This window comes from Nocardia crassostreae (assembly GCF_001613405.1).
Lineage (GTDB): Bacteria > Actinomycetota > Actinomycetes > Mycobacteriales > Mycobacteriaceae > Nocardia > Nocardia crassostreae.
In genome coordinates, this window is sequence record NZ_BDCH01000035.1 from 1 (window position 1) to 109198 (window position 109198).

The following is a 109198-nucleotide window of genomic DNA, read 5'->3' on the forward strand; positions in this document are numbered from 1 at the left end:
GTCGAGGGCACGGATTGTCGAATCCGCGACAGCCGCAAGACTCTGCCCGGTTTGCGAGCTTTGCAGAAGTACGCCGTCCGCGTCGGCGGCGGCGTCAATCACCGCATGGGCCTCGGCGACGCCGCCCTCATCAAGGACAACCACGTCGTAGCGGCGGGCTCGGTCGTCAACGCCCTGCGCGCCGTCCGCGACCTGAACCCGAACATCGAATGCGAGGTCGAGGTGGACAGCCTCGAACAACTCGACGCCGTCCTCGCCGAAGACGTGGAACTGGTCCTGCTGGACAACTTCCCGCTCTGGGCCACCCAGGCCGCCGTCCAGCGCCGCAACACCCGCTCACCGCGAACGAAACTCGAATCCTCCGGCGGCCTGACCCTGGACGCCGCCGCCGACTACGCGCGCACCGGCGTCGACTACCTGGCCGTCGGCGCACTCACCCATTCGGTGCGCGTGCTGGATCTGGGTCTGGATATGTGATTCCGCCTCAGCGGCGGTAGTTGGGCTGGTTGATGGTCCCGCAGCCGCCGCAATCCGGGCACCAGCTGTACGAGCCGTCGTCGCCGTAGAGTTTTCCGCCGCCTCCGCAGAAGCCGCAGTACCGCCAGCCCCGTTCGGGGGCGACATTGTCGAGGACGACATTCAGGAATAACGCGGAAAACGCCATGCTGATACACCTCGCGGCTAGTGGGATCCCAAACATATTGGGACCTGCCGCGCCATCTGTCCCGGAAACGGGGCAACCAGCCCGATAAGGTGGGTTTACAGTCCGAATTCGCGCGGATCCAGGTGCAGCACCTGACAGGCTTCCTTGACGGCGGCGACCTCGTGCGCGTCGAAGCTGCCGTCGGCATTGCCGATCATGATTCCGATTTGCACCACGGCGCGGGCCTCGGTGTCCTTGCCGGTCGCCTTGGCGATCTGCTGCATGACATACGCGCGTCCGAATGCCGGATCCATGGTGATCCGATTGCAATTGTCCTCGAACAGGTTTCGTAATTAATCGGTCGGAAAGTGCTGCAGGATCGGGTCCGCCCCGATCAGCTGCGCCACCCGCATGCGCTCCTCGGGATCGATACTGCCGTCGGCCGCCGCGACCAGCGCGCAAATCCCCATGGTCGCATCCCGAAACGACCCGCCCCGCAACTCGTTCCGCTTGGTGAGCAACTGCTCCCGCCACTTCGGCGCGCTCTCCAGCAACCGGCTGATCGAGTGGGCGTTGGAGACGAGACGGTGCAGGAAAGCCATGACACACTCCGAATACGCGCTGATGTACCACCCGAACCCTAACAGCCTGCCGCCCGGTAGGCGCCTGCGAATTTATTCGATGACAATCGGCTGGGCAATCGGTCGGGTAATCGGTCGCTCAGGCGGTGAGCTCGCGTTCCAGCGGCGTGCGGAAGCGGGGTATGGGGCGGATATCGCCGTACCAGGCGGTCATGCGGGCGACCTCGGACTCGATCCACGATTTCGCGTCCGCGCCGACGTCTTCCAGTAGCCGCCAGACGATTTCGCCATCGGGACGCTGCGCCCAGCCGCCGACGATGCGACCGTCCCACCAGACGGTGGGGCCGATATTGCCGTTGCGGTCGAAGAGCGCGGGAGCGTGCTCGCCCAGGTACCACTCACGGGACTGCCAGCCCATGGGAGTCGGGTCGAGGGCGGGCAGCAGCGCCGCCCACGGTTCGGGCGCAGGGACCGGATCCAGATCGTCGGCGAGGACCAGGCCGGGCGTGCCGTCCAGATCCACCTCCGCGGTGTCCAAGTGGGACAGGGCTTTCCGGACGTCGCCCAGCGTCCAGCCGGTCCACCATTTGATATTGCTCACGGGCGCGGGGCCGAAGGCATACAGCCACCGCCGCACCAGTTCGGCACGGGCCTCGTCGGCGGGGATCGTCGGAATGCCCGCGGGGAGCCAGGATTCGATGGGAGCCCAGGTGTACTGACTGCTCGACCATGTGCCATTGGGTCGGCCGCGGACGATACGGCCCTCCGCGCCGAGCGTCACCAGCACCCAGGTGGTGATATTGGTCGGCTTCGAATAGGGCTTGCCGGGGGCGGCGTCGACCTGGGTGCGTAACCGCGGCACGTCCTTGCTCAGCTGGGCGCCAGTGGCGCTGCCGCGGGACAGGAGCGCCTGATGCGTTTCGGCTTCCACCTCCGCCCACCAGGCGGTGATATCGCCCTCGACGACTCCGGCCTGATCGACGTAGCGGCTGTAGGTCTTGCGCTGCTTGTGGGCCAGCGCGTCGGCGCACGAGGCTTGCAGCACGGGGACCAGGTCGAGCGGAGCGATGAACATGGTGCGGCGCATGGCCAGCAGTCGCAGCAGTGTGCGGTCGTCGTAGAGCGCCTTCTCCACATGACCGGGCTCGATGGTCCGCGAGCGCGCCGCGACCGACAGGTAGACCGTCGCCGGATCGGTGGCGTGCAGGACGACCATGGACCGCACGATCTCGGTGACGTCATCGGTCCGCTCGGCAGTCGCCAGCCGATGCCGCACCGCCAACCGGGCCCGCCGCTCCGCGACATCCATCGAACGCATGCGCGAATCGTAGCCGCTCGCACTGGTACCGCGGCGAGAATCCGGGCATCGGGCGCACCGTGCTGTGGGGCTGGAGTCAGGGCGGCATCACCGGCGGGCTCGCCGCGGCCTACGCGCCACCGGGCACCTTCGACTACTGGGTCAGCACTTTCGGGCACGCGGACAACTTCACCGCCTGGCTGAAAGCCGCTGCGCTGAACGGGAACATGCGCGCGCAGATCGAGCGGGACGCGGGCGGCTGCATGCCGCTGCTGTGCCCGCAGCCCTATGCCGACCGCTCGCCCGCCCTGCTGGCCGGGCGCATCGGGGTGCGGCGCACACTGCTCGTGCATGGCGCCGACGATGCGGTGGTGCCGTACGCGACCACACTGGAAATGCGGACCGCGCTGGCGCTCAGCGGCAAGCCGGTCTCGGTGTACACCATCGTCTCCGGGCGCGATCCGGATGGTCGCGTGGTCCCCGGATTCCACTGCCCGAGCCCGGCATTCGCCGAATCCGCCTGCGTCGTCGAGCGATTGCTGCTCGGCACCGAGCCGGTCGACGGCGGCGACCGCGACTATCTTGTGGATATCGGTGCGGGCGTGAATTCCGCCCCGCCCGCTCCGCCGAATGCGAAGTGCGCGGCCTGAACCCGCCTCCGATCTATACCCTCGAAGGGGACATGCACAGCGATTCGGGGTGGTGCGCATGAAGATCGTCGTAGCGGGAGCGATCGGGCGGCCGCTGGCGACCGCGCAATCAGCGTGACTCGGGATGAGTGACGGGACAGAGTGTCACCAGATGCTCGATACCGGCGAAGTCGGCGGGGTTGACGGTAAAGAGCGGCAGTCCGTGCACAGAGGCTATCGAGGCGATCATGAGATCGATCCTGCGCGGCTTCGGATTTCGTCCAGCGGCGAGAACTGCTGCGACAATATGGCCGTACCGTCGTGCTGCGCGAGCATCGAATGGGACCGGCTCGAAAAGCGCCTCTGCGTTCTGAATGCGTTCGATGCGCCGGGCCCGCTCCGCGGGATCGGTCGTGAAGTGTGGCCCCGCGGCGAGTTCGGCCATCGTTATCGAACTGGTGAGGATCTCGGCGGGCAACTCATCCGGATCGACGGCATCGATGAGGATCAAGACATCGGTATCGACCAGGCCGCGCTCATGGACGGTGGTCACGAGTCGCTGCCCGGCGCGAACTCGCCACGGCGGTAGGCGCGGTCGTACGGGTCGTACAACGAGTCGTCGACGAAGCCGTTGTCTTCGGCGCCGCCCGAAAGCCCGGTGAACGCGGCGATTACCTCGTCACGAGGCACCGCCGTACGCCGTCGGGCGTGGCGGTGCGGCACCAGATCAGCAACTGCCGTGCCGTCGACCGTGACCGTGTACGACCGTCCGGCGCGCACCTCGCGCAAGATTCGGCTGGCCTCGTTGCGAAGTTCACGCTGCGGGATTTCGGGCAGCTCGGCGGGTATGCCCATCCTTTAATCGTAACGGCCGTGACTACGTGGTCGCTACAGATGCGCTACACCAAATATGCCCCGCTACGTGCGGCCGGTGGCGTGCACTGCTCGACTCTGCGCGGACCGGGAACAGGTCAAGGAGTATTACGGTTGCTCGGGGAGGCAGGGGCTCGACGCGGAGCCCCGCAGGGCAGAGAGGCAGTGATGAACACCCCGGTCGATCCGACCTACACCTGGAACGGCGCGGAGCTGGATCTCGACGCGTACCTGGCCCGCATCGGCTACACCGGCGAGCGCACGCCCACGCTGGAAACCCTGCGCGGCCTGGTCTACGCGCACACCACCAGCATGCCGTTCGAGAATCTGGAGATCATCTTCGGCCGCGGCGTTCCCCTGGATCTGGCGACCTTGCAGGACAAGATGATCCGGCGCCGCCGCGGCGGCTACTGCTACGAGAACGTCGGACTGTTCGCGGCCGCCCTGGAGCGAATCGGATTCGAGTTCACCGGATTGTCCGGTCGCGTCACCATGGGCGCCACCGCCCTGCGCCCGCCCACCCACGCCCTGCTGCGCGTCCTGCCGGAGGACGACGACCGCGCCTGGCTGGCGGATATCGGTTTCGGCGCGGGCCCGCTCGGACCCATCGAGCTCGCCCCCGATCGCGGCGAATTCTCCCTCGGCGCATGGCGTTACCGCCTGGAGCTGGGCACCGGCGCCCTCGGCAGCGAGCTGTGGACCCTGCACCAGCTCGGCCCCGAGGGCTGGATCTCCCGGCACACCTTCACGATGAACCCGCAGTACCGGATCGACTACGCGGTCGGCAACCACTACGTGGCCACCTCGCCGCGCTCGCCGTTCGTCGCCCGCCCGTTCGTGCAGCGTTTCCTCCCGGACGCGCACCACACCCTCGACGGCACCGTCGTGACCACGGTCCGCCCCGACGGCGGCTCCGACACCCGGAACCTGGAACCGGCCGAACTACCGAAGGTTCTCGCGGAGGTGTTCGACATCGAACTCGACGCGGCCGATGCGGCGCTCCTCACTCGGGCGGATTGGGCCGCGATGCGCTGACCTGCGGATACCTGAATACAGTTACGCCGAAGTCACGTGAATGCGGCGAAGATCTCACCGAGATCTCGCTCATATCTCACGCTGACGTCGGCGCGACGCGCAGCGCCCGCTACACTCGTGCGGGGAAACAAGCGGGCAACCGCCTCGTCACAGTCGTCTCGGAATAGAACTTCGGAGTAGTGCCATCGAAACCGGCCAAGTGATCGCAGGGCATTACCGCCTGGTCGAACGGATTGGTAGCGGCGGCACAGGTGTCGTCTGGCGGGCCGTCGACGAACGGCTGGAACGCTCGGTGGCGATCAAGCAGATCATCACCCAAGCAAGCCTGTCGCCCGCCGACAAGGACATCGTGCGGCAGCGCGCCGCGCGGGAAGCCCGCAATGCCGCCCGCTTCCAGCATCCCAATGCCATCGTCGTCTTCGACATCACCGAGCACGAGGGCGACCCGTGCCTGGTGATGGAGTACCTGGCGTCGCAGAGTCTCGCCGTCGTGCTGTCCTCGCAGGGCACACTGCCGCTGCCGCAGGTGGCGCGCATCGGTGAGCAGATCGCGTCGGCGCTGATCGCCGCGCACCGCTCCGGCATCGTGCACCGCGATGTGAAGCCGGGCAATATCCTGCTCGGCGACAACGGCGCCGTGAAGATCACCGACTTCGGCATTTCCAAGGCCAAGGGCGATGTCACCCTCACGGCCACCGGATTGATCTCCGGCACCGCCGCCTACCTCGCACCCGAGGTGGCGCGCGGCGCGGAACCGTCACCGGCCGCCGATGTCTTCTCCCTCGGCGCGACGCTGTTCCACGCGCTCGAAGGGGAGCCGCCCTACGGCACCAACCCGAATCCGCTCGCCCTGCTGTACGCGGCGGCGAACGGGCAGATCGGCGAACCGCGCAATGCCGGACCCCTCGGTGACCTGCTGCTGAGCCTGCTCAGCTTCGAGCCGGAGGACCGGCCGAGCATGCACGAGGTGCGCGACATCATGGCGGACTTCGCCGAGGTCGGGCCCGATGCCGCCGCCACCCGCGTGCTGGCGCAGCGGCGCGGCGGGGTGCAGGAGCGGCCCGCTGAACCGGTCACCCCGCGCCCGCCGCGGCCCGCGCCGCGTCCGGTCACCCGGCAGATGGATCGCCGCGCCGCGAACCTCGACCTGCCGACCGGCGCCATGAGCCAGGCCGCGCTGCTGGCGACACCGCCGCCGCAGCCGCCCGTCTCGGCCAGACCGCCGACCCAGTCCACGCCCGGGCCGTATCACGAGGAACCGCGCTCCAAGCGGAAGTTCGTGGTGGCGGCGCTGGTCGCGGCCGTCGTGGTGGCCGGTGCGGTCATCTTCGGCGTGCTCAGCTCCGGCGACTCGGGTAATACGGGTACCGATGCGGGCAGTGTCTCGGCAACCAAGGAATCCACCTCGGCGACCACCAAGCCCGGTTCGGCCGCGCTGGGGCAGACCAAGAGCGTCGGCCAGGTCGGCGTGCTGGAAGCCGCCGATGTGATTCAGAAGTTCTATGACGGGCTCGTCTACCTGAACTTCTCGGAGGCCTGGGCGCAGCTCACGCCCGCCGCGCAGCAGGTCTACGGCAATCAGCAGGCGTTCACGAACTATTGGACGTCGAACCGGGTCACCCGGTACTCGGAGATCAGCGGCGCGCGCGGCAACGACAGCCAGAACTCCGATGGTTCGGTGGACATGGCGGTGGCCAGCGTGACCTACGGCAGCAAGAACAAGTCGATGAACCTGCGGGTGGTCGACACCGGCAGCGGGCTGCTGATCGACAGCGACACGAAATAGCCGAAATCGGACAATAGCACTGCGCCGCAACGGAATCCGGTGCGGCGCAGTGCTGTATCGGTTGCGGGGGAGTGCTGGAACGGCTGCGGGGGTGCCCGTGCCTGCCGTGCCGGTTGTGGCCCAGCTGTATCGGTTGTGGGCGGTGCTGTGTCGGTGTGCGGCAGCGCTTCCCGGTATCCGGGGCTGTTTCCGGGCGTGGGCGATTCGACCGAGGCGATGCCGGGGCGTGCGCGTTCGCGGGCGGTCCGACTCGCCGGGGTGGGAGCGCGGCGGCTCGTCGTGCGCGGGGCAGACTGGCCGGGTGAATCATCAACTGGGCGCGATCGTCTGTGCGTTGCTCGCCGCGCTGTGCTTCGCGGTGGCGGCGGTCGCCCAGCAGCATGCGGCGGCGGGGGTGGGGGAGGACGAATCGCTGGTGCGGGAACTGCTGCGCAATCCGCGCTGGTGGGCGGGGATCGGCGGGGACGCGACCGGGTACGGATTGCAGGTGGTCGCGCTCGCCCTGGGCGCGGTGCTGCTGGTGCAGCCGATTCTGGTGAGTGCGCTGGTGTTCGCGCTGCCGCTCTCGGCCCGGATCAACCGGCGCGGTATATCGGCGCGCACCTGGGCCATCGCGCTGGCGCTGGTCGCGGCGCTGGCGTGCTTCCTGATCGTCGGGAATCCGACCGAAGGGAATTCCACTGCGCCGCTGGGGGACTGGATAGTCCCCTTGGCAGTTCTGCTCGGGTTGATCGGCGCGGCCGTGGCGGCCGGGGGCGCGACCCGCGATCCGGCGCGGCGGGCATTGCTGCTCGGCGCGGCGGGTGGCTCGCTGTTCGGGCTGGCCGCGGCGCTCACCGTGTATGTGACCGGGCTGTTCGAGCACGGTCTCGGCCAGGTGCTCGGCAGCTGGCAGACCTGGGCGCTGGTGACCGCCGGTGTGACCGGGGTGTACTTGCAGCAGCGCGCCTTTCAAGCCGGACCCCTGGCCGCCTCGCTGCCCGCCGTCACCATTGCCGAGCCGCTGGCGGCGGCCTTCATCGGTGTCGGCGTGCTCGGGGAACGGCTGCGCACAGGGGGTTTCGGGCTGGTCGTCATCGCGTTGACGGTGGTCGTCATGTGCGTCGCGACGGTGCGGCTGTCGCGGGTGCAGGCCGAGGTGTGACCCCTATCGCAATGCGATTGCGGTGGTTAGCCTTTCGATATGAACGTACGCCAGATGCTCGAAGACGAGCGCGGGGAGCTGGTCGAACTGCTTCGTTCGCTGTCCGCGGAGCAATGGGAAACACCGTCATTGTGCGCGGGCTGGACGGTCCGGGATGTGGTGTGCCACTTGCAGACCGATACCGTCTCACTGTCCAGTTACGGCTTGCTCGGCCTGCGCAGCCTGTTCTCGGTGGACCGCATCAACAACGGACTGGTCGAGCGGTTCCGGCCGATGCCCGCCGACGTCCTGGTCGAGCGGCTGGCCACCACCTCCGGCTGGTTCTCGCGGCTGTCCCCGGGCCTGGCGCTGTCCGATACCTTCGTGCACCAGCAGGACATTCGGCGACCGCTCGGCCTCGAACGCAATGTGCCCGCCGAACGGCTCGTTCACGTCCTCACCAATCCGGATCCCTTCGCCGCACCGGGACGCTATATGAAGGGCCTGCGCTGGGAGGCCACCGATATCGACTGGTCCAAGGGATCCGGCCCGGCCGTACGCGGGCCCGGCGAAGCGCTGGCGCTGGCCATGGTCGGCCGGGCGGTCGCGGTCGCCGAACTCGAGGGCGACGGCGTCGCCCTAGTCCGGGAGCGCTGCAAACGCTGAGCTGGCGACCAATCCGGTGAGGAGGTGCAGGGCGGCGGCGCTGGGGGAGTCCGGTTCCACCGTGTGCGCGACCAGTCCCTGATCGGGATCATCGGGCAGCCGCAGGGTTTCGAAGCCGAGATCGAGGCGCCCGACCACCGGATGCCGGTAGATGTAGCGGCCGTGGGTCTTGTCCTTGAGTTCGTGGCGCTGCCACAGGTCGCGGAATTCCGCGCTGGCCGTGGACAAATCGTCGATGAGGGCGGCGATATCCGGATCGCCCGGATTGCGGGCGGCGTCCAGGCGGAGATAGGCGACCACATCGGAGGCCTTCGCGGGCCAATCCTCGTACAGCTCGCGCATGCCCTCGTCGAGGAAGACCAGACGTGCCAGATTGCGCTCGCGCGGCGGCATTGCACCGAAATCGGTGATCAGGGCCGCCGCCAGGCGATTCCACGCCAGTACGGTGGTGCCGCGGCCGACAATGTAGGCGGGGACATCGGAGGCCGAATCCAGGAGGCGCCGCAGACCCGGGCGCACCTGCTGTTTCGCGGGCGGCTCCTCGCCGTCCCAGGGCCGCGCCAGGCGATAGAGGTGATCGCGTTCCACCGGGTTCAGCCGCAGCGCCCGCGCCACCGCATCCAGCACCGACTCCGAGAAGTGCAGGGTGCGGCCCTGTTCCAGGCGCACATAGTGATCCACGCTGACTCCGGCCAGCAGCGCCAGCTCTTCGCGGCGCAGACCGGGGACCCGGCGGCGCGCGGTGTGATCCACGAGGCCGACCTCCTCGGGCCGCAGCCGGGCGCGGCGGGAGCGCAGGAATTCGCCTAGTTCGGCACGACGGTCCAAGGTCATGCGACCAGTATCCAGGGGCTCGGAAACCGGAGCCTGGTCATGGCGTGCCCAGGCTCGCGCGGCACTGTCTACCCCGCTTGCGATTCGCGAAAGTAGTGGTCACAGCCGGAACGGATCCGGCACACGAGGAGATTCGCATGACTACGACCCGTCCCTTCGGTGACACCGGGATGGACATCACCCCGCTCGGCTTCGGCACCTGGGTGATCGCAGGCTCCGGCTGGCAGTACTCCTAGGGCGCCACCGAGGACGCCGACTCGATCGCCGCCATCCGGCACGCGGTCGGCAGCGGCATCAACTGGCTCGATACCGCACCCGCCTACGGCCTCGGCCACGCCGAAACCCTGGTCGGCAAGGCGCTCGCCGACATTCCCGAATCCGAACGGCCGTACCTGTTCACCAAGACCGGACTCATCTGGGAGGAGGGCGACGACCGCACCGGGCCGCCGCGCCACATCATGCGGCCGGACGCCATCCGCCGCGAGCTGGAAGAGTCACTGCGCCGCCTGCGCGTCGAGCAGATCGACCTCTATCAGGTGCACTGGCCCGACACCGGCGCGGTCTTCGTCTACGGCGGCGAGGGCGAAGGCATCGCCACGCCCACTCCGCTCGAGGAGTACTGGCAGGTCATGGCGGACCTGAAGCGGGAAGGCAAGGTTCGCGCCATCGGCCTGTCCAATCACAGTGCCGCCGAACTGGATCGCGCCGAGGCTGTGGCCCATGTCGACGCCATCCAGCCGGCCTTCTCCGCCATCAACCGCACCGCCGCCCCCGAAATCGCCTGGGCCCACGCCCACGACACCGGCGTCATCGTCTACTCGCCCCTGCAGTCCGGCCTGCTCACCGGCGCCTTCACCGGCGACCGCGTCCTCGCCACCGACGACTGGCGTTCCGCCAACCCGGATTTCACCACCGGCCTGCCCGCCAACCTGGCCCTGGTCGACGCCCTGCGCCCGATCGCGGCCCGCCACGACGTGACCGTCGCGGAAATCGCATTGGCATGGGCGACCTCGTGGCCCGGCATTACCGGCGCCATTGTCGGCGCGCGCACCCCCGCGCAGATCGACGGCTGGTCCGGCGCCGCCGAGGTGCGGCTCACCCCCGCCGATCTGGACGAGATCGCGACCGCCATCGCCGACACCGGCGCAGGCTCCGGGCCAGCCCGCGCATAATCACGGAGCCCGACCCCAACCGATTCGCGAATACCGCACCACCCCAAGGAGATCCCACACATGTCGCTGCACGTCGTCGCCGAGTTCCGCGCCAAGACCGGCCAGGAGGACCGCCTGCGCACCGCCCTCGAAGCCATGATCGAGCCCTCCCTCGCCGAGGCAGGCTGCCTGGTCTACCAGCCCTTCACCAACCCCAACGATCCCGCACACATGGTGCTGATCGAGGAGTGGACCGGCGCCCCCGCCCTCGACGAGCACTTCACCACCCCGCACTTCCACCACATCGTCGGCGTGCTGGAAACCATCCTGGCCGAGCCCATGATCGTCCGCCGCCTCGTCGCCGAGTAAATCCCGCGGGTCCTCGATTTCCCGCCGCCCCCAGGGCCGGAGGGTCGACAATGCAGAGGTCCGGCCCTGCGGAGGAGGCGGGGATGTCCGCATCGGAAATGGTGGCGGGCACGGTCCTCGCCGGTCATGCCATCGCGGAGCGCCTGGGGTCCGGCGGCCTGGACGGCCGGGCGCAGGTCGGCGATTTCGGGATCGACTGATCCCGCCAGGTGTCGAAGGTGGCTGTCGTCGGGGCACTGGGAGTCTGTACTCTCGAATTCGTGATCTCGCGGATTCAATCGACGGCGCTGCTGGTGTTCGCGCTTGTCGTGTCCGCGTGGACGGTGCTCTTCCTGGCGGCGGCCGAGCCCAATTCGCTGATCGTGCTCGGTGCGGCGGCGATTGTCGCGCTGACCGCGGCGCTGCTCGCTACGCGCGGGCCGGTGTTGGTGGTTACGGCGAATTCCGGGCCGCCCGAGTCGGCGGGGCGCCGGTTGCGCGGGGCGTTCCTGCGACAGAGCAATCCTGATACTGCGGGGCGGCCGCGGCCGCGTGCACCCGGGGGGATCCTGGCCTGACCCTGCCTCGAGACGGCACGGTCGGGCCCTTCGCTGCCCCGATTCGCTTCACCCGCGCGCTGTCGCGGGTGCCTCGCAGTGAGGTCCCATCCCATGCTCGATTTCATCAATTACCCCGTGTCCGGTGTGCTCTGGCTGTGGCATACGGCGTTCGCCTCGATCTTCGGAACGACCGTCGGCCTGGCCTGGGTGCTGGCCATCGTCTTTCTCGTCATGACGTTGCGCGCACTGTTGCTGCGCCCCTTCATCGCCCAGGTTCGCTTCCAGCGCGGACTGGCCACAATGCAACCGCATGTCCAGGAGATCCAGCGCAAATACAAGGGCGACCGCGAACGCCAAGCCGCCGAAATCGCCAAGCTGCAGAAGGAACACGGCGTCAATGTCCTGCTCGGCTGCCTGCCGATCGTGGCGCAGTCGCTCGTGTTCATCGGCCTGTTCCATGTGCTGCGGTCGTTCCAGAACGCCGACACCGCCAACTATGTCTTCGCGCCCGCGCAGGTGCAGTCCTTCCTGCAGACCGAACTGTTCGGCGCACCGCTGGCCGCGACCCTCGGCAGTGCCGGTGACGCCTTCGGTTCCGTTGCGCTCGTGGCCATTCCGCTGATGATCATCGCCGCCATCGCCACCCACTTCACCGCCCGCTTCTCGGTGGCGCGGCAGCGGGAGACGGCCACCGCCGCACCCAATGCGGAGGTGAACTTGATGAACAACCTGTCGCTGTGGGTGTTTCCGGTCGGTGTGCTGGTGGCGGGCGCGGTGCTCCCGGTGGCGATCCTGCTCTACTTCGTCACCCAGAACGCGTGGACATTCGTGCAGCAGCACCTCGTCTACCGCCGCCTGGACGCCGAGGCGGCGACCGTGCCCTGAATCGGCGGAAATCTTTCGGTCGGGACCAAACCGGTGCGGGCGGCAGCGCGAAATCCTTCCGCAGCGCGCTCCACGATTCATTCATCCGGCGGCCTTTCGGGGCCGCACGACCGAAGGAATGACCCGTCATGAAGCTCTTGCAGCGTTCCGCCGCGGCCGGTCTCGTCCTGCTCGCGGCGGGCCTGACCGCCTGCTCCAATGATTCGGACTCCAAGGATTCCGCATCGGCGACCACCACCAGCGCCACGGCCACCGCCGCGGGCGAGAACCTGGTGGGTCCCGGTTGCAAGGAGTACGCCGAGCAGGTGCCGACCGGACCCGGTTCGGTCAGCGGTATGGCACAGGATCCGGTGGCCACGGCCGCCTCCAATAATCCGATGCTGAAGACCCTGGTCGCGGCGGTATCGGGACAGCTGAACCCGCAGGTGAATCTGGTCGACACCCTCAACGGCGGTCAGTTCACGGTCTTCGCGCCGGTGGATTCCGCCTTCGCGAAGATCCAGGCGGAGACGATCGACGCGCTGAAGACCGATTCGGCCGGACTCACCCGGATTCTCACCTACCACGTGGTGCCCGGGCAGATCGCACCCGACAAGATCGCGGGCACGCACAAGACCGTCGAGGGCGCGGATGTGACCGTGACCCGGACCGGTGACGACATCAAAGTCGCTGATGCCGCCGTCGTCTGCGGTGGCGTGAAGACGGCCAATGCCACGGTGTACATGATCGACACCGTGCTCATGCCGCCTGCGTGACCGATCACGACATCACGCCGGTCGTGCCGCCCGGGACGGATATCGAACTGTCCCGGCGGCTCGCGGAGCTGATCGCCGCGGTGGGCGGCGGCGACCGCGCCGCCTTCACCACGCTGTACCGGCTCACCAGCCACCGGGTCTTCGGCCTGGCCCTGCGCATGCTGCGCAGCCGCGCCGCCGCCGATGAGGTCGCGCAGGAGGTGTATCTCCAAGTGTGGTCACTGGCCGACCGTTACGACCCGCACATGGCGAGCCCCATGGGCTGGATCATGATGCTCACCCACCGGCGGGCCGTCGACCGCATCCGCAGCGAACGCTCCGCCGCCGGAAGGGATCTGGTGTACGGCCACACCCATCTCGATCGCGATCACGATGCCGTGGCCGAGGCGGTCGAGCAGGGCTTCGAGGAACGCGCGATGGTGCGCTGCCTCGGCGCACTCACCGAATTACAGCGCCACAGCATCGTTCTCGCCTACTACGGCGGGCAGACCTACCCGGAGATCGCCGACCACCTCGGCACCGCGGTATCCACCGTGAAAACCCGCATCCGCGACGGGCTCCGGCGACTGTCGGCCTGCCTGACGGAAGGGGATCTGCCATGAGCGCCGCCGGACCCGACACCGATCTGTTCGCCCTCGCCTACCCTTACGCCCTCGACGCCGTGACAGACCACGAACGCGCCGACATCGAACAACGGCGCGAGCGAGCCGACCGGGGCGCACGAGCGGCCTTCGACGCCACGGTGTCGGCGATATGGGTCACCCTGGCCGCCCTCACGGTCCGCGATGCGCGAACGGCCCCAATGGAATTGGAGCAGCGAGTGGGTCGTGCACTGGATCGGTCCGAGCTCGGTCGAAGCCGGGTGAATCCCGGTGACGACGGTCGCTCCGAGAGTGCACGCGGCTCGTCGGGGAGCGCCGGACACGGTCACCGAGAGCCCGGCTCCAGCGAACCGGGAAGCGCCCGGGACGACCGACTCGGGCGCGCTGCCGAAGGTGCCAGCGGTCGTGCGGGGTCCCCGGGATTCGGGCTCGGCCCGCTGTCTCGGCTGGATCGGCTGGCCGCGGCGCTGGTGCTGGCGGTGGTGCTCGGCACTCTCGGTTTTCTGCTGGTCCACCGTGATTCACCCCCGCCGGTCCAGCCTCCGTCTGCGGTGCGGATCGACAGGCAGGCCGACGCGCGCACCCGTACGGTACCGATGACCGGCGGCGGCGAACTCGTGGTGCGCACCTCGGCGTCGCTGTCGGCTGTCGCGATCGAATTCGCCGGTGTTCCAGCGCTTCCGGTGGATCGGTCCTACCAGGTGTGGCTGGTGCCGCTGGGCGGAACGCCGGTCTCGGCGGCTGTTCTCAGCGCCGTGCCGGAGCGGCCCTTGACCCTTGCCTTCGTCGCGGACGACACGCTGGCGCTCACGGTGGAACCGGCGGGCGGCTCGCCACAGCCGACCACCACACCGATCGCCGCCCTGCACCTCACCTGAGTGGGCAGCATGAATTCCCCTGTCCGGCAGTCGAGTCGATCGAGCAGCTCGGTGCGAGCGGTGGTGGCGGGCGGGCTGGCGGCGGCGACCGTGTTGGGGGTGGGGCATCTGGTCGCGGTATTCGTCGATCCGGCGGCGTCGCCGTTCTATGTGCTGGGTGCGACGATGGTCGACAACACGCCGCATACGTTGAAGGATTTCGCGATTCGGCAGTTCGGGAGCAAGGACAAGCAGGTGCTGTTCGCGTCCATGGCCGTCGTTATGGCCATCGGCGCGGCGCTGATCGGTGTGCTGGAACGGCGTAGATCACCGCTGGGCAGTGCGCTGTTGCTCGGGCTCGGCATGCTCACGGCGGTGGCCGCGTTGTCCCGGCCGATCGCCGACTGGTGGTTCGCCGCCCCGGCGCTCGTGGGCACACTCGCCGGAATCGCGGTGCTGCGGTTGCTGATCACCGGTGGAAACCGCCGTGGCGCACCGGTTGCGGAGGAACCCTCACGGCGACGCTTCCTCACTCTCGCGGCAGGCGCGGGCGCGCTCGCGCTGGGCGCGGCCACCGCGGGCCGACTCCTCGCCGAGCGGCTGCGGAATATCGCCGCCGACCGCGCGCGGTTCCTCCTGCCCGCACCGGTTTCACCCGCACCCGCTGTGGCACCGGGTTTTTCACTGCCAGTGGACGGCATCACGTCGTTCGTCACCTCGAACGAGCGCTTCTACCGGGTCGACACCGCGTTACAGCTGCCCACGGTCACCAGTGCGGACTGGCGGTTGCGCGTGCACGGAATGGTGGACCGGACAGTGGAATTCGATATGGACAGGTTGCGCTCGCGCGCAGCGGTGGAACGACTCGTCACGATTGCGTGCGTCTCCAACGAGGTCGGCGGCGAACTGGCGGGCAATGCCCGCTGGCTCGGCTACCCGCTGCGAGATCTGCTCGCCGAGGCCGGACCACATTCGGATGCCGATATGCTCCTCTCGCGGAGCGCCGACGGATTCACCGCAGGTGCCCCCTTGTCCGCCGTCTTCGACGGCCGCGACGCCCTGCTGGCCATAGGCATGAACGGCGCACCCCTCCCACTCGACCACGGCTACCCCGCACGCCTCATCGTCCCCGGCCTCTACGGCTACGTCTCCGCCACCAAATGGGTTGTGGACCTGGAGATCACCCGCTTCGACCGCGCCACCGCCTACTGGACCGAACGCGGCTGGGCCGATCGCGCTCCCATCGAAACCGCCTCCCGCATAGACGTCCCCGCCGCCTTCGCCACCATCGCGGCAGGCCCCGTCACCGTCGCGGGCGTCGCCTGGGCACAGCGGCGCGGCATAGCCGCGGTCGAGGTCCGAGTGGACGAACAACCCTGGCAGCCCGCGACTCTGGCGGCCGAGTACTCCATCGACGCCTGGCGGCAATGGACCTTCCGCTGGAATGCCACACCCGGCACCCACACGCTGACCGTGCGCTCCATGGACGGCACGGGGCAGTTGCAGACCGATGTGCGCACGCCGCCGTTCCCGGATGGATCGACCGGCTGGCACACCCGCGTCGTCACCGTCCGCTGAGCGCTACGGGCAGGGGCGGACGTAGGGGACCGTGGGGAGTAGGTCGCGCCATTGTTGTTCGTCGATGTGGTCCGAGGTTGTGGCGCAGAGCATGTCGGCTACGGCGGCGGGGTCGGTGTACCAGAGGACGGAGATGCGGTCGCCCATGGCGAAGAGGCGGGATTCGTCTCGGGGGAGGAAGGAGAGGAACCAGGTCCAGCCGACGGGGGCGGTGAGGGGGCGCCGGTGGGGGTGAGGGTGGCGTCGGTGAGGGTCCAGAGGCGGGCGGTGCGGTCGTCGCCGCCGGAGGCCAGGCGGCGGCCGTCGTGGTCGAAGGTCAGGGTGCGGACGGCGCCGACGTGGGCGCGGGTGGTGGCGAGTTGGGTGGGGTGGGTGGGGTCGGTGACGTCCCAGAGGCGGACCGTGCCGTCATTGTCGCCGGTGACGAGGCGGCGGCCGTCGGGGGTGAAGCGCAGGGTGCGGACTATGACGTCGCCGGTGTCGATGGTGTGGTGGGTTGGGTTTGCCGGGTCGGCGAGGTCCCAGAGGTGGATGTGGGTGGCGGCGTCCGCGGCCGCGACCAGGGCGCCGGATGGGGACAGGTCGGCCGCTTGCAGGTCGCGGTCGGAACCGGTGAGGGGCGGGCCGAGGGGGCGGGCGGAACGGTCCGGAACGTCCCACAGTTGGAGGGCATTGTCCGGTGCTCCGGTGAGCAGGCGAGTGCCGTCGGAGGTGAAAACCACGGTGGGGACGAGGTTTTCGCCCAGCGACGGTCCGGCAGGGGTGGGACGGCTCGGGTCGCGGATATCCCACAGCCGGACGGCGCCGTCACCGGCGGTCGCCAGCATGGCGCCCGTCGGGGCGGACGGCGAGCCGGATGCCGCCGGAATCGGTTGGGGCGGCGGTGAATTCGCCGAGACGACGGCCCTGCTGGGGGTCGGTGACATCCCACAGCGCGACCCGGCCGTCGCGCAGGCCGCTGGCCAGCAGGCGGCCGTCGCGGTCCAGCCCGGCGTCGGTGAGCGCGCCGTCGAACACGATGGGCACGTGCACCATCGAGGCGGTCCAGGTGCTGATGGTGCCGTCGGAACCGGCGGTGACCAACTCGTTGTCGGACAGGGCCGCCACCGATTCCGCGGAACCGCCGCTGCCCTGCGCATGCCAGCCGGTGGGCAGCACCCGCTCGTGATCGTGGGTGTCCCAGAAGCGCAGTGCGCCATCGGATCCCGCCGCGACCAGCACCTGACCGCGGCGGCTGAAGGCCAGGCCCGTGATCGGCACCCGGCGGGCGTGCTCGCTCGCGATGAGCCGCGGCCGCTGCGGATCGCGGGCATCCCAGACCTGGAGCAGGCCGTCGGCGGTACCGGCCGCGAGCAGGTGATCCGAGCCCAGCGCCAGCGCCGTGAGCGCACCGGGCACCGTCAGCGGCGCGCCGGACGGGGTGAGCCGCCCGCCGTCGGCCGTCCACAGGCGCACGACGCCGTCCTCGGACCCGCTGGCCAGGTCGGCGGTATCGGGTCCCAGCGCCAGCGCGCGCACCGACCCGGAATGCGCGGCAATCGCATCGACCTTCCGGATCGATTGCGGCACAGTGGTATCCAGGGTCGACAGGCCGCCGTCATCGGTGGCTGCCACCACGGTCCGGCCATCGCCCAGATAGGTCAGCCTGGTCACGGGCGCACCGATATCCACGGATCCGGCCCGCACGGCCGCCCGGGGATCGCGCACATCCCAGACCTGGACGACGCCGTCCTCACCGCCGCTCACCAGTGTCTCGCCCGCCGGGTCGAAGGCCACCGCCGACACCGAATCACGGTGCCCGCTCAGCGGTTCGCCCAAGGCGCCGATGGACCGGGTATCGGACAGATCCCACAGCCGGACCGTCGCGTCGGTGCCCGCGCTCGCCGCCAGCCGTCGGCCCGGACTCAGTGCCAGCCCGGCCACCGGCCCGGCGTGCGTGACCGCCGAGGTGACGTTCACCGGCAGGCTCTGCGCCGCGAGCAACCGGCTCCGGGCGGTCGGCGACTGCTCGTTCATCCGGTATCCGGCCAGCGCGAGCTGCACCGACAGTCCGGGGTCGATCTCCTGCAGCCGTTGAGATTCGCTGATTATCTCGCCGAGCCAGGCCCCGCGCCGTTCCTGCGTCACCGTGACCCGGCCCGTGAAGACCGCGAGCGCCAGCACCAGGGCAATGGCCACCAGCGCGGCGATCCCGGCCTGCAGCAATCGTTTCCGCAGCATGCGGCGACGCTGCCGAATCGTGGACTCGGACAGGAACTCTCGCGCCACCCGATTCGAGGTGTCGGTGCGCCGCAACCAGGTGAGGGCATCCTCGAGCCGGGTGCGGCGATAGAGCAGTCGCGGGGGCCTGCCGTGTGCCGCCCACTCCCGCGCATCGGCCTCGATGCGCGGCCGCACCGCCGTGAACTGCCGTTCCTCGGCGAGCCATTCGGCCATCCGCGGCCAGGCGGTGAGCAGCCCGTCGTGCACTAGTTCGATCTCGTCGCGGTGCCGCACCACAATGCGCACCTTGGTCAGCCACGCGATCACCGCAGCCGTCGCCTCCGGATCCTCGGCCTCCCGGATCAGCACCTCCGGCGAGAGCCGATTGCGTTGCGCGGCGGTCGGTCCCAGGAAGACCAGGTTCACCAGCACGGTCCGCGCCGCCGCCCGATCGCGATCACTCATGAGCGACCAGAGCGTCTCGCAGCCCTTCGCGACCGCGCCCGCGACACCGCCGGATTCGCGGCACGCGTCCAGGGTCAAGGTAGTGCCGCGCCGGTTCTCCCAGGTCGTGGCGAGCACATAGGACAGCATGGGCAGCCGGATCGGACTGTGCGGCGCGAAGCTCGACAGCTCCCGCAGCAGCACCTCGATCAGGCTGTCCTCGATCTTGAGCCCGGTGGCGGCTGCGGGCCGGGTGATGGCCTCGCGCATCTCCGCATCCGACATGGGTTCCAGCAGCAGCGTCGGATTCGACAGCGGCGCCAGCGCCGGATGATTCGCCAGATCGGTGAGATAGGCGCTGTCGCACGCCAATACGACCGTCGTACGCGGTTCGGCCTCCGGCGCGGTCAGCTCCACCAACCGGTTGAAGAAACCGTCCGCGACCTCGGCAGCGCAGCGCGCGAAGAGGAATTCGCCGCGATCCACCAGCACCAGCCCCGGCCCGGGCGCGGATTCGGCCTGATCGATCAGCTCCCACAATCCGGCCGCGGCCGCGGCGCGGCCGAAGAACAGATCGGCGTCCTCCGGCCGATAGGCCGCCAGCCCCCGATAGGGCGCGCGACCCGTATCGGCCCGCGGCTCCTGCACCGCCCGCGAACTCTGCCAGTCCGCATGCCAGCGCCGCATATCCAGCAGGGCCGGATCCAGCCGCGGATCGGGCGGCCGCGCCCGAGTCTGCCCGATGAGCACCTCCAGCACCGGCAGGATCGATTCGAAGGTGGCCGGAATGCGATGCCAGTGCCGCCAATCGCTGATGCGCTGCGCCGTGATCGGCGTGCAGCCGGGCCGAATCCGCGTATTCGCGGCGCGGATCACCGATTTCACCGTCGGCGCCCCGGCTGCGGCGAACAAGGCCGAGAGCCGCGCGGCGAAGGCGGCCCGGCTGTCGGAGCCGCCGTCCGCCCCGCCGATCGAATCCGATTGGCGGGGCAGCCGAGTCGCGTCGGTGTCCGGCAATGGCGCCGCCTACCGCCGCACGCCCGGACCGGGCTGCGGTGTGATCGTGGATTCGGCGAGCACCGAGGAACAGGACAAGCGCATACCCTCCACCGACGTATCGAGCGCGTGCAGAGCTTGCTGAACCGATTCGACGGTGTCCGGCGCCGGACTGGCCCCGTCGATGGCCTGACCGAGCCGGGTTAGCGCGTCGTGCAATGCGGACCCGGCGTCGCCGACGGCGGTGAAGGCCCGCCGGGACAAGGGCGAATCCATGGTATCGGTCGCGGCGTCGAACTCGGCGTCGATGGCGGCCGACAGGCGCGCCGCCTCGCGGACCCGGCGGCCGACCTCGCCCACGTCACCGCGCTCGGAGGCGGGGCCGATCCCGTTCAGCTGGTTGGACAGGGATGTGAAGGTGTTCTGCAGGCGGCCGACGCTGCGGCTGCCGACCGTGCAGTCGGCGGTATCGGGATCCGGGCCCGCGCCGGGCGCGGACTGCTCGCCGGAGCAGCCTGCCAGTGCGGCGACTGTCATCGTGGCCGCCACGATGACAGTCGCCGCCCGGCGCGCCCGATCAGGCGACATGGGACAACCCGGTGAGCAAGGCGTTCTGCACGGCCGGGAGGAAGCCCAGATTCGCCACCAGGGCCATGCCCAGACCGAGCCGGGTCCACCGGTGCCGATTCCACCAGCCCACCGGGCCGGGGCGGCGGTGACGGGGCCGGGGCGCGGCCTCGCCCACATTCTCCTCGTAGTATCCGTAACCCACAGGGGCGGAACGGATGTCGATCAGGCCGCCGACCGGATCGACGGTGCTGGTGCCCACGGATCTGAATTCCAGCATGGCGTACTCCTCGAACGTCGGGGACGGGTCAGGAGATGGTGTCGTGCCACGGCCGCGTCAGGGCGTCGTAGACGTCCTGCGTGAAGCGGCCGCGGCCCACGAGATCGCCCAGCACGGCCGCGGTCACGGCCTGGCTGACCACGGTGAGCGTGCCGATGAAGCCCAGCGATTGCAGCAACCCGGCGATATCGCCGCCCGCCGTCGCGGGAGCCGAGACCGATTGCCCGGCAACGAGTCCCGCGATCTGCACATTGCGGGAGCGGCCGAACTCCTTGGCCGTCTCGCTCGCGATCTGCAGCGGCTGCGGATCTTCCGAGGGCTGGCCGAGGCCGGACAGCAGCCCGGCCAGCCCGCCGGTGCCGCCGCCGGTCAGCGCCGCCATTCCGGCCTGCATCTGCTTACCGGCCTCGGCATTGAGCCGCTCCCGTTCCTCCGCGGTGAGCTGGGCGGCGCGCTCCACGATCCGCACCACCGCCCGCCACTGCGGGCCGTACAGGTATTCCAGATGCAGGGCCGGATCGGACGGATCGAATCCCGCGGTGTTCTCGTTGGTTTCGACATTCATGACGAACTCCTTGTTTTCCGAGGGGATGGGAGAGGGGATTTCGATGACGCTCACACGCCGACCGAGACGAGGCGCCGGGTGTCGTTGTCCTGCAAGCCGTCCGCGGCGTCGCTGCCGAGCAGGGGAATGTCGGCGTGTGCGACGGGCGCGGCGACCGGCCGGGCCGCGGGCGCCAGCAGCGCCTGCAATCCGGCGATGACCTGGTCCAGGCTCGCGGTATCGGTAATGCTGTCGAGGAACTGGCTGCCGGTCGCCGCCGACCCGCCACTGCCCTGCCCGTCCTGGGCCGCGCGAATGGCGGAGATGACATACGACCGGAATCCCGGATCCAGTAGCAACAGCAGCGGCAGCAGCACCAGCGCCACCAGTGCGGCCAGCGCCAGCGGTGCGCCGAGCGCGGTACCGGCCAGCAGCAGCGGCAGTCCGAGCGCGAGCGCCGGGATGGCCACCGCCGCCGCGACGGCCACGGCCGGAATGGCCACCGCCGCCAGGGCGGCCAGTGCCAGCGCGCCCAGTCCGGTCGCGCCACCGGCGGCGACGGCCGCCAGCACCGGCAGGGCCAGCGCAATGGCGAACGCGCCCACCGGAATCGCCAGCAGGAGCAGCGGCAGCAGGGCGAGGGCGATCACCCCGACCAGGGCCAGCGGCACACCGACGGCCAGCAGCGGAATGCCGATCACCGCGACCGCGGCCAGGCCGAGGGCCGCCACCGGAGTCGCCGCGGCCGCCACCGCGCCGAGCGCCGCCAGCGCCAGGATCGGCAGGGCCGCCGCGACCAGTGCGGCCAGTGCGGCCGCGATGGGAGCCAGGGCCAGGACCGCCAGCACGCCCAGGATCACCGGGGCGGAGAAATCGATGGCCATGGTCACCAGCCAGGCGGCGAGCGCGAATCCCTTGACGGCGACCCACAATCCGCCCGCCAGGATGAGCGCCAGCAGCGGCACCCCGAGCAGACCCAGGGCGCTGATGCCCAGCGCCGCACCGGCCACGGTCAGCCCGGCCACCAGGAACGGCAGCCAGACCGCGCCGATGGCGAGGGCGATGACCGGCGACAGCGCGGTGGACAGGATGGGCGCGAACGGGCCCACGATCAGGAACGGCAGCGTGAGCACCACGGCCAGCGCCAGCGCGGCCACGCCGACCGGCAGCATGGCGATCACCGCGGCCAGCGCCACGCCGAAGGTCAGAGCCGCACCGGCCACGAATTCCGCACCCAGAATGGCCAATCCGGCCGCCAGGACGGCGCTGATGACCACACCGGCCACCACGGTGGCCGCGATCGCCACCGGAATCGCCGCCAGCAGGAACGGCGGGAACAGCGCGGCCGCGTAGACGAACGAGGTGATGATCAGCAGCGCGGTGAGCGCCAGCGGAATACCGCTGGCCACGGTCAGCACGCCGACCAGACCCATGAGCAGACCGGTCACGATCGCCGTGCCGCCGATACCGGCCAGCACCGTGAGCAGCTGCGCGCCCAACAGGAACGGCAGGGCCAGCAGCGCGATCGGCGGATTGATGACGATCAGCGCGCCCAGCGTCAGCGTCAGCATGGCGAAGGACAGCACATTGATCGCCAGTCCGCCCACCGCCGTGACCGCGACCGCCGCCAGCGCCCAGGCGATCATGAGACCGGTCAGCGCGATGAATCCGCCCAGGGTGAAGACGAAATTCAGCGCGACCAGACCCATGGTCGCCGCCGCCACGACGGCCGCGAAGGCGATGAGTGCGGGCAGTACGAACGGAATCGTGTACGGCATCAGCAGCATGAGCAGGCCGCCCACGATCACCGTGCCCGATGCCCAGGTCACCGCCGACACCAGGATGAATGTGGTGCACAGCGCCACCAGCAGGCCCGAAATGCCCGCGGCGCCGAACAGGAACAGCAGGCCGAGTGCGGCAGGAATGCCGACCAGCACCGCCAGGAACAGCGGCGCGAGCAGCGGGCCCACCACCGGCAGCGCGAAAACCAGTGCCGCCGTGGCGATCAGGCCCGCGATGACCGCGACCCCGGAGGCGATGGCGCCGCCCGCGGCCACGGTCGATCAGCTCGGTGATGGGATCGCGCGTGCTGTCCGGATCCCGGCGGGAACCGGCGGCCTCGATGGCCCGGGTCACGAAGTTCAGCAGATCCTGCACCGGCTGCCGCAGCGGACCGGACGGGAACGTGGTGTCCGCCCACCCCGCCAGCTGCCGCAGATCCAGACCCGAACCCGCCACCTCGGCCGCGGCGGCCGCGATCTCGGTGATCGGCGCGGCGACCGGTCCGAGCAGACCGGACAACTGGGGAGCACCGCCCGGAACCGTGCCGACCGCCGGGGTGGTGGCGGGACCGCCGGGGGCCGGTGCGGCCTGCTGCGGAGCCTGGGGAATCCACGGCGCCACCGGGGTTCCCGCGGTGGCATCGCTCAGCGCACCCATGGCCTGATCGAGCACGCCCTGCGCCGCGGGACCCAGATCCGGGCCGAGCACCGTGCCGAGGTCCGGGACCGCATTGCCGATGGCGGTGCCGAGACCCGGGACGGCATTGCCGATGGCCGTGCCGAGTTCCGGCAGCGGCGCGCCGAGGTCCGGAATATCGAGCGTCGGCTGCCCGGGTGCGCCGATGGCCGGGCGCGCCAGATCACCGGGGGAGACGGGCGGGACGAGGGGCGCGGGCGCCTGGGCCGTGGCCTCACCGGTCGTCACCATGACGGTGGCCAGCGAGGCGAAGGCCGCCGCCGCGTAGAGACCGCGGCGATTGCGCTTGCACTCCTTCTGCTGCCGGGCGGCGCGCTTGGTCGTCCGGGTGCGTGCGAGTGATGCGGACATGGCAGGAACCTTTCGATCGACAGGGATCTGCAATCAGGCCGGGCCGGTTTCCCTGGCCGCACAATTCGCTCGTGACACACCGCCCTCGGCGCCCAGGGCCGGGCCGATGCGGGTATGCGCGAGCCCGCCGATATCGCGGCACCGGATGAAGGCGTGCTGTCCGGCGCCCGCTCCGGGCGGGCAGGAGAGGGTGATCTCGTTGGGCACCGAATCATCGGTGACGCACTCGGTAGCCGGTTCGGCCGCAGCCTCGACCGGCGCCCCGAGTACCGCGCCCGGAAAGGTGAGTGCGGTGAACGCAGCTAATGCCGCGAGTTTGCCGATGCAGGTCATCGGTCGATGGTCCGAAGGCGGACCCGGGAGGGTCAATGTGACCGGGGCTACAAACGGTTAGTATGTGCAGGTCGTAGACGTGGTCCTGGATCTCCGCTGCGGATAAGAGTTACGGCTTTTTTACTGCGGATCGACTTGACGGATTAAGGCGTCGAAGATCCTGATCGACAGTCCAGCAATACTGTGGCTACCGATGGAATTCATCGAATTCGAAAGGCAGCGTGATTGCCGTGAGCAAAAATCGCAGCGGCCGCACCGTCGCCCGGGCGGCGCGACCGCGCCGATATTTCACGCCGTTCACGGTGGGCGCCGCGGTCGTGTTGATCGCTCTGATCGCCGTGATCGCCGTGAGCTTCCAGGCCAGGCATCGAGACAAGGAACAGGCCGCCGCCGCGGTCGCCCCGCCCGCTGTCTTCACCGCCGACGGCCGACTCCGCTTCGGCGACGCCCCGACCACGGTCACGGTCACCACCGACTTCCAATGCCCGGTATGCCGCGAGTTCACCGCCACCACGGGACCCACGCTGACCGAACTGGTGCGCTCCGGCGCGATCGCCGTCGAATACGACACCGTCGCCGTACTCGATCGCGCCTCCACGGACCGCTACTCCGCCCGTGCCTCCAATGCCGGGGTGTGCTTTGCGGTAGCGGACAAGGACGCCTGGCCCGATTTCGAACAGCGGGTCTTCGAGGCGCAACCCGCCGAGGGCGGGCCGGGACTCACCGACGACCGCCTGGTGGAAATCGCCGCCCACGCCGGTGCCAGCGGCTCCGATGTCGCGGACTGCATCACCTCGGACCGGTACGCCGGATTCGTCGAAGCGCACGGTCGCGCCGCCATTGCCGTCGGTCTGACCCATGTCCCGGTGGTGAAGGTGGGTGACCAGACTGTCGAAAACCTCACCCCCGACGGTCTGCGCGCGGCGGTGGCCCGGGCTCAGGAACAGCGCTAGCCCGCGCCCAGAGATAAGCGTTGGCGCCGACCCGATAGTCTGATAGCTGGTCGCAAGCAGTTTCGGCTGCGTGGTGGACCCCTTTCGAATCAGCACAGACAAGGACTGCACAGCGCTATGACTAGCCGCATCGAGCTCGCCCGCGTGGATCTGCGCGGACGTACGCCCACTGCTGCCGAACTGCGCGCGGCTCTGCCGCGCGGGGGCGTCGACGTGGACTCGGTGCTGCATCATGTGCGGCCGGTCGTGGAGGCGATTCGCGATCGGGGCGTCGAGGCGGCCATCGAGTACAGCGAGAAGTTCGACGGTGTGCGACCGGTGTCGGTGCGGGTGCCCGCGGCCGAGCTGGAGAAGGCCCTGGCCGAACTGGATCCACAGGTGCGGACCGCCCTCGAGGTCGCCATCGAGCGCACCCGCAAGGTGCACGACGATCAGCGGCGCACCGATAAGACCACCCAGGTGGTGCCCGGCGGCACCGTCACCGAGCGGTGGGTTCCGGTTGAGCGGGTCGGCCTGTACGTGCCGGGCGGCAATGCCGTCTACCCGTCGAGCGTGGTCATGAATGTGGTCCCGGCCCAGGCCGCGGGCGTGGATTCGCTGGTGGTGGCCTCGCCGCCGCAGGCGCAGTTCGGCGGCCTGCCGCACCCGACGATCCTGGCGGCCGCGCAGCTGCTCGGTGTCACCGAGGTGTGGGCGGTCGGCGGTGCGCAGGCCGTGGCGCTGCTGTCCTACGGCGGCACCGATACCGATGGCGCGCAGCTGGAACCGGTCGACATGATCACCGGGCCGGGCAATATCTACGTGACCGCCGCCAAGCGGCTGTGCCGCGGGCTGGTCGGCATCGATGCCGAGGCCGGGCCGACCGAGATCGCGATTCTGGCCGACGCCACCGCCGATGCGGGGCACGTCGCGGCCGATCTCATCTCGCAGGCCGAGCACGATGTGCTCGCCGCCAGCGTGCTCGTCACCGACAGCGTGGAGCTGGCCGATGCCGTCGATGCCGCGCTGACCGCGCAGATGGCCGTGGTCAAGCACCACGACCGGGTCGCGGAAGCCTTGTCCGGCAAGCAGTCCGGCACGGTGCTCGTCGACGATATCGAGCAGGGCCTGCGCGTGGTGAACGCCTACGCCGCCGAGCACCTGGAGATCCAGACCGTCGACGCGGCCGCCGTGGCGGCCCGGGTGCGCAGTGCCGGAGCGGTTTTCGTGGGCGCGTGGTCGCCGGTGAGCCTGGGCGACTACTGCGCCGGATCCAATCACGTGCTGCCCACCGCCGGATGCGCCCGGCACTCTTCGGGTTTGAGCGTGCAGACCTTCCTGCGGGGCATCCACGTCGTGGAGTACTCCGAGGCGGCGCTGAAGGATGTGGCCGGACACGTGGTGGCGCTGGCCAATGCCGAGGACCTGCCCGCGCACGGTCAGGCCGTGCAGGTGCGATTCGGAGAGCTGCGGTGAATGCTGTGACTGCCCCCGGATCGCGAATCTCCCTGAACGATCTACCGCTGCGGGACAATCTGCGCGGCAAAAGCCCGTACGGCGCACCACAATTGACGGTGCCCGTGCAGCTCAATACCAATGAGAACCCGCACCCGCCGAGCAAGGCGCTGGTCGACGATGTCGCCGAATCCGTGCGCGCCGCGGCCGCCGATCTGCACCGCTACCCGGACCGCGATGCGGTGGGGCTGCGCACCGATCTGGCCGCCTACCTGACCCGGCAGACCGGCGTCGCGCTGGATGTGTCGAATCTGTGGGCGGCCAACGGCTCCAACGAGATCCTGCAGCAACTGCTGCAGGCCTTCGGCGGACCCGGCCGCAGCGCACTGGGTTTCGTGCCGTCGTACTCGATGCACCCGATCATCTCCGAGGGCATCGACACCGAATGGATCGAGGCCAAGCGCAACGGCGACTTCACCCTCGATATCGACTACGCCGTCGCGGCCATTGCCGAACGCCGCCCCGATGTCGTATTCGTGACCAGCCCCAATAACCCGACGGGGCACAGCATTCCGCAGGAGGACCTGGTTCGCATCCTCGACGCCGCCCCCGGCATCGTGGTGGTGGACGAGGCGTACGGCGAATTCTCCAGCGCCCCCAGCGCCATCGCCCTCATCGACCGGTACCCGGCCAAGGTGGTGGTCACCCGCACCATGAGCAAGGCATTCGCCTTCGCGGGCGGGCGGCTCGGCTATCTGGCGGCCGCGCCCGCCGTCATCGACGCGCTGCTGCTGGTGCGGCTGCCGTACCACCTGTCGGTGGTCACCCAGGCCGCCGCGCGCGCGGCCCTGCGGCATGCCGACGAAACCCTCGGCAGCGTGGCCGAATTGGCGGCGCAGCGCGATCGCGTCATGGCGGCGCTGGACGAACTCGGCTACGAGGTCATTCCCTCCGACGCCAACTTCGTGCTCTTCGGCCGCTTCGCCGATGCGCCCGCCACCTGGAAGCGCTATCTCGACGAGGGCGTCCTCATTCGCGATGTCGGCATTCCGGGATATCTGCGCGCCACCATCGGCCTGGCCGCCGAGAACGACGAATTCCTGCGTGTCAGCGCCACACTGGTCGCGACCGAACTGGTCGCCTCATGAGTACGGAAGCGAACATGGACCGAATCGCCCGCGTCGAACGCACCACCCGCGAATCCAGCATTGTGGTGGAGCTCAACCTCGACGGTTCCGGTAAGACCGACATCTCCACCGGTGTCCCGTTCTACGACCATATGCTCACCGCATTCGGCCAGCACGGCAGCTTCGACCTGACCATCGCGGCCCAGGGCGATATCGAGATCGAGGCCCACCACACCGTCGAGGACACCGCCATCGTCCTCGGTCAGGCCCTCACCCAGGCGCTCGGCGACAAGAAGGGGATTCGCCGCTTCGGCGACTCCTTCATCCCCATGGACGAAACCCTCGCCCAGGCCATCGTCGACGTCTCGGGCCGTCCGTACTGCGTGCACACCGGCGAGCCGGAACACATGCTGCACAACGTGATTCCGAGCGTGGGCGTGGGCGCGTCCTACTCGACCGTGATCAACCGCCACGTGTTCGAGTCCATCGCGCTCAATGCCCGCATCGCCCTGCACGTGCGCGTGCTCTACGGCCGCGACCAGCACCACATCACCGAGGCCGAATTCAAGGCTGTCGCACGGGCTTTGCGCGCCGCGGTCGAGTACGACCCGCGCGTGACCGGCATCCCCTCCACCAAGGGAACCCTATGAGCACCAAGAAGATCGCCCTCCTCGACTACGGCTCCGGCAATCTGCACTCCGCCGAGCGGGCGCTGGCTCGCACCGGCGCGCAGGTCACCGTTACCGCGGATCCCGAAATCGCCTTGAACGCCGACGGTCTCGTCGTCCCCGGCGTCGGCGCGTTCGCCGCCTGCACGTCCGGGCTGCTGGGTGTGCGCGGTGACCGCATGATCGGCAAGCGCCTCGCGGGCGGGCGTCCCGTCCTCGGCATCTGCGTGGGCATGCAGATGCTCTTCGAACGCGGCGTCGAATTCGGCGTCGAGACCGAGGGCTGCGCCGAATGGCCCGGTGTCGTCGAGCGTTTGGACGCCCCCGTGCTGCCGCACATGGGCTGGAATACGGTCAAGGCTCCCGAGGACAGTGTCCTGTTCGCCGGGATGGACGCCGAGACCCGCTTCTACTTCGTCCATTCCTACGCCGCCCAGCACTGGGCCTGGACCGACGAGACCGCCAGCCACATCGCGCTGCCCAAGCTGACCTGGGCGGAGCACGGTGTGCCGTTCCTGGCGGCGGTGGAGAACGGACCGCTCTCGGCCACCCAGTTCCACCCGGAGAAGTCCGGCGACGCCGGAGCCCACCTGCTGCGCAACTGGGTCGAATCGCTCTGATCGGGCGCGGGATTCAGAGATCGAACCGGGCCCGGAGGGTCACCTTCAACTCCTCGAGCGAGGCTTCGGTCAGTCGTGCCTGACGGCTGACGAAGTAATCCTTGGGTAGGGCGGCCATGTCGTGGACCGCGATCACATAGTCGCCCGGCAGCCGGACGGTGAGCAGTTCCAGCGAGGGCGGCACCTCCCGGGCCTCGCGCACCCGGGCGCAGAGAATCGACGGCCGGAGCCGGGCGACAGCGTCGGAGTCCACGATGACGACCGAGAACTGGAGCCCGGCCACGGTGCGAATCCGCCAGATCTCGCCTTGCGCACCGGGATCACTCATCGGCTCGGAACAGGGTCCCTTCGGCGGTGAAGGACATGTCCGGCCCGCCGTGTTCGGCCTCGAACGCGGCGAGCTTGCGGAGATCGTCCTCGAGCATGCGCTGCCGGACGACCCGAGCGATGTACTCGCTCTGCTTGCCCTCCCCGGCAACCTTCTTGAGCCGCACCGCGATCGCATCCGGCAGCAGTACGGTCACCTTCGTGGCCATGCGTACGATCGTACGGCCATAGCCACTGCCTCTCAATCGTTTCCGGCGCGTCGATCGGCGGGTACGGCGGGCGTGCCGGTGGACCAGAGCGGGACGGTTTCCACATGGGACAGCTGCCAGCCCGCGGGTGTGCGGGCGGCATCGAACCTGTAGAGGCCGCTCAGGACGTAGTCGGGGCTGGGCGGCGGGTAGGCGCCGGCGGCGTTCCCGGGTGTGAACGCGGCGATGAGGTTGGCGTGGACGGTGGCGGAATCGCCGGTCAGGGTGATCATGACATTGCTGACGGAGTGCTGGATTGTCGTGTCGGGGTCGTGGTTTCGGCGGGCCTGGGCGGTGACCGCCTCGCGGCCGGAGGCGAGGCCGCCGGGGGTCTTGGCGGTGGCGTCGGGGGTGTAGATGGCGGTGAATTCGTCGAAGCGGGCTTCGTCCAGGGCGCGCGTGAGGCGGTGTGGCCAACGTTGGCGAGACCAACGTATCAGATTGTGGGTGTCACCAACAAGTGTTGTTAGAGTGCTGGCATGGAAATGGCGCACGAGGGGGCATCGGGGCGGCTGCGGGCCTTGCCGACACGGCTGGTCAATCAGGTTGCCATCATTGCCAATCGGGCGACCGAGCGGGCCATGGAGGCGACGGGGTCGCGGCGGCATCACTACGCGCTGCTGGCGACCCTGGACGAGTTCGGGGCGGACAGTCAGGCGGAGCTGGGGCGGCGGACCGGGATCGATCGCAGCGATATGGTCGCGGCCGTCAATGATCTGGCTGAGCGCGGCTTCGTGACGCGCAGCCCGGACCCGGGCGATCGGCGCCGGAACATTGTGGGACTCACCCGATCCGGCGCCGATCACCTGCGCGAACTCGACGACCGGCTGGCCGTCGCGCAGGACGAGCTACTGGTCGGCTTTACCGCCGCTGAGCGCGCCAATTTCATCCTGCTGCTCACCCGAATCCTGGAGCGTCACAGTCGCTGACCGGTCGGTCCGGAGCAGTCGCCAGGCCACGAGCAGCAGCGCCGCCACGCCCAGCAGGAGCAGCGCCGTGGTATCCGAGACGGCGTCGCTCAGGCGCATCACCTGGGTCTCCGTATCGAATCCCGTTTCGGCGCTAACGGTTCCGGCGAAGATATTGCCGCCGTCGGAGAGCAGGAACAGGGCGCCGACGGCAATGAAGAACACGCCGGAGATCAGCGAGGTGGTGTGCAGGTGCAGGCGGTCGACCGTGAAGGTGCGGCCGCGCAGCCAACGGCGGCGGCCGAGATCGAAACGGTCCCACAGGATTGCCAGCACGAACAGCGGCATGGCCATGCCCAGGGCGTAGACGGCCAGCAGTGAGCCGCCGTGCACGGGGGAGGAACTCAGCGCCGCCACGGTGAGAATCGATCCGAGGATGGGGCCGACGCAGAATCCGGACAGTCCGTAGACCATGCCCAGCAGGTAGACCGCGCCGGATTTCTCGGAGCCACTGTGTTTGGCCATGCCGCGCTGTGCGAAGCCGAAAGCGAAACCGCGGCCGAGGATCTGGAGCACGCCGAGGGCGATGATGGTCCAGCCGCCGATGGCGATGACCAGTTCGCGGTGGCGGGTCAGGACGCCGCCGAGCAGCGATCCGGCCGCGCCCAGCGGGACCAGGGTCGTGCACAGGCCCAAGTAGAAGGCGCCGGTGCGGGAGATCAGTTTGCCGGTGGATCCGAACGAATAGGCGAAGAAGCTCGGCAGCAGCAGTGCGCTGCACGGGCTGAGCAGCGCGAGAATGCCACCGAAAAAGGCTGCGACGTAACCGATTCCGGACGTCATCACTGTCCCGCCTGGTCCTGCAGGCCCGCCTCGATGACCGACATCATCTGCTCCACCGGGCGTGCGCCGAGCACGGGCCGCCCATTGATCAGGAAGGCCGGAGTCGAGTTCACCCCGATCCCGACCGCCTCGTTGATATCGGCGTTCACCGCATTACGCGCCGCATCCGAGTTCAGATCGGCCCGGAACTTCCCGAGATCCGCGACCCCCGCCTGCCCCGCCCAGCCGGTCACGCTGTCCTCGGTGTACGCCCCGGTATTCTTCTTGGCGGGCGAGTTCGCGAACAGCAGATCGTGCATCTCCCAGAACTTCCCCTGCTGTCCGGCAGCCCACGCGGCCCGCGCCGCCAGCTCCGATTCCGCCCCGAAGAACGCCACATTCCGCCACTCGATCCGCAACTGCCCGCTGTCGAGATACTTCTGTACCAACTGCGGCTCGGTGTGCTGCGCGAACTGCTTGCAGTACGGGCACTGGAAATCCGAATACTCGATCATCACCACCGGCGCGTTCACCCCCCCCCGCGCCATCGGATCCTTGGCATCGCGCCGCGCCAACCCCGCCAACTGCCGGAACATCTCGTTGTCGCCGGATTGCGAGGTGGCCGTCTTATCGGCCTGCGCCCCCTCCTCGTCGTTCTTGCTCACCATCTGTGAGACCGCCAGCACGAGCAGCACGACAGCGGCGAAAACAGCCACCCCCGCCCCGATCTTGCGGATGGGCGATCCGGTGGGAACCGCTGTCGCAGACGACTTCCGGGCACGACTCTTCGAACGTTCGGACATAAAAGTGAATGCTCCTGACTACCCGCGCCCACTCCACGGACACGCGAACTGTGAATTGACGACCTGCCTGACCCCGGTCCCGCCGCCACGAGGGCGCGCAGCACGGGGCGGGTCGTCTAAATCCGCAGAACGGTAGTCAGATCCAGCGGTGATACCGGCGGCCCGCTCGCATCGATCGGCACGAACGCCCCCGAATCCCGGCATCCGCCGATCTCGGAAACCGGCGCCGCCGGAATCGCCAACGGCAGCCGAATATCCTCCCGATGCGGAGCCGCGGCCTGCACCGGCGCCGCCGGTTGATCGGGCGTCTTCCGGCAAGCCGGTGCCTGCCCGGTGAAACTCACACGCTCGGCACCAACCGGCACAGCGGTAACCGGCGCGGTACCGGCAACCGCCGCCACCGCCTCAGGCCCAGCCGCCCCCGCGGAAATCCCGACCCGATCCGCCAGCATGCACGCCGCGATAAGCCCCACCACCAACCCGATGATCGCCACCACAGCGCCCCCGAACAACACCCCGTGGCGCTGCGGAGACGGCCGTCGGCACGACCCGGATCAGAATTTCACGCCGCCGAGTGTACGTGACTCACCGATCGGCTACCCACCAGCAAAGGCCCCGGTGCGCCGAACCCGCCTCCCCGCCGTCGGGAGCGGGTCCGACGCACCATGTTTCAGGGTTCGCCCCAGCACTGCACGTCAGCGCTGCTGCGGGCCAGCAATTCCGCCTTGTCCCACAGCGGCCTGACGGTCGAGTCCACCCCGGAACATGCCTCGGACGGATTGGGCACCACCCAGTCGTAGGCGGTTCGTTCCGCGGTCCCGGAGGTGGCCTCGAACGGTTTGCCGCCCGGTGCGCTGATCTCCATCGACTCACGACCCGATTCGGCGATGTACTCGATCCGGTACGTCCATGCGCAATGGCCGTCGTTGACCTTGGTCGTGAACGAGATCGTATTCCGCTCACCCTTGGGCAGACTGATCCGCTGCTGGCTGAAGAAGGCGGGCACGTCGATGCGGTCACCCTTCGAGTCCACGCCCGCCCGGTCGAAAACCGGCCGGGTCGCCGAGACATCAGTGACGAGAACGATCTTGTCGGACGCGCCCGCGGCGTGCTCGTCGAGGTATCCGTAGCCGGAAGTCAGTGGCGGGCCGCAGGGTTCGGTCAGCACCGGCACGATATCGACGACTTCCACGGCGCTGGATCGCTCGGCCTTGATCGTCAGCTCCCAGGTCATCGAACCGACCGCCACACCGCCGTGTTCACGCAGCCAGCCCAACCGGCCGTCGAGCCCGACCGCCTGGTCGGACAACAGCGGCGCCGGGTCGACACCACTCGGCAGCACCCAGTTCGAGGCTTCATCGTGCACCTGGGTGAAGTCCTCGACAATGATGTCCCTGCCGATCTTCTCCGCGGGCTTGCCGAGCGTCGTTCCGATGATGGTGTCGAACTGGGTGCCGAGGAACCCGCCGATCGCCAGCACCAGTATCCGGATCAACCAGGTCAGCGGACTCTTCCACCACGGCGCCGCCGCGTCGCCCGCCGGGTTCGGCGCGGCGGGCGCGGGCCGGGCGGTGGGCTGGGCGCGATTCGACGGCTGCCGCCGCGGCGTGGCGCGCCGCACCGGTCTGCGCGGCGGGGGATTGGCGTTCATCTCAACGGCTCCAGCGGTTCTCGGGCTGTGGTCGGCATCGGTCGTCCTTCCGGTTCGGTCCGGCGGTGCGCCGGTTCGTTTGTCCCGTAGACGGTTTCAGCGGCGGGTGCGGGTTCGGAAGTGCGGAACCCTGTAGGAGTCGTGTGGAAGTCATTGTGGCCTGCGGTTTTTCGGTGGTGGCGGTAAGCTCTCGGGCCGTGGGCGAGGCTTCGGACGCGGTCGATTCCGCCGGGGTGCACGCACGGGCGGAGGCGGTTTCCGATGTGCGGGGCTTCGGCGCGCTGATTGCGGAGGTCGCGGATCTGGCGGGGCTCTCGCGCGGGGACGTGTGGCGGGAGATGGGGGAGTCGAGCAGTGTCTATCAATGGTTTCGGGGGGAGACGCTGCCTGCGAAACGTCGGACGGCGCACCAGTTGGCGGCCTGTATCGAGCGGGCGCTCGATGCGCGGCATCCGGATCTTGAGGTCGATCTCGGGGAGTCGATCCTCGCGGCCTGGGATCGGCTCGACGCGCGCCGCCGGGTGGAGCAGGCCGCGCGGGCGAAAGCCAATCGACGCCGGGCCATGGCGAAGGCCGCGGGCGAACCGGATGCTGGCACGGGTACGGAAGAGGCCGCCGCCGAGCAGGTTCCACCGATCGTCGGGCCGTCGCCGGAGCCTGCGCGCCGGGGACGGCGACTGTGGCGTACGGTGCCGCTGCTGGCGATGGCGCTGGTGATCGGGTCCGCCACCGGGTTCGGCGTCACCCGGGCGGTGGTGGTGGCGAATCGGCCGGAGACGCCGCCGTGCGCGGAAGCCGTGCGGGTCAAGGATTCCTATGGGTTCATTCAGTTGAATATCGGGTTCGGGCCGGTGGGGGATCCCGCTGCCACGCAGCGCATCGAATTGCGGGTTCAAGTGGAGAAGGCGGTGGGCTGGGTGGTGTACGGCTATCTCGCGCGGGCGACCTCGGAACACGATGACGCCTGGCTGGAATGGAGCCATCGGATCGACCCGACCGCCGCGGATCGGGTGTACCGGTGTCCGGGGGCGACGATCAACAAGGTCCGCCAAACCCCCGGTGTGCGCGCCCGCGACGACCAGGGCGGGGAGCGCTGGTTCCGCACGTGTGCGACCGTCCCGGCGGAATTCCAGGTCCCCGGGCGCACATCGACCAACTGCACCTCATGGAATCGGCCCGATGACTGAACGACGGAAACCGATCCTGCTCGCCCTGGTGGCGCTGCTGCTCGGCGCGGCGGCGGGCGCTGGCGCGGGCCTGCGCTGGGACGACTGGTCCGCCGAGCCCAGCTACCGATCGATTACCACCAAACCGCTCATGTCCTACGGCATGTGCGCCGAACGCCGCCAACCGGATCCGGCCACCGCGACCATTACCGTGCTGTTCTCGACCGCCTTCGGCACCACCATCCGCGATCGCCGCGTCGAGATCCGCGCGCAGCGCCATCCCGAATACGGCTGGATCGTGTGGGCCGAACTCGTGCACTCGCGCTCCGATCAGGACCAACTCTGGCTGGCCTGGAGCTACACCCGCGATCCGCAGGACGACGCCACCTGGCGCGACTGCACCCAGCCCCTCGCCGACGGCCGTGCCACCCCCGCCATCCACACCTATGACGACAATGGCCGCGCCCGCTGGTTCCAGGCCTGCGGCCGGGTCCCGCCGCACGACCGCGGACCGCGCACCTCCGGCGTGTTCTGCACCGAGTGGGGCCGCCCCACCTGATCGCGGTGAGCTGCCGGATTTGCCCAGGCCGCTGACTGGGCATCGCCCGGCAACCACTACGATGCTTCCGTGAGTCTTGTGCTGCTACCTGCTGTCGATGTCGCCAATGGAGAGGCTGTTCGCCTCGTTCAAGGCGAGGCTGGAAGCGAGACCAGCTACGGTTCGCCGCGCGATGCCGCGCTGGCCTGGCAGCACGACGGGGCCGAGTGGGTCCATCTGGTCGATCTCGACGCCGCGTTCGGCAAGGGTTCGAATCGCGAGTTGCTGGCGCAGGTGATCGGCGAACTCGATGTGAAGGTGGAGTTGTCCGGCGGCATTCGCGATGACGAATCGCTGAAGGCCGCCCTGGCCACCGGCTGCGCGCGGGTGAACCTGGGCACCGCCGCCATCGAGGATCCGGAATGGTGCCGCCGCGCCATCGGCGAATACGGCGACCGGATCGCGGTCGGTATGGATGTGAAGCTCATCGACGGTGAGTGGCGGTTGCGCGGGCGCGGCTGGGTCACCGACGGCGGGGATCTGTGGGAGACCCTGGAACGCCTGGAGCGGGACGGCTGCTCGCGCTACGTGGTCACCGACGTCACCAAGGACGGCACCCTGTCCGGCCCCAATCTGGACCTGCTGACCGAGGTCGCCAATGCCACCGATGCGCCGGTGATCGCCTCCGGCGGCATCTCCGCGCTCGACGATCTGCGCGCCATCGCGACGCTGGTCCCGGAGGGCGTGGAGGGCGCGATCATTGGAAAGGCCCTGTACGCGGGCCGGTTCACCCTGGCCGAAGCTCTCGCAGCGGTTCGATAGCGACAATGGCCGCCGAACTCGCCGAGCTGCTCGAAATCGCCAGTGGTCTGCTCGACGACGCCGCACCACGATTCGTGGAGGGCATCGGTGCGCCGAGCGCGGTTCAGAAGGGGCGCAACGACTTCGCCACCGAACTGGACCTGGAACTCGAACGCACCCTGTCCGCGCGGCTGCACGAGCGCACCGGATTCCCGGTGCACGGTGAGGAATTCGGCGGCCCCCAGCTCACCTCCGGCACCGCCTGGGTGCTGGACCCCATCGACGGCACCTTCAATTATTCGGCGGGACACCTGCTTTCGGGCATGCTGCTGGCCTTGGTCCGCGACGGCGTCCCGGTGCTCGGCCTGACCTGGCTGCCCGGCCTGAACCAGCGCTACGCCGCCGTCGCCGAGGGCCCGATGTATCTGAACGGGCAGCTCATGCGGCCGCTGGAGCAAGCCAAGCTGTCGGACTCCATGATCGGCTTCGGCTCGTTCAATATCGATGGCGCGGGCCGAATTCCGGGCATCTTCCGATTCAACCTGCTGGGTGCGCTCAGCCGCCTGTCCGGCCGGGTCCGTATGCACGGCTCCACCGGAATCGACCTGGCGTTCTCCGCATCCGGCGTACTGGGTGGGGCCGTGGTCTTCGGCCACCACCCCTGGGACAATGCCGCGGGCGTGGCCCTGGTGCGCGCCGCGGGCGGCGTCGTCACCGATCTGCTGGGCCGGGACTGGACCATCGAATCCGGTTCGGTGCTGGCCGCCGCCCCCGGCGTGCACGAGGAACTACTGGACCTGATCAGCGAGACCGCCGATCACGTCCGAGGAGAGGTAGAGCAATGACATTGGCAGTGCGTGTGATCCCCTGCCTGGACGTCGACGCCGGCCGCGTGGTCAAGGGCGTCAACTTCGAAAACCTCCGCGACGCGGGCGATCCCGTGGAATTGGCCGCCGCCTACGACGCCCAGGGCGCCGACGAACTCACCTTCCTCGACGTCACCGCCTCCACCGGCGACCGCGGCACCATGATCGATGTGGTGACCCGCACCGCCGAGCAGATCTTCATCCCGCTCACCGTGGGCGGCGGCGTCCGCACCGTCGAGGATGTGGACCGCCTGCTGCGCGCCGGGGCCGACAAGGTGTCGGTCAATACGGCCGCCATTGCCAATCCCGACATCCTGCGCGCCATGTCGGAGCGCTTCGGCTCCCAGTGCATCGTGCTCTCGGTGGACGCCCGCACCGTGCCCGAGGGCTCGGACCCCACGCCCTCGGGCTGGGAGGTCACCACCCACGGCGGTAAGCGCGGCACCGGCATCGACGCCGTCGAATGGGCCGTCCGCGGCGCCGAACTCGGCGTCGGCGAGATCCTGCTCAACTCCATGGACGCCGACGGCACCAAGGCCGGTTTCGATCTGCCCATGATCCGCGCCGTGCGCGCCGCCGTCTCCGTGCCCGTCATCGCCTCCGGCGGCGCGGGCAAGGTCGGCGACTTCGCTCCGGCCGTGCAGGCCGGGGCCGACGCCGTGCTCGCCGCCAGCGTCTTCCACTTCGGCGACCTCACCATCGGGCAGGTCAAGGACGCCATGCGCGGCGAAGGTATCGTGGTTCGGTGAGTCTCGATCCCGCTGTCGCCGCCCGCCTCAAGCGCAACTCCGACGGGCTGTTCGCCGCCATCGCGCAGGAGAAGTCCAGCGGCGATGTGCTCATGATGGCCTGGATGGACGACGAGGCCCTGGCCCGCACCCTGGAAACCCGCAAGGGCACCTACTATTCGCGGTCGCGGCAGCAGTACTGGGTGAAGGGGGAGACCTCCGGCCACACCCAGTACGTGCACGAGGTGCGCCTCGACTGTGACGGTGACACCGTGCTGCTCATCGTGGATCAGGAAGGGGCGGCGTGCCATACGGGCACGCACACCTGCTTCGACACCAATGTGCTGCTCGCGCAGGGTGATCAGCTGCTCGGCGAAGAGGGCTGAGCGGCAATCGCTTTCGGATCGGCGCGGTTACTCGCCGTTGTCGATCTCGAGGTGGCTGACGGGTCGGCCGGAGCGGCCGAGGCCGCGCCCCATGCCTTTTTCCAACTGCGCCACCAGGATTTCGCCGAGCTCGAGCAATTGTTTGGTTTGCTCTTTGTCCAAGCCGTCGAATACCAAGCCGTGCACGCACTCCAGATAGCCGGGGGAGGCCTCGGTGACCTTGCGGAATCCGGCATCGGTGAGCACGGCCTGGGCGCCGCGGCGACCGGAAATGGACACGCGCTCGGCCCAGCCGAGGCGTTCGAGTTTGGAAACGACGTGTGACAGGCGCGATAGCGATGCATTTGCCTTTTGCGCAAGCTCACTCAGTTGCAACTGGTGGCCCGGTTCTTCGGACAGCAGGGTCATCACGAAGTATTCGAAATGGGTAATCCCGGACTCACGTTGCAGTTGGGTGTCCAGTGCGGCGGGCAAGCGGGTCATCAACGCTATGACGGTACGCCAATCTCGCTGTTCAATGGGATTCAACCACTTGGTCACCGTGCCAGCCCTCTCGTAGAAGCCAAGTGACGAGTTGTGCCAGCCAGACCGGCAGCTAGCGAAGCATCAACACAAAGTCACCCGCACGTCAAAGTTTGCCACGATTTCGCTCGTCCGTCACGGCGTTCCTGAATGACGTGACATCGATCACGCGTGTCGCGTGCGCGAATCAGCGCTCCACGGTGCTGGACGGTGGGCTCGGATTTTCCGGCGACACGCCTGGCTTTTCCTGCCGCACCCGCTGCTTCTCGGCACGATGCTTGCGAATCCGGCTGCGCACCAAGAGAAATGCCACCAACAAGAACACCACCGCGGCCACGATCACGCCCACCAGCGTGGCCCCGCGGAAGGCCGGTGCGTCGACATCCAGAATGCGTTCACCGGCGTGTGCGGCATTGGAGTTGCCCACCACGATGGCCAGTGTCATCAAATTCGGGACGGCCACAATGATGGCGAGCACCGCCGCGGCGCCCGCAATAAACGGACCGCCCCGTTTTCGCCAACTGAGCCCCGCGAGCAACAACAAGAAAAGTGGGACCGCCGTACAAACAACGCCGATGACCAATCCGTACCAAATGCCCTTGGAGAAACTCCCGCTCACCATCTCGGCAATCCGCTGCGCCCACCACCGCGGAATGAACGCCGCCAGGATCAGATACGCCACCCACACCACCAACGCCAGCACCACCAGCGCGATGATCCGATTGCGCCACGTGACGAACGACGAACCCTTGCGCTCCGGCGCATCCCCGCTGGGCACAGTCTCCGAGCCAGGCGTAGTCATAGCCCCAGCGTATGCCCGCACCCCCAGCGCGCCGGGGAGCGCCACTCCGGACTAACCACGCGAGCGCAAGAACTCCAGGGCGTCGTCGGCGTGCACAGTGGCGCGCAGTTCGCTGTTGATGACCTTGACGACGGTGCGGTCGGTGTCGATGACGAAGGTGGTGCGCTTGACCGGGGCCAGGACCCCGAGCAGGCCGCGCTTGACGCCGAATTCGGCCGCCACCGTGCCGCCGACATCGGAGAGCACCGGGTAGTCCAGGGCCTGCTTCTCCGCGAAGCCGGACTGCACCGCGACCGAATCGGTGCTGATGCCCACGCAGGTCGCGCCCGCCTCCTTGAATTCGCTTGCCAGATCGCGGAAGTGGCACGCCTCGGCGGTGCACACCGGGGTGTTCGCGGCCGGGTAGAAGAACAGCACCACGGGGCCGTCGGCCAGGAGGGATTCCAGGGAGCGCGGGGTGCCGGATTGATCGGGAAGCTCGAAATTCGGAGCGAGCTGGCCTGCCTTCATGAACCGAACCCTACGGTACGGGGGTCCGAGCGCTCGGTGCTCGGACACCCGGTGCCGTGCTGCGGCCTGCGCTCAGACGCCGATGAGAGCGGCGACTTCCGGGTTCTTGATCTCCATGACATCGAGGATGCCGTGGGCCCGCAGGAACGGCTTGAGTTCCTTGATGCGGTCGGTGTGCTCGGCGTACTCGTCCGGGAAGCTGCGCGGGTCGAGCGCCTCGAGGGCCTTCACATACGTGACGAAAGAGGCGATGGCACTGTGCTTACCGCCCTGCTGGTTCATATTCATCATCCGCGGCGGCTGACCGGGCATCGAGCCCTGGCCGACCTGCGGAGCTGCGTGCCGTGGGCCCTCCGGTGCGACCGGTTGCGAGGGGTACATCTGTGTTGAACTCCTCTCGTAGGGGGGAACCGCGTGCGAACTCTACTTTCTGCCGGAGCAGATTGCCGCGAGTGTAGTGATGACCGCATCGTGTATTCGCGGCCGGTCGGTCCTCGGCTGGGACGAGGCGCGATTATTATCCCGGTTGCCGGGCCTGGAATGATGGGTGAATGCACGGCGCCTCGAACGACACCACTACCTCCCGTGAACAGTTCCGGGAACTCGCCGCAGATCACCGGGTCGTTCCGGTGATTCGAAAGGTGTTGGCGGACTCGGAGACTCCGCTGTCGGCCTACCGCAAACTCGGTGCGGACCGGGCCGGAACCTTCCTGCTGGAGTCCGCGGAGAACGGGCGATCGTGGTCGCGATGGTCGTTCATCGGGGCGGGCAGCCCGACCGCGCTGAGCGTGGTGGACGGGCAGGCGGCCTGGCTCGGGCAGACTCCGGCGGACGCGCCGTCCGGGGGCGATCCGCTGGCGGCGCTGCGGGAAACCCTGCAGGTGCTGCGGACCGAGAGGCTGCCGGGGCTGCCCCCGCTGACCGGCGGCATGGTCGGATATCTCGGCTACGACGCGGTGCGGCGGATGGAACGCCTGCCCGCGATCGCCACCGACGATCTGCGACTGCCGGAAATGGTGCTGCTGCTGGCCACCGATCTGGCCGCCTTCGACCACCACGAGGGCGCGATCACCCTCATCGCCAATGCGGTGAACTGGAACGGCACCGACGAGCGCGTCGACGAGGCCTACGACGATGCCGTGGCGCGTCTGGACCGCATGACCGAGGCCCTCGCGGCACCCGCCGAATCCACCGTCTCGGTCTTCGATCGCCCCGAACCCGACTTCCGCCGCCAGCGCACCTCCGACGAATTCGGTGCGGGCGTGCGGCGTCTGGTCAAGGAGATCGAAGCGGGCGAAGCCTTCCAGGTGGTGCTCTCGCAGCGCTTCGAAATGGAGTACGGCGGCACCCCGATCGACCTCTACCGCATGCTGCGCGCCTCCAACCCGAGCCCGTACATGTACCTCATGCACATTCCGGACGGCGAGGGCGGCACCGCGTTCTCCATTGTCGGCTCCAGCCCGGAATCCCTGGTCACGGTGAAGGACGGCGTGGCCACCACGCACCCGATCGCCGGAACCCGCTGGCGCGGCGCCACCGAGGAGGACGACCTCCTCCTCGAGAAGGGCCTGCTCGCCGACGAGAAGGAGAACGCCGAGCACCTCATGCTCGTCGACCTCGGCCGCAACGACCTCGGCCGAGTCTGCGAACCCGGCACCGTGCGCGTCACCGAGTACCGCCATATCGAGCGCTACTCCCACGTCATGCACCTGGTCTCCACGGTGTCCGGCCGCCTCGCCCCCGGCAAGGTCGCCCTCGACGCCGTGAACGCCTGCTTCCCCGCGGGCACCCTCTCCGGCGCACCCAAGGTCCGCGCCATGGAACTCATCGAGGAACTCGAACCCACCCGCCGCGGCATCTACGGCGGCGTGGTCGGCTACCTCGACTTCGCGGGCGACGCCGACACCGCCATCTGCATCCGCACCGCCCTGCTCAAGGACGGCACCGCCTACGTCCAGGCGGGCGCGGGCGTGGTCGCCGACTCCGATCCGGACTACGAGGACGTCGAATCCCGCAACAAGGCCATGGCCGTCCTCAAAGCGATAGCCGCCGCCGAAACGGTGCGCGCCTACCGCCCGAACGGCACCGGGCAATGACCGACCCCGACCCGCAACGACCGCCGGACGGCACGGGCGCCGTGCCACCGGAAGCCGCCGGGCCACCCGACTCCGCTGCGGCGCACGATGATTTGCGAGCCCTCGGCGACAATGCCACCGCCACCGACTCGGACGCGGTGACCCGCGCGGAGTCGGCTGCGATCGGCGAGCGCATGCGACCCGGCGAGGGCGCTCTCGATACTCCGCCGGGTGCGAACCCGCGGCCGGAATCGAGTGGCGACGCGGCGCGAATCGCGGCGGCCGCCATCGAAGCCGATGCCGCCGAAGCCACGGTGCAGACCGGCGCGGCGCCTGCGCGGCGTAGACCCATCGGAGCGGTTGTCCTGCTCACCGCGGCGGCCGTACTGCTGTGGGTGGCGTCGCGGATGACGTGGGTGCGGCTCGAGGTCACCAGCGAACTCGGGCCGCCGCGCACCGTGGATCTGAACGGCGGGACCTGGTTCGGGGCGCTGACGCCGCTGGCCCTCGCGCTGCTGGCCACCATCGCGGCCGTTTTCGCCGCCCGGGGCTGGCTGCGTCGGCTGCTCGGCGTCGTGGTGGCCGTGCTGGCCGCCGTTGAGGCGGTGCCCGCCTACGCGCTGCTCCGGGAGGCCGGGAAGACCGGCGAGCGCGCCGCACGGCTGGCCGAATTACGCACCTGGGAACATGCCGGGGAGGTTGACACCTTCACCCTCCCCGCCGTCCTGACGTTGCTCGGGGCGGTTGCCGCCTTCACCGCCGGTGTGTTGCTGACCCGCATGCCCGCGGACTCCGCCCGCATGTCCGGAAAGTACGACAATCCGGTCTTCCGGAAGGCCGAGGCGGCCGAACAGGTTGCCGAACATCACGCGGTCGGAAGAGCGGCGGAATCCGGGTCACAGCGGGCCGCGGGCGAGCCGCTGTCGGGCCGCGTGCTGTGGGACGCCCTGGATGCCGGTGCGGATCCCACCGACGATGAAACCAATACCCCTGCCGCGCACGATGATCCAGGTAGCGGGGAAGCGGGCCGCAAAACCCGCTGAACAGGGGGCGAGACCGCGATGGAAGCATCTTCCAGCCCCGCCGTCAACGGCGGGAACATAGCCATTTACTCTTTATCAGCATCGGTGAGACAGCGCCTGGGGGGACTCTCAGGCAGCGAGTCCGTCTCCCCAGAAAGGATTCGAGCCAGATGACGGTACTCGACTCGATTCTCGACGGGGTCCGCGCGGATGTGGCTGCTCGGGAAGCCCTCCTGGATTTCCAGGCCGTGAAGAACGCTGCCGCAGCCGCCCCATCCCCGCGTGACGCCAAGGCCGCATTGCACTCGGACGGTATCGGCGTCATCGCCGAGGTGAAGCGCGCCAGCCCGTCGAAGGGCTCCCTGGCAGACATCCCGGACCCGGCCGTTCTGGCCCGCGCGTACGAGGACGGCGGCGCACGCATCATCAGCGTGCTGACCGAGGAGCGCCGCTTCAAGGGTTCGCTCGCGGATCTCGACGCGGTCCGCAAGGTCGTGGACATCCCGATCCTGCGCAAGGACTTCATTGTCGGCCCGTACCAGATCCACGAGGCCCGCGCCCACGGCGCGGATGTCATCCTGCTGATCGTGGCGGCCCTGGAGCAGGACCAGCTGTCCGCGCTCATCGACCGCACCGAATCGCTCGGCATGACCGCCCTGGTCGAGGTGCACACCGAGGAGGAGGCCGACCGCGCTCTCGAAGCCGGGGCCACTGTGATCGGCGTGAACGCCCGCAACCTCAAGACCCTCGAGGTGGATCGGGATGTGTTCGCGCGCATTGCCCCCGGCCTGCCCAGCGAGGTCATCCGCGTGGCCGAATCCGGCATTCGCGGCACCGCCGATCTGCTGGCCTACGCCGGTGCGGGCGCGGACGCCGTGCTCGTCGGCGAGGGCCTGGTGACCAGCGGCGACCCGCGCGCCGCGGTGGCCGAGTTGGTGACCGCCGGAACCCATCCGTCCTGCCCGAAGCCGGTCCGCCGGGGCCGGTGAGAGAAGCGATGACGCAGACCGACAACATCAAGGACACCCTCGGCCTGCCCAAGGCCAGTGACGGCGTCGCGCACAAGAGCGCGCACGAGCCCGATCTGGGCGGGCACTTCGGCGTCTACGGCGGGCGGCACGTCCCCGAGGCGCTCATGGCCGTGATCGAGGAGGTCACCGCCGAGTACGAGAAGTGCCGGTTGGATCCGAACTTCCTCAATGAGCTGGACCGGTTGCAGCGCGACTACACCGGTCGCCCGTCGCCGGTGTTCGAATGCGTGAACCTGGCGAAGCACGCCGGTGGCGCGCGCATCCTGCTCAAGCGGGAAGACCTGAACCACACCGGTTCTCACAAAATCAACAATGTGCTCGGTCAGGCCCTGCTGGCCAAGCGCATGGGCAAGACCCGCGTCATCGCGGAGACCGGCGCGGGCCAGCACGGCGTCGCCACGGCGACCGCGTGCGCGCTGCTCGGCCTGGAATGCATCATCTACATGGGTGCGGTCGACACCGCCCGGCAGGCGCTGAACGTGGCCCGCATGCGGCTGCTCGGCGCCGAAGTCGTCAGCGTGACAACGGGTTCGCAGACCCTCAAGGACGCCATCAACGAGGCGCTGCGCGACTGGGTCACCAATGCCGACCGCACCTACTACTGCTTCGGCACCGCCGCGGGCCCGCATCCGTTCCCGCTCATGGTGCGCGACTTTCAGCGCATCGTGGGCCTGGAGGCGCGCAAGCAGGTGCAGGTCCTGACCGGTCAGTTGCCCGCGGCCGTAACCGCCTGTGTCGGTGGCGGTTCCAATGCCATCGGTATCTTCCACGCCTTCATCGACGATCCGGGCGTGCGCCTGATCGGCTACGAGGCCGCGGGCGACGGCGTCGAAACCGGCCGTCACGCCGCCACTTTCACCGGCGGCACCCCGGGCGCCTTCCAGGGCGCGTACTCGTACCTGCTGCAGGACGAGGACGGCCAGACCATCGAATCGCATTCGATCTCCGCGGGTCTGGACTACCCGGGCGTCGGCCCGGAGCACGCCTACCTCAAGGACACCGGCCGGGCCGAGTACTACCCCGTCACCGATACCGAGGCGATGGACGCGCTCATGCTGCTGAGCCGCGCCGAGGGCATCATCCCGGCCATCGAATCGGCGCACGCGGTGGCTGGCGCGATCAAGCTCGGCCAGGAATTGGGCGAGGGCGCAATCATTCTGGTGAACCTCTCCGGTCGCGGTGACAAGGATATGGACACCGCCGCCCGCTGGTTCGGACTCTTCGACAAGGATGCGGAGGAGGGCCAGTGAGCCAGCAGTCCCGTCTCGCCAATACCTTCGCCGCCTGCCGCGAGGAGAACCGCGCGGCGCTCATCGGCTACCTGCCCGCCGGTTACCCGGATCTGCAGGGCTCCATCGACGTCTGCCGCACCATGGTCGAATCCGGTTGCGACATCATCGAAGTCGGCGTCGCCTACTCCGATCCGGTCATGGACGGCCCCACCATCCAGAAGGCCGCCGAACAGGCCCTCACCGGTGGCGTCCGGGTGCGCGACGTGTTCAAGGTCGTGGAGGCCATCACCCAGGCCGGTGGCAAGGCCGTCGTCATGACCTACTGGAACCCGGTGCTGAAGTACGGCGTCGACTCCTTCTCCCGCGACCTCGCGGCGGCGGGCGGGCTCGGCCTCATCACACCGAACCTGATTCCGGAGGAAGCCGACGACTGGTTCGTGGCCTCGTCCACGCACAACCTCGACCGCATCTTCCTGGTCGCGCCGTCCTCCACCGAGGAGCGCCTGGTGAAGACCCTCGAAGCCAGTCGCGGCTTCGTCTACGCCTCCTCCACCATGGGCGTCACCGGCGCCCGCGATCAGGTGTCGTCCATGGCCCCCGCCCTGTGCGCCCGCATTCGCGCCCACTCCGATATTCCGATCGGCGTCGGCCTGGGTGTGCGCAATGGTGCGCAGGCGGCCGAAATCGCTTCCTACGCAGACGGAGTCATTGTCGGCTCGGCGCTGGTGAGCGCCGCCGCCGAGGGCCTCGGCGCGGTCGCGACGCTGACCGAGGAGCTGGCGCGGGGCGTGCGCGCCGCCGCGGTCACCTCCTGAATTAACTCACAGCAAATAGGGCGTGCGTCGAACTCGATGCACGCCCTATTCGTGGATCAGGTGAGAGAAAAACCCCTCGGGCCGCACCTAATTTGCAGGTGGAAATAGCTCTCAGCTAACGTTCAGTTTCGGCCCTCGTGACCGATCCGCAGGGCAAACCAATCGTCTGCCCGGAGGCCCAATGCTGAGCATCCTCGCGCCCGCAGCCCATAAGGCGCGGTTGCCGGAAAACGAGATCGACCCCCTGTACAAGCGGCTCCGATGGCAGATCTTCATCGGCATCTTCTTCGGCTACGCCGCCTACTATCTGGTGCGCAAGAACTTCGCCCTCGCCATCCCGTACCTGACCGACGGCGAGCACGGCTACGACTACTCCAAAGGCCAGATGGGCCTGGTGCTCTCGGCCATCTCGCTGGCCTACGGCGTCTCCAAATTCGTCAGCGGCCTCATCTCCGACCGCTCCAACCCGCGCATCTTCCTGCCGCTGGGCCTGATCCTGTCCGCCTCGGTCATGATCTTCATGGGCTTCGTGGAATGGTCCACCTCCAGCGTGCTGGTCATGTTCGTGCTGCTGTTCATCTGCGGCTGGTTCCAGGGCATGGGCTGGCCGCCCTCCGGCCGCACCATGGTGCACTGGTGGTCGCAGAAGGAGCGCGGCCGCATCGTCTCGGTCTGGAACACCGCCCACAATGTCGGCGGCGGCCTGCCCCCGCTGCTGTTCCTCATCGGCATGGCCTGGTTCCACGACTGGCGTTCGGCGTTCTACATGCCCGCCTTCCTGGCCATCGCGGTGGCGGTGGTCGCCTACATCCTCATGCGCGACACCCCGCAGTCGGTGGGCCTGCCGCCCATCGAGGAGTACAAGAACGACTACCCGCCGGACTACTCCGCCAAGGACGAGCAGGAGCTCACGGCCAAGGAGATCTTCAACAAGTACATCCTGCCCAACAAGCTGCTCTGGTACATCGCCTTCGCCAACGTCTTCGTGTACCTGCTGCGCTACGGCGTCCTCGACTGGTCGCCGACCTACCTCAAAGAGGTCAAGCACTTCACCCTGGACAAGTCCTCGTGGGCGTACTTCCTCTACGAGTACGCCGGTATCCCGGGCACGCTGCTCGCAGGCTGGATGTCGGACAAGGTATTTCGCGGCAACCGCGGCGCCACCGGCGTGCTCTTCATGGGCCTGGTGACCGTGGCGACCACCATCTTCTAGCTGGCCCCCGCGGACAAGCCCGGCATCAGCATGGCCTGCATGATCGTCATCGGCTTCCTCATCTACGGCCCGGTCATGCTCATCGGCCTGCACGCCCTGGAACTGGTCTCGAAGAAGGCCGCCGGTTCCGCGGCCGGATTCACCGGCCTGTTCGGCTACCTCGGCGGCTCCGTCGCCGCCAGCGCCGTGATCGGTTACACCGTCGATCACTTCGGCTGGAACGGCGGCTTCACCATCCTCATCGGCGGCGGCATCGCCTCGGTGCTGCTGCTGATTCTCACCATGATCAGCGAGAAGAAGCACAAGCAGGAACTGGAACTCGTCGACGCGAAGTGACGACGCGCTGAACAGACGCTGCCCCGGGCGAGGTCGCGCCCGGGGCAGCGCCGTATTTCCGCTACGGTGGGGCGCGTGACCATACGAGCCATGGCCGAGAGTGTCCCGACCGTGAATGTGCTGGCCTACATTCCCAGTCCGCCGCGCGGTGTATGGGATATCGGCCCGTTCCCGCTGCGCGCCTACGCGGTGTGCATCATCCTCGGCATCGTCTTCGCCATCTGGCTGGGCGAGAAGCGCTGGAAGGAACGCGGCGGGCAGGCCGGGATGGTTCTCGATGTGGCCATGTTCGCGGTGCCGTTCGGCTTGGTCGGCGGGCGGCTGTATCACGTGGCCACCGACTGGGACAAATACTTCGGCGCCAATGCCAATCCCGATACCCACTGGTGGGCCATCTGGGAAGGCGGACTTGGCATTTGGGGCGCGGTGGCGCTGGGCGCGCTGGGCGCCTGGATCGGTTGCCGCATCTACAAGATTCCGCTGCCCGCCTTCGGTGACGCCATCGCGCCGGGCATTCTGGCGGCGCAGGCCATCGGGCGGCTCGGCAACTATTTCAATCAGGAGCTCTACGGCCGCGAGACCACCATGCCGTGGGGTCTGGAGATCTACGAGCGGTTCGACGGCATCAAGCCGGACATGATGAACGGCGTCTCCTCCGGCGTGGTCATCAAGGTTGTGCAGCCGACCTTCCTCTACGAGATGGTCTGGAACCTGCTCGGGGTGGCGGCGCTGCTCTATATCGATCGCAAGTTCCGCATCGGACACGGGCGGCTCTTCGCGTTGTATGTCGCGATCTACTGCTTCGGCCGGTTCTGGGTCGAGCTGCTGCGCGATGACGAGGCCACCCATATCGCGGGCATTCGCATCAACTCCTTCACCGCGGCCATCGTCTTCGCCTGTGCCGTGGCGTATTTCCTGCTCGCGACCAAGGGGCGCGAGACGGCCGAGCAGATGCGGGCGGGCGTGGTCCGGCCGTGGCCGTGGCAGTTCGCCGCCCTGCGCGCCTATGGCGCCGCGGAAGCGACGGCGACCGACCAGTCCGAATCCACGCCCGATGGCAACGCTTCGGCGACGGACGGCGATAACTCCTCAGAATCCGAAGATTCCGAACCGGTGGAGACGGAGTCCTCGACGACTGAGCCGACGAAATCGGTCGAGCTCGGCAAGAATGACTCCTGACCCACGGGTATCGAGACTTGCACGGCGGGTTCAACAGTGATGGGGGATGCCCCGGCTGCCTCGGCCGGGGGCCCGTGATATCAGGAGGATTCGAGTGACCGAACCATTCGGTAAGCAGCCCGATCCCGGGCCGCAGTACGGTGCCCCGGGGACGGGCCCGCAGTACGGTCAGCAGCCCCAGCCCGGGTACGGCCAGCCGCAGCCCGGCTATGGCCAGCCCCAGCCCGGTTACGGCCAGCAGCCCTACGGCGGGCAGCCCGTTTACGGTCAGCAGCCCGCTCCCTACGGCCAGCCGCCCATGCCCTACGGCGCGGATCCGGAGGCCCCGTGGGGCCGGGACCCCTACGGCGTCCCGTACTCCGACAAGTCCAAGCTGACCGCCGGTCTGTTGCAGCTGCTCATCGGCACGCTCGGCATCGGCCGTTTCTACCTGGGCTACACCACCATCGGCGTGCTGCAGCTGATCACCTGCGGCGGCTTCGGCATCTGGGCCCTCATCGACGGCATTCTCATCCTCACCGGCAAGGTGCCGGACCCGCAGGGGCGTCCGCTCAAGGATTAGTTCCGCTCGAGCGACATGCTGGGCCTTCGGGCCGACGACACAGAAATTCGGCGGGCACCACCGGGCAGGGCGGTGCCCGCCCGCCGCTATCATCACCTCGGTATTCACACAAGGTTTGCAGGCAACAAGATCGTTGCTATGCGGTCCGGTCGGTTTCCGGCGTACCCTTTGTCGGTTGTTTGTGTGTCGCGCGGGTGTGCGCCCGTGCTCGAGGGAGAGGTATCCGCCCGTGCATCGTAAGCTGTTCGCCGCCGTGCTCGCTGTCGTCGCCGCTACCGGGCTCACCGCCTGCGGTAACGGCAATGACGATCCCACTGTGCTGAAGGTCGGCACCGAGGGCACCTACTCCCCGTTCTCCTACGAACAGAACGGCTCGCTCACCGGCTACGACGTGGACGTCATCAAGGCCATCGGCGAGAAGCTCGGCAAGAAGGTCGAGTTCGTGCAGACCCCCTGGGACGCCATCTTCGCCGGTCTGGAGGCCAAGCGCTTCGATCTGGTGGCCAACCAGGTGACCGTGAATCCCGAACGCCAGGGCAAGTATTCGCTGTCGCAGCCGTACACGGTCTCCGAGGGCGTCATCATCACCAAGACCGACGCCAAGGGCATCGACGACCTCGCCGATCTGAGCGGTAAGACCTGCGCACAGTCCACCACCAGCAACTGGTCCAAGGTCGCCGGTTCCGCGGGCTGCAATGTCGAGGGCGTGCCCGGTTTCGTGGAGGCCATCACCCTGCTGAAGCAGGGCCGCGTGGAGGCCACCGTCAACGACAGCCTGGCCTTCGCTGAGTACACCAAGACCAAGAACGACTCCTCGGTCAAGGTCGCCGGTAAAACCGGTGAGACCAGCCAGCAGGCCTTCGCCGCCCGCAAGGACGATCAGGACCTGATCAACCAGGTCGATACCGCCCTGGCCGAACTGCGCGCCGACGGCACCCTGGCGAAGATCTCCGAGAAGTACTTCGGCACCGACGTCAGCAAGTAAGCCGGGCGCGACATCTGACAATGGATGCCTCCACCTGGGCTCTCATCCGGCAGAACCTGTGGCCCATGCTGGAGGCCACCGTCACCAAGACGCTGCCCCTGACGGCCGTCAGTTTCGTGATCGGCCTGGCCATCGCGCTCTTCGTGGCGCTGGCCCGCATGTCGAAGATCTGGCCGCTGTCCGCGGCGGCCCGCTTCTACATCTCGATCATTCGCGGTACGCCGCTGCTGGTCCAGCTGTTCATCATCTTCTACGGCCTACCGCAGCTGGGGATCTCCTTCGATCCCTTCCCGGCGGCCATCATCGCCTTCAGCCTGAATGTGGGCGGGTATGCGGCCGAAGTGGTTCGCGCCGCCATACTTTCGGTGGCGCACGGCCAATGGGAGGCCTCCTACGCGGTCGGGATGACCTATTCGCAAACCATGCGAATGATCATCCTCCCGCAGGCTTCCCGCATTGCCGTACCGCCGTTGTCCAACACCCTCATCTCGTTGGTGAAGGACACCTCGCTGGCGTCCACGATCTTGGTCACCGAGTTGTTGCGTACCGCCCAGAATGCCGCCGCGCCGACCTTCGAGTTCTTCACCCTTTATGGTGTCGCCGCAATCTACTATTGGATAATTTGCCTGATCTTGAGCTTCGGGCAGACCAGATTGGAGACCAGGCTGGCGCGCCACGTAGCGCGTTGACCAGGGATTAGCTGACAACGAAACATATATCTTGCGAACAGACCGTGCCCGGTCAGCGGGACGAATCCGGCAGGTCTAGGGTTGAGCATGTGATGCGAAGAACGAAGATTGTGTGCACCCTTGGACCGGCGGTGTCCTCCGAGGACCGTATTCGTGAACTCGTCGAGAGCGGTATGGATGTGGCGCGGCTGAATTTCAGCCATGGCGAACACTCCGACCACGCCGAGAACTACAAGAAGGTGCGTCAGGCCAGTGATGAAGCTGGCCGCGCCGTCGGCATTCTGGCCGACCTGCAGGGACCGAAGATCCGCCTCGGACGATTCAAAGAGGGCAAGACCGTATGGGCGACCGGTGAGGAAATCCGAATCACGGTCGACGATGTGGAAGGCACGCACGACCGCGTGTCGACCACCTACAAGGAATTGGCCAAGGACGCCAAGGCGGGTGACCGCCTGCTCGTCGACGACGGCAAGATCGGGATGACCGTCGAGCGCGTCGAGGGCAACGACGTGGTCTGCCGCGTGACCGAGGGCGGCCCCGTCTCCAACAACAAGGGCGTCTCGCTGCCCGGTATGGACGTCTCGGTTCCGGCCTTGTCCGAGAAGGACATCGAGGATCTCGAGTTCGCCCTCAAGCTGGGCGTGGACTTCATCGCGCTGTCCTTCGTGCGCTCCCCGTCGGACGTGGAACTGGTGCACGACATCATGGACCGCGTCGGACGCCGGGTGCCGGTGGTCGGCAAGCTGGAGAAGCCCGAGGCCATCGACAATCTGGAGGCCATCGTGCTGGCCTTCGACGCCATCATGGTGGCGCGCGGCGACCTCGGCGTGGAACTGCCCCTGGAGCAGGTGCCGCTGGTGCAGAAGCGGGCCATCCAGATGGCGCGCGAGAACGCCAAGCCGGTCATCGTGGCGACCCAGATGCTGGAATCCATGATCACCAACTCGCGCCCGACCCGCGCCGAGGCCTCCGATGTGGCCAATGCCGTGCTCGACGGCGCGGACGCGGTCATGCTCTCCGGCGAGACCTCCGTCGGCGACTACCCGATCGAGGCCGTGCGCACCATGGCCCGCATCGTGCACGCGGTGGAGTCGGAGTCCTCGACCCTGGTGCCGCCGCTGACCCACGTGCCGCGGACCAAGCGCGGCGTCATCTCCTACGCCGCCCGCGATATCGGCGAGCGGTTGAATGCCAAAGCGCTGGTTGCCTTCACGCAGTCCGGTGACACGGTGCGCCGCCTGGCCCGCCTGCACACGCCGCTGCCGCTGCTGGCCTTCACGCCCAATCCGGCCATTCGTTCGCAGCTCGCCTTGACGTGGGGCACCGAGACGTTCATCGTTCCTCCGGTGGCGTCCACGGACGAGATGATCCATCAGGTCGACAATTCGCTGCTGTCCATCGGGCGGTACAAGAAGGGCGACCTGGTCGTTATCGTGGCGGGCTCCCCGCCGGGTACCGTCGGTTCCACCAACCTGATCCACGTGCACCGTATTGGCGAGGAGGACCACTAGGTGAGTGCGTCGCTGGGCGAGACCGTCGCCGACCCCGAAGGGCCGGGTCTATCCGAGGATCTGCGGGTGCTGCTCAGCATCCTGGACCTGGAGGAGAACGGGCCGGACATCTTCGTCGGACATCATCCGGAGAAGGTGTGGAGCAGAACCTTCGGGGGTCAGCTGGTCTCGCAGGCGATCATCGCCGCCGGGCGGACCGTCGGACCGGAACGCCCGGTGCACGCCGTGAACGCGCATTTCGTGCGCGGCGGCGATCCCAAGCAGCCGATCGAATATCACGTGGATCGGCATCGGGACGGGCGCGCGTTCGCCAACCGGACCGTCACGGCGTACCAGGACGGGCAAGAGCTGTTCGTCATGCTGGCGGCGTTCCAGGACTACGGCAAGGGGCCAGAGCACAGCGCGCCGCTGCCGGAGGTGCCGGGGCCGGAAGGGCTGGCGCGAGTCGAGGAGTCGTTCGCGGGGCTCGAGGACAAGCTTGAGATGTTCGTCAACGCACCGCATCCGATCGATATGCGGTACACGAATGATCCGGCGTGGATTCTCAAGGGGACCGGGGAGACGCTGAATCACAATCGGGTGTGGATGCGGACGGACGGCGCGTTGCCCGATGACCCGCTGATTCATGTTGCGGCACTGGCTTATTCGTCGGATACGACGGTGCTGGATTCGATCATCACCACGCACGGGCTGTCGTGGGGGCTTGATCGGATCATCGCGGCCACGGTGAATCACTCGATCTGGTTCCACCGGCCGTTTCGGTTCGATGAGTGGGCGTTGTACGCGACCGAGTCGCCGGTGGCGGCCGGTTCGCGGGGGCTGGCGCGCGGGCAGTTCTACTCGCGGAGTGGGGATTTGCTGGCGACCACGGTGCAGGAAGGCGTGATCAGGCACTTCCCGGCGCGGCGGTGAAGGTTGATTGCTGGGGTGGTGCTGTGTTTGATTTGTGGGGGTGGGCCCCCACACCCCCCGCAGGGGCTAGCCCCCGCACCCCCACAAGGGGCTCCGCCCCTTGACCCCGATGACTGTGGATCCGGATGACTGTGGATCCAGATGACGGGGGATCCGGATCGCGGGGGATCCGGATCGCGGGGGTGGCGGTCAGATGAGTTCGCGGTTTTCTTCGAGGTCGAAGTTTTCGCGTTGTAGGGCGTGGACGATGTAGGGGATGGGCTCGTTGGCGGACAGCTCCAGGACGAGGCGCTGTTCGAGTTTCGCGATACCGGCCTTGGTGAGCTGACGGGCTTCGCCGACGAGGCTCAGGGCTATCTCGTAGGTGCGGCGCTCGCCCGGGTCGGTGGCGGGATGGTCCAGGCGCCACTGGGTTTCGAGGACGGTGTGGGTGGGGTCGTCGCATTCCACGGGGAGGGTGAAGCGCCAGGCGAAGATGTCGCGATCGGCCACGTGCTCATCGACTACGCGGCATACCGTTTTGGTGACGCGGGCGAGGATCTGCGGTGTCACGTAAACATGGAGCGAAACATCCGAAATTCGCTTCGGAATGTCTGAGTCCTGTTCCTGTGTCGAACTACCGGCGGTGGTGTTCCGCGGGGAGTGTAATCCCTTAACGGACCAACTGGGCAGACAGGTGCATTGACACGCTGGAGTTTACCCTGCCGAGAAGCCTCTGCGCTTGGCGGATTTCGCTTCCGGGTGGAAGGGTTCCGCTGCTGGTCGGGGGGATTCCGCGCCCGGTTTGGCGGATTCCGCGGCGGTTTGGCGGATTCGGCGCGGCCGCCGGGGAGGACGAGCAGGGCGGGGCGGGCAGGACCGGCGTCATCGGCGGCGGTGCGGGGGTGGATGGTCGCCTGCGGGTGTTCGTGGGCGTGTAGGGCGAGGAGCAGGGGCACCAGGGCTTCGGCTATGGCATCGCCGACTTCGCAATAGGCTTGGGCGGACAGGCCGACCGGATCGGAGATGTTCTCGCGGCCGACATAGGCGAGATCGTCGCGGGCGGCGTGGAGTCCGACGACCGAGCGGGCGCCGCTGACCTTCGCGATCCGATACGCCTCCAGCATGGTGAAGGTGCGGGGGAGCGCCTCGGGGACGAGTTCGCGCACCTGGTCGCGGATCTTCTCGGTCATGGTGAGGACCAGATCGGCGCGGTGCACCATATCGGCTTTCAGGCGGCGGGCCTTGAAACCGCTCGGATCGCCGCCGAGGCCGGTGATCGTCTGCGCGGCAAGGGGTTCCACGGGGAAGCCGACCAGGGCGCGGACACCGGCGCTTTCGGCCGACAGCTCCTGCAGCCCGTGTTCAGCGGCCACCGCGAGCGTCAGGCGCTCGGCTATCACAGATCGGCAAACGTTCCCGCTGCACACGTAGAGCACATGCATGGGCACAACCTAGGCGCGGGAATGGCGGGGGAGAATATCTTGGACGGCGTATCACAGCTTTCCACCGTGAAGTTCATCCACCGGCAGGTTTACGGATGCCTGTTGTTCGCTGGCGTTCACCGATTCGTCGGCCGCACAGCATGTCAACGCCCCAGGAATATGAGCATGCGGGTTTGCGGGCGGTAAATCAATAGCCGAATGCTGTTGATTGTCTCGCTCGTTGTAATACTCGGATTCGCCGACCACGGAAGCGATCTCCGGTTTCGCACCGCGCACGCGCTCGCGGGTGGAGAACAAACGGCCGCGCGCGGGAACCGTCGGCGCGAAGTGCGCCAGCCCGGCGGGGGACATGTCGTCGTACACCGAATCGATTCCGCCGCGCGCGAAATACGCCTCGTGCCAGAATCCGGTGCCGCCGGAATCGCGCAGGAACCGCTGCCACCAGAGGCGGTGCGGTTCCGAGCGCGTCCAGCGTTCCAGGCTCTCCAGATCCCGCCAGTACTGCCGGGCGCCCCAGTGCGGCGGGAACATCGACCACACGATGTCCTCGTGTGCGAGCAGGCCGTCGGGGCGGTCGTGATGGGACCGGTAGAGCTTGGGTCCGACGCCGAGCAGGCGCAGGATGCCGCGGGGCTTGCGGACCCGCATGCCCAGCAGGATCACGACCAGATCCGGATACTCGGACAGGTCCGCCGTCACCCTGTTCACCCGCATGGGCGACCTCCGCACGTAGAGCCTCTGCCGGGAACTACGTTTTGCCTGCGTCGGCGGTTCGAAACCGGTCGCCTGGACGGTCGTCAGCCCTGCGGGGTGGGCACGACGACCACCTCGGCGATATTCACCCGGCGCGGCGCCGCGACGGTGTAGGCGATCGTGTCGGCGATATCGTCGGGCCCGAGGATCTCGAAGCCGGACCGCCATCCGGCCAGCATTTCCCGCTGCTGGGGATCGCTGATCTCGGCCCCCAGTTCGGTGCCGACGAAGCCAGGTTCGACAGTGCGGACTCGGATGCCCCGGGGGCCGAATTCGGCGCGCAGCGTGCGCGTGAGGTGGGCGACGGCGGCCTTGGTGGCGGTGTAGACGGCGTAGTTGGGGAAGATCTGGTGCCCGCCGACGGAGCCGATGTGCACCAGGTCCGCGGACCGGCCCGCTGCGGCGGCCGCGAGCAGATCGTCGATGAAAGCCATTCCGGTGTAGAGCAATCCGTTGACATTGGTGCCGACTATGCGGTCCCATTCGCCGGTGAGGGCGTGCTCGAAGGGCGCGCCGAGCATGACCCCGGCATTGGCGATCACCAGATCGGCCGGGCCCAGTTCGGCGCGCACCGTGGCGGCGGCGTCGCGGAGGGACTGTTCGGTCGAAACGTCCGTGACCACCGGCAGTGCGCGTTCGCCGATCTCCGCGGCCAGCTCTTCCAGACGGTCCTTGCGGCGGCCCAGCAGCGCCACTCGCGCACCGTCGGCGGCGAGCCGTCGTGCGGTGGCGGCGTCGATTCCGCTGGAGGCTCCGGTGATCACCGCGATGCGGCCTTCGAGAATGTTGTCGTTCGTCATGGCAACAACGTTCGCGGTCGCCGCACCGGCCTACCAGGCCACGCATTTCCTGGGAGTCAGGCACCCACCCACGGCGTGCGCGCGGCGCTTAGGCTCGGATCATGTATTCCGGCAGCCAACTCGGCGAATTCCTGCGCGCCCGCCGCGCCCTGGTGCGGCCCGAGGACTTCGGACTGGCCGGTGGCGGCCGTCGCCGGGTGGCGGGGCTGCGCCGGGAGGAGGTCGCGCTGCTGGCGGGCATGAGCGCCGACTACTACGTCCGGCTCGAGCAGGGCCGCGAGAAGCATCCCTCCGAACAGGTCGTCGACGCCCTGTGCCGGGTGTTCGCGCTCGACTCCGCCGGGCAGACGCATCTGCGCGAACTCGCCCGCCCGCCGGTGCGTCGCCGCCGTTCCCCGCGCGGGCCGGAGCGGGTATCGCCGGGCCTGCTGCGCCTGATGGACTGCTGGCCGGACACGCCCACCATGGTGCTGGGCCGCTACTGGGACGTCCTCGCCGCGAATCCCCTTGCCGTGGTGTTGAATTCCTGTTTCGTTCCGGGCTTCAACCAGATCCGCGAACTCTTCCTCGATCCGGCGTGCCGGACCATCTTCCCCGAATGGCCCGCCATCGCCGCCGACACCGTCGCCGGTGCTGCGGGCCACCGCCGGAACCGATCCCGACGATCAGCGCCTGATCGATCTGGTCGGTGAATTGTCGTTGCGGAGCGAGGATTTCCGACGGCTGTGGGCCCGCCACGACGTGCGCGCCAAACAATCCGGCAGCAAGCTGTTCCACCACCCGCTGGTCGGCGATCTGCAGTTGTCCTACGAGACCTTCGCCGTCAACAGCGCGCCCGGTCAGTTGCTCGTCGCCTACCACGCCGAACCCGGGTCGGCGGCCGAACAGGCGCTCCGATTGCTGGGCACCATGGCCGCTCCCGCCCGCGAGGCACGGGCGGAACAGCCGCGGTGAGCACCGCCGGACTACAGGACTTCCTTGTCGCCGTGCACCCCGCCGCGGCACCACAGCGCGCCTTCCTCGTCGGTCTCGACGGTGCCGCCGCCGTCCACGCAGTCGAAGGTATTGCACGTCGTATCGGTCGTGAGCGACGTCGGAATCTTCACTTTGCCGCGGAAAACGGCGCGCAGCGATTCGAACATGTCGTCACCTGCCTTTTCCAGGCCCCTCATTACACAGAATCTCCACAAATGGCCCGACTAATCCGCACACCCGCTTCCTAGGCTCTGAGATCAACCACGCCCGGCTGCTCCGGAATCTATTGAATTCCGCGGGCCACGAAACGATTTCCTCGCACTGGACCGACGCGGTCTTCGTCCGCCTCCGCCGTGCCCTGGGCCTGCGCCTGGAACTGATGGTCCTCTCGGTCGCCGAAGTCGTCGCCCTGCGCTACTACCGCGCCCTGCGCGACGGGGCGGGCTATCAGCTGACCAGTCGGGTGGCCGCCCTCATTCTCGACGACGAACGCCGTCACGTGCCGTTCCACTGCCAGCGCTTGCGCGCCGCCTTCACCCCCACCCCGCGCCCGCTGCGCCTGCTCCTGGTACTCGGCTGGTGGATCGTCATGCTGGGCGCCGCCCTCGTGGTGGCCGCCGACCACGGCCCCGCCCTGCGTGTATTGGGTGTCACCAGAACGGCTTTCGTCCGCGATGTCCTGGTTCTGTTCTCGCGGGTCGCGGCCGCCGCCACGAGTGCCGCGTCCGAACCCGCGAACACGGCCGAGCCCGTCAGCGGGCAGCGGTGAAGCTGCGCCCGCAGAACCCGTTCGCCGGGTACGGTCGTCCCGCTCTCGGTTTCGTGCCGGACAGGAATCCCGCCGCGACGGTGTCAGTGGTTCGAGGCGACCGCCAGCTTCACTCCGAATCCGACCAGTACGGTGCCGGTGAGGCTGTCCATCGCGCGGCGGACGCTGGCGCGGCTCAGCCAGGTCTTCGCCCATCCGGCGGCGCAGATGATCACGGCGAACCACAGCATGCCTTCGGCGTTGTGCACCAGTGCCATGGCGATACCCATCAGCACGTGCGATCCCTCCGCGGGCAGGAACTGCGGCAGCATCGCCATGTAGAAGACGCCGACCTTCGGGTTGAGCAGATTGGTCCCCAGGCCGCGCGCCCATGCTCCCAGCAGTCGCTGTCCCGAATCCTGCTCCGGCGCAGCCGAGATCGCGTCCGTGCGGCGCAGGGCCTCCCGGACCATGCCGATCCCCATCCACACCAGATAGATCGCACCGGCGATCCGCAGCACCGTGTAGGCCAGCTGCGAGGTGGTCAGCAGCGCCGAAACCCCTGCTGCGGCAGCGATTCCCTACACCAATGTCCCGCATCCGATGCCGAGGGCGGTCGCGAACGCATATCCGCGCCCCCGGCTCACGGCCGCGCGCAACACCAGCGCGGTGTCCAGCCCGGGAACGATGGTCAGCAACCCGGCGACCAACGCGAACGACAACAACGCTTCACCCATCGCCGCAGTGTATCCACCGCGAACCCGATTGCGACACAGCCATGATCCACCACCCCCGCAGCACCGGCGCGCTGAGTTTGGCGGCCGCCGTAGCCGCCGCCTCCGCCCTGTTCGCAGCCGGTACCGATGCCCCGCCCCCACCCGCTGTCGGCAATTGCGTCCGCACCGCGGCCGACGGCCTGGCCGTGGTCGACTGCCGCGCCATCACCGCCCTCTATCGCGTGACCGCTCGCGCCGAGGGTTACGGCATAGGTTCCGCCTGTGAGGGTGTGCCCGGCACCGTCTGGCAGTATTCGCCCGCGGTGCCCGGCACCGGCGACACCATCCTGTGCCTCGCCCGAAATCCGGTGACCCACACCTGAATCCGGTGATCAGCCGGTGGGTCGCAGGGATTCGGTGAACCGGCGACGTGCGGCGATCACCTCGGCGGGGTTCCAGTCCACGCACGGGGCCGAGGAGACCAGCAGGCCGGTGTACGGGTGCTGCGGTGCGTGCAGAACCGTGGTGGTCGGGCCTTCCTCGACGATCGCGCCCCGGTAGAGCACGAGCACGCGGTCGGTGACCTCCTGGACGACCGCCAGGTCGTGGCTGACGAACAGCATGCCGACGGCCGAGTCGGCGCGAATGTCGTTGAGCAGGGCCAGGATCTGAGCCTGGACGGAGACATCGAGGGCGGAGACGGCCTCGTCGAGGACCAGGATGCCGGGCGTGACGGCCAAGGCGCGGGCAATGGCGACGCGCTGGCGCTGGCCGCCGCTCAGCTGGTGGGGTTTGAAGTCCGCGTGCTTGGCCTCCAGGCGGACCTGGTCGAGCAGTTCGCGCACCCGGCGGGTGATTTCGGCGCGGGAGCCGTGGCCGTGCAGCGCGAGGGCGCCCCGAAGGCATTGGCCGACGGTGAGGCGGCGATCCAGGGATCCGTAGGGGTCCTGGAACACCATCTGCACGGCGCGGGCGCGGCGCAGCCGGGCGGCCCGGCCGCGCGATCGAGCCAGGCGGTCGTCGCCGTGCACGGTGAGGGTGCCGCGGTCGGGGCGTTCGAGTCCGGCGACAATGCGGGCGATCGTGGACTTGCCCGAACCGGATTCGCCGACGAGCCCCACCGATTCACCCGGATCGATGTGGAACGACACATTGTCGACCGCGGTGACCGGCGGCTGCGAGCCGCCCGCGGCGAAGGTGCGGTGCAGACTCTCGGCCACCAGGGTGGGCGCGGCGGAATCCAGCGTCATCGGATCGTTTCCTTCACACGGGTCAGGGTCGGCACGGCGCTCAGCAGGCTGCGGGTGTAGGGCTCCTGCGCGCCGTCGAAAAGGTCACCGCCACTGAGTTCTTCGACAATCCGACCCCGGTACATGACGTACACGCGGTCGCAATAGGCGGCGGCCAGATGCAGGTCGTGGGTGATGAACAGGATGCCGAGATCCCGTTCGGCCCGCAGCGTCCGCAGCAGGGCCAGCACCTCGGCCTGGGTGGTGGCGTCGAGGGCGCTGGTGGCTTCGTCGGCGAACAGCAGTTTCGGTCGCGTGGTCAGGCAGGCGGCGATGACCACGCGCTGCAGCATGCCGCCGGACAACTCGTGCGGGTACTGCCGCATGCGCTGTTCGGGGCGGCTGATGCCGACGACCGTGAGCAGTTCGAGCCCCAATGCCCGTGCCTCCCGAGGGGATATCCTGTGCACATGCACGAGTCGCTCGGTGAGCGAATCGCCGATCCGCCGTACCGGATTGAGCGCAGCCCTCGGATCCTGCTGGATGAAACCCACGTCGTGGGAACGGATTCGGCGCAGTTGCCGGGCGTCGGCGGCCGCGACGTCGGTATCGCAGATGCGCACCGACCCGGTGAGCTCGGCGGTGTCGTCGAGCAGCCGCAGCGCGGCGCGGGCGGTACTGGACTTGCGGGAACCGGATTCGCCGACCAGCCCGATGGTCTCCCCGCGCTCGACGGAGAGGTGCACGCCGTCGAGGATGCGCGTGCGCCCGCCCCGGGACCGGTAATCGAGGGTGAGTCCGGAAATATCGAGAAGCATGGCGCTACCTCCGTGCGGCGAGTGCGTCGGCGACTCGGACGCCGACGATATTGACGGCGACGACCACGGCGGCGATCGCAAGCCCGTGGACGGCGGTCGGCAGGAACCGGCCCTGAATGATGGCGTCCTGGCCTTCCTGCACCATCAGCCCCCACTCCGAACTCGGCGGTTGCGCACCGAAACCCAGGAAGCTGAGCGTCGCCAGACCCATGAGCCCTTCACCGAAGAACACCACGAGATAGCCGAGCAGGGCGGGCGCCAGATTCGGGACGACGTAGCGCACGCACAGCGCGGCCGCGCCCACGCCCTGCACCCGGTAGGCGTCCACATACGGGCGGGCCATTTCCGAAAGCGCCACGCTGCGAGTGAATTTGGCGATCACCGGTGTGTAGGCCAGGCCGAGCGCGATCACGGCCGTGGCCGGACCCTTGCCGAACACCGGGACCACCAGGACGACGAACAGCAGTCCGGGAAAGGCGAACATGACATCGGTGATGCGGGCGAGCAGGGCGTCGAGCCAGCCGCCGGTCCAGGCCGCGATGGTGCCGATCGTGACACCGAGCGCGGTGGCGACCAGCAACAGCGCCACCGGGCCGAGTAGCGTGGCACGGGCCCCGAACATCAAGCGGGACAGCAGATCCCGACCCAGCTGATCGGTGCCGAGCAGATTCTCGGCACTGGGCCCCGCCCAGATGGCGGAGAAGTCGATGGCATCCGGGCGGTGCGGCGCGAGCCACGGCGCGAACAGCGCGCCCAGCGCCACCAGCACCAGAAATCCCAGGGCCGCCGCGTACATCGGCCCGATGCGTTTCGCTTTCACCGCGGGTTCGTCGAGCAGGACGGGTGCGACTGTGGCGGTCATGCGGCATTCACCTTGATTCGTGGATCGAACAGCGGCAGCAGCAGATCGACCACCAGCGTGACGATCATGTAGGCCACCACCATGTACAGCAGCACCGCCTGGACGACGGCGAAGTCGTGGGCATTGATGGCGTCGACCAGCAGCGCGCCCACGCCGCTGATGCCGAAGACGCTCTCCACGGCGACGGTCCCCGCGAGCATGCTCGCCATGATCAGGGAAATCATGGTCACGATCGGCCCCCACGCATTGCGCAGCACGTGGCGGAGGATCACCTTCCGTTCGGAGAGGCCGAAACCGCGTGCGAATTCCACGTGCTCGGCATCGAACTGCTCGACCATGGACTGCCGGGTGACCCGCGAGACGATGGCCACCGCGCCGAGCGACAGGGCCACGGCGGGCAGGGGCAGATGGTGGACGCGGTCGAAGAACCCCTCGCCCGCACCCGCGACCGGAAACCAGCCCAGCCGGACCGAGAACTGCGAGACCAGCAGAATGCCGATCACGAACGACGGCACCGACGCCGCGAGGGTCGTCGCCGCGACAATGACCGAATCGGTGGTCCGCCGCCTGCGCACCGTTGCCAGGACACCGAGCAGAATGCCGAAACCGGTGAAAAGCAGTGCGGCATAACCGACCAGCGACAGCGTATTGGGCAGGCGGCTCGCCATGAGATCGGCCACCGGCTGCCGATACCGCGCGGAGGTGCCGAGGTCGCCGGTGAACGCATTGCGGGCCCAATGCCAATACTGGTTCAGCAGTGGCTCGTTCAGGTGATATTGCGCCTCGATGGCGGCAATGCGCTCGGGTGTGGCCTCTTCCGGATTACCGATCAGGAAGGTCGCCGGATCGCCGGGCGCGGCGTACATGGCGGCGAAGATGAGGAACGAACTCACCACGAGGGTGAGGACCATGCCCGCGCAGCGGCGCAGTGCTCGTAACATTCGTTACCTCTTCTCGGTGCTGCCCAGGGCGACGGCCCAGGGGTAGTACAGGTAGGCCGCCGAGGAGGGCGCGCCGGTGACGGCATCGGACATGGCGAGCGTGGCCGGGCTCTGCACCACCGGAATCCACAGCGCGGCCTGCACCCAGCGCGCCTGCAGCTCGTTGACCAGCGCGGCGCGCGCCTTGTCGTCGACGGTTCGTTGCGCGAGTTTGACTTTCGCGTCGTAGGCGGGATCGCTGAAGCCGATGAAATTGACGCGCGCGGTCGAGGCGCCGTTCTTGTAGAAGCCGATGGGGTCGTTCTTGGAGATGTAGTACTCGTCGATCCAGAAATCGGCCTGCTCGCGCAGCGCCTTGTCGGTGTAGAAGTCGCCGTACTGCTGCGGCGGCACGATCGTGATCTCGGCTTTCAGGCCGATCTGCTCGGCGGCGTCGACCAGCGCGCTGGCGATGACATTGCGGGTGGAGGTGCCGTCGCCCGCGATAACCAATGGCGGCACGGTATCCCGGATGTCCGCGATCAGCGCACGGGCCGCGGCGAGATCGGCAGCGGAGGGTTCCGCCGGTGCGCCGGTGAGTGCGTCGTAGGCGGCCTGGAAGACTTCGCGCTGATAGCCCCAGGCTCCCGAGCCCAGCGGGGTTTTCCACGGCTGCGCGATTCCGCCGAAGGGGGCCTTGGTGATTCCCGCGCGATTGAGGGCGAGTGACAGCGCTTGCCGGACCCGCTCGTCGCGTGCCGGTCCGCGGCCGGTGGTGAGCAGGGTCCAGGCATTGGTCGCGGGTCCCTGCGCGAGAGTGACATTGTCGGCGCGGCGCAGCGCGACGGCGGCGGCCGGTTCACCCAGAAAGGCGCCGTCGGCATCGCCGCTCATGAGGGAGTTCACCACCGCGGACTGATCGGCCCAGGTGAACACGATGCGCCCGATATTCGCGACTCGGCTTGCATCCCAATAGTTCTCGGCTTTGACGAGGGTGACGCTGGTGCCCGGCTTCCACTCGGCGAGGCGGTACGGCCCCGAACACGCGTCCGGACTGGACGGGGTGCCGAAGGATTCGCCTTGCGCCTGGACCACGCGCGGATTCCAGACCACCCCGCCATTGCCCGCCATGGCCTGGAGGAAGGTCGCGTCGGGCTGTTTCATGGTGACGGTGATCTGTGTGTCGCCGGTCTTCTCGATGGCCGCCACATTGGCGTATTCATCGGATTCGTCGGCCTCGTCACGGGCGTGGCGACGCATGCTCCACAGCACGTCGTCGGCGGTGATCGGGGAGCCGTCGTGGAAGCGGGCCTCGCGGCGCAGGGTGAACACGACATGGGTGTCGTCGGCCCACTCGGCTCGCGCGGCCAGCCGCGGCGCGGTGGTGAGGTCCGGCTGCACCTCCATGAGGCGTTCGCAGACATTGGCCAGCACTGTGTTTTCCTGTGCGCTGCTGTCGATATCGGTGTCGAAGGTGGTGGGTTTGCCGGGCAGCATCCAGGTCACCGAGTCGAGCGGGCCGGATGGGGAGCGGTGAGCGTGCCGAAGGCGATGTCACCCGTGCCCAGAGGCGGGGCGGAACAGCCGCACAGTGCGAGCGCCACGGCGGCCGCGCCGAGCGTCGCGCGTCGACGGGTGAAAATTCGGTCTTTCATGGTGAAACCTCATCCGGCCGCGGCGGCGGGCATATCCGCGAAGCGGGAACCGGGGCCGTCGAAGACGTTCCACGGCAACTTCTCGTATTCGTTGGCGCAGGGCGTGCCATTGGTCAGGTAGTACTCGCCCGCGGTGAGATCCACGCAGCTCGACAGCAGCGTCGACCAGTGCCGGACGGCCGGGCGGCGCTCGTCCGGATGGGTGCACAGGGATTCGGGATAGCCGAGATGATCCGACATGGCCGCCCGGATCCGGTCGCGCACGGCCGCACCGGTGGTGGCGTAGCGGACCCGGCCGAGCGTGCGCCGCGCCTGCGGGACCCGGATGAGCGAGTCCACCGAGATCGGGCGGTAGCGCCCGGCCAGCTGCGGCGGGACGGTGCCCTGATAGTGGTTGCCGTGCACCAGAAGTCCGTCCTCGGGGTACAGCCAGCCGATGCCGTGCGGGGTGATCTCGAGGTCGATGGAGAATCCGGAGCGGTCGGTGAGCATGACATTGCCCGCAATGTGGGCGGGCGTGCGAGCCAGCACGTTCAGCGCGTCCGGCAGTTCGGTCTGATTCAGCGCCAGGCGCCGGATGAAGGTCTGCGGCACGCCGATCGCGGCGTCGAAGCGCCCGCCCAGACCGTTGGCATTGAGCGCGATACCCGCCGAGTTGGCGCCGTGCCGCCCGATCTGCCCCGCCTCCACCTGCATGATCAGGGTGGGCAGCGGATCCTGCACGACGCGCAGCGCGACCACGGTGTCCTGCACCGCCGTTCGCCAATCCCAGTTCTGCCCGGCGTAGACGTGCCCGTCTCCGGCGGCGCCGTCGGTGAGCGAGAACGAGGTGCACCCGTCGGCGCTGTCCCGCTCGTCGTCCTCCTCGATCGGCGTGCGCGCACCGAGCCCGTGGTCGTAGATGATCTCCCCGCGCGCATTGAGCGCCATCAGATCGAGCTCGTCGCGGCCCGCCCCCGCCGCGACGCCACGCAGTTCGGTCAGTACGTCCGGCGCGACCTGCTCACACACCGGCACCCATCCGGCCGCCAACTCCCTGACCTGGCCCCAACTCAGCCCGGTCTGCTCGCGAAATGCCTCCTCGTAGTAGGCGATCGCCTTGTCGATGAGGTCGGCCGTGGCCGCCCCGTACTGATAACCACGCTCGCGCGGCGCCCCGGACACCTCGACGGTGCGAAGGGATAGCTGATTCATCCGGTTTCGATTCCTCGGTAATCCGACATGCGCCCCGGTCGCGGCAGTGGCGCGGAGGCGAGTCGCTGTGAGTGGAAGTACAATCTGTGGAATGGATGATACAGATCACGGTGTTTTGGTAACAGCCGTTACGGAAAATTCCGGTCTGACATTGTTGCGAGCCCGCGTGCGCGAAGCCTGGGAGGGCTTGTCGAAGGCCGAACGCACCGTCTCCGATCTGCTCGTCCACTCCACCGCCGAGCGCATCCTCTACGCCAGCGCCGCCGAACTCGGCACGGAGAGCTCCACCAGCAACGCCACCGTCGTCCGTACTCTCCAGAAGTTGGGCTACGCGGGCCTGTCGGACCTGAAACAGCAAGTGGCAGGCCCCTTCACCGCCGCCACCGCCCCCGAAGTCCGCCTGCGCCAACGCATAGACCACCTAGGCGACAACTACGACGCCATCAGCTCCGGCGTCTGGACCGAAGCCCTCGACCGCATAGAGTTGGCCCGAACCTCCCTGCGCCCCGACTTCATAGCCGCCGTGGTCGACCTGGTCCTCCGCACCCGCCGCACCCACACCTACGGCCTCGGCGCCTCCGCCATCGCCGCCGACCACCTCGCCCTGCGCCTCAACCGCATAGGCCACCCCGCCCGCCGCATAACGGCCGACGGCTTCCGCCTCCCCGACGAACTCCTGTTCATAGCCCCCTCCGACGTCCTCTTCCTCTTCGCCCCCGGCCGCATGATCCCCGAACTGGACGTCATCCTCACCCGCGCCCGCGACGTAGACGCCAAAGTCGTCCTCCTCAGCGACGACCCCACCGACCCCCTCGCCGACCGCGTCACCGTCCACCTCACGGCCCCCCACACCCCCGCCGGCCTAACCGCCGAAGCCCTAACCTCCCTCCTGGTGAGCGACATAATCGTCCAAGCCGTCATAGCCGTAGCCCCCGACCGCGCCGTCGAGGCCTCCCACACCCTCACCACCCTCCGCTCCCGCATGGGCTACTGAACAATGACTCTCCGTGTCGCCCACCGGTTTACGACTCGACGGGTGATGTCAAGCTCGTATGCGTGGCGTGTCGGGTCGTTCGAACCGCCACAATAGGCAGGTGTTCAGGTGGGTTCAGACTGCCGCAGTCCGCTTAGCCGCTCGGGTGCAGCGCTCGGGTATCCGAGGGGCGAATGTGACTGGACGCATCGCCTACTGTGTGCGGCGCCTCGCACTGTTTCCGACCGTCTTGGTGGCGGTTTTCGTTGGTGCGTTCATCGCGGTGGCGGCACAGTGGATCTTGCGTCGCGTCATCGGTACGAACCCGACCGCAGTAGCGGCACCGATCGATATCACGAGAGTCTCACTGACCATCGTTGGCGGAATCGGCGGTGTAGTCGTCCTTGTCGTCGCTTACCGACGCCAGCGTGACGTCGAACAGAGTCGCTTTGTCGACCGGTTTGGTGCTGCGGCCTCGCAGCTCGGAGACCGTGACGTTGCCATTCGAATCGCCGGGGTGTACGCGATGGCGGGTGCTGCCGACGAATCCGATGGGCTTCGCCGTCAGCAGTGCATCGACGTCCTCTGTGGCTACCTGCGTCTTCCGTACGATCCAAGGCACGGCAGCAGTGGCCGTACCAAGTTGGTAACCACTGTCCCCCGCGTAGTCCAAGGCTGTGACCGCGGTGAGGTCGAAGAGCACGTCGAGTATCGACAGAACGACAGAGAGGTTCGCGACACTATCGTCCGTGTGATAACCGACCGACTCCGACCCGAAGCCGAATATAGCTGGTCGAAAAGCAATTTTGACTTTCGAACCGCATATCTCGAGGAAGCGGACTTCAGTCGTGTGACCTTTTCGAGCCTTGCGCGGTTCGGCAGAGTGACGTTCGCGAACGACGCGTGGTTCACAGATGCGCACTTCCCTGGCAACGCCTGGTTCACCCGCGCGAAGTTCCTGGCGGATGCCAGATTCGAGCGTGCGGTGTTCCGTCGTGACGCCTGGTTCGCACACGCCGATTTCGATGGCGTCGCGTGGTTCAAGGATGCGCGCTTCTGCGGCCTGTCCCGATTCACGATGTCAGCTTCGGTGGCGGCGGCGAGTACCGTGGCGCAGACTTCGGTGTGAAGCGTGCATCCTTCGCTGCGCCACGACGGTGGGGACCAGTTCCGCCGAGCTTTGACTGGGACCAAGATCCCGCCATCAACCCCGCGAACATCGAGCCCCGCCATTGGCCACCTTGTTGATGTTTGCTGTAGCCGGTCTGCAAGCTGGCTTCTGGACGCTGCGGCCCCGGCTGCCTGATTCTCCGGGGCCGCAACGCTCGGAGCGGCTCAGCCACGTGCGGTCAATGACGGAATTTCAGCCACAGCCCGCCGACGGTGATGATGAACAGCGTGGCGGCTGCTATGACGCGCGGCTCACCATGGGTGATATCCACCAGCACGAGCATGCTCGCGATGATCAGAAAGAGGATGCAACCGTCGATGAGCACATGGCGTAATCCGCGGCGCCGCACTGGCTGGCCGGTAGATGGGGGATCCGCCGGATCAGGGAGTCCATTGGCCCAGGAATCGACTGGACCGAGGATTCGGCTGGTGAAGGGTCTTCCGGATCGCTGGCCTCTGGGGGCATTATCAAGTGGGCCGCCTCTCTATGTGTGTCCAAGTCCCGGGCCGATCGGCAGCCCGACCTGCAAACCGCGGTTGCCGATCAGCTCCGGAGCGGCAACCGGATGGTCGTCCGCATCTGAAATTCAATGTTGCAGACAGGTTTTTGGTCCACCCCTGAAAACTTGCTGAGCTCAAATTTCCCGCCTGTCCACCGGTTATCGGCTGGCTGCAACGGTTTTCGGTCGCAAATCGCTGGTTTCTCATGCGCCTCAGCGAGGTTTCGGTCACACTATTGCCCGCAAAGGGGGATCAAGCGACTGTTGACCGAAGGAGAAGTCTGTGTCGGAACGGAAACGTGGGGGTCGACCACTCGATGTCAATCCGGACAAATTGCCCAAGCGAATGCCTGATAATGTCAAGTCGCTGGTTATCGGGCTGAAGTTGCTGATGAACCGGGCTCGCTTGTCCTACGGCGAAGTGTCTGTGCAAGGTGGCCTGCACCTCGGTTCGCAGGCCTTCCATGACCGACTAAAGCGGTTGTCGGGACCGCCCGTCGATGCGTACTGGGCGATTCTGACATGCGCCGCCGCCGAGTTGGATACAACCATCGACGAACTACACGCAGAACTGCAACCCGACTTCAATCTCGTATACGGGCAGGCGGCTGGCAATCACTCCGACGGGCTATCCCGGATGCGCACTGCGCCATCGGGTGTCGTCGAGATCATCGTGACTGATTCCAGTATGCAAACCAAGTGGTTGCATTTCATGCTGCGGAATGCTCAGGAAGCCGAAGCTATCGCTGGGCTGGAGGATCAGTTCCACGGCGACAATGTGGCGTTGGCGGCCTCACTGATCGATATCGCCAAGATCGACAAGTTCGAAGTGGGGCTCTTCCTCGATGAGATCACTCGGCAAATGCCATCGCAAGCCCAGAAAATCCACCGCGCGATCTTGGACTCGGACGAGCAGATCGCGGCCGTCATCCTCGAGGTCTGCAACCTATCCTCCGAATCCGACGACCACACGGACCACCAGGATCCGAAGGTCCTGATCGATGACGATCCCGATATAGGCGCTGGCCGCAGGATAGCTGCGATGCTTGAGCAGAAGCGCGGAATCGGCCGCACTGTGCGCGAAATCCAGATGCGCGTCAAGGTCGATCTCGACCTCGCTGAGAAGGAACGCAGACGTACGATCCGGCGGCGGAACGCGCGCGCTGCGACCACAGAGGCCAGACGCCGACGGCAGGGCACCTGTCGGAGACCGAAGTGCAGCACCTCATTCCAGCATCTGCTCTTCGGCATAATGACTTACGATGCGATCCGGGGGCCGCGATGGTTGGCCGATCTGCTGCTGGCCTTGCACAACGCGGCGGACATCGTCTCGCTGAGTCATTGCGTCACAGCCCTTTTCGATCTCCGCCGCCAACATGGCCAGCCCGTTTTCCGCGCGGCGTCCAGGGTCTTCGAAAACATGACCACCGAGGCCGTCCTTACGATCCTGTCCGGTTTGTGTACCGATGAGCGTTTGTGCGACGAGGACGACGGTGAGGCGACCTTCGAGGATCTGGACGCGGTGCTGTGGGCACTCGATGACGTTGATCTCGTGCCAGTAACCCAGACCGTCGCCAAGCTGCCAGCGGGGGCCGCGCTGAGCATCGGGTATTTCGTGGAAAAGCTGCCGAAGAGCTCGTCGTTCTGGCGAAGACTGATGTCGGGTCAGGACGGGTATCTCGCTGGCGACCTGCTCGAGCGTGCCGTAATTGATTGGATGAGCTGGGATCTCGGAGCGGTTCCACCCGAGGATTTCGCGCCGCTGAAGGACATCGCGCATGCGCTGATCGACGTTGATGCCGCCCATCGGATTCCCCGAACGCCACGCGAAACACCGAAGAAGAGATCGCCGGTGACGGAGATGATGCAGCTCCTGCTCAGGAACTGTCCGACCGTCGCGGTGCTGGTTCTGCTGGCGATGCTGCTCGATAAGCATCCGCGGTGTCTCGGGTTCCTGCATGAGCTGGCGGATGACAGCGCCGCTCTGAATGTGCTCGTCGAGACCATTCTGGCCGCGCCTTCCACCACCGCACGGTTGCGGCTGTTCGAGCAAATAGAGATCAAGCGAACCAAGCAGCCGATCTGCCGAATCTTCGACATCGACTTCGACCCTTCGATGCGCAGTGCTCATGCCGAGGGGATCCAGCCTTCGGTCTCCTTCAGCGAGTCCTTGCTGACCGCGCTCGCCGAGAACGACCCGAGCGGCCCTTGGGGCCGCGCCCGCGAGTGCCTGCGTGCCAACGACCTCGTCGGCGCCACATCCTTGCTTGACGGCCCTGCTGGATGGCCGCGAGCCTGACGAGCTGGACTGCGCCAAGGCGGTCTGGATCCCCGAATTGAAAGGTTTGTGCCACACAGTGTTCGGCCAGCGCTGCGGCCTCGCTCGCATTCACTGCCAGACCGACTGTGGGGCCACGTAAACAAGAAGGGCGGGCATGATCATCGACCATGCCCGCCGTTCGGTGCCGAGTGTGGGACTCGAACCCACACGTCCTTTCGGACAACGGTTTTTGAGACCGTCGCGTCTGCCAGTTCCGCCAACCCGGCGCACCAGGGGAGAACTATAGCGGGTTACAGGCGCGGTGAACTAATCGGCGGGGTGGTGTTGTGATGCTGGTCGGTTTGCGCTGGGTAGATGGGTTGCGCGGAGGGGCAAACGGTACTCTTTGGGTACTCGGGTACGTGCCGATCCGTCGAGGGTGGCTTCGGACCGGTGTGCGTCGGGTGTTGATATCGGAAGCGACAGGGGTTCATCTATGGGAACGACAGCAGGGGGCGGTTCGAATAGGGATGCTGCGGCGTCCGCCCCCAAGCGGGTGGTGGTTGCCGAAGACGAGGCGCTCATCCGGATGGATCTCGTCGAGATGCTCTCCGAAGAGGGCTACCTGGTGGTGGGTGAGGCGGGCGACGGGCAGCAGGCCGTGGACCTCGCCGAGGAGCTGCGTCCGGATTTGGTGATCATGGACGTGAAGATGCCGCGGCGCGACGGAATCGATGCCGCCGCCGAGATCGCGTCGAAACGCGTTGCGCCGGTGGTCATCCTGACCGCCTTCAGCCAGCGGGACCTGGTCGAGCGGGCGCGCGACGCCGGGGCCATGGCCTACCTGGTGAAACCGTTCACGAAATCGGATCTGGTGCCCGCCATCGAATTGGCCGCCAGCCGCTTCCACGAGATCACGGCGTTGGAAGGCGAAGTCGCGAATCTGTCCGACCGCCTGGAAACCCGCAAGCTGGTGGAGCGTGCCAAGGGTGTGCTGATGCAGACTCAGGGCCTATCCGAGCCGCAGGCATTCAAATGGATCCAGCGGACCGCCATGGATCGCCGCACCACGATGAAGGCGGTCGCCGAGGTCGTGCTGGAGAACCTCGCGCCGAAGTAAGTCGTTCGCTCGCTATTGCCTCTCGTGTTGCCCCTATTTTGCTGACCCCGTTAACACGGATGTAACACGAGAGGCACATTAGTTTGTTGCGATGTCACATGGATGATCCGAATGTGATGCGCAGCTAACGTGGCGAGACTATGTTCTGATCCGGGCCGATCGATGAGGCGGCCGCCCCGGCACACGCCGGGGAGCACAGAACATAGAGGTGAATCTCGTGCTTGGTTCTATGACGCGCAGTTCCGCGTCGACCCTGCGGCGTGGCCGCATGGTGCGGAACGCGGTGATTCTGGGGGCGGCTGCCGCTCTCTCACTGGCGGGCTGCAGCGACAAGTCGACCGACAATGGCAGCGGCACCACCGGTGGTGGCGGCGCCGCGCTGACCATTCAGCCGGTGGTCCAGGTGGATCAGGACGGCAAGGAGGTCGCCGCGGGCGACTCCTCCGCGGCCGCGACCGCCGCCGGTGACGGCAAGGCCACCTGCTCCCCGGCCGCCATCGCCATGGCCGGGCCGCTCACCGGCCCGAACGCCAACCTCGGCCTCAATATCGTCCGCGGAGTGAAACTCGCGATCGACGAGTTCAACAAGGCCAATGCGGGCTGCAAGATCACCCTCAAGGAATTCGACACCGAGGGCAATCCGCAGAAGGCCACCCAGGTCATCCCGACGATCATCAACGATCCCTCGATCGTCGGCCTGATCGGCCCCACCTTCTCCGGTGAGACCAAGGCGACCGGTCAGGTGCCCAGCGATGCGGGCCTGCTCGCGCTGACCCCGTCGGCCACCAACCCGGATCTCACCAAGAACGGCTGGAAGACCTTCTTCCGCGGCCTCGGCAATGACGCGGTGCAGGGCCCGGCGGTCGCCAAGTACCTGGCCTCCGGCGGCAAGTACAAGAAGATCTGCGTCGTCAAGGACAACACCGAGTACGGCACCGGTCTGGCGGCCAACCTGACCAGCACCCTCGGCTCCATCGCCGATGCCAGCTGCGTCGCCGACGTCAAGGAAGGCGACAAGGACTTCTCCGCCGTCGTCTCCAAGCTGAACTCCGCCAAGCCGGACGCCATCTACTACGCCGGTTACTACGCCGAGGCCGCCCCGCTGGTGCAGCAGCTGCGTTCCGGTGGCGTGACCGCCGAGTTCATCTCCGCGGACGGCACCAAGGATGTCGAGTTCGTCAAGCAGGCCGGTGACGCGTCCAAGGACGCGCTGCTCTCCTGCCCGTGTGGTCCGGCTCCGGACTCCTTCGCCAAGGCGTACAAGGAGTCGAGCGGCTTCGAGGCCGGTACCTACTCGGTCGAGGGCTACGACCTCACCACCATCGTGCTGAAGGCCATCGCCTCGGGTAAGACGTCGCGCGCCGACGTCGTCGAGTTCGTGCGCACCTACTCCGGTCAGGGTCTGGCTCGCCAGTACTCATGGTGCTCGAGCGGTGAGCTGGCCAAGGCCTTGATCTGGATGTACCAGGTCAAGTAATCCCACCTTCTATTAGAAACAGCGTGTGCCGGATCTCCGATGGACTGCTCACGAGGCGGTCCTTCCGGCACACGCTGTTTCACGATGGCGAGAGTAACGAATGAGTTCATCCGCATTGGTCGATGCGACCCTGCTGGCGAGCGGGTCCATCGATTTCAACGTCTCGGGTGTGGTCGACCAATTCTGGCGACTCGCCGTGGACGGATTGGCCTACGGCTCGATCTACGCACTGGTCGCGGTGGGTTACACCCTGGTTTACGGTGTACTCCGGCTGATCAATTTCGCCCACTCGGAAATCTTCATGTTGGGCATGTTCGGCCAGTACGTCGGACTGATGCTGCTCGGGTTCAGTCCCAGCGGAAATGTCTATTCACAGGGCGTCCTCCTGACAATCGTATTCCTGGGCCTGGCGATGCTTTTCGGCATGCTGGTCTCGGGCGCGGCGGCGGTCGGCCTGGAACGGGTGGTCTATCGGCCCCTGCGCAAACGCGGTGCGAAACCGCTCATCTTCCTGATCACGGCGATCGGCGCATCGTTCGTGATCCAGGAGTTCGTGCACTATGTGCTGCCGAAGTTCTGGCCTGATCTGGGTGGCACCAATGCCCAGCAGCCGATCATGCTGGTGAAACCCACCGAGCAATTCTCGATCTTCGACGCACCGGTGACGAATGTGACGTTGGTGATCATCGGCGCGGCCATCGCCTTGGCGATCGCGACCGAATACGTCATCAACAGAACGAAATTCGGCCGCGGCATTCGCGCCGTGGCCCAGGATCCCGATACCGCGACGCTCATGGGCGTCTCGCGGGAGCGGGTAATCATGCTGACCTTCCTCATCGGTGGTCTGCTGGCCGGCGCCGCCGCGCTGCTCTACACGCTCAAGATCCCCAACGGCATCATCTATTCCGGCGGATTCATCTTGGGCATCAAGGCCTTCAGCGCCGCCGTGCTCGGCGGTATCGGCAATCTGCGCGGCGCGCTGCTGGGCGGCCTGCTGCTCGGGCTGGCGGAGAACTACGGTCAGATTCTGTTCGGCACCCAGTGGCGTGACGTGGTCGCGTTCGTGGTGCTGGTGGCCGTGCTGATGATCCGGCCGACCGGTATTCTCGGCGAGAGCCTGGGGAAGGCGCGAGTATGACAAACGTGGCGAAAACCCCTGGGACACCGGGAACTTCGAGCGATACCCCGCAGCGGCGCGGTATCGGTGACGCACTGCGCACGTGGTGGGAAGGACTGTCCCGCGCTCAGCAGTGGGGCGTCGGCGTGCCCGCGGTGCTGTTGCTGGCCCTGCTGCCGTTGTTCCCCCCGCCGCTGATCGACACTCCCGGAACGAGTTTCGGCGGCGAAATGGCGCAGTTCGCCATGGTCGCGCTCATTGCCATCGGCCTGAATGTCGTTGTCGGCCAAGCGGGTCTGCTCGACCTCGGCTACGTCGGCTTCTACGCCGTCGGCGCCTACACCGTCGGCCTGCTGACCAGCCCCAACAGTCCGTGGAATCAAACCGACGGCGGCTGGCTGAACAAGGAATGGGGCTGGCTGGCCTGTGTGCCGCTGGCCATCGCGTTCACCGCCATGTCGGGTCTGATCCTGGGCTCGCCGACGCTGCGGTTGCGCGGTGATTATCTGGCCATCGTGACCCTCGGCTTCGGTGAGATCGTGCGATTGCTCGCCGACAATCTCGGTGAAATCACCAATGGCAGTCTGGGTCTGGCCGGTATCGCCTATCCGCGGGTCGGCGTCTCGGATTCCCATCCCAACGGTTATTTCTCCTCGGGCAATCTCGGTAATCCGGAGGCCACGAGTCTGCTGGACAAGGCGAATTCCGGTACCTGGTGGTATTGGCTCGGCATGCTCCTGGTCATCATCGTGCTCATTGTCGTCGGCAATCTCGAGCGCAGCCGCGTCGGCCGCGCCTGGGTCGCCATTCGCGAGGACGAGGACGCCGCCGAGATCATGGGCGTGCCGACCTTCAAGTTCAAGCTGTGGGCGTTCACCATCGGCGCCGCGGTCGGCGGTCTGTCCGGTGCGCTCTATGCCGGTCAGGTGCAGTTCATCAACCCGACCGGGTTCAACATCATCAACTCCATGCTGTTCCTGTGCGCGGTCGTCATCGGCGGTCAGGGCAATAAGCTGGGCGTGATCGTGGGCGCGTTCCTCATCGTGTACCTGCCCAACCGCTTCATGTCGGTGGAGGTCGCCGATCAGTCGCTGGGCGATTACAAGTACCTGTTCTTCGGCTTGGCGCTCATGGTGGTGATGGTCTTCCGCCCGCAGGGTCTGTTCCCGGTGCGGCAGAAGCTGCTCGCCTATGCGCGGCAGGTGTATCGAGCCGTGCACCGGACTCCGGAGCCCGCGGCGCAGACGAGTGGAGGTCAGCGATAACCGGGCCGGGCGCCGGTGGCGCGCTGTTCGACAACGAGGATATGGCCGCGGGCTATCAGGACCTGGAGCAAGAGGCCAGCGCGGGCACCGTGGACGTGACCGAGGTGCTGCCCGCCCTGGGCGATGCCAAGGCGGTCGCGGAAGTCGTTGCCCCGCACCGGGAAATCGCCACGGCCGTCGGCGCGCCGCTGCTGCGCACCGAGGGGCTGACGGTGAAGTTCGGTGGTCTCACCGCGCTCGACGATGTGAGTTTCGAGATCCGCCGCGGCGAGATCCTGGGCCTCATCGGACCCAATGGCGCGGGCAAGACCACCTGCTTCAATGCCATCAGCGGCGTGTATCAGCCCAGCGGCGGCACGGTCTACTTCGACGGGCAGCCGTTGACCAAGACCAAGCGCAATGAGATCACCCGGCTCGGCATTGCCCGCACCTTCCAGAACATTCGCCTGTTCTCGGAGATGACGGCGCTGGAGAACGTGGTGGTCGGCACCGACGCGCGGCACAAGACCTCGGTCCCGGGCGCGGTCTTCCGTACCGCCCGGCATCGCCGCGAGGAGCGCGACGCCATCGAAAGAGGCATGGCGCTACTGGAATTCGTGGGTATCGCCCCGCGGGCCGTCGAGAAGGCGCGCAACCTCTCCTACGGCGATCAGCGCCGCCTGGAGATCGCCCGCGCCCTGGCGACGGAGCCGAAGCTGCTCTGCCTGGACGAGCCCGCCGCCGGGTTCAACCCGTCGGAGAAGTCCGCGCTCATGGATCTCATCCGTAAGATCCGCGACGACGGTTTCACCGTCCTGCTGATCGAGCACGATATGCGACTGGTCATGGGCGTGACCGACCGCATTGTCGTCCTGGAATTCGGGCGCAAGATCGCCGACGGCCTGCCCGCCGCGATTCGCGAGGATCCCAAGGTGATCGCCGCCTATCTCGGCGTGCCCGACGAGGAAGTAGGTGACCGGCAGTGACGTCTCTCGAGAAGTCCGAGACCGAGCTCGACAAGTCCACCCCGCTCCTCCAGGTCGAGGACATGGTGGTGAACTACGGCAGAATCTAAGCCCTGCACGGTATTTCACTGAAGGTGGCGCAGGGCGAGCTGGTCACCCTGCTCGGCGCCAATGGCGCGGGCAAGACGACCACCATGCGCGCCCTGTCCGGTCTGCTCCCGCTGACCGGCGGCCGCATCCTGTTCGAGGGCCGCGACATCACCCGCATGAAGGCCCACGAGCGCGTGGGCCTGATCCAGGCGCCCGAAGGCCGGGGCGTCTTCCCCGGCATGACGGTCCAGGAAAACCTCGACATGGGCCACTACGGCCGCCCGTTCAAGGAGAAGACCGAATACCAGAAGACCCTCGACTGGGTCTTCGACCTCTTCCCCCGTGTGAAGGAGCGCCGCGACCAGGTAGGCGGCACCCTCTCCGGCGGCGAGCAGCAAATGGTGGCCATCGCCCGCTCCCTCATGGCCCGCCCCAAACTGCTCCTCCTGGACGAACCCTCAATGGGCTTGGCCCCCATGGTCATCCAGCAGATCTTCCGCATCATCGCGGATATCAACGCCCAGGGCACCACCGTCCTCCTGGTCGAGCAGAACGCCCAACAGGCCCTCACCCGCAGCGACCGCGCCTACATCCTGGAAACCGGCGAGGTAACCAAAACCGGCGAAGGCCGTGCGCTGTTGCACGACCCAGCGGTCAAGTCCGCCTACCTCGGCGTCGGCTGACATCCGCCCAAAAACTTCGGGCCCGTCCCCCAGAATCTGGGTGACGGGCCCGAAGCGTTTTGCAGGGGCGACAGGACTTGAACCTGCAACCTGCGGTTTTGGAGACCGCTGCTCTGCCAGTTGAGCTACGCCCCTTGGTGCGCTTGGCGCGGAGTGAGATTATCAGCTCGCGGAGCCGGGGCGAAATCGGTTTTCACGCACTGTGGGGCGGCGCAACGTTTGGGCTGATCAGGGGGTGGCCGGACGGTTTCGGTGGTGTTCCCTAGGCAGTGCGAGTCGTTCAGTTGGCGAGGTTGCGGAGTTGCTCGACGAGTCCGACGATCCTGCCGATCGTGTCCAGGTTGCCAAGCGATTCGGGAATCAGGTCCGCCAGCCGTCGCCAGCGCCGCGCGACTCGGGACGGATCGGGTTCGTCGCTGTCGACTGCTTCGATGACATCGTCCACGTCCTCGGGTTCAACGGATTCGGTGTCCTCTCGGGCAATCCGCGCGCGCAGCTGCACGAGCTCGGCCCGCAGCGCGGTGAGCGTCTCCGCCAGTTGGTCGGCATCGGCGGAACCGAACTGCACGTTTCCTTCGAATCGGCCTGTGTTACCCGAACCGCCTATGTTGCCGGCAACGACCTGTCCGTGATTGATGCTGACATTCGATGTGCCTGGCTCGTTCTGGGTCATTGCGATTCTCCTATAACTAGTTTTCGGCTTCTATGGGCTTTCCGGAATCGCCATCATTGGACTCGATCGAGCCGGTATTGCTCTGCCCGCCAATGTTTCCTGCGATCACATTCGAATTGTTGAGGATTGTCGAGTTGAAGATCTGGGTTGCCATCTGACTCAATCCCTTGGCGGTGATCTTCCTCTCGTCGAGGTACCGCTGAATCGCGTCGAGCACACGACGTTCCAGGATTTTCAGATACCGGTCGCAGTCGGCTTCCTGGAACAAGTTGTTGAGTCGATTGCCCTGGGCCAGCTCACGCACACTGACCGCGGCGCCGAACATGTGCGCCGCCTGCTCCGGAGTGCGCCACTCGCCATCGCGGGGCAGGACTCGGTCGCGTACCCCGCGCACGACATCGATCATGCGGGACGGTGCGGTCGAAGGAAGCAACGCTAGCTCTGCTGCGGCCGCCCACATGGCGCGCAGCTCCAGCATTCTCGGCGGGTTGTCGACATGGCGGAACGCGCCGGCGACGGGTGGTAGCACGAAGGCATGCCAGTCCACCACCAGCATCTGTTGTTCGCACCCGACGTGGAGATAGCCCGAAACGGCGAGTTGGCGTGCCCAGCCTTCCAACCTGAAGCACCGGTAGAAGCGCAACCATTCGGGTGATTGATTGGCGAAGTGATTCCACGCCTCCTCGGCCAGGCGGGGCACATTTCCGGCGTACAACTGCGCCATCAGTGCGTCACCGCCCGGCGCGTACGGGAGATCAACGGCCGACAGCATTGCCCAGCGGCTGATCTCCAGGTCCGCGAAACGCCAGCCCGGCGTGAGGTTGGGGGCCTCGCGGAGCTTCTCGAGGTCGTCGGCGACATACTTCTGCAAGTCGGAGGGGAGAAAGGTGGGAACCTGCGGCGGGGCATCCGATTTGCTGTTCGACGCACGCAGTTCGAACGCGGCCGACCACGAGCGCACGCGGGTTCCGGCTCCGAGGAATGGACGATTGCCGCGGTAGACGATCACCTCGTCCGATCTCGCCCGCATGCGCTGAGTATCATCATCGGCAATCCGGCGTAGTCGATCGGCATATGGGGCGCAGGTTCGCATCAAGTCTTTCGGCAATGGCGCGGTCGGATCCCACGTGGCGAAGCCGTACCGGTTGTTGACGGTGCTCCACGGCAGATATTCCTTGGCCACCAGGACGCCGTACATGGTCGGCACCAGGACGCCGAAGCTGATCAGTGCCAGCACCGCTGGAGCGGACACATCCGGAATATCGATCAGGAGCAAGAACCATCCGAGAAGTGGAAGAACCACCAGTGGCGACACGGACCACATCGCTGCCGTGACCCACCAGCGCACGGTTGGATCGTTGAGTTCCAGGCCGAACTTGGACAGGAACTTGGAAGACGCGAGCCCCAGGGTCAAGACCGAGCAGAACCTCCAGATCATGGCCGACAGCAGCCATATCAAGGTCAGTGGCAAGGCGAACAGCGCCATGATCGTGAGCAGCGCCAACAGGACGGCATTCAAACGCCTGCGACGCGCTTGTGCGGCCACCGCTTCGCAGAGCACCACTTCGGCTCGCACTCCGGGCGACGGCGGAATTGCCCGGTTGGGCTCGATCAGAAATTCTTCGATGAGCAGATCTGCGAACTGGTCGTCGAGATGTGCGGCCGAGGCCAGGATGCGTGTGGCGTGATCCACCCGTTCGGTGGCCGATGACGTCATGAAGTGAATCCCCATTGCCATTGAAATACATTGGCGGGCAAAGGCTATCAAGGAATATCAGGCGTTGCGCTGGATTCCCCAGGGCGGTCATGACCATGGCGGTCGGTATTCGTTGTGCGGCGTGTTCGGCCCGGTGGCGGCGGATGTCGGAGTGGCTCCCTAGACTCTGACGGGTGACCTCTGCCTCTACCGATCAACGTCCGAGTGCTGTGTCCGCTTCTACCTCTGGTGAGCAGCCGACGCTGCTGTTGCTGGATGGGCATTCGCTGGCCTATCGCGCGTTCTATGCGTTGCCGGCGGAGAACTTCAAGACCGCGGGTGGGCAGACCACCAATGCGGTTTATGGGTTCACGGCTATGTTGATCAACCTGTTGCGGGATGAGAAGCCTACGCATGTGGCGGCGGCTTTCGATGTGAGCCGGAAGACGTTCCGGACCGAGGCGTATCCGGAGTACAAGGCGAACCGGATCTCGACGCCGGACGAGTTCCGCGGGCAGGTGGAGACCACCCAGGAGGTGCTGGGGGCGCTGGGGATTCCGGTCATGGCCATCGACGGGTACGAGGCCGACGATGTGATCGCGACGCTCACCACGCAGGCGGTGCCGGAGGGGTTCCGCGTGCTCATCGTGACGGGCGACCGCGATGCGCTGCAGTTGGTGAACGGCGACGTCACCGTGCTGTACCCGAAGAAGGGCGTCTCGGAGCTGACCCGGTTCACGCCCGCCGCCGTCGAGGAGAAGTACGGGCTCACCCCACAGCAGTATCCCGACTTCGCGGCGCTGCGCGGCGACCCGAGCGACAATCTGCCCGGCATTCCGGGCGTGGGGGAGAAGACCGCCGCCAAGTGGGTGCGCGAATACGGTGATCTGGCCACGCTGGTGGACCAGGTCGACAAGGTCAAGGGCAAGGTCGGAGATGCCTTGCGCGCCAACCTGTCCAGCGTGGTGCTCAACCGCCAGCTCACCGAGATGGTGAAGACCGTCCCGCTGCCCTACACGCCCGAGCAGCTCGCGGTGCAGCCGTGGGACCGGGAGAAGATCCACCGCCTGTTCGACGAGCTGGAATTCCGAGTCCTGCGCGACCGCCTGTTCGACACCCTCGCCCCCGTGGAGCCCGAGGCCGAATCCGGCTTCGAGATCAGCGGCGGCGCCATCGCACCCGGCGCGGTCGCCGACTGGCTGGCCGAACACGCGAAAGCCGATGCCCGCCACGGCGTTTCGGTCCTCGGTAACGGCTCGCCCATCCACGGCGACGTGCAGGCCATCGCCATTGCCGCCGCCGACGGCGAGGGCGGCTACCTCGACGTCCACGCCCTGACCCCCGAGGACGAGAAGGCCCTCGGCGCCTGGCTGGCCGATCCGGAAACCCCGAAGGCCCTGCACGAGGCCAAGTCCGCCATGCACGCCCTGCGCGGCCGCGGCTGGCAACTCGCCGGTCTCACCAGCGATACGGCGCTCGCCGCCTACCTCATCCTCCCCGGCCAGCGCACCTTCAACCTCGAAGACCTCTCCCTGCGCTACCTCAGCCGCGAACTGCGCGTCGACAATGCGGGCGAAACCCAGCTCTCCCTCCTCGACGACGAGGACCAGGTCGACGAGGAAGCCGCCAAGGCCGGAATCCTGCGCGCCCGAGCCGTTTCCGACCTCGCCGACGCCTTCGACGCCGAACTCGAGCGCATCGAATCCACCGCCCTGCTCGGCGATATGGAACTCCCGCTGCTGAGCGTGCTGGCCGACCTCGAGCACGCGGGCATCGCCGTCGACTCGGCGCAACTGGAGGACCTCCAGCGCGAATTCGCCGACCGCGTGGCCGATGCCGCCAATGCCGCCTACGGCGTCATCGGCAAGCAGATCAACCTGGGTTCCCCGAAGCAGCTCCAGGTCGTCCTGTTCGACGAACTGGACATGCCGAAGACCAAGCGCACCAAAACCGGCTACACCACCGACGCCGACGCCCTCGAGAGTCTCTACGAGAAGACCCAGCATCCGTTCCTGCAACACCTGCTGGAACACCGCGACGCCACCCGCCTCAAGGTCACCGTCGACGGCCTGCTCAAGTCGGTGGCCGATGACGGCCGCATCCACACCACCTTCAACCAGACGGTGGCCGCCACCGGTCGCCTCTCCTCGACCGAGCCCAATCTCCAGAACATCCCCATCCGCACCGACACCGGCCGCCGCATCCGCGACACCTTCGTCGTGGGCCCGAACTACGAGTCGCTCATGACAGCCGACTACAGCCAGATCGAAATGCGCATCATGGCCCACCTGTCCAAGGACGAGGGCCTGATCGAAGCCTTCAACTCCGGCGAAGACCTGCACAACTTCGTCGCTTCCAAGGCCTTCGACATCCCGATCTCCGAGGTCGACCCGGAGCTGCGCCGCCGCATCAAGGCCATGTCCTACGGCCTGGCCTACGGCCTCTCCGCCTACGGCCTCTCCCAGCAGCTCAAGATCAGCGCCGAAGAGGCGAAGGTCCAGATGGACATCTACTTCACCCGCTTCGGCGCCATCCGCGACTACCTCCACGACGCCGTCGAACAGGCCCGCAAGGTCGGCTACACCGAAACCCTCTTCGGCCGCCGCCGCTACCTCCCCGACCTCGACTCCAGCAACCGTCAGCGCCGCGAAGCCGCCGAACGCATGGCCCTCAACGCCCCCATCCAGGGCACCGCCGCCGACATCATCAAGGTCGCCATGATCGACACTCAACGTGCCGTCCAGGCGGCGGGCCTGAAATCCCGCATGCTGCTGCAGATCCACGACGAACTCGTCTTCGAAGTGGCGCCCGGTGAACGCGAAACCCTGGAATCCCTTGCCCGGGAACACATGTCCAACGCCATCGAACTCTCCGTACCGCTGGAGGTCTCGGTGGGCGTCGGCCGTAGCTGGGACGCCGCCGCCCATTAACCCCGGGTGAGCCGAGCAATGACCGCCGCGCTGGCCTCGGAGGCGGCGCGGCAGGTCTTGGCGCATGCGGCTTCGCCGAGTTGGTCGCAGCGTTCGGCGGTGCGCGCCGTCACCTCGGCGGCGAGTTCGCACAGGGCCGCGGTCCACGAGGATTGACGGTCGAGCATGTCCCCGGCCACGCGGCACACATCCGCGCAGTCCAACAACTGGGCTATATGAGTGCGTGCTGCGTGTTTGCCACCGGAGTCCAGCGCGGTCATGACCTGGCGGATACAGGTGCGGTGACACGCCAGCAGAGCATTGATCGTCGTCTGAATATTCGGATCGGTCATCGCGATGCTCCTCCAGCGTCCGGGGGCGGGGCGGGGCAGTGTTCACGGAGGGTTCGGTCGAGCGTCCGGCAAGGTTTGCTCATTGTGGCATCCGGCCTTGGTATGGGTTCGGGTGCATGCCGGGTGACCTGCGGCGAAGTTACTCGTGGGTCGATTGCGAATATGGTTGCCAATGCGTGATCGGCACTTTATGCTCGGTGCCGTGCCGAATCCCGCCTACAGCCGCAGCGCAGCGCTCGATGTCGCCGACCGCGACCGCGCCGCGCTTATTCCGCTCACCGCGACGGTGGCTGTGGCGCGCGTACTCGTAGTTCTCCGCCGTAGCGGGGTCTGATTCGGACCGGCCCCTCGCTGCGGCCGTTGAACCTTTTTTGCTGGTCCCCTCTGCCATTTCTGGGAAGAAGTCGGGAAGACCTGTCAATGACCATCACGATCGACAACCACACCTTCATCGCCGCTGCCCCCGCGAGCCTGCGGGCCGAGAGCACCGGCCTGACCCCCGCCGAGTTCTACGACCGGTACTGCGATCACGCGGGCCCGATCAAACTCGGTGAATGGACCCACTGCCGGGCCGCGGATTTCACCGCGACACTGGAGTTCTCGGGCCATCTGCGCACCGTGACCGCCTCGGGCAGTCCGGTCGCGGCCCTGACCTCCGCTCTCTACGACGAGGGCTATCCGGTGGAGATCCTCCAGTTCCACCAGCGCCGTACCGAATACGGCACCGCCACCTTCGTGCAATGCGAGTTCAACGGCCGTCGCGGCTGGGGCGCCGCCATTGCCGACGACGGCGCCGAATCCACCGTCCGGGCCATGATCGCGGGTATCAACGCCCTCGGTTAGCTGTCGAAAACGAATGCGCCGCAACCCGATCCGGGTTGCGGCGCATAGCGTGGAGCGCGGCGCACGGCGGGGCCGGTCAGGCCTTCGGCTGCTGCTCGGCGAGCTGCTTGCGGACATCGTCCATATCGAGGGCCTTCACCTGGGTGACCAGATCCTCGAGGGCGGCCGGGGGCAGCGCGCCCGGCTGGGCGAAGACCAGCACGCCCTCGCGGAAGGCCATGATGGTCGGAATGGAGCGGATATTGGCGGCCGCCGCCAGCCCCTGCTCGGCTTCGGTGTCGACCTTGCCGAACACCACGTCCTCATGCTGATTCGACGCCTTCTCATAGGTCGGCGCGAAGGACTTGCACGGTCCGCACCAATCGGCCCAGAAATCGACCAGAACGATATCGTTCCCGGTGACTACCTCGTCGAAGTTCTGCTCGGTAAGCGTCTGGGTGGCCATGGCTTCCTCTCTGCCGGTTCGGCGGGTGCAACACCGGGGCTTACGGTTCTCTTCCCTGACCTCCGCCGGTTACCCACAACGGTAGCCGGATAAGCACTGGCACCCGTTATCGAGGGATTCGCGGCCGCGACATCAGGGCGCGACCGGCCACTCCGCCCGCTGGTCGCGGTCCCACCGGCGTACGCCGACGATCGTGGCGCGCGTGTCCTTGTCCCGCGCCACCGCCTGCAGGGCCGCCGCCAGTTGATCGGGGCGCAGTCGGCGCGCCAGCGTGATGTGCGGGGTCCAGGCGTCGGGGCGAATATTGGCGGGGATGCCAGGGCAGTCTTCGATCACCCGGAACAGCCTGTGCTGCACCGCGAGCAGCGGTTGTGCGGGCACCACCGCGCGCACCAGGATGGGGGAGCGGGCGCCGAATATCAGCAGGCCGCCCAGCCGGATGTCGAACGGATCGAATTCGGTACGCGCCAAGGTCTTTTCGAGGCGCGGCCAGATCTCGGCGGCCACCGCGACGGTAATGTGCGGCCGGTGGTCCGGTCCCGGCGCGTGCAGTCCGGCGGCCCGCAGCAGCCCCCACTCGCGGCGTATCTCCGCCTCCATGGCCTCGTCCAGCACCAACTCCACCGATTGCACCACGCTCGAAACTTACGCCCAGGTCTCGAAATCGCGCGATCGTGTGCCGCCGTGTTGCCGTCCGGCGGGTTTGCGCGAGGATGGCTGGCATGAACGACAGCGAGACACCCATTCGGCTGGGCCTGATCGAAGGTGATGGCATCGGGCCCGAGATCGTGCGCGCCACCAGAGCGGTGGTCGACGACGCCTTCGCGGCCGTCGGCCTGCCGCCCGTGGACTGGGTCCCGCTGCTCATCGGGCATGCCGCCATCGAGGAGTACGGCGATCAGGTGCCGGAGCCGACGCTGCGGGCGCTCGAGGGATTGGACGCCTGGATCATGGGCCCGCACGACAGCGCCTCCTACGACGCCATCCACCGCGGCGGTCTGCCGCCCACGGGAGCCATTCGCAAGCGCTTCAACCTGTACGCGAACTTCCGCCCGTCCCGCACCCTGGAGGGCGTGCGCTCGGTGGTCCCCGATATGGATCTGATGATCCTGCGCGAGAACAGCGAGGGCCTCTACGCAGACCGCAATATGTGGGCCGGGTCCGGCGAGTTCCGGCCCACCCCCGATGTCGCCATGGCCGTCGGCGTCTTCACCCGGTCGGCCTGTGAGCGCATTGCCCACCTGGCCTTCGAGGTGGCCTCGCATCGCCGCAAGAAGGTCACCATCGTGCACAAGGCGAATGTGCTGCCCATGACCATGGGCCTGTTCCGCGATGTGTGCTACGAGGTCGCTGCCGAATATCCGGATATCGAGGTCAATGACGAGCACGTCGATGCCGCGGACGCCCATCTGGTCCGCGCGCCCGGCGACTACGACCTGATCGTCACCGAGAACCTGTTCGGCGACATTCTTTCCGATCTGGCGGGGGAGCTGAGCGGCTCGCTGGGCATGGCGGCCTCCCTGAATACCTCGGATGCGCAAGCCATTGCCCAGGCCGTGCACGGCGCCGCACCCACCCTGGCCGGGCACAATCGTGCAAATCCGGTGGCGCTCATGCTCTCCGCCGTCATGCTGGTGCGCTGGCTGGCGACCCGCGATCAGCACCGGGTGGCGGAGCGAATTGAACACGCGGTTGCGGACACTTTGCGGGCTGGGGTCGCCACATCCGATTTGGGTGGGTTAGCATCTACCACCGAATTCACCGAGCAGGTGCGGGCCCGGCTGCACCGCTGGTGAGCGCGCACTTCCGGGACCGGGCGTGTTCGGCCACGCGACCAGCGTGTCGCCGATTAATGTTCGGTTACCGACCACCGTGGGTGGTTCGACTCGCCTACATTTCAAACGGCGGGCGACACCCGGACGTCGCGCAACCGAACTGTGGAGGACAGCTGTGTCTAGTCGATTCGATTTCCGCGGGCGAACCCTGCGGGCCGTGTGCGTGCTCGCCGGCGGCGCTCTCGCGCTGACCGCGTGTACGAGCAACACCGAGACCAATACCCCCGAGGTGGCCAAGGTCGACGTGGCCAAGGTCGAGGCCATCGCCGCCAAGCTATACGCGGATATCAAGTCCTCCGGCAAACTCGTCGTGGGCGTGAACATCCCCTACGCCCCCAACGAGTTCAAGGATCCGAACTCCGGCAAGATCGTCGGCTTCGATGTGGACCTGATGAACGCGGTCGCCGCCGTGCTCGGCCTGACCGCCGACTACAAGGAATCCGACTTCGAGAAGATCATTCCCGCGGTCGAGACCGGCACCTACAACCTGGGCATGTCCTCGTTCACCGATAACAAGGAACGCGAGCAGACCGCCGACTTCGTCACCTACTTCAATGCGGGCAGCCAGTGGGCCGCGCAGATCGGCAAGCCGGTCAATCCGGACGACGCCTGCGGTAAGAAGGTCGCCGTCCAGCGCACCACCGTGCAGGACACCGACGAGATCCCGGACCGCAGCGCCAAGTGCGTGGCCGCCGGTAAGCCGGAGATCACCAAGGTCGCCTACGACGAGCAGTCCGCCGCCGCCACCGCGCTGGTGAACGGCCAGGTCGACGCCATGTCCGCCGACTCCCCGGTGACCGCGTACGCCATCAAGCAGAACAAGGACAAGATCGAGGCCGCGGGCGCGATCTTCGACTCCGCGCCGTACGGCTGGCCGGTCAAGAAGGGCTCCGCGCTGGGCCCGGTGCTGCAGGAGGCCCTGCAGAGCCTGATCGACAGCGGCCAGTGCAAGAAGATCGCCGAGAACTGGGGCGTCCAGGAGGGCGTGATCACCAAGTCGGTCATCAACGGCGCGCAGAGCTGACACCTGACGATGTCGCAGGACGAGAGTAAATCCGCAGCCTCGGCTGCGACGGTCGTGAACACCACCGAGCCCGAGCCGATCAAAGCGATTCCGCTGCGTCGGCCGGGCCGGTGGATCGCGGCCGCGATCATCCTCATCGCGCTGGGCCTGTTCGTCTACGGCGCCGCCACCAATGAGGCGTACCACTGGGACACCTACTGGAAGTACCTGCGCGACATCAATATCGCCAAGGGCGCGCTGGTCACCCTCGAGCTGACCGTGCTGGCCATGGCCATCGGCGTGGTGCTCGGCGTGCTGCTGGCGGTCATGCGCCTATCGCCGAATCCGGTGCTGCGGTCGGTGGCGTGGGCCTACCTGTGGGTCTTCCGCGGCACCCCCGTGTACGTCCAGCTGGTGTTCTGGGGCCTGTTCCCGTCGCTGTACAAGACCATTACCGTCGGCGTGCCGTTCGGTCCGACGCTGACCACCTTCGATGTGCAGGGCTGGTCGGCGCCGTTCTTCTTCGCGGTCATCGGCCTGGGTCTCAACGAGGCCGCCTATATGGCCGAAATCGTCCGTGCCGGAATCAATTCCGTGGGTGACGGGCAGCGCGAGGCGTCGACGGCGCTGGGCATGTCGTGGGCGCAGACCATGAGCCGCACGGTGCTGCCGCAGGCCATGCGGGTGATCATCCCGCCGACCGGCAACGAGCTGATCAGCATGCTCAAGACCACCTCGCTGGTCACGGCCATCCCGCTGACCATCGACCTGTACGGCCGCGCGCGGGACATCTACGGCATCAACTTCCAGCCCATCCCGCTGCTGCTGGTGGCGGCCACCTGGTACCTGGCCATTACCAGCGTGCTGATGGTCGGGCAGTTCTACCTGGAGCGCTACTACTCTCGCGGCATGTCGCGGCAGCTGACCGCGAAACAGATGCGAGCGCTGGCCGCGCTGCGGGGCGGAGGAGATCTGTGAGCACGAGCATGACGAAGGACGCCGTGGACGGCGCGCTCATGGTGCGGGCCGACCGGGTGTGCAAGAACTTCGGTGCGCTGCAGGTGCTCAAGGGCATCTCGCTGGAGGTCAAGCGCGGTGAGGTGCTGTGCCTGATCGGCCCGTCCGGTTCCGGTAAGTCCACCTTCCTGCGCTGTATCAACCACCTCGAGCAGGTGAATGCCGGACGGCTCTACGTGGACGGCGAACTCGTCGGCTACCAGGAGAAGAACGGCAAGCTCTACGAGCTGCACCCGCGCGAGGCGGCGCGACAGCGGCGCGATATCGGCATGGTCTTCCAGCACTTCAATCTGTTCCCGCACCGCACGGTGCTGGAGAACATCATCGAGGCGCCGACCCAGGTCAAGAAGATCAAGAAGGCCGATGCCGTCGCGCGCGCCAAGGAGCTGCTGGCCCGAGTCGTCTTGGCGGACAAGGCCGATACCTACCCGGCCCAGCTCTCCGGCGGTCAGCAGCAGCGTGTCGCCATCGCCCGCGCCCTCGCCATGGATCCCAAGCTGATGCTCTTCGACGAGCCCACCTCGGCGCTCGATCCGGAGCTGGTCGGCGAGGTCCTCGGCGTCATGCGCGAACTCGCCGCCGACGGTATGACCATGGTGGTCGTGACCCACGAAATGGGCTTCGCCCGTGAGGTCGCCGACCAACTGGTGTTCATGGACGGCGGCGTGGTCGTGGAAGCCGGTGACCCGCGCGAGGTCCTCGCCAACCCGCAACACGAACGCACCAAGGCGTTCCTGTCGCGGATCCTCTAGCGAGGAAAGACATTTCATCGCCCCGCTCCGAAGTATCGGAGCGGGGCGATGCTTGTGTGTGGGGGGAGGTGGCGCGGCCCCGCGCGGTGCCGCGCGGTGCCGCTCGGTGCCGCGCGGAGGGGCTATCTCCGCGCGGCGAATGCGCCGGTGTTCACTTCAGATCGTTGAACTCGATGTAGATCTCGCGCTCGACGGTGAGGCGGACGCCGAATCCGTGTGTCATGCTCGGCGGGGAAGAGGCTGGGAACGAGGCGAATTCGGTCTCGCCCTCGGCCAGTCGATCGCCGGTGAACTCCCGCTGGCCGAGCACCACCGGTACGGCGTGGTCGAAGCCTATGAGCGCGACATCATCTGGCAGCGGATCGCCCATCGGGTTGGTCACGGTGCCCGGTTCCAGCCGGATCGCCAGCACCTGGTCGAAGTTCGGCCTGCCCAGAATGTCGTGCAGGAGAAACAGTTCGCCCGCCCGCCCGAAGCACTGATACGTCAGTCGCCGCCCGCTCGGCGGCTCGTCGAGCGCGACGTCCGCGAAGTGCACCACGGCCCGCACCGTGGCGACCGCGTTCCGCACGATCACCTCGCCGCCGCGTTCGAAGTGACCGCGAACGAGCGTGCCCGGCACGGTCTTCCGCACCGGCCCGCCATCGCGCGGATCGAGTTCCGACATCTGGAAGTCCGCCGGATCGGACGTGTGGATCCCGGTGAACCCGCGCTCCCGGTCCGCCGCGAGCGCATCGGCGGACCGATCGTCCAGACCCACCTCCAGCACGACCTGAAAGTTGTGCGGCGACATGAACATCGGCAGATGCGACAGGTACGTCGTCGACACGGTGCCGAAGACCAGCATGCCGTGCTTGCCCAGGGTCCCGTCGTCCGCGGGCGGATCTCCGTGCCCGTGCCCGTGCTCGTGGTCCGCGGAGTGCGAAGGTGTCCCGCTCATCGGGCGCTCCTCTCTGAATCGGCGACGCCCGCGCGGGTGCACCCCGTTCTCGGGCTAGTGAGAACAGGATCCACTCGCGGGAGCGCCGTCGATCGAGTGGGGCGATACTCGATTCGAGCGAATATGACAGACGATCTCGCAGTTCAGCGCGCGCCCGGGCGAGTAGTGCCCTGGAGAAACTCCAGGACCGTCTCGGTCTGGCCGAGCACGGCGTGGCCGACATCCGGCAGCACGCGCACGGTGGCTTCCGGGACGTTCTGTGTTATGCGGCGGGCGGTTTCGGCGGAGTCGAGCATGACATCGCGGTCTCCGACGATGGCCAGGACCGGCATGGGCAGGCTGTGCAACTGGGCGTCGGTGAAGATCGGGAGTTTCTCGGTGCGCGGGTTGAAGTGGGTTAAGGTGAGCACTACCTGGTCCAGGACCGGTTCCAGGTGGCCGTCGTCGAGGCCCGTCACCAGTTTGGCGGAGCGGCGCAGGTCGTTGCGGCCCAGCATGCGGTCGAGTGCGGCTCGGAAGAGCCAGCCGATGCGCTGTTTGCCGACGCCGCCGGGGCACAGCAGCGCCAGGCGGGTGATGCGGTCCGGGCGGCGGATGGCGTAATCCAGGGCGTGCCAGCCGCCGAGGGACATGCCGACCAGGGCGGTTCGTGAAATGCCGAGTCCGGCAAGAGCATCGTCGAGCCAGAGGGCGATGGCTTCGGTGCCCAGTCCGGGGCGGGAGCGGGCGCTGCCACCCGGTTCGCCGACGATGTCGACGGAGTAGGTGCGGAAATGCTGTGCCCAGGAAGCGATGTCGCCGAGCCAGTTGGTGGAGTTCGCGCCGGAGCCGTGCAGCAGCACCAGCGGCGGGGCGTCCTGCGCATCCAGACCCGCGAGGACGAAGGTCTCGCCCTCGCGGGTCGGGATTCGCAGTTGCTCGGTGGGAACGGGCCAGGCGCGCAACATTTCCCGGTAGTTCTCCTGGATGGCCCCGGCGCCCGCCTCGGACTTGTAGATGGCGGCCGGGGCGGCGGTCGTCTTGTTCGCGCTCATGAGGTGAGCAGTCCTTCCATGTACTCGAGCAGGCGGCCGGTATCGGCGAGGCCGCCGACGGTGATGACCTTGAACCGGGCGCGCTCTGCGTCGTGGATCGTCTGGATCCGGATCGGCTGGTCCTCGGGATAGCGATTGGCGGTCGCACCGGCCAGCAGGCTGGACAGGCGGTCGACCAGTGCGGGATCGACGGCGTCGATCTCCACGATGCTCGACACCTCGGCGTGCCGGACGCGGCGGGTGGATTCGCGCGCTGTATCGGGGATCGGCAGACCGGTGAAGGCCTCCAGATCCGCCTGCGCGATCCGGTACTGCTTGCCGATGCGGACGGCCGCGAGTTTGCCGTCGCGCACATAGCCGCGGACCGTGCGGACGTGCAGGCCCAACCGCTCGGCCACCTCGTCGACCGAATACAACCTCTCTGTCATGCAAACGACTCTAAGCTTCCCTATTTATATCCTCAATAGGGAAGTTTGAGGAGTGATACGTCTAACGGCGTGTCGCGCAGTTTGTGTCCTCGGCGCGCGGGTATCCGGCGACCAGACCAGGGAGGTTCACATGATGGCCATTGCCGCCGCCGTCGCGTTCGGACTCGCACTGCTGCTGGACCTGACCAATGGCTCGGTCGGAAATCTCGCCGAGGGCACCTTCGTCATCCTCGGATTGCTACTTCTCGCACTGCATTTCGCGGGCGTCGGCAGCGGAACCCGCTCCTGGAACATGCGTTCGTGGCGGCGTACGCGGCGCTGACGCCCCGCCCTCACCGCCGGATCGGCCCCGGGTGCTTCCAGGACGCCAGCGCGATGCGGAACTGCCCCAGTAGGACTTTCGTCGCCGGGCTCATCGGTCGCTCCGCGTTCCAGGCCAGCGCCAGACGGCCGGTCATGGGCGGATCGATCGCGACGGTGCGCACGCCGAACGCGGCGGTGTCCGCGGGAGGAATCGGCGGTACCACGGCGGTGCCCAAGCCGTGTGCGGCAAGCTTCATCAACAATGGCGGAGCCACGGCCTCGAACGCGACATTCGGCGTGAGACCGGCTGCGGCGCAGGACTTTTCCAATAGCCCCCGAATGCCCGTTCCGAGCGGCAGGCAGATGAGCGGGTGCGTGCACAGCTCCGCCAGGCTGATCCGATCCCCGAAATCCGTGGCCGCGCTCGGGACCGCGGCCACGGCAGTGGTTTCGAAGATCGTCTCGGTGGCGACCGCCGGATCCGGGTCCATTCCGGAGAGGCTGAGCAACCCGATCTCGAGATCGCCGCGGCGCAGGGCCGCGTACATGGACTCCGAGGTGTCCTCGGTGAGTGAGATGCCGATCTGCGGATGATCTCGGTGAAAATCGGCCAGCACCTCGGCGATATCGATCTCCTGATCGACCGCGCCGATCAGGCCGACCCGCACGTGCCCGCGCAGCAGTCCGGTGAACTCGTCCACGGTGTGGGTGATCCGGTCGATCGCGTCGAGGGCCGCGCGGGCCAGCGGCAGCACTGCCGCGCCCGCCGGGGTGAGGCTGACCGTGCGCGTCGAGCGGTCCAGCAGTTGCTGCCCGAGCTCGCGTTCGATCTGCTTGATCTGGGCGCTGAGCCCGGGTTGCGCCAGATGTAGTTTGGCTGCCGCGCGGGTGAAGTTGGCTTCCTCCGCGACGGTGACGAAGTAGCGCAGCTGCCGCAGTTCCATAACTACTGATTCTAGATCCCAGAAAAACTATCTGTTAGAGTTATTGTTCTGGGCTCGGCACAGTTGTAGACATGACGAACAGCGAATCCACGATCACCGAACTGCCCGCCACCACCGGCCCGGTCTTCCAGCCGGGCGACACCGGCTACGAGGCCGAAATCGCGGGATTCCAAACGGCTTACACGCACCGCCCGGCCGTCGTCGTGACCGCCGCGCACGCCGAGGATGTGCGGGCCGCGGTGGAATACGCCGCGCGCCAGGGGCTTCCGGTCGCGGTGCAGGCCACCGGGCACGGGTTGTCGGTGGCCGCCGACGGGGGAGTGCTGATCAATACCCGCCGCATGACCGATATCCGGATCGACGCCGCGAGCCGCACGGCCCGCGTCGGTGCGGGTGTGCTCGCCGGGCAGCTCGTCGAGGCCGCCGCCGCGCACGGCCTCGCGCCGCTCAATGGCTCCTCGCTGTCGGTGGGCGTGGTCGGCTATACCCTCGGCGGTGGCGTCGGCCTGCTGGCCCGTGAATTCGGTTATGCCGCAGATCATGTGCGTGCCATCGAGATGGTGACCGCGGACGGCCGCCTGCGCCGCCTGGAACCCGGCGACGAACTGTTCGGCGCCGTGCTCGGCTCCGGCGGCAACTTCGGCGTCGTCACCGCGCTGGAGCTCGAATTGGTGCCGGTGACAAAGGTTTACGGCGGCCAGCTGCAATTCGATACCCGGTACGTCGCCCAGGCGCTGGAAGCCTGGCGGCTGTGGACCACCGATGTCCCGGAGCAGCTGACCTCGGCCATCTCCATGATCACCCTCTCGGATATCCCGCAGGTGCCCGAGCCGCTGTGCGGGCGCTACACCGCCACCATCATCATCGCCTTCACCGGTTCGCAGGCGGAGGGCGAGCGCCTGGTCGCCCCGCTGCGCGCGGTCGGCGAACGGATGGCCGACGACCTGCGGGTCATGCCCTACACCGCTACCCATGAGATCCACCGCGATCCGCCGCACCCGCATCCCTACACCGCCACCAACGCGCTGCTGACCGAGCTGCCCGCGGACGCCACCGATGCCTTCCTCGAGGTGACCGGACCCGGGTCGACGGTGCCGATGGTTGCCGGATTCCGGCACCTGGGTGGTGCGCTGCGCCGCCCGGCCGCGGACGGTATCGCGGTCGATCACCGGGAGGCCGAATACGTCGCCCGCGCCATTTCCATGCCCGGCCCGCATTCCGAGGCGGCCATTCACGAACGCCTGGATCTGGTGCGGAAAACCGTGCGGCCCTGGACGATCGGCCATCAGATCAACTTCCTGTACGGCGGCGGCAACCGGGCCGACGAGGCGCAGACCCGGGCGGCGTACGGCGCGGCCACCTACGACCGGCTCGCCGCCCTGAAGTCGAGCCACGACCCGCACAACCTGTTCCGCTTCAACCGCAATATCCGTCCGAACTGAGACCCCCGGGCACGGAATCGTCCTTGCCCGGCGTGCCCGCCTCGAGCTATCGTCGTGATATCACTTCGATACTGGTAGGATAGCAATGGAGCTTCGGCAGGCACGCCGGGCGAACGGATTCGTGGTCGCGGCAGTGGTGTTGGTGGCCTTCCTCGCCGTCGCGGCGGGGGCGGCATGGGGGTTCATCAAGGCGGCCGACGGGGCCGGTGCGGGCGCGGTGATCGCGGCGGTCGTATTCAGCGTGCTGGGCCTCTTGCTACTGCTGATGAGCACCGGGCTCACCAGCGTGAATCCCAACGAGGCCAAGGTGGTTCAGTTCTTCGGCCGCTACATCGGCTCGGTGAGCGAGCCGGGGTTCTTCTCGGTCACCCCGCTGACCGACCGGCGCACCATCTCGCTGCGGGTGCGCAACTTCGAGACCCAGAAGCTGAAGGTCAACGACGCCGACGGCAATCCGGTCGAGATCGCCGCGGTGGTCGTCTACCGCGTGGTCGACAGCTTCAAAGCCGCGTTCGCCGTCGACGATTACGAGGAGTACGTCGAGACCCAGTCCGAGGCCGCCGTCCGCCACCTCACCACCACCCATCCCTACGATGCCCACGACGCCGAGCGCACCAGCCTGCGCGACGGCGCCGAGGTGGCCGGTGAACTCACCGTCGAACTGCGCGAGCGCACCGTGACGGCGGGCATCGAGATCATCGAGGCCCGCATCACCCACCTGGCCTACGCCCCGGAGATCGCCCAGGCCATGCTGGTCCGCCAGCAGGCCGCCCAGGTGGTCGCCGCCCGCAGCCGCATCGTCGAAGGCGCCGTCGGTATGGTCGGCATGGCCCTCGACCGACTCGCCAGCGAGGGCATGGTCGAACTCGATGAGGAGCGCAAAGCAGCCATGGTCTCCAACCTGCTCGTCGTCCTCTGCGGCGACCGCCCCGCCCAGCCCGTAGTCAACACCGGCTCCCTCTACACGTAATGCCGAAACGCGAGCCGAAAAAGGTACTGCTGCGGCTCGACCCGGCCATTCACGAAGCCATCGCGAAATGGGCGGCAGACGACCTGCGCAGCATCAACGCCCAAATCGAATACGCCCTCCGCACGGCCCTCAAACAGGCCGGGAGAGAACCGAAATCCGACTGATCATCGGGGCCGGGACACAGTCCCGGCCCCGATCCCCGTCATCTGTGCACCGGTGGAACGGAATCCGATGGAATCAGCGAACGCCCGTCCTGTCCGCACCGCGGCGCCCTGGCACCTCTGGCCGATCGGCGTCTTCTTCCTGCTGCTCAACGCGATCGGCGCCTACGACTACATCGAAACCCACACGCACGACGCCGACTACTTCGCCCGCCAGGGCTACGGCCCCGACCAGATCGCCTACTTCACCGACTATCCGCCGGTACCCCTGGCGTTCTGGACCATCAACATCGCCGCGGGGCTGGCGACCGCCGCCCTGCTCCTGTTCCGATCCCGCCGGGCACTCCCCGCCGCCGCGACGGCGACCATCTCCCAGTTGTGCCTCCAGGCCGTGAGTTTCGGCTTCATGGACCGCTGGTCGATCCTCGGCGCCCGCCTCGGCCTCTTCGATAGCGGCGTGCTGGTCCTGACCGCCGCGTTGTGGTGGTACTGCCAGGCCATGCGGAACAGGGGCGCGCTCGGATAGGCGAACAACTACAGCGCGACTGTCAGGGCTTGCGCGCCACCGCGAAAACTCGGCGGAACGAAGAGGTGTTGCGGGTTCGGGCTTGACATTCGGTGAGGACGGCTTTCCCGATGGTTTACCGGGGCGGGGACGGTGTCTCTGGTTTCCCGAAGTTGGCCGGAAAACCCCTGCTAGCAGCTCACAATGCTCCGGTGACCGTCCACGTGTTCGTCGACGAATCAGCAAGACAAGGCAAGTACCTGTTGTGCGCGGCGTTCGTGGAACCAGCGCAGCTCGCACCGTCCCGGCGTGGGTTGGCGGGACTGCTGCTACCGGGTGCTCGTGAGCTCCATTTCAAGAAGGAGGTGGGTACCGGATGCCGTCGGGTGGTGTTTCGGGGCGGGAGGCGACTGGCGGCGCAGAACACAATCTCTGGTCGCGGAGGTGATTGTGGTCCAGATAGGCGAAGAGCCCGTGAGACGACCGTCCGGACGCGTCACGAACTCTCATACTTGGCCCCACCGGGACCTCGCGACTTGATGGTACATCCATGTGGGGCTGGATCGCCAGCTCCCTACCGGCCCGGTTTCTCGGTAACGAAAATGGCGGTGCCGGGGAAGATTTCGCCGCGGAGGGGGCTCCATTGGCCCCATTCGCGGTCGAGCCACTCCGGCCAGTCGGGTTCGATGATGTCGACCAGGGTGAGGCCTGCGGCGACGATCTCGCGGACGCGGTCGCCGATGGTGCGGTGGTGTTCGACGTAGGTAGGTTCGCCCTCGCCGTCCAGTTCTACATAGGGGGTGCGGTCGAAATAAGGGATGGTGGCGCGCAGGCCCTCGGGGCCCGGATCGTCGGGGAAGATCCAGCGCATGGGGTGGTTGACGGAGAAGACCCAGCGGCCGCCAGGGCGGAGGACGCGGGCTACCTCGCGCATGACCTGGGCGGAGTCGGCGACGAAGGGGACGGCGCCGAAGGCGGAGCAGGCCAGGTCGAAGGAGGAGTCGGCGAAGGGGAGGGCCTCGGCGCCCGCTTGGACCAGCGGGACGTGGGGGCCGCCGGAGGTCATGGCGGCCAGGCCGCGCTCGAGCATCTGCCGGGAGAGGTCGAGGCCGACGGGGTGGGCGCCGTGAGCGGCGAGCCAGCGGGAGCAGGGCGCCGAACCGCAGCCGATCTCCAGGATGCGTTTGCCGGTGATATCGCCGAGCAGGCGCCAATCGCCCTCGTGCAGGCCCTCCGGACACCAGATGAACTCGCCATCGGGGGAGTCGACGCCGAGGAAGTCGGCGTGGGTCTCGTGGTAGGCGGCGGCGTCGGCATCCCACCAGCGGCGGCTGGCGCGCTGACTGGTCTCCGAATCGACCTTGGCGCGGCCCACTCCCACCGTCCCCAACAGTGCGTTCGCCTCGGCGTGCCGGGCTTCGTCGGGGGTGATGGGGTGATCTTCGGCCATGGGCTCACCCTATAGACTTGCGGAGCACCACCCGTGTTTGCTTGGTACAACACACGTCGCGTACGCTGTTTTCCGCGAGTGTCTTCTGTATTCGGATCTCGAGACCCGAGTAGAGCAGACAATCGTGCTGTGAGTCCCGCATGCTTTGTGCAGCGTTGTGCTCCGTCGCAGCGATGTGCTGTTGCATGGCCAACGTTAGTTCCATCGCTGTGAGTTCGCAGCAATACCGAAAGCCCACATGTCCACTACCGACCACAATCCGTCCGGAGCCTCCCAACACATGCCCACCACCGTCACCTCGCCGCAGGTAGCCGTCAACGATATCGGCTCTGCCGAGGACTTCCTCGCCGCTATCGACAAGACCATCAAGTACTTCAACGACGGCGACATCGTCGAAGGAACCATCGTCAAGGTCGATCGTGACGAGGTCCTTCTCGACATCGGTTACAAGACCGAAGGCGTCATCCCCTCTCGCGAACTTTCCATCAAGCACGATGTCGACCCGGCCGAGGTCGTTTCCGTGGGCGATGAGGTCGAGGCCCTGGTTCTCACCAAGGAGGACAAGGAAGGCCGCCTGATCCTGTCGAAGAAGCGTGCTCAGTACGAGCGGGCTTGGGGCACGATCGAGGAGCTCAAGGAGCGTGACGAGGCCGTCAAGGGCACCGTCATCGAGGTTGTCAAGGGCGGCCTGATCCTGGACATCGGCCTGCGCGGCTTCCTCCCGGCTTCGCTGGTGGAGATGCGTCGCGTCCGCGATCTGCAGCCGTACGTCGGCAAGGAGATCGAGGCCAAGATCATCGAGCTCGACAAGAACCGCAACAACGTGGTTCTGTCCCGTCGCGCCTGGCTGGAGCAGACCCAGTCCGAGGTGCGCAACGAGTTCCTGCACCAGCTGCAGAAGGGCCAGGTCCGCAAGGGCGTCGTGTCCTCCATCGTCAACTTCGGTGCCTTCGTGGACCTGGGTGGCGTCGACGGCCTGGTGCACGTCTCCGAGCTGTCTTGGAAGCACATCGATCACCCGTCCGAGGTTGTCGAGGTCGGCAACGAGGTCACCGTCGAGGTTCTCGACGTCGACCTGAACCGCGAGCGTGTCTCCCTGTCGCTCAAGGCGACCCAGGAAGATCCGTGGCGTCAGTTCGCCCGCACCCACGCCATCGGCCAGATCGTGCCGGGCAAGGTCACCAAGCTCGTTCCGTTCGGCGCGTTCGTCCGCGTCGAGGAGGGTATCGAGGGCCTGGTGCACATCTCCGAGCTGGCCGAGCGCCACGTGGAGGTCCCGGACCAGGTTGTGGCCGTCGGCGACGACGCGATGGTCAAGGTCATCGACATCGACCTGGAGCGTCGCCGGATCTCGCTGTCGCTGAAGCAGGCGAACGAGGACTACAACGCCGAGTTCGATCCGTCCAAGTACGGCATGGCCGACAGCTACGACGATCAGGGCAACTACATCTTCCCCGAGGGCTTCGATCCAGAGACCAACGAATGGCTCGAGGGCTTCGAGAAGCAGCGTGAGGAGTGGGAGTCCCGGTACGCCGAGGCCGAGCGTCGCCACAAGATGCACACCGCTCAGATGGAGAAGATGGCTGCTGACGCCGCCGCCGAGGCCGCCAATGGCGGACCCTCGAACTACTCCTCCGAGTCGGGCGCCCAGGCCGCTTCGTCCTCGTCCTCCGAGCCCGCCGGTGGCTCGCTGGCGAGCGACGCCCAGCTGGCCGCGCTCCGCGAGAAGCTGTCGGGCAACGCCTGATTCGCTTCTGCTGACGCAGTAGCTCGATAAGCGAAATCCCCCCGGGTCCTGACGGGCCCGGGGGGATTTGCGTTGGTGGAGGGCGGGAACGCGGGGCGGGATCGTTGACAGTGGGGGCTCGCGCGTAGCGTGAGGCGTATGGGCGAGGTCGCGCGGACGCTCGACGAGTTCTTCACCGGATCGGCCGATGGGGCGGCGATCGGGGGTGCGGTGGCCGAGATGGTTGATGAGGTCGGGCCTGCGGAGATGCGGATATCCAAGAGTCAGATCGCTTTTCGGCGGCGGCGGGGGTTCGCGTATCTGTGGGTGCCGGGGCGGTATGTGAAGTCGGATGTCCTGGTGGTGCTTTCGATCGCGCTGCCGTACGAGGTGCGGTCGGCGCGGTTCAAGGAGGTGGCGCATCCGGCGAAGAGCACGTGGATGCATCACATCGAGTTGCGGGCGGTGGGGGAAATCGACGGGCAGGTGCTGGGGTGGGTGACCGAGGCGTACGACGAGGCCGGGTGAGCCTGGGTGAGCGGGTGCGGCGGGTATTGTCGGAGCTGATATGTCCCAGTCCACGGTGGAGACTCCCGCGTCGGTGTGGGAGCAGCGCAAGGTCGAGGCGATGAGCCGGATCCAGCGGGTCGCGCTGGAGTTGTTCGACGAGCACGGGTATCGCGATGTGACGGTGGAGAAGGTGGCTGCCGCGGCGGGGGTGTCGGCCAGTTCGATCTACCGGTATTTCGGGACCAAGGAAATGCTCGTCCTCTACGACGAGGCCGATCCGCAGGTGCTCGAGGTGCTGCGGATGGCCGGTGGGGGAGAGACCCTCGAATTCACCGAGTTGCTGGCCATCGCGCGGCTGCTCATTCCGGTGCTGACCGAATCGATCATTACCGACGAGATGGAGCGGCGCACCCGTCTGCGCATGCAGCATGTGCTGACCATTCCGGAGGTGCGCGACCGGCAGTCCCGCCAGATGCGGGATCTGGAAGAGCAGTTCCGGCTGCTGTTCGCCGAGCGCAGCGGGCGCGACGCCAATGATCTGAAGATCCGGCTGGCGGCGGCCACCGCGATCTGGGGGTGCGTGGCGGCGCTGAACCACTGGGCGGGAACAGGATTCGAGCGCCGCCTGACCGAGGTCTACATCGAGGCGCTGGAGTCGGTGGCCTCGGCGCTGGAGGCGATCTTCGCGCCCTGAGCCGGGCGGCGGATGCTCGGCATCCACCAGTTCCAGCGGCCGAACAGCTGCATGAACGCCGGTACCAGAATCAGCCGCACGATCACCGCGTCGATGGCCACGGCGACCACCAAGGCGAACCCGATCTGCTTCAGCTCCAGCACATCCGCGGTCACGAAGGCCGCGAACACCGCCACCATGATGGCCGCCGCCGCGGTGATCGGCCGCGCGGTGCGCTGCAACCCCTCGGCCACGGCGGCCGCATTGTCCGGATGCAGATCCCACGCCTCCTTCATCCGCCGGACCAGGAAAACCTCGTAGTCCATGGACAATCCGAAGAGCACGGCGAACACCAGCATGGGCAGATACACCTGGAGGAATCCGGCGCTGTGGAAGCCGAGCACGGATTCGCCGAAGCCGTACTGGAACACCGCGACCGTAATGCCCAGTGCCGCACCGGTGGCCAGCAGATTCAACAGGATCGCCTTGACCGCCAGCACGATACTGCGGAAGGCGAAGATGAGGAACGCCAGCGAGACCGACAGCACCAGTGCGATCACCCAGGGAAAGCGGCTGGTGATCAGATCGGAGACATCGGCGAAGGCCGCCGGAACACCGCCGACCAAGATCTCGGCGGAATCGAATGCGCCTGCACTGGAGCGAATATCGGCGGTCAACTCGGCTACGGCGGTGGAGTCGAAGGACTCCTTCGGTACGACCAGGGCCAGCATTCGGCCGTCGGCCTGCTGCGGCAGCACCGCGTCGATGCGCGGATCGCGATTCAGCTCCGCGACGAACCGGTTCATATCCGCGAATCCATTGCCGGACATGGCCGAATCATCGGTCCCGGTGGCGACCACCTGAATGGGCGAGAGCAGCCCCGGCCCGAAATTGTCCTGCACCAAGCGCGTCGCCTGCCCGGCGGGGCGATCGCTCATCGAACCCAGGCCCATATCGATGCCGTAGCGGATGCCTGCGATGGGCGCGGCCGCCACCGCCAGCACCGCGACGCCGATCGCCCCGAACAGCACCGGCCGCCCCATCACGGTGCGCGCCCACCGCGTCCACGCGCTGGATACCGTGGTCGGCTCGACCGTCCGCGCCGGAACTCCGCCGGTCGGCGCGGCACGCTCTCGGCCGGGATCGTGCTCTGCCGGGCGCAGCTTGGCGGGCAGCGCACCGCGGTTGATCGCGGGGCCCAGCTCGGCCAGGACGGCGGGCAGCAGCGTGAAGGCCGCGGAGAGTGTGGCCACCACCGCGGTCACCACGCCGATGGCGACGCCGTTGAGCATGGGCAGGCCGACCACCACCAGCGAGCACAGTGAGATCATCACGATCAGACCGGAAGCCAGGATGGTGCGCCCGGTGGTATCCATGGCCGCCCCGACCGCGGCATGGATATCCTTGCGCGCCCGCCGATCTCGCACTCCACGCCGTGAGAGCTCCTCGTTGAACCGGCTCACGATGAACATGGCGTAGTCGATGGCGGTGCCGGTGCCGATCATGGTCGCCACCGACAACACCAGGGAATCGAAGGTCAGCAGGCTGGTCAGCCCGAACAGCACCCCCACGGCCAGTGCGATGCCCGCGGCGGTGACGGCGATGGGAATGGTCGCGGCGACGGCCGCGCCGAGCGCGAGCACCAGCACCAGGGCCGCGACCGGCAGGCCGAGGCTCTCGGCGCGCTGCATATCGGCGGTCTCGGTGCGCATGAGCTCGCCCTCGATCGGGGCGTACCCGGTGAGCATGGCTCGCACCCCGGATTCGGTGTCGGCGGGCAGCGCCGATTGCAGCCGGGCGGCGACGTCCACGCGCTCGGACATGCTGCCGTCGAGTCCGACAATGCCGAAGGCGGTGTGCCGGTCCGCCGAGATCTGTCGTTGCGCATTCCCGTCGAACGGTCCGATCGCACCGGCCACACCGGCGGTGGCACGGGCAGTGGTGAGCGCGTCGTCGAGGATGGCCCGGAATTCGGGCGCGTCGACGGTGTACCGGTCGGAATGGAAGACCAGCAGGTCCTGCTCCGCGCCGAGTTGCGAGAAATGTTCCGCCGCAAGCCATTCGACCGCGCGGGACTCCGAATCCGGCACGCTGTAGTCGGGTGCGCCGAGCCGTTCGTGCAGCGCCGGATAGGCGGCCGCGCAGATCACGACGAGCAGCAGCCACACGCCCATCACCAGGCGCCGACGGCGGGCCATGAGCAGGGCCCACCGGCCGACGAAGCCGAACCGGTCGGCGTGCCGGGCCGGATCCGGCCGGTCGAGTGCGACAGGCTGCGCCATGATCCCCTCCGCGAGTAAGCACCTGAAAGTGACTATCAGGTATTGCGGCCAGCGTAAGGTGTTACGAGCCGTACCTGCAAGTGACTGTCAGGAATCTGAGGCGGACACAACAAAGACCCAGTCCGATGGGAACTGGGTCGAATGGCGCGAAGGAAGTCAGCCGACTGTCGCCGGAACCCACTGGGCCGCCGCCACCGCGGAGCGTTTTCGCATGGCCGCGAAGCTGTGCCGGGCGGGGATGAGCAGTCGGGAGAGCCACGTACGACGGTGCTCGGCGAGCGCTGTCGAGACCGCGGGGATCTCGATGCAGTGCATCGTGCCCGGCAGTCCCAGACGGTGGCGACCCGTCTGGATGTTTCTGGTGCCCAATGGTGTTCCTTCTCTTGCGTGCTAGCGGCCTAGGATCGCCTGCGGCGAACCTTAGCCGAACAAAAGTGTGCGACACCGTATTTTGCGCGACATTCGCCCCGGCGTGTCGGAATGTTGCCGACAAGCGGTCGGTAATTGCCGAAAAAGTTGCGGAATGGTCTCGCAAATATCACGGAATGAGAAAACTCCGCGAGGGATTGTGAAATTGCGAGCGCGACTGGGTAATCCGGCTTTTCGGCAGGTGAGGGGCGCTGATGCGGGCCGATCGGGCAGGTGCGAGACTGATCGAATGTTGCGAATCGGTCTCACCGGAGGCATGGGAGCGGGCAAATCCACCGTGGCGCGCATTTTCGCCGAGCGCGGTGCGGTGCTGGTGGACAGCGATGTGATTGCTCGCGAGGTGGTCGCGCCCGGAACCGAGGGTCTGGCGGCCCTGGTCGCCGCATTCGGCGCGGATATTCTCGCCGCCGACGGCAGCCTGGATCGTCCGGCCTTGGCGGCGAAGGCCTTCGCCAGCGACGAGGCCCGCGCGACCCTCAATGGCATTACCCATCCGCTGGTCGGCAAGCGCACCGCCGAGCTTATCGCCGCCGCGCCCGCGGACGCCATTGTGGTCCAGGACATTCCGCTGCTCGTGGAGAACGGGCTGGGCCCGCTCATGAACCTGGTCGTCATCGTCCTCGCCGACGAGGAGACCCGGGTGCGCCGCCTGGTGGAGTTCCGCGGCATCGACGAGGCCGACGCCCGCGCCCGCATTGCCGCCCAGGCCACCGATGAGCAGCGCCGCGCGACCGGTGACGTGCTGCTGGACAACAATGGCGCGAACGGCGATATCGACGCCGCCGTGCACGCGCTCTGGGACGAGCGGCTGATTCCGTTCGAACGCAATCTGCGCACCCGCGTCCCCGCCCGCCGCGAGGGCGAAATGCGGCTCGTGGAACCGGATCCCAAATGGGCGGCCCAGGCGCAGCGGCTCATTGCCCGGCTGTGGGTGGTGTGCGGCGCGGACGCCGTGCGCATCGACCACATCGGATCCACGGCCGTGCCCGGCCTGCCCGCCAAGGACGTCATCGACCTCCAGATCACCGTCCGCGACCTGGGCATCGCCGATGCCCTGCGAGACCGCTTGGCGGACGCCGGTTTTCCGCACAAGCCCCACATCACCGGCGACAACCCGAAACCCACCCCCGCCGATCCCGGCGGCGCCGACACAGCCCTGTGGGCGAAACGCCTGCACGGCAATGCCGATCCGGGCCGCCTGGCCAATGTCCACCTGCGCGCCGAGGGCACCCCCGGCCAGCGCTTCGCCCTCGAATTCCGCGACCTGCTCCGCGAGGACGCCGCGGCCCGCGCCGAATACCTGGACATCAAGCGCGCTGCCGAGGAGAAGGCCGCCGGGCTCACCGGTGCTGCGGCCGCCGACGCGTACTACTCGATCAAGGAGCCGTGGTTCGACGCGGTGTTCGCGCGACTGGCGCATTAGTCAGGGGTTCGGGGCGGAGCCCCTGAGGCGGTCGTCGGGGGTTCGGGGCGGAGCCGTTGGGGTTTCAGGGGCGAAGCCCCTGAGAGCTACGAGAGTTGTTCACCGCCAGGTGAGGGTGACGCCCTGCGCCGCCAGCCAGTTCTCGAAGCTGTGGCCGTGGGCCGCGATGCCGTCAATGGTCGCGGTCGCGGTCTCGATGGCCTGCTGCGCCGTTCCCAGATCGAGGTAGTTCGCGGCGTGGGCGGCCAGCAACTCGTCCACATCGAGCAGCTCCACTTCGCGTCCGGTGCGAACCACCAGGTCCAGGTAGTGGTCCACCGACTTCCAGCGCTTGGGCTCGACCTGCGTGAACTCCCCGATATCGATGTAGTAGTCCTGATCACGCAGATCGGCCGGGGTGAAGTGGAAGACGGTGGCGCGAATGGAAAGGCTTGGCAGCAGCCACGATTCGATGTAGTGGAACTCCGGATGATCCGACGGCCGCGCCATGTACAGACCCCACGGCTCCGCCTGATAGTGCTCGACCTGCCGGACGTGGCCCTTCGGGTCGACATTGGTGTACTCGTCGACATTGAAGTACTCGACCTTGGGTCGGTGCAGGTGAACCGCAGGCGCCTGAGTCATGCACTCAGCATCGCGTGTCGGACGGTGGTCGTCCAGTGGAGGGGCGCCCGCGTCGCGGATCGGTTGCCGGACCTGGGGAAGGCGTCCGGGCAATCTTCACGAAAACTCAATGTGAAACACATGCATTCCGCTATGTTTCGGGCTACCCACAGTCGCGTGGGCCTCGCAACACAAGGGAAGTACCTGCATGAACGCATACAAGCTGCGCGCCGGCACGGGGCTGCTGACCTTCGCCGCCCTGGGCGCTGTCGTGACCCTCACCGCACCGCAGGCCGCCGCCTGGGTCGGCAACCTCGAGGTATCCAGTAAGGATCACAAGGTCGGCTGCTCCTACACCCTCACCGCCTCGGTCGAGGTCGACCGGTTGAGCACGGTGAAATTCACCGACAATGGCAAGGACATTCCAGGCAGCCCGGTCGCGCCGTCGCTGCTCGACAACAAGGTCACCATCAAGTGGAAGCCGACCACGGCGGGTGCGCACAAGCTGGAGGCATGGCAGATCCTGATCAGTGATTCGATCACCGTGCAGGTGAGCGAATCCAAGGGCGGCTCAGGCAGTTCCGGCAGCGGCGGGGGCTGCGGCGGCGGTCTGGGCGGTCTGATTCCGAGCCTGTCCGGCTAGTCGGAGGGCGGACAGTCGACTCGCTCCACCCGGTCCGTGCGCAAGTCGGACCGGGTGGTCCTGTTTCACGCTCCGGATGATCAGAGCCAGCTGAGCGTGAAGCCCTGGGTGGCCAGCCAGCGGTCCACATCGTGGCCGCAGCCCGCCAGGCCGTCCACCACCGCGGCCGCGCGTTCGATGGCGCGGTGGGTGTGCGCGGTATCGAAGTATCCGGCCGCGTGGGCGGCCAGCAGTTCGTCGATGCCGAGCAGTTCCGGCACCTGGCCGGGGCGGGCCACCACGTGCAGATAGTGCCCCTCGGCGCGCCACTTCTTACCCTCGACCGGGCCGTAGTCGCCGATATCGAGGTAGTAGGTCTGCTTGCGGTCGTGGCCGGGGCGCAGGTGATACACCGTCACCCGCAGGGTCAGCTCGGGTAGCAGCCAGGACTCGATGTAGTGGAAGCGCGGATTGTCGACCTTGCGCTCCACGTAGAGGCCCCAGGGCTCGGCGTGCATGTGCTCGACCGAGTGCAGGAAGCCGCGATGATCGGTCCAGGACAACTCGGGCAGATTGAAGTACTTGAGCCGTGGGCGATGGGGAGCCACCGCGGGGGTGGTAGATCTGAAACGTTGCATATCCGCACCATTGATGGAATTCAGCTGTGCCGTAAACAGACCGGTCATCGCCTCGCCTCTTCCGGACTCGTCCGATTGCTTGATTAGGTTACACCTGCTACGGGGCCGAAAACCCGCGTGAACGGTCTGCAATTTCGTCGACACGGATCCGCACCCTTGCGAAGATCATTGAGCGATCGGATATTTCAGGCATACCCCGGGGCGGGGGTGCGGTCGGCCGTCGAGCAACGTCATTCGGCGTGGCGCGAGGGCGCTGCCCGGGCCATAAACCGGACCGGTCGGTCGGATCGGAACAGGGCCCTGAGCGGTCCGTCCGAGAAATTGTCGGTACCGCGTCCTAGGCTGTTGAGCATGGCTTTCGCAACCGAGATTCCGGACGACCTCCCCCTGGCCCACTCGGAGTTCCGGCCCATCGGTGAGATTGAACGGACCGACGGCCGGTTCCAGGTGGTCAGCGAGCACAAGCCCGCGGGCGACCAGCCCGCCGCCATCGAGGAGCTGCAGCGGCGCATCACGACCGGGGAGCGGGATGTGGTGCTGCTCGGCGCCACCGGTACCGGTAAGTCGGCCACCACGGCCTGGCTGATCGAGCGGTTGCAGCGCCCGACGCTGGTGATGGCCCCCAATAAGACCCTCGCCGCCCAGCTGGCCAATGAGCTGCGCGAGATGCTGCCCAACAATGCGGTCGAGTACTTCGTCTCGTACTACGACTACTACCAGCCCGAGGCCTATATCGCGCAGACCGATACCTATATCGAGAAGGACAGCTCCATCAACGACGATGTGGAGCGGCTGCGGCATTCGGCCACCTCGAGCCTGCTCTCGCGGCGCGATGTCGTGGTGGTGGCGTCGGTGTCGTGCATCTACGGTCTCGGCACGCCGCAGTCCTACCTCGATCGCTCCATCAATCTGGAGGTCGGGCAGGAGGTGGAGCGAGACAAGCTGTTGCGCCTGCTGGTCGATGTGCAGTACACCCGCAACGACATGTCGTTCACCCGCGGCACCTTCCGGGTGCGCGGGGACACCGTGGAGATCATCCCGTCTTATGAGGAGCTGGCGATCCGCATCGAATTCTTCGGTGACGAGATCGAGGCGCTCTACTATCTGCATCCGCTGACCGGTGATGTGGTGCGGCAGGTGGACATGCTCCGCATTTTCCCGGCCACGCATTATGTGGCCGGTCCGGACAGAATGGAACGCGCCGTCGGCGATATCGAAGCCGAACTCGAAACCCGCCTGGCGGATTTGGAGAAACAGGGCAAATTGCTCGAGGCGCAAAGGCTTCGCATGCGCACCCAATACGACCTGGAGATGATTCGCCAGGTCGGCTTCTGCTCCGGTATCGAAAACTATTCGCGCCATATCGACGGCCGCCCCGCCGGTTCCGCGCCCGCGACGCTGCTGGACTACTTCCCCGAGGGCTTCCTGCTCGTCATCGACGAGTCGCATGTGACGGTCCCGCAGATTGGCGGCATGTACGAGGGCGATATGTCGCGCAAGCGCAATCTCGTCGAATACGGCTTCCGCCTCCCCTCGGCCATCGACAACCGGCCGCTCACCTGGGAGGAGTTCGCCGACCGCATCGGTCAGACGGTCTATCTGTCCGCCACCCCCGGCCCCTACGAATTGGGCCAGACCGGAGGCGAATTCGTCGAACAGGTCATTCGCCCCACCGGTCTGGTCGACCCGCACGTCGTGGTCAAACCCACCAAGGGGCAGATCGACGACCTGGTCCACGAGATCCGCCTGCGCACCGAACGCGATGAGCGCGTCCTCGTCACCACCCTCACCAAGAAGATGGCCGAGGACCTCACCGACTACCTGCTCGGCCTGGGTGTCCGCGTGCGCTACCTGCACTCGGAGATCGACACCCTCCGCCGTGTGGAACTCCTGCGGCAACTCCGCCTCGGTGAGTACGACGTCCTGGTCGGCATCAACCTGCTGCGCGAGGGCCTCGATCTTCCCGAAGTCTCCCTGGTGGCCATTCTCGACGCCGACAAGGAGGGCTTCCTCCGCAGTAGCACCTCGCTGATCCAGACCATCGGCCGCGCCGCGCGCAATGTCTCCGGCGAAGTGCACATGTATGCCGACAAGATCACCGACTCCATGCGGCAGGCCATCGACGAAACCGAGCGCCGCCGCGCCAAACAGGTCGCGTACAACACCGAGAACGGCATCGACCCCATGCCGCTGCGCAAGAAGATCGCCGACATCCTCGATCAGGTCTACCGCGAGGCCGAGGAAACCGAAGTGGAGGTGGGCGGCTCCGGTCGCAATGCCTCCCGGGGCCGCCGCGCCCAAGGCGAGCCGGGCCGCGCCGTCAGTGCCGGTGTGTACGAAGGCCGCGATATCAAGTCCATGCCGCGAGCCGAGTTGGCGGACCTGGTCAAAGATATGACCGCCCAAATGATGAATGCCGCCCGGGAACTGCAATTCGAACTGGCGGGCCGCCTCCGCGACGAAATCGCCGACCTCAAGAAGGAACTCCGCGGCATGGATGCCGCGGGCATTCAGTGACATGACCCGCCGGGCGCGAGTGCGCCCGGCAGGGTGGTTTCAGCCTTGCTGGGCCATCCACTCGTTGACCCGTCGTTCGGCCTCCTCCCGGGGCACGTCCTCGACGCGCGTCATGCACACCCACCGGTGGCCGAACGGATCGATGAACGCCCCGAACCGGTCGCCGGTGACGAAGGTGGCCGGTTCCTCCACCACATTCGCGCCGTTCTCCCGGGCGCGGGCGATGATGGCGTCGGTGTCGGGGGAGTAGTGCACGATGCTGGTGTGCACCCACTCGCCGGTGGGCGTGCGCAGGCCGATATCGGGCATCGGGAGGCCGAGTTGGATGGTGGAATCACCGATGAGGAGTTCGGCATGGGCGGGCTGGCCGTCGGGAAGATCGTTGCGGGTCAGGACTTTCGCGCCGAGCACCGCGGCATAGAAGTCGATGGCCTTGTTGCCGTCGGGGACGGCCAGGAAGCAGGAGATGGAGTGGTAGTTCTCGGGGATCGGATGCACCGCGTCGCTCATGGATACGAGTCTTGCCGCCGCCCGCTCGC

At 67.2% G+C, this 109198-nt stretch carries 125 protein-coding genes, 2 tRNA genes and 1 pseudogene; 72 read left to right on the plus strand and 56 right to left on the minus strand.

What is annotated here, in order from left to right:
• A partial coding sequence (locus NC4_RS31775; protein ID WP_369690807.1) for a nicotinate-nucleotide diphosphorylase occupies window positions 1-477 on the plus strand: 477 nt, incomplete at its 5' end.
• Window positions 478-484: 7 nt separating this feature from the next.
• Here the strand turns inward: NC4_RS31775 and NC4_RS31780 are convergent.
• From NC4_RS31780 to NC4_RS31790, 4 genes are all read right to left on the minus strand, one after another.
• The gene (locus NC4_RS31780; protein ID WP_067545868.1) at window positions 485-664 is read right to left on the minus strand and encodes a hypothetical protein; all 180 of its coding nucleotides are present in this window, start codon (window positions 662-664) and stop codon (window positions 485-487) included.
• Window positions 665-759: 95 nt separating this feature from the next.
• Window positions 760-957: a TerB family tellurite resistance protein gene (locus tag NC4_RS43515; RefSeq protein WP_245722079.1), complete on the minus strand. Its 198-nt coding sequence runs from the start codon at window positions 955-957 to the stop codon at window positions 760-762.
• 39 nt (window positions 958-996) lie between these two features.
• A complete protein-coding gene (locus NC4_RS43520) occupies window positions 997-1245 on the minus strand; it encodes a tellurite resistance TerB family protein (protein ID WP_245722080.1) in 249 nt (82 codons plus the stop codon).
• A 118-nt stretch (window positions 1246-1363) separates the two neighbouring features.
• The gene (locus tag NC4_RS31790; RefSeq protein ID WP_067545870.1) at window positions 1364-2542 is read right to left on the minus strand and encodes a winged helix DNA-binding domain-containing protein; all 1179 of its coding nucleotides are present in this window, start codon (window positions 2540-2542) and stop codon (window positions 1364-1366) included.
• A gap of 59 nt (window positions 2543-2601) precedes the next feature.
• Between NC4_RS31790 and NC4_RS31795 the strand changes: the two genes are divergently transcribed.
• Window positions 2602-3171, plus strand: a complete 570-nt coding sequence (locus tag NC4_RS31795) for an alpha/beta hydrolase family protein (protein ID WP_067545872.1) — start codon at window positions 2602-2604, stop codon at window positions 3169-3171.
• A gap of 109 nt (window positions 3172-3280) precedes the next feature.
• On the opposite strand, the gene NC4_RS31800 is transcribed toward NC4_RS31795, so the two are convergent.
• Window positions 3281-3703, minus strand: coding sequence for a type II toxin-antitoxin system VapC family toxin (locus NC4_RS31800; protein ID WP_067545875.1), 423 nt, complete (start codon window positions 3701-3703; stop codon window positions 3281-3283).
• On the minus strand, window positions 3700-4005 hold the full coding sequence (locus NC4_RS31805) for a type II toxin-antitoxin system Phd/YefM family antitoxin (RefSeq protein WP_067545879.1): 306 nt from the start codon (window positions 4003-4005) through the stop codon (window positions 3700-3702). Before NC4_RS31805 ends, NC4_RS31800 begins: the two co-directional genes overlap by 4 nt.
• Window positions 4006-4191: 186 nt before the next feature.
• On the opposite strand from NC4_RS31805, the gene NC4_RS31810 reads away from it, so the two are divergent.
• The 4 genes from NC4_RS31810 to NC4_RS31825 all read left to right on the plus strand — a co-directional run bounded on the left by NC4_RS31810 (window position 4192) and on the right by NC4_RS31825 (window position 8633).
• Complete coding sequence (locus NC4_RS31810; RefSeq protein WP_067545882.1) at window positions 4192-5058, plus strand: arylamine N-acetyltransferase family protein; 867 nt, start codon at window positions 4192-4194, stop codon at window positions 5056-5058.
• Between the two features lie 199 nt (window positions 5059-5257).
• Window positions 5258-6844, plus strand: a complete 1587-nt coding sequence (locus tag NC4_RS31815; RefSeq protein ID WP_067545885.1) for a serine/threonine-protein kinase — start codon at window positions 5258-5260, stop codon at window positions 6842-6844.
• Window positions 6845-7145: 301 nt separating this feature from the next.
• Window positions 7146-7988, plus strand: a complete 843-nt coding sequence (locus tag NC4_RS31820; RefSeq protein ID WP_067545888.1) for a DMT family transporter — start codon at window positions 7146-7148, stop codon at window positions 7986-7988.
• Window positions 7989-8027: 39 nt separating this feature from the next.
• Window positions 8028-8633 (plus strand): maleylpyruvate isomerase family mycothiol-dependent enzyme, encoded by a 606-nt coding sequence (locus tag NC4_RS31825; protein WP_067545891.1) that lies wholly within the window; start codon window positions 8028-8030, stop codon window positions 8631-8633.
• Here the strand turns inward: NC4_RS31825 and NC4_RS31830 are convergent.
• Window positions 8607-9467 carry a helix-turn-helix transcriptional regulator gene (locus tag NC4_RS31830; RefSeq protein ID WP_067545894.1) on the minus strand — a complete coding sequence of 287 codons (861 nt, stop codon included), beginning with the start codon at window positions 9465-9467 and terminating at the stop codon, window positions 8607-8609. The genes NC4_RS31825 and NC4_RS31830 overlap by 27 nt on opposite strands.
• A gap of 251 nt (window positions 9468-9718) precedes the next feature.
• Here NC4_RS31830 and NC4_RS31835 point away from each other — a divergent pair.
• From NC4_RS31835 to NC4_RS31870, 8 genes and pseudogenes are all read left to right on the plus strand, one after another.
• Window positions 9719-10639 (plus strand): annotated as a pseudogene (locus tag NC4_RS31835) (aldo/keto reductase); the annotation flags it as partial.
• Between the two features lie 60 nt (window positions 10640-10699).
• A complete protein-coding gene (locus tag NC4_RS31840; RefSeq protein WP_067545898.1) occupies window positions 10700-10987 on the plus strand; it encodes a putative quinol monooxygenase in 288 nt (95 codons plus the stop codon).
• Window positions 10988-11247: 260 nt separating this feature from the next.
• Window positions 11248-11544 (plus strand): DUF6412 domain-containing protein, encoded by a 297-nt coding sequence (locus tag NC4_RS31845; RefSeq protein ID WP_067546177.1) that lies wholly within the window; start codon window positions 11248-11250, stop codon window positions 11542-11544.
• A gap of 93 nt (window positions 11545-11637) precedes the next feature.
• Entirely contained in the window at window positions 11638-12411 is a 774-nt protein-coding gene (gene yidC / locus NC4_RS31850) for a membrane protein insertase YidC (protein WP_067545901.1), read from the plus strand.
• Between the two features lie 128 nt (window positions 12412-12539).
• The gene (locus tag NC4_RS31855) at window positions 12540-13166 is read left to right on the plus strand and encodes a fasciclin domain-containing protein (RefSeq protein ID WP_067545904.1); all 627 of its coding nucleotides are present in this window, start codon (window positions 12540-12542) and stop codon (window positions 13164-13166) included.
• Window positions 13163-13768: an ECF RNA polymerase sigma factor SigK gene (gene sigK, locus NC4_RS31860; RefSeq protein ID WP_067545907.1), complete on the plus strand. Its 606-nt coding sequence runs from the start codon at window positions 13163-13165 to the stop codon at window positions 13766-13768. The genes NC4_RS31855 and sigK overlap by 4 nt, the downstream gene beginning before the upstream one ends.
• Window positions 13765-14646, plus strand: a complete 882-nt coding sequence (locus NC4_RS31865; protein ID WP_067545910.1) for an anti-sigma factor — start codon at window positions 13765-13767, stop codon at window positions 14644-14646. The genes sigK and NC4_RS31865 overlap by 4 nt, the downstream gene beginning before the upstream one ends.
• A gap of 9 nt (window positions 14647-14655) precedes the next feature.
• Window positions 14656-16203 carry a molybdopterin-dependent oxidoreductase gene (locus tag NC4_RS31870; protein WP_067546180.1) on the plus strand — a complete coding sequence of 516 codons (1548 nt, stop codon included), beginning with the start codon at window positions 14656-14658 and terminating at the stop codon, window positions 16201-16203.
• Between the two features lie 98 nt (window positions 16204-16301).
• Here the strand turns inward: NC4_RS31870 and NC4_RS31875 are convergent, their stop codons facing one another.
• Genes NC4_RS31875 through NC4_RS31900 form a run of 6 tightly spaced genes read right to left on the minus strand, consistent with a single transcriptional unit; the run spans window position 16302 to window position 23293 of the window.
• Window positions 16302-17030 carry a WD40 repeat domain-containing protein gene (locus NC4_RS31875; protein ID WP_067545913.1) on the minus strand — a complete coding sequence of 243 codons (729 nt, stop codon included), beginning with the start codon at window positions 17028-17030 and terminating at the stop codon, window positions 16302-16304.
• Window positions 17011-19866, minus strand: a complete 2856-nt coding sequence (locus NC4_RS31880) for a WD40 repeat domain-containing protein (protein WP_067545916.1) — start codon at window positions 19864-19866, stop codon at window positions 17011-17013. Before NC4_RS31880 ends, NC4_RS31875 begins: the two co-directional genes overlap by 20 nt.
• Before the next feature lie 9 nt (window positions 19867-19875).
• Entirely contained in the window at window positions 19876-20382 is a 507-nt protein-coding gene (locus NC4_RS31885) for a hypothetical protein (RefSeq protein WP_157555350.1), read from the minus strand.
• Between the two features lie 40 nt (window positions 20383-20422).
• Entirely contained in the window at window positions 20423-20692 is a 270-nt protein-coding gene (locus NC4_RS31890) for a hypothetical protein (protein ID WP_067545921.1), read from the minus strand.
• Between the two features lie 28 nt (window positions 20693-20720).
• Window positions 20721-21257 (minus strand): hypothetical protein, encoded by a 537-nt coding sequence (locus NC4_RS31895; protein ID WP_084529979.1) that lies wholly within the window; start codon window positions 21255-21257, stop codon window positions 20721-20723.
• 50 nt (window positions 21258-21307) lie between these two features.
• Entirely contained in the window at window positions 21308-23293 is a 1986-nt protein-coding gene (locus NC4_RS31900) for a hypothetical protein (protein ID WP_067545928.1), read from the minus strand.
• A 29-nt stretch (window positions 23294-23322) separates the two neighbouring features.
• Here NC4_RS31900 and NC4_RS41920 point away from each other — a divergent pair, with 29 nt between their 5' ends.
• Entirely contained in the window at window positions 23323-23682 is a 360-nt protein-coding gene (locus NC4_RS41920; protein WP_157555351.1) for a hypothetical protein, read from the plus strand.
• A gap of 72 nt (window positions 23683-23754) precedes the next feature.
• Window positions 23755-23982 carry a hypothetical protein gene (locus NC4_RS41925; protein WP_157555352.1) on the plus strand — a complete coding sequence of 76 codons (228 nt, stop codon included), beginning with the start codon at window positions 23755-23757 and terminating at the stop codon, window positions 23980-23982.
• A gap of 116 nt (window positions 23983-24098) precedes the next feature.
• Here NC4_RS41925 and NC4_RS31910 read toward each other — a convergent pair whose 3' ends face one another.
• The gene (locus NC4_RS31910; protein ID WP_067545934.1) at window positions 24099-24398 is read right to left on the minus strand and encodes a hypothetical protein; all 300 of its coding nucleotides are present in this window, start codon (window positions 24396-24398) and stop codon (window positions 24099-24101) included.
• A gap of 230 nt (window positions 24399-24628) precedes the next feature.
• Here NC4_RS31910 and NC4_RS31915 point away from each other — a divergent pair, with 230 nt between their 5' ends.
• The 5 genes from NC4_RS31915 to hisH all read left to right on the plus strand — a co-directional run bounded on the left by NC4_RS31915 (window position 24629) and on the right by hisH (window position 29200).
• A complete protein-coding gene (locus NC4_RS31915) occupies window positions 24629-25351 on the plus strand; it encodes a DsbA family protein (protein WP_169814908.1) in 723 nt (240 codons plus the stop codon).
• A 117-nt stretch (window positions 25352-25468) separates the two neighbouring features.
• Window positions 25469-26806 carry a histidinol dehydrogenase gene (gene hisD, locus NC4_RS31920; RefSeq protein WP_067545940.1) on the plus strand — a complete coding sequence of 446 codons (1338 nt, stop codon included), beginning with the start codon at window positions 25469-25471 and terminating at the stop codon, window positions 26804-26806.
• A gap of 5 nt (window positions 26807-26811) precedes the next feature.
• Complete coding sequence (locus NC4_RS31925) at window positions 26812-27933, plus strand: histidinol-phosphate transaminase (RefSeq protein WP_439957573.1); 1122 nt, start codon at window positions 26812-26814, stop codon at window positions 27931-27933.
• Window positions 27930-28562: an imidazoleglycerol-phosphate dehydratase HisB gene (gene hisB / locus NC4_RS31930; protein ID WP_067545946.1), complete on the plus strand. Its 633-nt coding sequence runs from the start codon at window positions 27930-27932 to the stop codon at window positions 28560-28562. Before NC4_RS31925 ends, hisB begins: the two co-directional genes overlap by 4 nt.
• Complete coding sequence (gene hisH / locus NC4_RS31935; protein WP_067545949.1) at window positions 28559-29200, plus strand: imidazole glycerol phosphate synthase subunit HisH; 642 nt, start codon at window positions 28559-28561, stop codon at window positions 29198-29200. Before hisB ends, hisH begins: the two co-directional genes overlap by 4 nt.
• A gap of 13 nt (window positions 29201-29213) precedes the next feature.
• On the opposite strand, the gene NC4_RS31940 is transcribed toward hisH, so the two are convergent.
• Genes NC4_RS31940 through NC4_RS39560 form a run of 3 tightly spaced genes read right to left on the minus strand, consistent with a single transcriptional unit; the run spans window position 29214 to window position 30269 of the window.
• Window positions 29214-29528, minus strand: coding sequence for a hypothetical protein (locus tag NC4_RS31940; protein ID WP_067545951.1), 315 nt, complete (start codon window positions 29526-29528; stop codon window positions 29214-29216).
• Window positions 29521-29736, minus strand: a complete 216-nt coding sequence (locus tag NC4_RS31945) for a hypothetical protein (RefSeq protein WP_067545954.1) — start codon at window positions 29734-29736, stop codon at window positions 29521-29523. The genes NC4_RS31940 and NC4_RS31945 overlap by 8 nt, the downstream gene beginning before the upstream one ends.
• Window positions 29737-29768: 32 nt before the next feature.
• Entirely contained in the window at window positions 29769-30269 is a 501-nt protein-coding gene (locus NC4_RS39560) for a nuclear transport factor 2 family protein (RefSeq protein WP_169814909.1), read from the minus strand.
• Between NC4_RS39560 and NC4_RS31955 the strand changes: the two genes are divergently transcribed.
• Complete coding sequence (locus tag NC4_RS31955) at window positions 30255-30704, plus strand: MarR family winged helix-turn-helix transcriptional regulator (RefSeq protein WP_067545960.1); 450 nt, start codon at window positions 30255-30257, stop codon at window positions 30702-30704. The genes NC4_RS39560 and NC4_RS31955 overlap by 15 nt on opposite strands.
• Here NC4_RS31955 and NC4_RS31960 read toward each other — a convergent pair.
• The 3 genes from NC4_RS31960 to NC4_RS31975 form a co-directional block, all read right to left on the minus strand.
• Window positions 30624-31526 carry a cytochrome c biogenesis CcdA family protein gene (locus NC4_RS31960; protein WP_067545963.1) on the minus strand — a complete coding sequence of 301 codons (903 nt, stop codon included), beginning with the start codon at window positions 31524-31526 and terminating at the stop codon, window positions 30624-30626. The two genes, NC4_RS31955 and NC4_RS31960, sit on opposite strands and share 81 nt — an antisense overlap.
• Window positions 31526-32221: a DsbA family protein gene (locus tag NC4_RS31965; protein ID WP_218021353.1), complete on the minus strand. Its 696-nt coding sequence runs from the start codon at window positions 32219-32221 to the stop codon at window positions 31526-31528. Before NC4_RS31965 ends, NC4_RS31960 begins: the two co-directional genes overlap by 1 nt.
• Before the next feature lie 757 nt (window positions 32222-32978).
• Entirely contained in the window at window positions 32979-33959 is a 981-nt protein-coding gene (locus NC4_RS31975; protein ID WP_067545969.1) for a hypothetical protein, read from the minus strand.
• A gap of 197 nt (window positions 33960-34156) precedes the next feature.
• On the opposite strand from NC4_RS31975, the gene NC4_RS31980 reads away from it, so the two are divergent.
• The 6 genes from NC4_RS31980 (at window position 34157) to hisI (ending at window position 38444) form a co-directional block, all read left to right on the plus strand.
• Window positions 34157-35146 carry a hypothetical protein gene (locus NC4_RS31980; RefSeq protein WP_067545972.1) on the plus strand — a complete coding sequence of 330 codons (990 nt, stop codon included), beginning with the start codon at window positions 34157-34159 and terminating at the stop codon, window positions 35144-35146.
• Window positions 35139-35684: a hypothetical protein gene (locus NC4_RS31985; RefSeq protein ID WP_067545975.1), complete on the plus strand. Its 546-nt coding sequence runs from the start codon at window positions 35139-35141 to the stop codon at window positions 35682-35684. Before NC4_RS31980 ends, NC4_RS31985 begins: the two co-directional genes overlap by 8 nt.
• Before the next feature lie 69 nt (window positions 35685-35753).
• A complete protein-coding gene (priA, locus tag NC4_RS31990) occupies window positions 35754-36485 on the plus strand; it encodes a bifunctional 1-(5-phosphoribosyl)-5-((5-phosphoribosylamino)methylideneamino)imidazole-4-carboxamide isomerase/phosphoribosylanthranilate isomerase PriA (RefSeq protein ID WP_067545977.1) in 732 nt (243 codons plus the stop codon).
• A 5-nt stretch (window positions 36486-36490) separates the two neighbouring features.
• Window positions 36491-37309 carry an inositol monophosphatase family protein gene (locus NC4_RS31995; RefSeq protein ID WP_067545980.1) on the plus strand — a complete coding sequence of 273 codons (819 nt, stop codon included), beginning with the start codon at window positions 36491-36493 and terminating at the stop codon, window positions 37307-37309.
• Complete coding sequence (hisF, locus tag NC4_RS32000; RefSeq protein WP_067545982.1) at window positions 37306-38079, plus strand: imidazole glycerol phosphate synthase subunit HisF; 774 nt, start codon at window positions 37306-37308, stop codon at window positions 38077-38079. The genes NC4_RS31995 and hisF overlap by 4 nt, the downstream gene beginning before the upstream one ends.
• Complete coding sequence (hisI, locus tag NC4_RS32005; protein WP_067545985.1) at window positions 38076-38444, plus strand: phosphoribosyl-AMP cyclohydrolase; 369 nt, start codon at window positions 38076-38078, stop codon at window positions 38442-38444. Before hisF ends, hisI begins: the two co-directional genes overlap by 4 nt.
• A 27-nt stretch (window positions 38445-38471) precedes the next feature.
• Here hisI and NC4_RS32010 read toward each other — a convergent pair whose 3' ends face one another.
• The 4 genes from NC4_RS32010 to NC4_RS32025 form a co-directional block, all read right to left on the minus strand.
• Window positions 38472-38927: a MarR family winged helix-turn-helix transcriptional regulator gene (locus NC4_RS32010; protein ID WP_245722088.1), complete on the minus strand. Its 456-nt coding sequence runs from the start codon at window positions 38925-38927 to the stop codon at window positions 38472-38474.
• Between the two features lie 226 nt (window positions 38928-39153).
• A complete protein-coding gene (locus NC4_RS32015; protein ID WP_084529970.1) occupies window positions 39154-39768 on the minus strand; it encodes a permease in 615 nt (204 codons plus the stop codon).
• A 51-nt stretch (window positions 39769-39819) separates the two neighbouring features.
• The gene (locus NC4_RS32020) at window positions 39820-40278 is read right to left on the minus strand and encodes a peroxiredoxin (protein WP_067545993.1); all 459 of its coding nucleotides are present in this window, start codon (window positions 40276-40278) and stop codon (window positions 39820-39822) included.
• Window positions 40279-40350: 72 nt separating this feature from the next.
• Window positions 40351-40659 (minus strand): hypothetical protein, encoded by a 309-nt coding sequence (locus NC4_RS32025; RefSeq protein WP_067545997.1) that lies wholly within the window; start codon window positions 40657-40659, stop codon window positions 40351-40353.
• A gap of 170 nt (window positions 40660-40829) precedes the next feature.
• On the opposite strand from NC4_RS32025, the gene NC4_RS32030 reads away from it, so the two are divergent.
• The 13 genes from NC4_RS32030 (at window position 40830) to NC4_RS32085 (ending at window position 53840) form a co-directional block, all read left to right on the plus strand.
• Window positions 40830-42374 (plus strand): anthranilate synthase component I, encoded by a 1545-nt coding sequence (locus NC4_RS32030; RefSeq protein ID WP_067546000.1) that lies wholly within the window; start codon window positions 40830-40832, stop codon window positions 42372-42374.
• Window positions 42371-43396, plus strand: a complete 1026-nt coding sequence (locus NC4_RS32035; RefSeq protein WP_245722081.1) for a TIGR02234 family membrane protein — start codon at window positions 42371-42373, stop codon at window positions 43394-43396. Before NC4_RS32030 ends, NC4_RS32035 begins: the two co-directional genes overlap by 4 nt.
• A gap of 149 nt (window positions 43397-43545) precedes the next feature.
• Entirely contained in the window at window positions 43546-44364 is an 819-nt protein-coding gene (gene trpC, locus NC4_RS32040; protein WP_067546003.1) for an indole-3-glycerol phosphate synthase TrpC, read from the plus strand.
• Window positions 44365-44372: 8 nt separating this feature from the next.
• Window positions 44373-45656 carry a tryptophan synthase subunit beta gene (gene trpB / locus NC4_RS32045; protein WP_067546006.1) on the plus strand — a complete coding sequence of 428 codons (1284 nt, stop codon included), beginning with the start codon at window positions 44373-44375 and terminating at the stop codon, window positions 45654-45656.
• Entirely contained in the window at window positions 45653-46453 is an 801-nt protein-coding gene (gene trpA, locus NC4_RS32050) for a tryptophan synthase subunit alpha (RefSeq protein WP_067546010.1), read from the plus strand. Before trpB ends, trpA begins: the two co-directional genes overlap by 4 nt.
• 181 nt (window positions 46454-46634) lie before the next feature.
• Entirely contained in the window at window positions 46635-47666 is a 1032-nt protein-coding gene (gene pgtP, locus NC4_RS32055) for a phosphoglycerate transporter protein PgtP (protein WP_218021354.1), read from the plus strand.
• A 39-nt stretch (window positions 47667-47705) separates the two neighbouring features.
• Entirely contained in the window at window positions 47706-48002 is a 297-nt protein-coding gene (locus tag NC4_RS41930; RefSeq protein WP_218021355.1) for a glycerol-3-phosphate transporter, read from the plus strand.
• A 90-nt stretch (window positions 48003-48092) separates the two neighbouring features.
• Entirely contained in the window at window positions 48093-49181 is a 1089-nt protein-coding gene (gene lgt / locus NC4_RS32060; RefSeq protein WP_067546013.1) for a prolipoprotein diacylglyceryl transferase, read from the plus strand.
• Between the two features lie 94 nt (window positions 49182-49275).
• A complete protein-coding gene (locus NC4_RS32065) occupies window positions 49276-49743 on the plus strand; it encodes a TM2 domain-containing protein (protein WP_067546015.1) in 468 nt (155 codons plus the stop codon).
• A 229-nt stretch (window positions 49744-49972) separates the two neighbouring features.
• Window positions 49973-50728: an amino acid ABC transporter substrate-binding protein gene (locus tag NC4_RS32070; protein WP_067546018.1), complete on the plus strand. Its 756-nt coding sequence runs from the start codon at window positions 49973-49975 to the stop codon at window positions 50726-50728.
• Between the two features lie 20 nt (window positions 50729-50748).
• Window positions 50749-51417, plus strand: coding sequence for an amino acid ABC transporter permease (locus tag NC4_RS32075; protein WP_067546022.1), 669 nt, complete (start codon window positions 50749-50751; stop codon window positions 51415-51417).
• Between the two features lie 89 nt (window positions 51418-51506).
• On the plus strand, window positions 51507-52928 hold the full coding sequence (pyk, locus tag NC4_RS32080; protein WP_174566910.1) for a pyruvate kinase: 1422 nt from the start codon (window positions 51507-51509) through the stop codon (window positions 52926-52928).
• Window positions 52929-53840 carry an acyl-CoA thioesterase gene (locus NC4_RS32085; RefSeq protein ID WP_067546025.1) on the plus strand — a complete coding sequence of 304 codons (912 nt, stop codon included), beginning with the start codon at window positions 52929-52931 and terminating at the stop codon, window positions 53838-53840.
• Between the two features lie 189 nt (window positions 53841-54029).
• Here the strand turns inward: NC4_RS32085 and NC4_RS32090 are convergent, their stop codons facing one another.
• The 4 genes from NC4_RS32090 to NC4_RS32105 form a co-directional block, all read right to left on the minus strand.
• Window positions 54030-54392 carry a hypothetical protein gene (locus NC4_RS32090; RefSeq protein WP_245722082.1) on the minus strand — a complete coding sequence of 121 codons (363 nt, stop codon included), beginning with the start codon at window positions 54390-54392 and terminating at the stop codon, window positions 54030-54032.
• Window positions 54389-55222, minus strand: coding sequence for an arsenate reductase/protein-tyrosine-phosphatase family protein (locus tag NC4_RS44885; protein WP_439957574.1), 834 nt, complete (start codon window positions 55220-55222; stop codon window positions 54389-54391). The genes NC4_RS32090 and NC4_RS44885 overlap by 4 nt, the downstream gene beginning before the upstream one ends.
• Before the next feature lie 93 nt (window positions 55223-55315).
• The gene (locus tag NC4_RS32100; protein ID WP_084529974.1) at window positions 55316-55978 is read right to left on the minus strand and encodes a monooxygenase family protein; all 663 of its coding nucleotides are present in this window, start codon (window positions 55976-55978) and stop codon (window positions 55316-55318) included.
• Between the two features lie 83 nt (window positions 55979-56061).
• Window positions 56062-56817: an SDR family oxidoreductase gene (locus tag NC4_RS32105; RefSeq protein ID WP_067546032.1), complete on the minus strand. Its 756-nt coding sequence runs from the start codon at window positions 56815-56817 to the stop codon at window positions 56062-56064.
• A gap of 101 nt (window positions 56818-56918) precedes the next feature.
• Here NC4_RS32105 and NC4_RS32110 point away from each other — a divergent pair, with 101 nt between their 5' ends.
• Both NC4_RS32110 and NC4_RS44890 read left to right on the plus strand, forming a co-directional pair.
• Window positions 56919-57509 (plus strand): helix-turn-helix transcriptional regulator, encoded by a 591-nt coding sequence (locus NC4_RS32110; protein ID WP_369690808.1) that lies wholly within the window; start codon window positions 56919-56921, stop codon window positions 57507-57509.
• Entirely contained in the window at window positions 57448-57771 is a 324-nt protein-coding gene (locus tag NC4_RS44890) for an MmyB family transcriptional regulator (protein WP_369690809.1), read from the plus strand. The genes NC4_RS32110 and NC4_RS44890 overlap by 62 nt, the downstream gene beginning before the upstream one ends.
• Window positions 57772-57782: 11 nt before the next feature.
• Here NC4_RS44890 and NC4_RS40690 read toward each other — a convergent pair whose 3' ends face one another.
• Window positions 57783-57989 (minus strand): hypothetical protein, encoded by a 207-nt coding sequence (locus NC4_RS40690; protein ID WP_157555354.1) that lies wholly within the window; start codon window positions 57987-57989, stop codon window positions 57783-57785.
• Between the two features lie 89 nt (window positions 57990-58078).
• Between NC4_RS40690 and NC4_RS32115 the strand changes: the two genes are divergently transcribed.
• The gene (locus tag NC4_RS32115; RefSeq protein WP_067546035.1) at window positions 58079-58561 is read left to right on the plus strand and encodes a hypothetical protein; all 483 of its coding nucleotides are present in this window, start codon (window positions 58079-58081) and stop codon (window positions 58559-58561) included.
• A gap of 83 nt (window positions 58562-58644) precedes the next feature.
• Here the strand turns inward: NC4_RS32115 and NC4_RS32120 are convergent, their stop codons facing one another.
• Both NC4_RS32120 and NC4_RS41935 read right to left on the minus strand, forming a co-directional pair.
• Window positions 58645-59118 carry a LysE family translocator gene (locus tag NC4_RS32120; RefSeq protein ID WP_218021360.1) on the minus strand — a complete coding sequence of 158 codons (474 nt, stop codon included), beginning with the start codon at window positions 59116-59118 and terminating at the stop codon, window positions 58645-58647.
• 3 nt (window positions 59119-59121) lie between these two features.
• Complete coding sequence (locus tag NC4_RS41935) at window positions 59122-59277, minus strand: hypothetical protein (RefSeq protein WP_218021356.1); 156 nt, start codon at window positions 59275-59277, stop codon at window positions 59122-59124.
• Between the two features lie 41 nt (window positions 59278-59318).
• On the opposite strand from NC4_RS41935, the gene NC4_RS32125 reads away from it, so the two are divergent.
• Window positions 59319-59639, plus strand: a complete 321-nt coding sequence (locus NC4_RS32125) for an LppU/SCO3897 family protein (RefSeq protein ID WP_067546038.1) — start codon at window positions 59319-59321, stop codon at window positions 59637-59639.
• A 9-nt stretch (window positions 59640-59648) separates the two neighbouring features.
• Here the strand turns inward: NC4_RS32125 and NC4_RS32130 are convergent, their stop codons facing one another.
• The 7 genes from NC4_RS32130 to NC4_RS32155 are packed head-to-tail and all read right to left on the minus strand — an operon-like array spanning window position 59649 to window position 65934.
• Window positions 59649-60506, minus strand: a complete 858-nt coding sequence (locus tag NC4_RS32130; RefSeq protein WP_067546041.1) for an ABC transporter ATP-binding protein — start codon at window positions 60504-60506, stop codon at window positions 59649-59651.
• The gene (locus NC4_RS32135) at window positions 60503-61303 is read right to left on the minus strand and encodes an ABC transporter ATP-binding protein (RefSeq protein WP_067546044.1); all 801 of its coding nucleotides are present in this window, start codon (window positions 61301-61303) and stop codon (window positions 60503-60505) included. The genes NC4_RS32130 and NC4_RS32135 overlap by 4 nt, the downstream gene beginning before the upstream one ends.
• 4 nt (window positions 61304-61307) lie before the next feature.
• On the minus strand, window positions 61308-62165 hold the full coding sequence (locus tag NC4_RS32140) for an ABC transporter permease (protein WP_084529975.1): 858 nt from the start codon (window positions 62163-62165) through the stop codon (window positions 61308-61310).
• Window positions 62162-63106, minus strand: a complete 945-nt coding sequence (locus NC4_RS32145; protein WP_067546047.1) for an ABC transporter permease — start codon at window positions 63104-63106, stop codon at window positions 62162-62164. Before NC4_RS32145 ends, NC4_RS32140 begins: the two co-directional genes overlap by 4 nt.
• A 3-nt stretch (window positions 63107-63109) precedes the next feature.
• Window positions 63110-64582, minus strand: a complete 1473-nt coding sequence (locus NC4_RS32150; RefSeq protein WP_245722090.1) for an ABC transporter substrate-binding protein — start codon at window positions 64580-64582, stop codon at window positions 63110-63112.
• 5 nt (window positions 64583-64587) lie between these two features.
• Window positions 64588-64740, minus strand: a complete 153-nt coding sequence (locus NC4_RS41940; protein WP_218021358.1) for a hypothetical protein — start codon at window positions 64738-64740, stop codon at window positions 64588-64590.
• Between the two features lie 9 nt (window positions 64741-64749).
• Window positions 64750-65934, minus strand: a complete 1185-nt coding sequence (locus NC4_RS32155) for a C45 family autoproteolytic acyltransferase/hydrolase (RefSeq protein WP_067546050.1) — start codon at window positions 65932-65934, stop codon at window positions 64750-64752.
• Between the two features lie 166 nt (window positions 65935-66100).
• On the opposite strand from NC4_RS32155, the gene NC4_RS32160 reads away from it, so the two are divergent.
• Together NC4_RS32160 and NC4_RS39570 are read left to right on the plus strand one after the other, a co-directional pair.
• On the plus strand, window positions 66101-66928 hold the full coding sequence (locus tag NC4_RS32160) for a MurR/RpiR family transcriptional regulator (protein ID WP_218021359.1): 828 nt from the start codon (window positions 66101-66103) through the stop codon (window positions 66926-66928).
• Window positions 66929-67103: 175 nt separating this feature from the next.
• Window positions 67104-68036, plus strand: a complete 933-nt coding sequence (locus NC4_RS39570; protein WP_157555355.1) for a pentapeptide repeat-containing protein — start codon at window positions 67104-67106, stop codon at window positions 68034-68036.
• 220 nt (window positions 68037-68256) lie between these two features.
• On the opposite strand, the gene NC4_RS40695 is transcribed toward NC4_RS39570, so the two are convergent.
• Complete coding sequence (locus NC4_RS40695) at window positions 68257-68403, minus strand: hypothetical protein (protein ID WP_157555356.1); 147 nt, start codon at window positions 68401-68403, stop codon at window positions 68257-68259.
• Between the two features lie 457 nt (window positions 68404-68860).
• Here NC4_RS40695 and NC4_RS32175 point away from each other — a divergent pair, with 457 nt between their 5' ends.
• Window positions 68861-70876, plus strand: coding sequence for a thioredoxin domain-containing protein (locus NC4_RS32175; protein ID WP_157555357.1), 2016 nt, complete (start codon window positions 68861-68863; stop codon window positions 70874-70876).
• A gap of 164 nt (window positions 70877-71040) precedes the next feature.
• Here the strand turns inward: NC4_RS32175 and NC4_RS32180 are convergent.
• Window positions 71041-71124 (minus strand) — tRNA-Leu (locus NC4_RS32180).
• Window positions 71125-71333: 209 nt separating this feature from the next.
• Here NC4_RS32180 and NC4_RS32185 point away from each other — a divergent pair.
• From NC4_RS32185 to NC4_RS32210, 6 genes are all read left to right on the plus strand, one after another.
• Entirely contained in the window at window positions 71334-71957 is a 624-nt protein-coding gene (locus NC4_RS32185) for an ANTAR domain-containing response regulator (protein WP_067546067.1), read from the plus strand.
• 229 nt (window positions 71958-72186) lie between these two features.
• Window positions 72187-73434, plus strand: a complete 1248-nt coding sequence (locus NC4_RS32190) for a branched-chain amino acid ABC transporter substrate-binding protein (protein WP_439957575.1) — start codon at window positions 72187-72189, stop codon at window positions 73432-73434.
• A gap of 100 nt (window positions 73435-73534) precedes the next feature.
• Window positions 73535-74572 (plus strand): branched-chain amino acid ABC transporter permease, encoded by a 1038-nt coding sequence (locus NC4_RS32195; RefSeq protein WP_067546071.1) that lies wholly within the window; start codon window positions 73535-73537, stop codon window positions 74570-74572.
• On the plus strand, window positions 74569-75816 hold the full coding sequence (locus NC4_RS32200; protein ID WP_067546073.1) for a branched-chain amino acid ABC transporter permease: 1248 nt from the start codon (window positions 74569-74571) through the stop codon (window positions 75814-75816). The genes NC4_RS32195 and NC4_RS32200 overlap by 4 nt, the downstream gene beginning before the upstream one ends.
• 41 nt (window positions 75817-75857) lie before the next feature.
• Complete coding sequence (locus NC4_RS32205) at window positions 75858-76781, plus strand: ABC transporter ATP-binding protein (protein WP_067546076.1); 924 nt, start codon at window positions 75858-75860, stop codon at window positions 76779-76781.
• Window positions 76782-76873: 92 nt separating this feature from the next.
• Window positions 76874-77533, plus strand: coding sequence for an ABC transporter ATP-binding protein (locus NC4_RS32210; protein WP_245722091.1), 660 nt, complete (start codon window positions 76874-76876; stop codon window positions 77531-77533).
• 62 nt (window positions 77534-77595) lie between these two features.
• Here the strand turns inward: NC4_RS32210 and NC4_RS32215 are convergent.
• From NC4_RS32215 to NC4_RS32225, 3 genes are all read right to left on the minus strand, one after another.
• A tRNA-Trp gene (locus NC4_RS32215) sits at window positions 77596-77668 on the minus strand.
• 145 nt (window positions 77669-77813) lie between these two features.
• On the minus strand, window positions 77814-78206 hold the full coding sequence (locus tag NC4_RS32220) for a hypothetical protein (protein WP_067546078.1): 393 nt from the start codon (window positions 78204-78206) through the stop codon (window positions 77814-77816).
• Window positions 78207-78222: 16 nt separating this feature from the next.
• A complete protein-coding gene (locus tag NC4_RS32225) occupies window positions 78223-79923 on the minus strand; it encodes an AbeC-like domain-containing protein (protein ID WP_157555358.1) in 1701 nt (566 codons plus the stop codon).
• Between the two features lie 173 nt (window positions 79924-80096).
• Here NC4_RS32225 and polA point away from each other — a divergent pair, with 173 nt between their 5' ends.
• The gene (polA, locus tag NC4_RS32230; protein ID WP_067546083.1) at window positions 80097-82832 is read left to right on the plus strand and encodes a DNA polymerase I; all 2736 of its coding nucleotides are present in this window, start codon (window positions 80097-80099) and stop codon (window positions 82830-82832) included.
• On the opposite strand, the gene NC4_RS32235 is transcribed toward polA, so the two are convergent.
• The gene (locus tag NC4_RS32235) at window positions 82829-83164 is read right to left on the minus strand and encodes a four-helix bundle copper-binding protein (protein ID WP_067546086.1); all 336 of its coding nucleotides are present in this window, start codon (window positions 83162-83164) and stop codon (window positions 82829-82831) included. The two genes, polA and NC4_RS32235, sit on opposite strands and share 4 nt — an antisense overlap.
• A gap of 202 nt (window positions 83165-83366) precedes the next feature.
• Here NC4_RS32235 and NC4_RS44230 point away from each other — a divergent pair, with 202 nt between their 5' ends.
• On the plus strand, window positions 83367-83498 hold the full coding sequence (locus NC4_RS44230; protein WP_281186558.1) for a hypothetical protein: 132 nt from the start codon (window positions 83367-83369) through the stop codon (window positions 83496-83498).
• Window positions 83499-83584: 86 nt separating this feature from the next.
• Window positions 83585-84007: a 2-isopropylmalate synthase gene (locus NC4_RS32240; protein ID WP_067546089.1), complete on the plus strand. Its 423-nt coding sequence runs from the start codon at window positions 83585-83587 to the stop codon at window positions 84005-84007.
• 76 nt (window positions 84008-84083) lie between these two features.
• Here NC4_RS32240 and trxA read toward each other — a convergent pair whose 3' ends face one another.
• Window positions 84084-84452, minus strand: a complete 369-nt coding sequence (gene trxA, locus NC4_RS32245) for a thioredoxin (protein WP_067546092.1) — start codon at window positions 84450-84452, stop codon at window positions 84084-84086.
• A gap of 132 nt (window positions 84453-84584) precedes the next feature.
• Window positions 84585-85088: a 2'-5' RNA ligase family protein gene (locus NC4_RS32250; protein WP_067546094.1), complete on the minus strand. Its 504-nt coding sequence runs from the start codon at window positions 85086-85088 to the stop codon at window positions 84585-84587.
• Between the two features lie 86 nt (window positions 85089-85174).
• Between NC4_RS32250 and NC4_RS32255 the strand changes: the two genes are divergently transcribed.
• The 4 genes from NC4_RS32255 to NC4_RS32270 all read left to right on the plus strand — a co-directional run bounded on the left by NC4_RS32255 (window position 85175) and on the right by NC4_RS32270 (window position 89059).
• Entirely contained in the window at window positions 85175-86248 is a 1074-nt protein-coding gene (locus NC4_RS32255; protein ID WP_067546096.1) for an isocitrate/isopropylmalate dehydrogenase family protein, read from the plus strand.
• A gap of 187 nt (window positions 86249-86435) precedes the next feature.
• Window positions 86436-87311, plus strand: coding sequence for an ABC transporter substrate-binding protein (locus NC4_RS32260; protein WP_245722092.1), 876 nt, complete (start codon window positions 86436-86438; stop codon window positions 87309-87311).
• Window positions 87312-87320: 9 nt separating this feature from the next.
• Entirely contained in the window at window positions 87321-88268 is a 948-nt protein-coding gene (locus tag NC4_RS32265) for an amino acid ABC transporter permease (RefSeq protein ID WP_067546103.1), read from the plus strand.
• A 38-nt stretch (window positions 88269-88306) separates the two neighbouring features.
• The gene (locus tag NC4_RS32270) at window positions 88307-89059 is read left to right on the plus strand and encodes an amino acid ABC transporter ATP-binding protein (RefSeq protein WP_067546192.1); all 753 of its coding nucleotides are present in this window, start codon (window positions 88307-88309) and stop codon (window positions 89057-89059) included.
• Window positions 89060-89210: 151 nt separating this feature from the next.
• Here the strand turns inward: NC4_RS32270 and NC4_RS32275 are convergent, their stop codons facing one another.
• The 3 genes from NC4_RS32275 to NC4_RS32285 all read right to left on the minus strand — a co-directional run bounded on the left by NC4_RS32275 (window position 89211) and on the right by NC4_RS32285 (window position 91461).
• Window positions 89211-89999 (minus strand): hypothetical protein, encoded by a 789-nt coding sequence (locus NC4_RS32275; protein ID WP_067546106.1) that lies wholly within the window; start codon window positions 89997-89999, stop codon window positions 89211-89213.
• 143 nt (window positions 90000-90142) lie between these two features.
• Complete coding sequence (locus NC4_RS32280; protein WP_067546109.1) at window positions 90143-91033, minus strand: alpha/beta fold hydrolase; 891 nt, start codon at window positions 91031-91033, stop codon at window positions 90143-90145.
• Window positions 91030-91461, minus strand: a complete 432-nt coding sequence (locus NC4_RS32285) for a helix-turn-helix domain-containing protein (protein WP_067546112.1) — start codon at window positions 91459-91461, stop codon at window positions 91030-91032. Before NC4_RS32285 ends, NC4_RS32280 begins: the two co-directional genes overlap by 4 nt.
• Window positions 91462-91591: 130 nt before the next feature.
• Here NC4_RS32285 and NC4_RS32290 point away from each other — a divergent pair, with 130 nt between their 5' ends.
• The gene (locus NC4_RS32290) at window positions 91592-91783 is read left to right on the plus strand and encodes a hypothetical protein (RefSeq protein WP_067546115.1); all 192 of its coding nucleotides are present in this window, start codon (window positions 91592-91594) and stop codon (window positions 91781-91783) included.
• 10 nt (window positions 91784-91793) lie between these two features.
• Here NC4_RS32290 and NC4_RS32295 read toward each other — a convergent pair whose 3' ends face one another.
• Window positions 91794-92708, minus strand: coding sequence for a LysR family transcriptional regulator (locus tag NC4_RS32295; protein ID WP_067546118.1), 915 nt, complete (start codon window positions 92706-92708; stop codon window positions 91794-91796).
• A gap of 71 nt (window positions 92709-92779) precedes the next feature.
• On the opposite strand from NC4_RS32295, the gene NC4_RS32300 reads away from it, so the two are divergent.
• From NC4_RS32300 to NC4_RS32310, 4 genes are all read left to right on the plus strand, one after another.
• Window positions 92780-94150: an FAD-binding oxidoreductase gene (locus NC4_RS32300; protein WP_067546120.1), complete on the plus strand. Its 1371-nt coding sequence runs from the start codon at window positions 92780-92782 to the stop codon at window positions 94148-94150.
• 85 nt (window positions 94151-94235) lie between these two features.
• Window positions 94236-95120: an SPFH domain-containing protein gene (locus NC4_RS32305; RefSeq protein ID WP_067546123.1), complete on the plus strand. Its 885-nt coding sequence runs from the start codon at window positions 94236-94238 to the stop codon at window positions 95118-95120.
• Window positions 95120-95284, plus strand: a complete 165-nt coding sequence (locus NC4_RS41220; RefSeq protein WP_169814910.1) for a type II toxin-antitoxin system antitoxin — start codon at window positions 95120-95122, stop codon at window positions 95282-95284. The genes NC4_RS32305 and NC4_RS41220 overlap by 1 nt, the downstream gene beginning before the upstream one ends.
• A 67-nt stretch (window positions 95285-95351) precedes the next feature.
• Window positions 95352-95807: a hypothetical protein gene (locus NC4_RS32310; protein WP_157555359.1), complete on the plus strand. Its 456-nt coding sequence runs from the start codon at window positions 95352-95354 to the stop codon at window positions 95805-95807.
• Between the two features lie 553 nt (window positions 95808-96360).
• On the opposite strand, the gene NC4_RS32315 is transcribed toward NC4_RS32310, so the two are convergent.
• The gene (locus NC4_RS32315; protein ID WP_067546129.1) at window positions 96361-97236 is read right to left on the minus strand and encodes a class I SAM-dependent methyltransferase; all 876 of its coding nucleotides are present in this window, start codon (window positions 97234-97236) and stop codon (window positions 96361-96363) included.
• A 280-nt stretch (window positions 97237-97516) separates the two neighbouring features.
• Here NC4_RS32315 and rpsA point away from each other — a divergent pair, with 280 nt between their 5' ends.
• The 3 genes from rpsA to NC4_RS32335 all read left to right on the plus strand — a co-directional run bounded on the left by rpsA (window position 97517) and on the right by NC4_RS32335 (window position 100166).
• The gene (rpsA, locus tag NC4_RS32325) at window positions 97517-98983 is read left to right on the plus strand and encodes a 30S ribosomal protein S1 (RefSeq protein ID WP_067546199.1); all 1467 of its coding nucleotides are present in this window, start codon (window positions 97517-97519) and stop codon (window positions 98981-98983) included.
• A gap of 138 nt (window positions 98984-99121) precedes the next feature.
• Window positions 99122-99490 carry a DUF5655 domain-containing protein gene (locus NC4_RS32330; protein ID WP_067546135.1) on the plus strand — a complete coding sequence of 123 codons (369 nt, stop codon included), beginning with the start codon at window positions 99122-99124 and terminating at the stop codon, window positions 99488-99490.
• Window positions 99491-99530: 40 nt separating this feature from the next.
• A complete protein-coding gene (locus NC4_RS32335) occupies window positions 99531-100166 on the plus strand; it encodes a TetR/AcrR family transcriptional regulator (RefSeq protein ID WP_067546138.1) in 636 nt (211 codons plus the stop codon).
• Here NC4_RS32335 and NC4_RS32340 read toward each other — a convergent pair.
• Together NC4_RS32340 and NC4_RS40700 are read right to left on the minus strand one after the other, a co-directional pair.
• Window positions 100109-102427 (minus strand): MMPL family transporter, encoded by a 2319-nt coding sequence (locus NC4_RS32340; RefSeq protein WP_067546141.1) that lies wholly within the window; start codon window positions 102425-102427, stop codon window positions 100109-100111. The two genes, NC4_RS32335 and NC4_RS32340, sit on opposite strands and share 58 nt — an antisense overlap.
• Before the next feature lie 156 nt (window positions 102428-102583).
• Window positions 102584-102796, minus strand: coding sequence for a hypothetical protein (locus NC4_RS40700; protein WP_157555360.1), 213 nt, complete (start codon window positions 102794-102796; stop codon window positions 102584-102586).
• 289 nt (window positions 102797-103085) lie between these two features.
• Here NC4_RS40700 and coaE point away from each other — a divergent pair, with 289 nt between their 5' ends.
• Window positions 103086-104279: a dephospho-CoA kinase gene (gene coaE, locus NC4_RS32345; protein WP_067546143.1), complete on the plus strand. Its 1194-nt coding sequence runs from the start codon at window positions 103086-103088 to the stop codon at window positions 104277-104279.
• 99 nt (window positions 104280-104378) lie between these two features.
• Here coaE and NC4_RS32350 read toward each other — a convergent pair whose 3' ends face one another.
• Window positions 104379-104903, minus strand: coding sequence for a ribonuclease FAU-1 family protein (locus tag NC4_RS32350; RefSeq protein WP_067546145.1), 525 nt, complete (start codon window positions 104901-104903; stop codon window positions 104379-104381).
• A gap of 187 nt (window positions 104904-105090) precedes the next feature.
• Here NC4_RS32350 and NC4_RS32355 point away from each other — a divergent pair, with 187 nt between their 5' ends.
• The gene (locus tag NC4_RS32355) at window positions 105091-105525 is read left to right on the plus strand and encodes a hypothetical protein (RefSeq protein WP_067546148.1); all 435 of its coding nucleotides are present in this window, start codon (window positions 105091-105093) and stop codon (window positions 105523-105525) included.
• Window positions 105526-105605: 80 nt separating this feature from the next.
• Here the strand turns inward: NC4_RS32355 and NC4_RS32360 are convergent, their stop codons facing one another.
• A complete protein-coding gene (locus tag NC4_RS32360; RefSeq protein WP_245722084.1) occupies window positions 105606-106190 on the minus strand; it encodes a DUF402 domain-containing protein in 585 nt (194 codons plus the stop codon).
• Between the two features lie 303 nt (window positions 106191-106493).
• On the opposite strand from NC4_RS32360, the gene uvrB reads away from it, so the two are divergent.
• Window positions 106494-108659, plus strand: a complete 2166-nt coding sequence (gene uvrB, locus NC4_RS32365) for an excinuclease ABC subunit UvrB (RefSeq protein ID WP_067546151.1) — start codon at window positions 106494-106496, stop codon at window positions 108657-108659.
• A gap of 39 nt (window positions 108660-108698) precedes the next feature.
• On the opposite strand, the gene NC4_RS32370 is transcribed toward uvrB, so the two are convergent.
• Window positions 108699-109169, minus strand: coding sequence for a VOC family protein (locus NC4_RS32370; RefSeq protein ID WP_067546154.1), 471 nt, complete (start codon window positions 109167-109169; stop codon window positions 108699-108701).
• Window positions 109170-109198 lie beyond the last annotated feature (29 nt).

Excerpts from the sequence above, each read along its gene's own strand:
- NC4_RS31780 (WP_067545868.1), bottom strand. The coding sequence starts at position 664 with ATGGCGTTTTCCGCGTTATTCCTGAATGTCGTCCTCGACAATGTCGCC.
- NC4_RS43515 (WP_245722079.1), bottom strand. The coding sequence starts at position 957 with ATGGATCCGGCATTCGGACGCGCGTATGTCATGCAGCAGATCGCCAAG.
- NC4_RS43520 (WP_245722080.1), bottom strand. The coding sequence starts at position 1,245 with ATGGCTTTCCTGCACCGTCTCGTCTCCAACGCCCACTCGATCAGCCGG.
- NC4_RS31790 (WP_067545870.1), bottom strand. The coding sequence starts at position 2,542 with ATGCGTTCGATGGATGTCGCGGAGCGGCGGGCCCGGTTGGCGGTGCGG.
- NC4_RS31805 (WP_067545879.1), bottom strand. The coding sequence starts at position 4,005 with ATGGGCATACCCGCCGAGCTGCCCGAAATCCCGCAGCGTGAACTTCGC.
- NC4_RS31810 (WP_067545882.1), top strand. The coding sequence starts at position 4,192 with ATGAACACCCCGGTCGATCCGACCTACACCTGGAACGGCGCGGAGCTG.
- NC4_RS31825 (WP_067545891.1), top strand. The coding sequence starts at position 8,028 with ATGAACGTACGCCAGATGCTCGAAGACGAGCGCGGGGAGCTGGTCGAA.
- NC4_RS31830 (WP_067545894.1), bottom strand. The coding sequence starts at position 9,467 with ATGACCTTGGACCGTCGTGCCGAACTAGGCGAATTCCTGCGCTCCCGC.
- NC4_RS31840 (WP_067545898.1), top strand. The coding sequence starts at position 10,700 with ATGTCGCTGCACGTCGTCGCCGAGTTCCGCGCCAAGACCGGCCAGGAG.
- yidC (WP_067545901.1), top strand. The coding sequence starts at position 11,638 with ATGCTCGATTTCATCAATTACCCCGTGTCCGGTGTGCTCTGGCTGTGG.
- NC4_RS31855 (WP_067545904.1), top strand. The coding sequence starts at position 12,540 with ATGAAGCTCTTGCAGCGTTCCGCCGCGGCCGGTCTCGTCCTGCTCGCG.
- NC4_RS31865 (WP_067545910.1), top strand. The coding sequence starts at position 13,765 with ATGAGCGCCGCCGGACCCGACACCGATCTGTTCGCCCTCGCCTACCCT.
- NC4_RS31870 (WP_067546180.1), top strand. The coding sequence starts at position 14,656 with ATGAATTCCCCTGTCCGGCAGTCGAGTCGATCGAGCAGCTCGGTGCGA.
- NC4_RS31875 (WP_067545913.1), bottom strand. The coding sequence starts at position 17,030 with ATGCTGGCGACCGCCGGTGACGGCGCCGTCCGGCTGTGGGATATCCGC.
- NC4_RS31885 (WP_157555350.1), bottom strand. The coding sequence starts at position 20,382 with ATGACAGTCGCCGCACTGGCAGGCTGCTCCGGCGAGCAGTCCGCGCCC.
- NC4_RS31890 (WP_067545921.1), bottom strand. The coding sequence starts at position 20,692 with ATGCTGGAATTCAGATCCGTGGGCACCAGCACCGTCGATCCGGTCGGC.
- NC4_RS31895 (WP_084529979.1), bottom strand. The coding sequence starts at position 21,257 with ATGAATGTCGAAACCAACGAGAACACCGCGGGATTCGATCCGTCCGAT.
- NC4_RS41925 (WP_157555352.1), top strand. The coding sequence starts at position 23,755 with ATGGCGGTGCCGAGACCCGGGACGGCATTGCCGATGGCCGTGCCGAGT.
- NC4_RS31910 (WP_067545934.1), bottom strand. The coding sequence starts at position 24,398 with ATGACCTGCATCGGCAAACTCGCGGCATTAGCTGCGTTCACCGCACTC.
- hisD (WP_067545940.1), top strand. The coding sequence starts at position 25,469 with ATGACTAGCCGCATCGAGCTCGCCCGCGTGGATCTGCGCGGACGTACG.
- hisB (WP_067545946.1), top strand. The coding sequence starts at position 27,930 with ATGAGTACGGAAGCGAACATGGACCGAATCGCCCGCGTCGAACGCACC.
- hisH (WP_067545949.1), top strand. The coding sequence starts at position 28,559 with ATGAGCACCAAGAAGATCGCCCTCCTCGACTACGGCTCCGGCAATCTG.
- NC4_RS31940 (WP_067545951.1), bottom strand. The coding sequence starts at position 29,528 with ATGAGTGATCCCGGTGCGCAAGGCGAGATCTGGCGGATTCGCACCGTG.
- NC4_RS31945 (WP_067545954.1), bottom strand. The coding sequence starts at position 29,736 with ATGGCCACGAAGGTGACCGTACTGCTGCCGGATGCGATCGCGGTGCGG.
- NC4_RS31955 (WP_067545960.1), top strand. The coding sequence starts at position 30,255 with ATGGAAATGGCGCACGAGGGGGCATCGGGGCGGCTGCGGGCCTTGCCG.
- NC4_RS31960 (WP_067545963.1), bottom strand. The coding sequence starts at position 31,526 with ATGACGTCCGGAATCGGTTACGTCGCAGCCTTTTTCGGTGGCATTCTC.
- NC4_RS31975 (WP_067545969.1), bottom strand. The coding sequence starts at position 33,959 with ATGAACGCCAATCCCCCGCCGCGCAGACCGGTGCGGCGCGCCACGCCG.
- NC4_RS31985 (WP_067545975.1), top strand. The coding sequence starts at position 35,139 with ATGACTGAACGACGGAAACCGATCCTGCTCGCCCTGGTGGCGCTGCTG.
- NC4_RS31995 (WP_067545980.1), top strand. The coding sequence starts at position 36,491 with ATGGCCGCCGAACTCGCCGAGCTGCTCGAAATCGCCAGTGGTCTGCTC.
- hisF (WP_067545982.1), top strand. The coding sequence starts at position 37,306 with ATGACATTGGCAGTGCGTGTGATCCCCTGCCTGGACGTCGACGCCGGC.
- NC4_RS32010 (WP_245722088.1), bottom strand. The coding sequence starts at position 38,927 with ATGACCCGCTTGCCCGCCGCACTGGACACCCAACTGCAACGTGAGTCC.
- NC4_RS32015 (WP_084529970.1), bottom strand. The coding sequence starts at position 39,768 with ATGACTACGCCTGGCTCGGAGACTGTGCCCAGCGGGGATGCGCCGGAG.
- NC4_RS32020 (WP_067545993.1), bottom strand. The coding sequence starts at position 40,278 with ATGAAGGCAGGCCAGCTCGCTCCGAATTTCGAGCTTCCCGATCAATCC.
- NC4_RS32025 (WP_067545997.1), bottom strand. The coding sequence starts at position 40,659 with ATGTACCCCTCGCAACCGGTCGCACCGGAGGGCCCACGGCACGCAGCT.
- NC4_RS32030 (WP_067546000.1), top strand. The coding sequence starts at position 40,830 with ATGCACGGCGCCTCGAACGACACCACTACCTCCCGTGAACAGTTCCGG.
- NC4_RS32035 (WP_245722081.1), top strand. The coding sequence starts at position 42,371 with ATGACCGACCCCGACCCGCAACGACCGCCGGACGGCACGGGCGCCGTG.
- trpC (WP_067546003.1), top strand. The coding sequence starts at position 43,546 with ATGACGGTACTCGACTCGATTCTCGACGGGGTCCGCGCGGATGTGGCT.
- trpB (WP_067546006.1), top strand. The coding sequence starts at position 44,373 with ATGACGCAGACCGACAACATCAAGGACACCCTCGGCCTGCCCAAGGCC.
- pgtP (WP_218021354.1), top strand. The coding sequence starts at position 46,635 with ATGCTGAGCATCCTCGCGCCCGCAGCCCATAAGGCGCGGTTGCCGGAA.
- NC4_RS41930 (WP_218021355.1), top strand. The coding sequence starts at position 47,706 with ATGATCGTCATCGGCTTCCTCATCTACGGCCCGGTCATGCTCATCGGC.
- lgt (WP_067546013.1), top strand. The coding sequence starts at position 48,093 with ATGGCCGAGAGTGTCCCGACCGTGAATGTGCTGGCCTACATTCCCAGT.
- NC4_RS32075 (WP_067546022.1), top strand. The coding sequence starts at position 50,749 with ATGGATGCCTCCACCTGGGCTCTCATCCGGCAGAACCTGTGGCCCATG.
- NC4_RS32100 (WP_084529974.1), bottom strand. The coding sequence starts at position 55,978 with ATGCGGGTGAACAGGGTGACGGCGGACCTGTCCGAGTATCCGGATCTG.
- NC4_RS32105 (WP_067546032.1), bottom strand. The coding sequence starts at position 56,817 with ATGACGAACGACAACATTCTCGAAGGCCGCATCGCGGTGATCACCGGA.
- NC4_RS32110 (WP_369690808.1), top strand. The coding sequence starts at position 56,919 with ATGTATTCCGGCAGCCAACTCGGCGAATTCCTGCGCGCCCGCCGCGCC.
- NC4_RS40690 (WP_157555354.1), bottom strand. The coding sequence starts at position 57,989 with ATGAGGGGCCTGGAAAAGGCAGGTGACGACATGTTCGAATCGCTGCGC.
- NC4_RS41935 (WP_218021356.1), bottom strand. The coding sequence starts at position 59,277 with ATGGGTGAAGCGTTGTTGTCGTTCGCGTTGGTCGCCGGGTTGCTGACC.
- NC4_RS32125 (WP_067546038.1), top strand. The coding sequence starts at position 59,319 with ATGATCCACCACCCCCGCAGCACCGGCGCGCTGAGTTTGGCGGCCGCC.
- NC4_RS32130 (WP_067546041.1), bottom strand. The coding sequence starts at position 60,506 with ATGACGCTGGATTCCGCCGCGCCCACCCTGGTGGCCGAGAGTCTGCAC.
- NC4_RS32135 (WP_067546044.1), bottom strand. The coding sequence starts at position 61,303 with ATGCTTCTCGATATTTCCGGACTCACCCTCGATTACCGGTCCCGGGGC.
- NC4_RS32140 (WP_084529975.1), bottom strand. The coding sequence starts at position 62,165 with ATGACCGCCACAGTCGCACCCGTCCTGCTCGACGAACCCGCGGTGAAA.
- NC4_RS32145 (WP_067546047.1), bottom strand. The coding sequence starts at position 63,106 with ATGTTACGAGCACTGCGCCGCTGCGCGGGCATGGTCCTCACCCTCGTG.
- NC4_RS32150 (WP_245722090.1), bottom strand. The coding sequence starts at position 64,582 with ATGCTGCCCGGCAAACCCACCACCTTCGACACCGATATCGACAGCAGC.
- NC4_RS41940 (WP_218021358.1), bottom strand. The coding sequence starts at position 64,740 with ATGAAAGACCGAATTTTCACCCGTCGACGCGCGACGCTCGGCGCGGCC.
- NC4_RS32155 (WP_067546050.1), bottom strand. The coding sequence starts at position 65,934 with ATGAATCAGCTATCCCTTCGCACCGTCGAGGTGTCCGGGGCGCCGCGC.
- NC4_RS32185 (WP_067546067.1), top strand. The coding sequence starts at position 71,334 with ATGGGAACGACAGCAGGGGGCGGTTCGAATAGGGATGCTGCGGCGTCC.
- NC4_RS32190 (WP_439957575.1), top strand. The coding sequence starts at position 72,187 with ATGACGCGCAGTTCCGCGTCGACCCTGCGGCGTGGCCGCATGGTGCGG.
- NC4_RS32195 (WP_067546071.1), top strand. The coding sequence starts at position 73,535 with ATGAGTTCATCCGCATTGGTCGATGCGACCCTGCTGGCGAGCGGGTCC.
- NC4_RS32200 (WP_067546073.1), top strand. The coding sequence starts at position 74,569 with ATGACAAACGTGGCGAAAACCCCTGGGACACCGGGAACTTCGAGCGAT.
- NC4_RS32205 (WP_067546076.1), top strand. The coding sequence starts at position 75,858 with ATGGCCGCGGGCTATCAGGACCTGGAGCAAGAGGCCAGCGCGGGCACC.
- NC4_RS32220 (WP_067546078.1), bottom strand. The coding sequence starts at position 78,206 with ATGACCCAGAACGAGCCAGGCACATCGAATGTCAGCATCAATCACGGA.
- NC4_RS32225 (WP_157555358.1), bottom strand. The coding sequence starts at position 79,923 with ATGACGTCATCGGCCACCGAACGGGTGGATCACGCCACACGCATCCTG.
- NC4_RS32235 (WP_067546086.1), bottom strand. The coding sequence starts at position 83,164 with ATGACCGATCCGAATATTCAGACGACGATCAATGCTCTGCTGGCGTGT.
- NC4_RS32240 (WP_067546089.1), top strand. The coding sequence starts at position 83,585 with ATGACCATCACGATCGACAACCACACCTTCATCGCCGCTGCCCCCGCG.
- trxA (WP_067546092.1), bottom strand. The coding sequence starts at position 84,452 with ATGGCCACCCAGACGCTTACCGAGCAGAACTTCGACGAGGTAGTCACC.
- NC4_RS32255 (WP_067546096.1), top strand. The coding sequence starts at position 85,175 with ATGAACGACAGCGAGACACCCATTCGGCTGGGCCTGATCGAAGGTGAT.
- NC4_RS32265 (WP_067546103.1), top strand. The coding sequence starts at position 87,321 with ATGTCGCAGGACGAGAGTAAATCCGCAGCCTCGGCTGCGACGGTCGTG.
- NC4_RS32270 (WP_067546192.1), top strand. The coding sequence starts at position 88,307 with ATGGTGCGGGCCGACCGGGTGTGCAAGAACTTCGGTGCGCTGCAGGTG.
- NC4_RS32275 (WP_067546106.1), bottom strand. The coding sequence starts at position 89,999 with ATGAGCGGGACACCTTCGCACTCCGCGGACCACGAGCACGGGCACGGG.
- NC4_RS32280 (WP_067546109.1), bottom strand. The coding sequence starts at position 91,033 with ATGAGCGCGAACAAGACGACCGCCGCCCCGGCCGCCATCTACAAGTCC.
- NC4_RS32285 (WP_067546112.1), bottom strand. The coding sequence starts at position 91,461 with ATGACAGAGAGGTTGTATTCGGTCGACGAGGTGGCCGAGCGGTTGGGC.
- NC4_RS32290 (WP_067546115.1), top strand. The coding sequence starts at position 91,592 with ATGATGGCCATTGCCGCCGCCGTCGCGTTCGGACTCGCACTGCTGCTG.
- NC4_RS32295 (WP_067546118.1), bottom strand. The coding sequence starts at position 92,708 with ATGGAACTGCGGCAGCTGCGCTACTTCGTCACCGTCGCGGAGGAAGCC.
- NC4_RS32300 (WP_067546120.1), top strand. The coding sequence starts at position 92,780 with ATGACGAACAGCGAATCCACGATCACCGAACTGCCCGCCACCACCGGC.
- NC4_RS32305 (WP_067546123.1), top strand. The coding sequence starts at position 94,236 with ATGGAGCTTCGGCAGGCACGCCGGGCGAACGGATTCGTGGTCGCGGCA.
- NC4_RS41220 (WP_169814910.1), top strand. The coding sequence starts at position 95,120 with ATGCCGAAACGCGAGCCGAAAAAGGTACTGCTGCGGCTCGACCCGGCC.
- NC4_RS32310 (WP_157555359.1), top strand. The coding sequence starts at position 95,352 with ATGGAATCAGCGAACGCCCGTCCTGTCCGCACCGCGGCGCCCTGGCAC.
- NC4_RS32315 (WP_067546129.1), bottom strand. The coding sequence starts at position 97,236 with ATGGCCGAAGATCACCCCATCACCCCCGACGAAGCCCGGCACGCCGAG.
- rpsA (WP_067546199.1), top strand. The coding sequence starts at position 97,517 with ATGCCCACCACCGTCACCTCGCCGCAGGTAGCCGTCAACGATATCGGC.
- NC4_RS32330 (WP_067546135.1), top strand. The coding sequence starts at position 99,122 with ATGGGCGAGGTCGCGCGGACGCTCGACGAGTTCTTCACCGGATCGGCC.
- NC4_RS32335 (WP_067546138.1), top strand. The coding sequence starts at position 99,531 with ATGTCCCAGTCCACGGTGGAGACTCCCGCGTCGGTGTGGGAGCAGCGC.
- NC4_RS32340 (WP_067546141.1), bottom strand. The coding sequence starts at position 102,427 with ATGGCGCAGCCTGTCGCACTCGACCGGCCGGATCCGGCCCGGCACGCC.
- coaE (WP_067546143.1), top strand. The coding sequence starts at position 103,086 with ATGTTGCGAATCGGTCTCACCGGAGGCATGGGAGCGGGCAAATCCACC.
- NC4_RS32350 (WP_067546145.1), bottom strand. The coding sequence starts at position 104,903 with ATGACTCAGGCGCCTGCGGTTCACCTGCACCGACCCAAGGTCGAGTAC.
- NC4_RS32355 (WP_067546148.1), top strand. The coding sequence starts at position 105,091 with ATGAACGCATACAAGCTGCGCGCCGGCACGGGGCTGCTGACCTTCGCC.
- NC4_RS32360 (WP_245722084.1), bottom strand. The coding sequence starts at position 106,190 with ATGACCGGTCTGTTTACGGCACAGCTGAATTCCATCAATGGTGCGGAT.
- uvrB (WP_067546151.1), top strand. The coding sequence starts at position 106,494 with ATGGCTTTCGCAACCGAGATTCCGGACGACCTCCCCCTGGCCCACTCG.
- NC4_RS32370 (WP_067546154.1), bottom strand. The coding sequence starts at position 109,169 with ATGAGCGACGCGGTGCATCCGATCCCCGAGAACTACCACTCCATCTCC.